This is a genomic window from Catellatospora sp. NPDC049111 (assembly GCF_040648615.1).
Lineage (GTDB): Bacteria > Actinomycetota > Actinomycetes > Mycobacteriales > Micromonosporaceae > Catellatospora > Catellatospora aurea.
In genome coordinates this window covers 168,816-265,815 of the sequence record NZ_JBEZEB010000009.1, presented here as the reverse complement: position 1 = coordinate 265,815, position 97,000 = coordinate 168,816, and the positions used below count along the sequence as shown (strand labels likewise).

Here is a 97,000-nt window from a genome sequence, read left to right as displayed (position 1 = left end):
GCCCCGCCCGATCGGGCGGGGCGCGGGGCGGTCCGTCTACCCGGGGCCCACAGAAGGCAGATCCCCCGCGAGCCCGAAAGGTGCTTCGGGCCGTAGCTCTGTCCGTTCTCGGGATTGCATGTACGATGTCCTCGCCCGGGTTGGCGACAACCAAGCCGATCGGGCCTACCGCCGGGCTGGCGGGAAGTCAGGTCTGTGGAGCTTGTGTAAGACCGATGGGCGGTACCCCGTCCCTCGCTGGAAATCCAGGTCGGCAACGGGCTGTGAAGCAGAAAACTCAACCCGCGAGGGAAGAATCCCTCTGCTTCAGCTGGGGGAGATGTCAAGGCACGTGATCGGTCCTCGTCGGTGACGGAACCCGTGGTCGTTGCGGTCCGGGTCAAGCCGGGCGCGGGCCGGGCCCGGGTCGGCGGTGCCTACCCGGGCCGGCACGGCACCGCCCTGATCGTGGCGGTCCAAGCGCCTGCGGTGGACGGCCGGGCGACCGAGGCCGCCCGGTGCGCGCTGGCTGAGGCACTGGGCCTGCCCGCGGCCACGGTCTCGCTGCGTACCGGCCTGGCGAGCCGCGACAAGCTCTTTTTGATCGAGACGCCCCCGGCGGACCTGGCGGACCGCCTGGCCGCGCTGCACGAGGCGGCTCGGTGATCGCGCATCTCGACATGGCCCTGCTGATCGGGGCCGCGGTGCTGCTCGTCGCGGTGGCCGCCGTGCGCTGGTCCACCCGCCTGGGCGTGCCCAGTCTGCTCGTCTACCTGGCCATCGGCGTGGTGCTGGGGTCGGTGTTCGGCCTGCGCTTCGACGACGCCGAACTGGTGCGCCTGCTGGGCACCTGCGCCCTCGTGCTGATCATCGCCGAGGGCGGCCTCACCGCCCGCTGGACCACGCTGCGACCGGTGCTGGGGCTGGCCGCCACGCTGGCCACGCTGGGCGTGCTGGTGAGCGTGGTGATGGTCACCGTGGTCGGCCACTTCCTGCTCGGCTGGGACTGGCGCACGGCGGCCCTGATCGGCGCGGTGCTGTCGTCCACCGACGCCGCCGCCGTGTTCTCGACGCTGCGCCGGCTGCGGCTGCGCCCCCGGCTGGTCGCCACGCTGGAGGCGGAGTCGGGCATGAACGACGCCCCCGTGGTGCTGCTGGTGATCCTGCTGTCGAGCCCGGCGGGCATCGGACCGTGGTGGCAGGAGGCCCTGTTCATCGCGTACGAGCTGGCGGCCGGCGCGGTGATCGGCCTGCTGGTCGGCGTGGTGGGCCGGGAGCTGATGCGCCGGGCCGCGCTGCCCGCCGCGGGCCTGTACCCGCTGGCCGCGGTCGGCCTGACCGTGCTGGCGTACGCCGGCGGGGCGGTCGTGCACGCCTCGGGCTTCCTGGCCGTCTACGCCGCCGGGGTGGTCCTCGGCAACTCCCGCCTGCCGCACCGCCAGGCGATCCTCGGCTTCGCGGACGGTCTGGCGTGGCTGTCCCAGATCGGCCTGTTCGTCCTGCTCGGCCTGCTGGTGTCGCCGCCGGGCCTGGTCCAGATGCTGGTGCCCGCGGTGCTGGCCGGGGTGGTGCTGACCTTCGTCGCCCGCCCGATGTCCGTGCTGGCCAGCGCGACGCCGTTCGGGGTGGGCTGGCGGGAGCAGCTGTTCCTGTCCTGGGCGGGGCTACGCGGCGCGGTGCCGATCGTGCTGGCGACCATCCCGCTGGCGCAGGGGGTGCCGGGCGCAGAGGCGCTGTTCAACATCGTGTTCGTGCTGGTGGTGGTGTTCACCATGGTGCAGGCGGGCACGCTGCCCGTGGTGGCGCTCCGGCTGGGGGTGACCGCGCCGGGGGAGGCGACCGAGCTGCGGGTGGAGACCGCTCCGCTGGACCGGATGCACGCCGAGTTGCTGCAGATCGAGGTGCCGCCCGGGTCGGGACTGGCCGGGGTGCATCTCGACGAGTTGCGGCTGCCGGTGGGCGCGTCGGTGACGCTGGTGCTGCGCGACGGTGCCGGGTTCGTGCCCGACCGCGACACACGGTTGCGAATGGGTGACAGTCTGCTTATTGTCGCCACCGAATCGGTACGCGACGAAGCTGAACGTCGGCTGCGGGCGGTGAGTCGGCGCGGCCGGCTGGCCCACTGGTTCGGAGAGGACGGCAGGGAACACGGGGACTAGGTGATATTGTCCCTTTTGCCAAATTCACCAGAAAGGGACGGTCACGCGGCAATGTCCGGCATGACCGCGATGATCTGTGCCTTTCCTGCGGATACTTCGGATGATTCCGGGGTACTGACAGGAATTCGGCAGGCAGTGCGTGGCATGTTTGTGGACCGTCCATACGTTCCGTATTCTTGCCAGCCTATTGGAGTGCGCGGCGTGAGCCGCGCGCCCGTTTTGCATCTGGGGGACGCCATGGCCGAGAGGGCAGGCGGGAGCAAGACCGGAGCGGCGGCGAAGAAGGCCGTCGCGAAGACCACCGCGGCGCCGAAACGCTCCGTGAAGACAGTGGCCGCGGGGGCGGCCACGGCTAAGGGGGAGACGGTGACGGCTACCTCAGACACCACTGCCCGCAAGCGCGCGGCCGGTCCGGCCGCGCCCGAGCGGAAGACGGCGGCCAAGCCCGCCGCGGCGGCCGCCGACGCCAAGAAGTCGGCGAACGCCACCCCGACCACCCGGCGGCGTGCCGCCGGGACGGAAGAGAATCCCCCTGCCCAGGCAACGCCGAGCGCCGCCACGTCCGCGGCCGAGGGAGCGACCATGGTCAAACCTGCCGAGTCCAAGACCGCCAGCCGTACGGCCGCCAAGGCGACCACGGTGAAGAAGGGTGATCGCAGCGCCGCGGAGACCGAGAAGATCCGCCTGGCGCTCACCGCGCGCCGCGACGAGCTGCAGGAGGAGTACGACCACACGCTCGTCGAGATCGCGGAGCTGCAGCGCGACCGGCTCACCGACTCGGCCGGCGACGACCAGGCCGACACCGGCACCAAGACGTTCGAGCGCGAGCAGGAGATCACCCTCGCGAACAACATCCTGGAGCGGATCACCCAGGTGGAGCGCGCACTGGAGCGCCTCGACGAGGGCAGCTACGGGTGGTGCGAGAAGTGCGGCAACCCCATCCCGGTGGAGCGGCTGGCCGCGTTCCCGTCGGCCACCCTGTGCGTGACCTGCAAGCAGCTGGAAGAGCGCCGCTAGGGCCCGGTTGCCGGCCGGCCGGGCCGACCCGGCATGATCGTACGAAGGGCGCAGCTGCGCCGTGACTTGGGGAGTGTGTCGGTGGACCAGGAAAGCGAACGGGAACCGGAGCACTCCCCACGTCGGATCGGCCGCGGCACCGCGTTGTCGATCCTCGTGGGCATGGCCGGGTTCGCGATCGTGCTGGACCTGGTCACCAAGGAGTGGGCGACGAAGCTGGACCCGCACGAGCCGATCAGGCTGCTCGGCGGCGCGGTCTACATGTCGCTGACCCGCAACAGCGGGGCGGCGTTCAGTCTCCTGGAAGACCACACCTACATCTTCCCGATCATCGCGGTGGTCGTGCTCGGCGCGCTCGGCTTCATGGCGCGGCGGCTGCGGTCGCTGCCCTGGGCGATCGCGCTTGGCATGATCTTCGGCGGCGTGTTCGGCAACCTGGTCGACCGCATCTTCCGGGCCCCGGCCCCGTTCCACGGGCACGTGGTCGACTTCATCAGCGTGTTCGACGCGCACGGCCGGGCCTTCCCGATCTTCAACGTCGCGGACATGGCGCTGGTCGGTGGCGTGAGCCTGGCGATCCTGCTGGAGCTGCAGGGCCGCCAGCGTGACGGCAGCCGCATCACGTCCGAGAAGAACACCGACACCGACGACGAGCCCGCGCCGGGCGACGCCCCGTCGGCCGCCGTCGGCTCCGAGCGCGGGTCCCAGGCATGGTGACCAGGGGCGAGACCCGCTCCCTGCCGGTCCCGGACGGGCTGGACGGGATGCGGCTGGACCAGGCGGTGTCCCGGCTGTTCGGGCTGTCGCGCACCGCGGCGGCCACGCTGGTCGAATCCGGTGACGCCACCGTCGACGGGGTGCCCCGCGGCAAGTCCGACAAGGTCACCGGCGGCAGCTGGCTGGAGGTGACCCTGCCCGCCCCGCCCACGGCCCCCGCCGTGGTCGCCGAGCGGGTCGACGGCCTGCGGATCATCCACAGCGACGACGACATCGTCGTGGTGGACAAGCCCGTCGGCGTCGCGGCCCACCCCAGCCCCGGCTGGACCGGCCCGACCGTGATCGGCGGCCTGGCCGCGATGGGTCAGACTGTCGCCACCAGCGGCGCGGCCGAGCGGCAGGGCGTGGTGCACCGGCTCGACGTGGGCACCACCGGCCTCATGGTCGTCGCCAAGAGCGAGTCCGCGTACAGCGCACTGAAGTGGGCCTTCAAGCACCGTGAGGTGGACAAGCGCTACCACGCCGTGGTGCAGGGCCACCTCGACCCGCTACGGGGGACGGTCGACGCCCCCATCGACCGGCACCCCACGCACGACTGGAAGTTCGCCGTGATGTCGGGCGGCAAGCCCAGCATCACGCACTACGACACGCTGGAGGCCTTCCCCTCCGCCAGCCTCGTCGACATCAGACTGGAGACCGGGCGCACCCACCAGATCCGGGTGCACTTCTCCGCTCTGCGGCACCCCTGCGTAGGCGACACCACCTACGGCGCCGACCCCACGCTCTCCGCCCGCCTCGGCCTGCACCGGCAGTGGCTGCACGCGCGTGAGCTTAGTTTCCTCCACCCCGGCACCGGACTCCAGGTCCGGTTCGTCAGCGAGTACCCGCCAGATCTCGCGCAGGCGCTCGCGCTGCTGCGCGAGGCTGGTTGACACGCGCTCGCGCCCCCCGCGCGAGGCCGGATGAAGGGACGCCGGATGCGCCCGCAAAGGTTCCTGCGGCATCTGGATCAGGTGATAGTGCCACGGCTCGCGGGCGGCTTCGTCCGCATCGCACACGGACGGCTGCGGTTGCGGCTGCTCACCGCGGCGGCGCTGGTCGGGGTCACCGGAGTGCTGCTGGCCGTGGTGTGGACCGCGCACCGCGGCACCACGGCCACCCCGGAGAGCACGCTCGGCGAGACGGTGCAGGTGGGCGTCGTGCAGGGGCAGTCGGTGCCGCTTTACGCCCGGCAGGCCCGCTCGGAACTGGCCGGGTTGCTCAAACGTCCCTCGGCCACTCCGATCGAGACGTACGCCCTGGTCAGCCTCAAGGCGTACCTCGCCCCCGAACGGCTCACGCCGGTGCTCGGCGGCGTGTCGGTGGTCGAGGTCTACGCCCGCGTGCCGCTGGCGAAGACGCAGACCGCGTCGGTACGCATCCCCGCCTTCAAGATCCCTGAGGACGTGGTGGCCGGCATGAAGCAGGTCGCCCGGCGCAAGGACGCCGACGCGGCGGACTTCCGGGGCCTGGCCGGCAAGCTGACCACCGCGGACGCGGAGGAGGAGCGCCTGCGCGACACCTACCTGGGCGGCTCCGCGGTCGCCGAGGCCGAGGCCGAGGCCTACCGCACGGGCTGCACCTGCGTGTACGCGGCCGTGGTGCGGGCCACCCCGGCGGCGCTGGACCAGATCGCGTCCCGGCCCGAGGTGCGCGCGGTCGACCCCGCGCCCGAGGTGCGGCGGCTGGACCGGGCGGTCTTCCTGCCCCCGCTGCCGGAGCAGGTCGGCCAGCTCGACCCGGCCGCCTCTGCCACGCCCGCCGCCTCGCCGAGCGCGTCGCCCAGCGCCTCGCCGAGCGCCGAGCCGAGCGCCAAGCCGAGCGAACGTCCCGGCGCGGAGCCGAGCGAGCCCGGCACCTCCACCCCGGCGTCGCCGCACGCGTCTCCGGTGGCCGAGACCAGCCCGTCCGAGGACGGCACGGTGCCGGCGTCCCCGGCGCACGCCCCTTCGGCGGCGGCCTCCGACGCCGGGGAGGCCGACCGGTGAGGTCCCCCGGGGGTGTCCGCACCCTGCATCGAGTGTCGTCGTTGAGCACGGGGAGACCCGGTTCGCAAGTGCTCTTCACCTCTTCTCGGCGGCAATCGGCCGACAGGGTCTGGAGGTGCGGGTGCCTGAACACATAGGGTGGTCAAGCTGGTGTCGGGGTGCGTAGCCTTGCACCGCGTTGATCATTGATCACTATGGCAGGGCGGGGAGGGCGCACACCGTGGAGCGCAACGGCCAGCGGGGCGACGGCCCCACGGCTTGGGGCCGACCCGGCGAGCTGACGCCCGCCGAGGCGACCTCACGCTGGCGGGTGCTGCTCGACCGGGCCCGCGCCGCGCCGCCGCGCGACCCGGCGCCCGTCGAACCGGCACCGGGCGGACCGGCCACCGCCGCGCCGAGCGGTCCCGCGTACGGCGCGTCGGCCGGGCGGATCGAGTGGCGTCCCGCGGCCCGCCCCGACGACGTCGAGCACGCCGTCTCGGTGCTGCGCCGTGAGCTGGGCGGGCCGAAGGTGCTGGCGTTCGCCAACCCCAAGGGCGGGGTGCACAAGACCACCGCCACCGTGCTCGCCGCGGCCACCATCGGCAGCGTGCGCGGGCGCGGCGTGCTGGCCTGGGACGACAACGAGCTGCGCGGCACGCTCGGCCTGCGGGCCGGCAGCGCGCGGCACGCGCGCACCATCCGGCACCTGCTGGCGGACCTGCTGGAGATCGAGAACGCGCCGATCGGCGAGCTGAAGGACCGGCTGGACGACTACCTGCGCCACGCCTCCGACGGGTCGTACGACGTGCTGGCCGGCGAGGAGAACCCGCGCTTCGCCCAGCGCCTCGACCAGCACACCGTGCGCCGGGTGCTGGAGCTGCTGTGCCGCACCCACGACGTCGTCTGCGTGGACACCGGCAACAACGTGGAGAGCGCCAACTGGCAGACCGTGATCCGCGCCGCGGACCAGCTCGTCATCACGACGGTGCCGCGCGAGGACGCCGCGTTCACCGCCGACTGGATGATCGACCTGTTGCACGAGATCGGCCTGGGCAAGCTCGCGGAGAACGCGGTGACGCTGCTGTCCTGCGCCACCCCGGGCACCTCGCCGCTGCTGGAGGACTTTCGCAAGCACTTCGCCACGCGCACCCGTGCGGTGGTCGTGGTGCCGTTCGACCCGGCTCTGGAGACGGGCTCGTCGATCGAGTACGGCGCGCTCCAGCCGACCACCAAGCGGGCGTGGCTGAACGCGGCGTCGGCGATGGTGGAACCGTTCGTCCGGTGACGCCCGGCACCCGCCGAGCGGCGGGTGGAACGCGTCGGAGCGCAGGACTAGGCTGAGGCGTACCGTCGACTAGCTGGGGGTGGGTGCGCCGTGGGCGACTCTTTTGTGCATCTTCACGTGCACACGGAGTATTCGATGCTCGACGGCGCGGCCCGGTTGAAGGAGCTCTTCAAGGAGGCCGACCGCCTCCAGATGCCCGCCCTGGCGATGACCGACCACGGCAACATGTTCGGGGCGTACGACTTCTACAAGCAGGCCACGGCCGCGGGCATCAAGCCGATCATCGGCGTGGAGTCCTACGTCACCCCGAACACGCCCCGGCAGGAGCGCTCGCGGGTGCGCTGGGCCGACGGCGGGGAGAACGACGTCTCCGGCGGTGGCGCGTACACCCACATGACGATGCTGGCGGCAGACGCCGACGGCCTGCGCAACCTGTTCCGGATGCAGTCCAGGGCGAGCCTGGAGGGTTTCTTCTACAAGCCCCGGGCCGACCGTGAGCTGCTGCACGCGTACGGCAAGGGCGTCATCGCGACGACCGGCTGCCCCTCGGGTGAGATCCAGACCTGGCTGCGCATCGGCGACTTCGACAAGGCCGTGGCGGCGGCGGGCGAGTTCCAGGACATCTTCGGCAAGGAGAACTTCTACCTGGAGCTGATGGACCACGGCATCAGCATCGAGAAGGCGGCCCGGGAAGGGCTGGACCGGCTGCGCAAGCACATGAACCTCAAGCCGCTGGTGACCAACGACCTGCACTACACGTACGCCCAGGACGCCGACGCGCACGAGGTGCTGCTGTGTGTGCAGTCCGGCTCGACGATGGCCGACCCGAAGCGCTTCAAGTTCGACGCCCGCGACTTCTACCTCAAGTCGGCCGAGGAGATGCGCCGCCAGTGGGACGACCTGGTGCCGGGCGCGTGTGACAACACCCTGGAGATCGCCGAGCGGATCGGCGACTACAAGGAGGTGTTCGCGCACCGCAACCTGATGCCGTCGTTCCCGGTGCCGGAGGGCTACACCGAGGAGTCGTGGCTGCGCGCCGAGGTGCACCGGGGGCTGCGCGACCGGTTCCCGAACGGGGTCCCCGAGGACCGGCTGCGCCAGGCCGACTACGAGCTCGACGTCATCTGCAAGATGGGCTTCCCGGGCTACTTCCTGGTCACCGCCGACCTGTGCGAGTACGCGCGCAAGGAGGGCATCCGGGTGGGGCCGGGGCGTGGTTCGGCGGCCGGCGCGCTGATCGCGTACGCGCTGCGCATCACCGAACTCGACCCGATGTCGCACGGCCTGCTGTTCGAGCGCTTCCTGAACCCCGACCGCGTCTCCATGCCCGATATCGACATGGACTTCGACGAGCGCCGGCGCGGCGACATGATCCGCTACGCGACCCAGCGCTGGGGCGAGGAGCGGGTCGCGCAGATCATCACGTACGGCACGATCAAGGCCAAGGCCGCGATCAAGGACGCGGCCCGGGTGCTCGGCTACCCGTTCGCGGTCGGCGACAAGATCACCAAGGCGATGCCGCCCGCGGTGATGGGCAAGGACATCCCGCTGTCGGGCATCTTCGACAGCAACCACCCGCGCTACCCGGAGGCGGTGGAGTTCCGGGCGCTGTACGACACCGACCCCGACACCAAGAAGGTCGTCGACACCGCCAAGGGCATCGAGGGCCTCAAGCGCCAGTGGGGCGTGCACGCGGCCGGCGTGATCCTGTCCGGCGAGCCGCTGATGGACGTGCTGCCGATCCAGAAGCGCGAGCAGGACGGCGCCATCATCACCCAGTGGGACATGGGCGCCTGCGAGTCCATCGGCCTGCTCAAGATGGACTTCCTCGGCCTGCGCAACCTCACCGTGATGGACGACTGCCTGGAGGGCATCAAGTCCAACCGCGGCATCGACGTGGTGCTCGAAGAGCTGCCGCTGGAGGACAAGCCCACCTACGAGCTGCTGGCCCGTGGCGACACCCTCGGCGTGTTCCAGCTCGACGGCGGGCCGATGCGCGCGCTGCTGCGCTCGATGATCCCGGACGGCTTCGAGGACATCTCCGCCGTGCTGGCGCTCTACCGCCCCGGCCCGATGGGCGCGAACGCGCACAACGACTACGCCGACCGCAAGAACGGCCGCAAGCCGGTGGTGCCGATCCACCCCGAGCTGGCCGAGCCGCTGGAGCAGATCCTCGGCGACACCTACGGCCTGATCGTGTATCAGGAGCAGGTCATGGCCATCGCGCAGAAGCTGGCGGGCTACACGCTCGGCCAGGCCGACCTGCTGCGCCGCGCCATGGGCAAGAAGAAGAAGGAGATCCTCGACAAGGAGTACGTGCCCTTCTCCGGCGGCATGAAGGAGAACGGCTACTCCGACGCGGCGATCAAGACGCTGTGGGACATCCTGGTCCCGTTCTCCGACTACGCCTTCAACAAGGCGCACACCGCCGGCTACGGGCTCGTCTCCTTCTGGACCGCCTACCTCAAGGCCAACTACCCGGCCGAGTACATGGCGGCGCTGCTCACCTCCGTAGGCGACGACAAGGACAAGTCCGCGGTCTACCTGGCCGAGTGTCGCCGCATGGGCATCAAGGTGCTGCCGCCGGACGTCAACGCCTCCACCGCCCGGTTCACCCCGGTCGGCGACGAGATCCGCTTCGGTCTGGGCGCGGTGCGCAACGTCGGCGGCAACGTCGTCGAGGCGATCGTGCGCGCCCGCAAGGAGCAGGGCGCGTTCACCGACTTCTACGACTTCCTGCGCAAGGTCGACGCGGTCGCCTGCAACAAGCGCACCGTGGAGTCGCTGATCAAGGCGGGCGCGTTCGACTCGATGGAGCACCCGCGCAAGGGCCTGCTGTCGGTGCACGCCGACGCCATCGACTCGTTCATGAGCGTCAAGAAGAACGAGGCCATCGGCCAGTTCGACCTGTTCGGCTCGGCGTTCGCCGACACCGACTCGTCCGGCGCGGGCATGATCGTCACGCCGCCCATCCCGCCGGGCGAGTGGGACAAGACCGACCTGCTCGTCTTCGAGCGCGAGATGCTCGGCCTGTACGTCTCCGACCACCCGCTGTTCGGGCTGCAGCACGTGCTGAGCAAGGCCGCCGACATGTCGATCGCGGCGCTGAACGAGGAGGGCGGCGTCGCCGACGGGCAGATCGTCACCCTGGCCGGCATCCTCTCCGGGGTGCAGCGGCGCATCACCAAGCAGGGCAAGGCGTGGGCCTCGGCGACCCTGGAGGACCTCGACGGCGCGGTGGAGGTGCTGTTCTTCCCCAACACCTACGACCTGGTCGGCCAGTACATCGCCGAGGACGCCATCGTCGTGGTCAAGGGCCGGGCGGACCGCCGCGACGACCAGGCCAAGCTGATGGCGATGGACATGTCCATCCCGGACACCACCGTCACCGACGACAACGCCCGGCCGGTGGTGGTCGCGCTGCCCGCCAACCGGTGCACCCCGCCGCTGGTCGAGCGCCTGCGCGAGGTGCTGTCGACCCACCCCGGCAAGGCCGAGGTGCACGTGCGTCTCACCAACGGATCGAAGTCGTCGACCTACCGCCTCGGCCCGATGCGTGTCGCTCCGGTGCCCGCGCTGATGGCCGACCTCAAGGCGCTGCTCGGGCCGTCCGCGCTGGCGGGCTGACCCGGGCGGGCTACGGGGCTTGATCGCTGTCTCGGGTCAGAAAGTGAGGTCTGACCCGAGCTTTTGTCCGGAAACAGCGATCATCGTGGCGCGCGGGCCGGGGGTCAGACCGGGATGTCGGGGTGGTGGTTGGCGGCCTGGTCGGTGCGTTTGGCGGTGGCCACGTCGGTGTCGGTGGTGACGGTGGCGGCCTGGGTGATGTTGGCGCCCATCGACTCCATGGCCGTGCCGACCTGCCGCCACAGCGCGAGGATGTTCGGCGCGATCTCGGAGTAGCCCTTGTCCAGGGCGTTGCCGACGTCGTCGGTGCCCCAGGGCTTGGCCTGCCCGGCCGAGTCGATGCTCGCGCCGGTGCCGTTGCGCAGCGCCGTCACGTCCTTGCCGGCCGCCGTCATCCGGCTGCCGGCGTCGCGGGCCAGGTCGAGGTCGAGATGCGTGCCGTCGCCGCTGGGCCAGGCCATCGGGCGGATCGGGATCTCGTCACCCATCGCGCGGCTCCGGGCGGTAGTCCATGATGTCGTCGTGCCGCTTGAGCAGGTCGTTCATGTCATTGGTACGCAGGAACGACATCGCGCCCGATTCCGCCGGCATCACCTCGGCCATCAGCTGCGACACGCCCGCGCCCGCGGCGTCGGACGCCCGCGCGATCGTCTTCGTGATCTCCTCGGCGAGGCCCGAGGCGCTGTAGGAGCGCAGCGCGGCGGGCTCCAGCTCCAGCTTGACCAGCCGGCCGCGGGCGTCGACCGATACCTTGATCAGGCCGTCGCGGGACTTCTCGGTCGCCCGGTAGGCCTTGAGCTTGGCCTGCAGGTCGCCCATGCCGTTGCGCAGCCGGGTGTACTGGTCGTGCACCTGTGCGAAGCGTTCCCGCAGCGCCGAGTTGGCGTCGCGATCGGAGCGTTGTGCCACGGCGGCTCCTCCCCTGGTACGGCCGGTGACGCCGACTCTAGCCCGGATCGGCACCCGTCGCCGCAACCGGGTTGGCGCGCTCTTGTCCGGATCGAGTAGCTTACCCAGAGCGCCTGCGCGCCACCGGATACGCCGTGCCCGCACGGGCCGGATCGCGCGGGAAGCCGAACTCTGGGGAGGGTGCGGATGTCGTGGTTGCCGTCGCCGATTCCGCATCCGCTGTCCTACTTCGACGCACCGGGGTGGATGAAGGAATGCCTCGACTGGGTCATCGGCATGGACTGGCCCGAAGGCGACGAGCAGGCCACCTGGGACCTCGCCGACGACTGGTACGCGGTCGCCGGTGACCTCGCCGACCCGCTGACCGAGTCGGAGCGGGCGGCGCTGGACGCGGTCGCCGCGTTCGGCGGGGCCGAGGGCAAGGTCGCCGCCGCGATCAAGGACGCCTGGGGCCAGATCGGCAGCGGCGACGAGAAGTCGGCGCTGCAGGCGGCCGCCTACGTCGCGGGCGCGCTCGGCGAGATGCTCGAAGGCGGCGGCTGCGACATCCAGGGCGCGAAGCTGGAGTATTACATCGAACTCGGCCTGCTGCTGATCGAACTGATCGCGCTGGCCGTCGCCGCGTTCTTCACCTTCGGCGCGTCCACCGCCGCCGCTGGGCCGGTCTGCATGGCGACCCGCTTCGCCATCAAGGAGATCCTCAAGCGGCTGCTCAAGTCGCTGATCGAGCGCGGCATCAAGCGCGCCGTCAAGGACAAGCTCAAGGACCTCGGCAAGGACTTCGGCAAGAAGCTCGGCAAGTGGGCGGTCAAGGCCGGCAAAGAGGGCCTGGACGAGATGAAGGAGGAGCTGCTCACCCAGGGCGCCATCCAGACGTACCAGACCGCGACGGGCCGCCGCGACGGCCTCGACCTCGGCGATCTCGCCATGGCCGGCTGGGCGGGCTTCGCCGGCGGCGCGGCCAGCACGCTCGCGGGCGGCCACAACGGCGGCTTCGTCAGCAAGGTCTCCCACGGCGTACGCGGCGAGGTGCTCGGCGACATCGGCGGCTCGCTGGCCACGGGGCAGCTGCCGGACGCGGGCAACCTGGGCATGGCGGCGACCTCGGGCGCGCGGTCCAGCGTCACCAGCCACCTGACCGGCGAACTCAACAACATGACGAACAACATCGTCAGCAACCTCGCCGGGACCGCGCTCGACGGCGACCCGAGCTCGAACATCACCACCGCCGCGGCGGCCACCGCGGCCGCGGGAGGCGGCGGATCGGGTGGCGGTGGCGGCCCGCACACGGGGACCACGGGCTCCGGTGGCTCGGGCGGTGGTTCCGGTGGATCGCACGGCGGTGGCTCGGGCAGCGGCTCGGGCGGTTCCGGCGGCCTCGCCGGGGTGGCCCCGCCGGAGGCGAGCGCAGCCCCGGCCGCGCCCGCCGCACCGCCCCCGGTCGCGAATGTTCCCGCGCAGGCCAACACCGTGATCGCCCCGGCGGTCGCCCCGGCTCCGCAGAGTATGGCCGGGCCCGCCGCCGCGGCCCCCGCAGCGCCCGCGGTCACGAGCCCGGCGTCAGGCCTCGCAGGTACGTCCGCCGGCCCGTCGGCATCATCGGTCTCGACGTCGGCTTCCGCGTCGACCTCGGCCTCGTCCGGGTCCGGAGGACTGTCCGGCACGGGCTCCGCCGGCGGCACCACGACGACCGGCGCAGGCACGTCGAGCGGCACCGGCACCGGGTCAGGCGGCCCGGCCGGGTCCACCTCGGGCTCGGGCACCACCTCGGGTACGGGAACCTCGGGGTCCGGCACGAACACCTCCGGCTCGGCGGGGACCAACCCGGCCACCGGCGCGCGGCCCGCGGCAGGCGTCACGGCGACCGGCCCGACACAGGCCGGACTGGCCGCGCAGACCGGCACTCCGACGCAGAACGGCCCGTCCGTCCAGGGCAGCACCTCGACGAGCACACCGTCGGCGCAGGCCAACACCTCCGGGACGACACCCGCCACGCAGGCGAGCGCCTCCACGACCGCGCCGTCCGCGCAGACGAACACGACCACGCAGACACCGTCGTCGCAGACCGGGCCCGCCGCGCAGACGAACACCACCGCGCAGACGCCGTCCTCGCAGACCGGGCCCACCGCGCAGGCGAGCACCGGCACGCAGACCGGTCCCGCTAACCAGACGACCGCCACCAACGCGCAGGGCACGGCGCCGACCACGGGCACGCAGAATCCCGCGACCGCGCAGAATCCGGCACCCCAGCAGGGCCAGGCCACCTCGCCGAGCCCCGCGACGGGCCAGCAGACGGCTCCGGCCCAGCAGACGCCCGGCGACCCGGCCCGCCCGCAGGCCACCCCGGCCCAGCAGACAGACCCGGCGACACCCGCCGTCGCCGTTGTGCCCGGCGCGGACACGCGCGGCACCGGGCCGGACACCGACTCCCGGCCACCGGCCGCGGATGGGCGGCGTGACGGCGAGCGCAGCCGGGCGGAGGCGCGGCGCTGGAGCGACGCGTACCACGGCGGGCTGCGCGCGCAGCGGCGCGCGATCCTCGCCTCGATGGGCCGCCCCGGCGCGCTGGCCGCGGCGGCCTGGGACGCGCTGAACCGCCACGACGGCGCGGACTTCACCCGCGGCGGCGTCACCACCGACGACGTGTCGGCGCTGACGGGCAGCGACTCCCCGCCGTCGGTCGACGCGACCCGCCGGTACGACCAGCGCGGCGGCTACCGGCCGGTGCTCACCCAGCACCAGCTCGACCTGGAGAACGCCGTCCCGCGCGACGCGGACGGCCGCCCGCTGCAGTTCCCGCCGCTGCGTTCGGGCTGGCTGCGCTACGCCAACGACGGCGGGCCGCAGGCCGACCCGACCCGTGCGGTGAACTGCGTCGACGTGCTGCTGTCGGTGGCCGACACATGGCTGCACGGGCGGCCGCGCTGCGCCGCCGCGCGTACCCTCGACGGGTTTGCCGGCGGAAACCCGGACCAGCCGGCCGGGCCGGAGCCGCGTGGGCCGCACCGCATCGAGGACTTCTTCGGCGGCCGGCTGCAGCAGCTCTGCCCGGACACCCGCGGTCTCGACCGCCAAGCCGCCCGGCAGACGGTGGACGCCTCCTACGCCCGCCTCGCCGACCAGCTGCGCCAGGCCGGACCGGGCGCGATGGCCGTGATCATCCACCACTCGTCCGACGGCACCGCGCACACGTGGCCGGTCTTCAACGACGGCGGCGTCATCATGTACGCCGACCCGCAGCAGCCGCCGGGCACGCCGACGACCAACCCGCCCTACACCAACGGCATCATCCAGATGGACGCCATGGTGATCGGGCCGGACGGGGAGCAGTCCCTGATCGACGGCGCGCCCACCGGGGCCTGGTCGCAGTACCAGGGCCAGCCCGATCCGGCGGCCGCCCCGGCCGGGGTGCACGCCACCCAGCTCGACGCGGACATGCAGCGGCCGCTCACCGACGCCGAACTCGCCGAGCACGGGATCCGCGTCGGCGAGGCGACCTTCGACGATCTCGGCTACCCGGATCCGTCGGTGCTCGACGACGCCGAACGGGCGCGGCTGGAGGCGCTGCTGCCGCAGACGGCGGTGGTGCCTACCCAGGACATCCGCTTCACGCAGCGCTCGGTCAGCCCGACCAGCGGTGACCTGACTATGGACCAGTTCGCCGCCCGCATGGCGGAGACGGGCTGGCAAGGCGGTCCTGCACATGTCATAGCCTGGGGCGACGGCTCGCTGGACAGCATGGACAACCGTCGCATGCGGGCGGCGCGGCTGGCCGGGCTCGACTCCGTCCCGGTGTGCGTGCACCGTCCGGACGAGCCGCTGAGCAACCTGCCCGAGAGCGAAGACCCGGACCGTAAAAAGTACCGGCGGCCGCTCACAGTCGAGATCCGGATGGTCGACGGTCGGCTGGTCGTCGGCGGCGACCGGGGCGAAGTCGTGCACCCGAGGGGCACGGTGCCGACGACGTTCGGCGAGGCGGCGCTGTTCCGTGCGGCGGAGCAGCGCAGCCTGCTGCCCGGCCGGTTGTACGGCGCGGACACGGTCCCGGTGACCATCGGCAAGCCGCCGGAGCCGGACGTGGTCGTCGACGACCTGGAGTCGGACGAGCGCGAGATGCTCACCGGCTTGCACGACGCCGCAGTGGCCAACGCCGACGGGATCCGCGACGACATCGCCCAGCTAGTCTCGGCCTACAACCTCAGCCCGGACACCGACGGCATCCTGCAGATGCCCGGCATCGACCACCGGGTCAAAGAGCTCGCCTCGCTGGTCCGCAAGTACCTGGTCGAGGGCCGGTTCTTCGGTGTCGAAGGATTCCCTGCGCGGGCCAACGACGCGGTGCGGTTTATGGTTCGCCTACCGGAAGGTGAGGGGTACCGGCCAGCCTTCGACGCGGTGCGCAGCGGTCTGGAGGCACAGGGCTACCAGCTCACCGACATCAAGAACTTCTTCGCGTCCGGCAACCGCTTCCTGGGCCTCAACGTCACCTTCACCAGCCCGACCGGGCAGCTCTTCGAGGTGCAGTTCCCGACTGAAAACTCCGAACGCGCCTGGATTCTCACCCACGATGCGTACGAGGTGCTGCGTCGGGAGGGCAGCCTGGACGAGAACGGCGAGCGGGTGAACGCCGAGTTGCCGGCGCGGCGTGTGCATGCGTTGCTGTCCATGCTCGCGGTCAACGAGGAGCTCGGCGTCAACGACGTGCCTCCGGGCATCGACACGATCGTGGGACCGCCGCCGGAGTCGGCCCCGGTCGGCGCCAAGTCCACCAATCTCGCGGTCTGGATCACGAAGAACGCAAAGATCTGGCAGCAGTACCGGGCATGGTTGGATGATCAGCAGGAGTCCTTCGCGGGCTTCGGCGACATCCTCGCCGAGTTCGGCATCGACCCGGCCGACGTGCCGATCACACCGGAAGTCGCGGAGAAACTGGAGCGGATCGATGGTGAGCTACTACGCGCTCTACGCGGTGGACAAGTCGAAGCCCCCGGCGAGGGGGATCATCGTGACTCACGGCGGGGTGGACGCGATGCTGTGGGACCACCGGCAGAAGGCGTGGGTGTACGACCCGACGACGGTGGCGTACGTGATGGATCACCACGACTACACGGACCGCACGGAGGAGATCAGCAGGGAGCAGGCCGAGGAGCTGACCCTGCAGATCACGAAGGGGACGGAGGCGCTTCCCGACGAGGAGACGATTCTCTGGATCTTCCAGTGGAAGGGCGTTCCGCCGCAGGACGACGACTGACGTCACCGTCCGACGCCTCGGCGTCGCCCGAGCTGGCGACGGACTCGTCGACGGACCCGGCCGCGCCCGACGCGGCACAGCGGCCGTCCGATCCCGGCTCGCCCGCGATCCCCGCGCAGCGCGAGGGTGACACCGATCCCGGCACCGCCATGCCCCCGGCGCAGCCACCTGCCGGACCGCCGCCGGACCCGATGGGCCGCTTCTTCGCGCCGCCGCCGTCGGATCGCCCGGACGCGGAAGAGTACGCGATGCTCGACGACGTCTACGAGCGTGCGTTGGAGGCGTCCGAGCGCATCCTCGGCGACCTACGGCGGTTCACCGCCGCCGCGGATCAGGCACTCGGCCTGCCCGAAGGGTCGCTGCCGCTGCGCGATCCGGAGCACAAGGCCAAGAGCCGGGAGTCGCTGGAGCGCAAGTACCTCGCCGAGGAGCGGCAGGGTGGCCCGGACCAGTACGCGGCCAGCGTCAACGACTCGGTTCGCTTCTCGATCCAGCTGCCGGACGGCCCCGGGTACCTTCCGGCGCTCGACGCGGTGCTCGCCCAACTGCAGGCGGCCCATTACGAGCTGGAAGGCAAGGTCAACAACTTCTGGAACGCCGGCAACCGCTTCTACGGGATGAACACCACGTTCCGGGCGCCCGACGGCACCCTGTTCGAGGTGCAGTTCCCGACGGAGCGGTCATACCAGGTGTGGCACGCGACGCACGTCGAGTACGAGACGATGCGCGACGTCAAGGCCACGCCCGAGCAGCGGGTCCGGGCGCTGTTGCGCATGCTGGAGGTGAACCGCGCCGCCGGTATGATCGACGAGATCCCGCCGGGCGTGGCCGACCGCAGGCCCAAGGACGCGAGCCTGGCCAAGTGGATCGCGGACAACTCCGAAGTCTGGGCCGTCTTCGAGCGGCAGCTCGCTGCCGAGGGCCGCACCCCCGGTGACGTGATCGCCGAATACGATCTGACCCCTGCCGACTTCCCGATCACTGCCGAGGTCGCCGCCCGCCTGGAGGCACAGAATGTTGCACTACAAAGCCATCTACCGGAAGGACATCGAGGACTTCCCGGACCAGGAGGCAGTGGGCCTGATCATCGCGGGCGAGGGGTACCTGGAGTATCTGATCTGGGATCACCGGGCCCAGAGCTGGCGGTACGACCCGGAGACGGCGGGGTTCATCCTGGGCCGGGACACCTACGACTACCGGCGCAGGCCGATCGACCGGTCGGAGGCGGAGCAGATCGCGATGCTGATCACGAAGGGGACCGACCCGCTCCCGAGCGAGGAGGAGATCCTCGAGGTGTTCCGGGAGTCCCACCGCCGCCGAGCAGCGGGAACGCTGGACTAACCGACCCCGCCGGGCCGCCGCCGGAGCCGATGGGCGCCGTCTTCGAGCCGGAGCCCACGACACAGGACCTCACGGCCGAAGAGTTCGCCATGCTCGACGAGGTCTACGAGACCTCGCGGCAGCGGTCGGCCGAGATCATGGCCGACATCCGGACGGCGATGGCGGCCGTCAACGCCTCGCCCGAGCACTCGGGCGACGACCTGCACCTGCTCGCCGACACCGACGAGACGCGCTTCAAGAGCCGGGAGTCGCTGCAGCGCAAGTACCTGCTGGAAGGCCAGGCGCACGGGCACGAGCACTTCGCCGCGACCATCAACGACGCGGTGCGCTTCTCGGTCGTGATGCCCGGCGGCGACGCGTACCGCCCGGCGTTCGACGCGCTGGTCCGGCAGATGGCGGACCTCGGCTACGAGCTAGACGGGCCGCCGAAGGACTTCTGGCGGCCGGGCAACCGCTTCTTCGGCACCAACGCCACGTTCCGGGCGGAGGACGGTACCGGGTTCGAGGTGCAGTTGCCGACGCAGCTGTCGTTCGAGCTGTGGCAGCAGACGCACCACGACTACGAGGTGCTGCGCGACGACAGCCTGCCGGCCGAGCAGCGGCTGCGCGCCCTGCTGTCGATGATCGAGGCCAACCGCCGCGCCGGTATCATGGACGCGATCCCGGCGGGCATGGGTGGTGCCGGGGCCAAGGACAACGGCCTGGCCAAGTTCCTCTCCGAGCAGCCGGAGGTGCTGGACGAGCTGCGTGCCCGGCTGGCGCAGGAGGGCCGGACCCCCGCCGACCTGATCGCCGAGTTCGACCTCGCCCCGGACGACTTCGCGGTCACCCCCAAGGTGGCCCCCAACCTGAGGGAAGAGGATGCTGCACTACTTCGCGCTCTACGTGAGGGACATCGAGTACCACCCGGACCAGGAGCCGACGGGTCTGATCGTCAAGGGCCCGGGGACCCGGGAGGCGCTGATGTACGACCACCGAGCGGGGGGCTGGCGGTATCGCCCGGACGCGGTCTCGGAGATCATGAACAGTCTGACCTGGGACGACCGGCGACGTCCGGTGGACCGGGCGGAGGCCGAACGGATCTCGCTGGCGATCTCCCAGGGGACGGGCCCGCTGCCGAGCGAGCCGCAGATCGAGGAGATCTTCGCGGAGTCGCACCGTCGCCGCGCCCAGGAGACGCAGCCCTAGCCGGCGACACCGACCCGGCGTCCCCGGACGCCACCGGAACCCCGCCGATGCCGGGCAGCACGCCGCCCGGACCGGTCGGCATGGACCCGGCCGACCCGAACCATCCGCAGTGGCCGTACCGGGCCGGGCTGCAGACCCGGCGCATGTCGCTGGAGCTGCAGCGGCGTCAGCAGGAGGCGGACGCGCTGGCGGCGGAGGCGGCCAAGCACCTCGCCGAGATGCACAAGTACCGGTCGTGGGCGGCGTTCTACTCCGAGCAGCAGCCCGACGCCGAGCAGGCGAAGCTGTGCCAGGAGTGGGCCGACCGGCACCAGCAGTGGGCCAACGAGTTCGGCAAGGCCTCCAAGGCCGCCTACAACGGCACGTACACGGCCAACCAGGCGCAGACGGTGGACACCGACGCGGCCTGGGTCGCGGTCAACACCGACGACGGCGAGCTGCTGGTCGACGTGCCCGCCGCCGACGGACGGCCCTACCTGTATCGGGGCGGCCTGCGCCCGCCGCTGCAGCAGCACCAGGACGACCTGATCGCCGCGCTGCCGCGTACCCCCGGCGGTTTTCTGCAGATGAACCCGGACCCGCGGGTGGGCACCTGGTTCGGCCTGGCCAACGACGGCGGGCCGGAGCTGGACCCGAGCCGCGGCATCAACTGCGTCGACTGCATGATCTCCGCGTGGCGGACCTGGCGGGGCCGCCCGCAGGTGTCCGCGCCGCGCACCTTCGACGGGTACGCCGGGACCGACGTCAACGCGGTCACGGGCGGCGAGGTCGGCGGCATGGCCCGCGTCGCCGCAGCGGTCGGCGGGGCCTGGCAGACGGTGTTCCCGAACATGTCGCAGAGCCCGGCGGCGCAGGCCCAGCAGTGGTCCGACTGGGGCTTCGCGTCGATCACGCACGAGCTGACCGAGGCCGGGCACGGCGCGGCGATGTTCATCGTCACCGAGTGGCAGGCCGGCACCTCGCATGCCTGGCTCGCGGTCAACCAGGACGGGACCATCCTGTTCCTGGACCCGCAGACCCGCCAGATCGCCGAGAACGTGTCGATGTACGGGCACACCGGCGACCCGTCGAACAACGGCAACGTCGTCGGCATGCGCGCGATGATGCTGGACGCGAACGGCGACCCGCAGCCCATGACCAGCCTCGCCCAGACCTCGTGGGGCAAGGCCGAACTGGCCCAACAGCAGCCCGCCCCGGACCCGCAGCCCGCTCCGGAGCCGGACCCGCAGCCTGCTCCCGAGCCGCAACCCTCTCCGGAGCCGCAGCCCGGCCCCGAACCCGACGACGCGCCGAACCCCGCGGGGGCGCTTCCGGAGCCGGGTGGTGTGTCCCCGGCGGGTGGGGACATCCCGCACGCCACCGGGTCCGACGACGGAGCGCCGGCGCGGTACGCCGAGATCCGGGCGTGGACGGACGTCGCCGAGCGGATCGCTGCGCACACCGGGCACCCGCCCGAGGTCATCGAGCGGGCCTGGCGCAACATGTTCGTCGACGTGCACGATGTCGCCACAGGGCCGGACAGACTGGAGCGCGGCGTCTATTTCACCGCCTACCACGAAAACGCCGATCCGTGGACCATGGCGTACGGCGACGAGCGGCGCACCGCGGACCAGCGGGAGTACTTCGCGCAGATGCTGGCGCACGAGTACATCGAGTCCCGGCTGATCGAAGCGGGTGTCCAGTTCAACTCGGCCCTGCCCGAGTGCTGGCAGCCGCTGGGTGACGACGACTACCTCGAAGTGCTCGCACCCGGCGTCCTCAACGCGCACTACCTCGCGCCGAAGTACTCTCAGCTCGGGCCGTTCGGGCACTACCCGGCCTACGGGCTACCCCTGCCCGAGGTGGACGTCCCCCTCGATCTGCAGAATCTTGACGAGGTGGTGGACGTGATCCTGGAGATGGTGAGGAATCGGTGATGGAGGCGGGTGCTCGCACCGAGCAGCTGATCGCACGGCTGCACGAGGTGACCTGGGAGGAGAGCCTCCAACACAACGGGTCGCGGATCGCGCTGATGCTGGAGTATCTGCGCCGGTCCGCGCTGTGGGCGCAGGCGCTGGACCAGACGCGGCACTGGCCGTTCTTCGACATCGCGGCCGCCGCCGACCCGGACGCTCGGCTCGACGAGGCATACCTGGACTCGGTGCTGGCCGGGCTCTCCGGGCGGGGTCTGCGCCCGCTCGACGAGCGGGTCATCCGGTACATGCTCAACTTCACCGTGCTGCCGGCGTGGCCGCGGGACCTGCCCGACCCGTTCGAGCCGCTGCTCGCGGTGTACGAGCGCGGCGGGTCTTTCGGCCGCGAGGCCGGCAGCATCCGGATCGGCGTCGGTGACGGCGTTCCGGCGCGGTCCGCGGAGAAGTACGCGCGGCGTGCGCCAGCGGATGATCTGAGTCCTGCGGCGCTGGACGTGCTGGACAGGACATGGGAGGAGCGTCGCGCCGAGATCGCGCGCCAGGTCCAGGCGGCCGACCGGCAGGGCTGACCCGGGGGCCGGAACGTCGTCGCGGAGGAGGGGGCCACGGATGGACGTGGATCGGATGGCGGTCGCCGATCGGCATGGGCAGCGAGCGCGGCGCGCACCGCGATGCGCCGGTCGGCACCATGCCGGAGACCTTGAGCAGCCGCGATGAGGGTGCAGGCGAGCACCGCGCGGCTGGTCGGCCGACTTGACGGCGTCGTGTGGGACGAGAGCCTCGACCACAACGGGTCGCGGATCAGGCTCATGCAGGAGTACCTGCGCCGCTCGGCACTGTGGGCCCGTGCGCTGGGCTGTACGGACCACTGGCCGTTCTTCGACATCGCCTCCTTTGTCGACCCTTCGGCCCGTGTCGACGAGCAGACGGCGCTGGCGGTGCGGCGACGGATGGGGGCGGGCGGGGCGCGCCCGCTGGACGCCATGATCGTCCGATACATCCTGGATTTCAGCGTGTTGGAGTCGTGGCCGGACGGCCTGCCCGACCCGTTCGAGCCGCTGCTGCAGGTGTACGAGCGCGGCGGCCCGTTCGACCGTGAGGCCGGCCGGGTGTACATCGGATCGGCGGTGGGCATCCTGGAGGGAACCTGGGAGAAGTACATCGCCCGTCCGCCGCTCGGCGAACTTGGCCCGGCCGCGCTGGACGCGCTCGACGAGGCATGGTCTGCTCGGCGGGAGCGTGCCCGCCTCGCCGGGCCCCAGCCTGGCGGCGGCTGATGGTGAGGCGCAGCCAGACGACGCGGATCGTGGATCGGCGAGCGGACCGGCTGAGGGCTCCGGCGCGCCGCTGCTCCGTCCGGGGTCGGCGTGCGGCGGCAACCGGGTGGCGGCCTATGATCATCGGTCTACATTGGACACGTTACCGGGATTGCGCCTGCCCGTGGCAGGGTGAAGCCCGGCCCGCGCCCGCCGCGGCCCGGATCGTGCAGGGGAAGGGACTCCGATGACCGTCACGGCGCAGGACGCGCAGCGAGTGGCCGAGCAGCTGGCCCGCGGGGCGGGCGGCTCGCACCGGCCGTACGTCGCGGAGTTCCCGGAGTGCTTCATCGTCTGGACGCTGCCCGACAGCGACGGCCCACCCGAACCCGGCGCCGGCGCGCGGCTGGTCATCGACCGGCAGGACGCGCGGGTCACCACGTACCCGTCAGTGCCGTTGGAGCACGTGCGACGCCTGCACCGGCAGTATCGCGCCGAGCAGGAACCGGCGGCCCCGGTGACCGCCGATCCGCTGGCGGCGCTGCGACGGCTGGGCGGCGGCTCGGCCCCGGGTGTCACGGTGCGCCTGGTCCCCGCCGACGGCCTGCCGCGCGAGACGACCGGGGCCAAGGGCGACCAGGAACTCAACCACCACCCGCTGGTGGTCAAGTGGCTGGCGGTGCAGAGCCCGGGTTCGCTGGTACGCGGCACCCGGCGGCACGCGGAGCTGATCGTGCTGTCGGACTGGCTGCACGAGCTGGAGCACGCGGCGGCCTCCCGTGGTGAGCCGGGCCTGACCATCGCCCAGGTGCGGGCCGCCGCGCAGCAGGTGCAGGAACTGCGGCTCACCCTGGTCCGCGACCCGGGCGACCCGCTCGCGGGCACCCCTGCCGGACCGTGCGACACCTGCCTGGCGGCGTGGATCCACTTCGGGCTCGCGCCCGCCTCCGCCGCCGTCGGGCCCGTCGAGCCGGTCGCGCCGCCGACGGGCATCCCGGGCCCGCTGGCGAACCTGTCCCCGGACGTCGCGGCGACGCTGGCCGCGGGCGGCTGGGACGTGCCGCTGCGGCTGGACGGGCGCATCGTGTCCGCGACCGAGTGGGCCGAGTTGTCCGTGCGGGCGCTGGGGGAGTACGGCCACCCGCCGCTGGAGCCGCTGCGGGCGGCGATCGAGAAGTTCCCGTACCTGGTCTCGGTGCGCCGCGGACCGGGGGTGGCGCACTGGGTGCGCCCGTTCGAGCTGGGCGGCGACCTGGTCGGCGCGACGGCCGACTCGCTGGCCGACTTCGCCCGGGTGATCGGTGCCCAGCTCGCCCCGATCGGCGCAGAGCAGGCCGGCGACGCCATCATCGCCGTGGACGAGCACAGCCGCGTCTGGGTCCTCGACCAGGCCGGCGAATGGTACGCAGGCCCCGACCTCGACACCGCTTTCGTCGTCCTCCTCCAGGGCCACCCCATGCCCCGCGTCCGCGACGACGGCACCCTCGAACCCCCCGCCTGACCCGCCGCCCTTCACCGCGTCGATCATGAACTTAAAGACGTGCTGGACGGCGTGTCACCACCCCGACACCGTGATCACCGCAGGCGTGCGGATCGATCACGGCCGCGGGGGAGCGACACGCCGCCGAACACGTCCCTAGGTTCATGATCAACCCCCCAAGGGGGGTTACCAGGTGGCGTTGGGGCGGAGGCGGGGGGTGGAGCGGCCGATGAGGAGGGTTTGGACGGCGGCTTCGAGGGTGGGGCCTAGGAACCAGGCGCCGGCGTGGTCGACGGCGAAGACGCGGTGGTGTTCGTCGACGGCGAGGATCGAGTGGAGGCCGCCGGCCTCGCCGCCGATGGGGAAGAGTCGGGCGCCGAGGCGTTCGGAGAGGTCGCCCAGGGTGTCGGCGGTCTGCTCGCGGGTCCACACGTCGAGGGTGAACGACTCCACGCGCTGAGCCGCGCCGCTCTGGCTCTGCAGCACCGGGTGGAACGGCGCGTACGGCTCCAGCAGGTCCACCAGGAACGGCAGCGCGGGCAGCCGGTGGCGTACGCCGGGCACGGCGATCGTGGCGGCCACCGCCTCGGCCGTGATCGCCCGCAGCGCCGCCCGCCCGGCCGCACCGCGCTGCGGCGGCTCCGGGCGGACCAGGTCGCGGGGCAGTTCACCGGGCATGCCGAGGCTCACCAGCGCGGTGCCGCAGGTGTGGCAGGACGCGGCGGGGGTGGGGTTGTCGGCCGGCGCGCCCTCACGCAGCAGGTGCAGCCGCAGCGTCGCCCCGGCGAGTTGCTGTGCGGCCCAGGCGGGGTCGGTGTGCGCCGCGCCGCCGAGTTCGAACAGGGCCCTGGACACGACGATCAGGTCGGGGTGGCGGTGCGCGCCGCGGGTGCGGCTGCCGGGCGGGATCGCGGCGAGCGCGTGCGCGACGGCCGGGTGGTGCGCCGGTTCGGCGTCGGCGGTGTGCCCGAGCGCCTGGAACGTCCGTCCGGCCACCTCCAGCGTCGCCACCACCTGCGGCAGCGTCGGCGCGGGCAGGCCGGGGCTGAGCCGGGCCAGCTGCGTGGCGAGCGCCATGGCGCGCCGCTCCGACTCGTCGGCCGACAGCCGGGGCGGCCCGAACGGGGACGACGTCAGGGCGGCGTTCGGCGGCGGAGGCCCGGGGGTCAGCGAGTGCGGGTCGGCCGGCACGGAGAGCACGGGCGGCAGCGGTGGCATCGGCGGTGGCATCGTGCTGACGGACGAGGTCACCGCCCCGGGCGGCGGGACGGGCAGCGGTGCGGCCGGGTACGCGGCCTGGGCCGTCGGGGCGGGGCCCGCGTACCGGCTCATCGCGACCTGCGGTGGCAGGCCCGGCACCACGGTCAGCACGCCGGTCTCCCGATCGATGATCACGGTCTCGCCGCTGCCGGGCTCGGCCACCGGGCCGCCGGCCGGGGGCGGCGACCAGACGACCCAGCCGCCCGGGAACTCGGTGAGCCGCGGTTCGCACTCGTAGCCGCGGCGCAGGGTCTCGGCGACGGCCCAGTGCCGCGCGATCTCCTCCAGCCGTTCCTGTGAAATCATGGCGGCTCCCGCGTTCGGCGATCGGTCTGGACAACTTATCGCAGCAGGGCACGAAGGGAGGTATCCCGCCCATCCGTGCCCGGGCGCGGGCCCGGCCGCGCTGAGGGGACTACGGTTCGAACATGCTTTCCGACGACACTTCGCAGTACCAGGGCCCGATCGAGCCAGGCCGGCCGGCGTCGTCGGGTGGTGGCGGCCGGGGCGGGGACGTGCTCTGGGCGCTGGCGCTGGCGGCCGTGATCGGCGTGCTGGGGCTGGGCCTGGGCCTGCTGTGGCACGCGCTCGCGCCGACCCTGCCGCTGCGCATCGTCGAGGAGGGCGCGGTCTACACCTCGCCCGAGCCGGAGCAGCTGGCCGCCGCGGAGGGCTGGTTCGTGCTGCTCGGGCTCGGTTTCGGCCTGCTGTGCGCGATCGCGGCCTGGGTGCTGCTGCCCGCCCGCCGGGGGCCGATCCAGCTCGCCGGGCTGCTGCTGGGCACCCTGGTCGCGGGCTGGGCCGCCTGGTGGCTGGGCCACGACATCGGGCTGTCCGCCTACCAGGACCAGCTGAAGAACGCGCCGGTGGACACGATCGTGCACCGGCCGGTGGACCTGCGCGCGGTGAAGAAGCTGACCTTCTTCCCGTACGCGATCGGCGGCGCGCTGCTCATCCCGGCGCTCGCCGCGGTGGTCACCTACGCGCTGGCCGCGGCCTGGTCGCGGTTCCCCTCACTGCGCCGCCACGAGGACGAGCAAGAGTGGGCCGAGCACGACGACGATCAGTTCATCGCGGGCGCCGGGCCGAGCTGAGACAGCTGCGCCGGCACTGCCCGGACCTCCCGCAGCAGCGCGGTCTCCCGGGCCAGGATGCCCAGCTCCTGGCGCAGCCGGGACGCCGGATCCGGTGCGCTGAGCAGCTGCTGGCGGTCGCCGACGGTCAGCGACGCACTGGCCGCGACCAGGTTCGACAGCACCGTCGGGTCGTCGGGCAGCTGGTCGTCCGGCCCGCCGCGCAGCACGCCGAGGTATTCCCGGAACGCCGCCAGCACCCGGGGCGCGAGCTGGTCGGCCAGCTCGTCGGGGGCCGGGTCGGGCAGCCATTCCACCCCGACCACCGGGTACGGGTGCGGGCTGGGCACGAAGCCGGTGATGCGGAACCGGCGCGCGCCGACGGTGACGATGTCGAACTTGCCGTCGGGCAGCTCGGTGATCTGGCGCAGCTGTGCCACGCAGCCGACCTCGTGCACCACCACCTCGGAGGTGGCGATGCCGTCGTGCGGCGGGGGCATGACCTCCAGGCCGCGTTCGATCGCGACCACGCCGAACTCGCGCGGGGTGCCGTCGGGCAGTTCCATCAGGTTGCGCATCAGCGTGCGCCAGCGCTCCTCGAAGATGTGCAGTGGCAGCACCAGGCCCGGGAAGAGCACCGTGCCCAGCGGGAACAGCGGCAGCGTCCCGGTCATTGGGTGAGCCTAACGCCGGAGTGTGTCAACGGGCACCGCCCGCGGTCATGGCGCAGTGGTCCGGCTCACTGTCCCAGTGCCTGGGCGGGTGCGCCGGGGCGCGCGGGTGCGCCAGTAGACTTTGGGAGGTGTTGACCCGTATCGACCTGCGTGGACGTGACATCGATCCGCGCAACCTGCTGCCGCGTGCCCAGATCGACGTCACCCAGGCGGTGGAGCAGATCCGCCCGCTGGTCGACGGGGTGCGCGAGCACGGCGTCGAGGCGGTCAAGGAAGCCACCCATCGGCTCGACGGGGTGGACCTGGCCGCGTTGCGGGTGCCGGCGGAAGCGATCAAGGAAGCCGAGCAGGCTCTCGAACCCGAGGTCCGGGCCGCCCTGCTGGAGGTGATCGCGCGCACCCGCAAGGTGCACGCCGACCAGCGCCGCAGCGACCACACCACCCAGGTCGTGCCCGGCGGCACGGTCACCGAGCGCTGGCTGCCGGTGTCCCGGGTCGGCCTCTACGTGCCGGGCGGGCTGGCCGTCTACCCGTCGACCGTGGTCATGAACGTGGTCCCCGCGCAGGCCGCGGGTGTGCCCAGCCTGGTGGTCGTCAGCCCGCCGCAGAAGGCGACCGGGCTGCCCGACGCGCGGGTGCTGGCCGCGTGCGCGCTGCTCGGCGTCGACGAGGTGTACGGCGTCGGCGGGGCGCAGGCCGTGGCGATGCTCGCCTACGGCACGCGCGGCACCGCCGACCCGGAACGGGAGCTGCCCGCGCACGACGACTGCGCACCGGTCGACCTGATCACCGGCCCCGGCAACCTGTGGGTGACCGCGGCCAAGCGGCTGGTGCGCGGCGTGGTCGGCATCGACGCCGAGGCCGGGCCGACCGAGATCGCGATCCTGGCCGACGACACGGCCGACCCAGCGCACGTCGCCGCCGACCTGATCAGCCAGGCCGAGCACGACCCGATGGCGGCCAGCGTGCTGGTCACCGACTCGCCCGCGCTGGCCGACGCGGTCGACGCGGAGCTGGCGGTGCGGGTGGCCCGCACCAAGCACAGCGAGCGGGTCGCCACCGCGCTGGGCGGGCCGCAGTCGGCGACCGTGCTGGTCGGCGACCTGGCGCAGGGCCTGCGAGTGGTGGACGCGTACGCCGCCGAGCACCTGGAGATCCAGACCCGCGACGCGCGCGAGTGGGCGATGCGGGTGCGCAACGCCGGAGCGATCTTCGTCGGGGCGTACGCGCCGGTGTCGCTCGGCGACTACTGCGCCGGCTCCAACCACGTGCTGCCCACGGCGGGCTGCGCCCGGCACAGCTCGGGCCTGTCCGTGCAGTCGTTCCTGCGCGGCATCCACGTCGTGGAGTACACGGCCGACGCGCTGCGCGACGTCGCGCACCACGTGGTCGCCCTGGCCAACGCCGAGGACCTGCCCGCCCACGGCGAGGCCGTGACCGCGCGGTTCGAGAACGGGGGCGCGGCATGAGCGAGTGGGTGCAGGAGCTGCTGCGGGAGGACCTGCGCGGGCTCAGCGCGTACGGCGCGCCGCAGCTGGACGTGCCGGTGCGGCTGAACACCAACGAGAACTCGTACCCGCTGCCCGACGAGGTCGTGCGCGCCGTGAGCCGGGCGATCACCGGTGAGATCGCGGACCTGAACCGCTACCCCGACCGCGACGCCGTGAAGCTGCGCGCCGACCTGGCCGCCTACTGCGGGCACGGGCTCACCGCCGAGCAGCTGTGGGCCGCCAACGGCTCCAACGAGGTGCAGCAGCAGCTGTTCCAGGCGTTCGCCGGTCCGGGTCGCACCGCGCTGGGCTTCGGCCCGGCGTACTCGATGCATCCACTGCTGGCCGTCGGCACCGCCACCACCTGGGTGGACGGCCGCCGCGACGGCGACTTCGGGCTGACCGCCGAGCACGCGGTCGAGCAGGTGCGCCGCCACCGGCCCGCGCTGACGCTGCTGTGCTCGCCGAACAACCCGACCGGCACGGCGCTGGACTTCGCCGTGATCGAGGCCGTGCTCGCCGAGACGACCGGCCTGGTCGTGGTCGACGAGGCGTACGCCGAGTTCCGGCGGCCGGGCACGCCCAGCGCCCTGGAGCTGCTGGACCGGCACCCGCGGCTGGTCGTCAGCCGCACCATGAGCAAGGCGTTCGCCTTCGCCGGGGCGCGGGTCGGCTACCTGGCCGCGCACCCCGCCGTGATCGAGGCGGTGCAGCTGGTCCGCCTGCCGTACCACCTCTCGGCGCTCACCCAGGCCGCCGCCCGCGCCGCGCTGGCGCACGCGGACGTGCTGCTGGGCACCGTCGAGGCGATCAAGGCGCAGCGCGACCGCATCGTGGCGGACCTGCGCGCCGGCGGCTGGACCGTGGCCGACTCGGACGCGAACTTCGTCCTGTTCGGACGCTTCGCCGACCAGAAGGCCGCCTGGCAGACCCTGCTCGACCAGGGCGTGCTGGTCCGCGACGTGGGCCTGCCGGGCTGGCTGCGGGTCACCGCCGGCACCGAGCAGGAGACCTCCGCCTTCCTGGCGGCTATGAAGGAGTTGAAGGCATGAGGACCGGACGCGTGGAGCGGGTCACCAAGGAGACCAAGGTCCTCGTCGAGGTCGACCTCGACGGCACCGGCCGCGGCGACATCAGCACCGGGGTCGGCTTCTTCGACCACATGCTGAACCAGATCGCCCGGCACGGCGGCATCGACCTGACCGTGCGCACCGAGGGCGACCTGGAGATCGATGCGCACCACACCATGGAGGACACCGCGCTGGCGCTCGGCGAGGCGTTCGCGCAGGCGCTCGGCGACAAGGCGGGCATCCGGCGGTACGGCGACGCGGTGGTGCCGATGGACGAGGTGCTGGTGCAGGCCGCCGTGGACCTGTCGGGGCGGCCGTACATGGTGCACGACGAGCCGGAGAACATCGCCGACTACATCAACCCGGGCAGCGGCCCCGTCTACCCGACCTCGATGACGCGGCACATCTTCGAGTCGTTCGCGCAGACGGCGCGCATCACGCTGCACGTGTCGGTGCTGCGGGCGTCGCGCCCGGGGCAGAAGCCCGACGCGCACCACGTCATCGAGGGCCAGTTCAAGGCGCTGGCCCGCGCGCTGCGTACCGCCGTGGAGATCGACCCGCGCAGCGCGGGCGCGGTCCCGAGCACCAAGGGCGTCCTGTGAGCGCGCTGCCGAAGGTGACGGTGCTCGACTACGGGTCGGGCAACCTGCGCTCCGCGCAGCGCGCGCTGGAGGCGGCCGGTGCCGAGGTGGTGGTCACCGAGGACCTGGCCGCGGCCGTTCGGGCCGACGGCCTGGTCGTGCCCGGTGTCGGCGCGTTCGCCGCGTGCATGGCGGGCATCGAGGCCGCGCAGGCCGGGCCGGTGATCGCCGACCGGGTCATGGCCGGGCGGCCCGTGCTGGGCATCTGCGTCGGCGCGCAGATCATGTTCGACTCCGGCGACGAGCACGGCGTGGTCACCAAGGGGCTGGGCCTGCTGCCCGGCGCGGTGACCCGGCTGGCCGCCCGCCGGGTGCCGCACATGGGCTGGAACCTGCTCGACGCCCCGGCCGGTTCGACGCTGTTCAGCGGCGTCGACGCGGACGCGCGCTGCTACTTCGTGCACTCTTACGCCGCGCCGCCCAACGCCGAGCTGGACGCGGTCGCGCTGGTCACCACGTCGACCCACGAGCACGCGACGTTCGTCGCCGCCGCGGAGCGGGGGCCGCTGTCGGTCGCCCAGTTCCACCCGGAGAAGTCCGGCGCGGTCGGCGCACGGGTGCTGCGGAACTGGATCGCCACGCTGTGAACCCACTCGTTAGGCTCGCCGCGACGTTGCGGCGGGACCAGGGTGGAGACGACAGATGAGCAAGGAACGCAAGTTGCGCCGTGAGGCACGCGAGGCCGCCGCGCGGCAGGCCGTCGCGGCCGAGGAGCGACGCGCGGCCCGCCGCCTGGCGCGGCGCGCCTTCTGGCGGCGGATCAGCCTGTATGAACTGCGCATACGCCGTACCGGCCGGTTGTCGGCGCGGCGCAGCGCGGCCGAGCGGGCCGGGGTCGCCATCGTGGTGGCCCTTGCCCTGTTCGTGATCTGGACGCTGGTGCCGTCGACGGCGCTGGCGGTGGCGCTGTCACTGCTGCTGGCGCTGACCCTGCCCGTGTTCGTGATCGTCGCTTTCGATCGAAGGAGTTCCTGATGGCCCTGGATCTGCTGCCCGCCGTGGACGTCGTCAACGGCCAGGCGGTGCGCCTGGAGCAGGGCGCCGCCGGCAGCGAGACGTCGTACGGCGCCCCGCTGGCCGCCGCGCTCGACTTCCAGGCGGCCGGGGCGCAGTGGATCCATGTCGTGGACCTCGACGCCGCCTTCGGCCGGGGCTCCAACGCGGAACTGCTCGCCGAGCTGGTCGGCCGGGTCGACATCAAGATCGAGCTGTCCGGCGGCATCCGCGACGACGAGTCGCTGGCCGCGGCGCTGGCCACCGGCGCGGCCCGGGTCAACATCGGCACCGCGGCGCTGGAGGACCCGCACTGGTGCGACCGGGTCGTGGGTGAGTACGGCGACCGGGTCGCGATCGGCCTCGACGTACGCGGGCGGGTGCTGTCCTCGCGCGGCTGGACCCGCGACGCCGGTGACCTGTACGAGGTGCTGGAGCGCCTCGACAAGGCCGGCTGCGCCCGGTACGTGGTCACCGACATCCTCAAGGACGGCATGCTCCAGGGGCCGAACCTTCAGCTGTACCGCGACATCTGCGCCGCGACGTCGGCCCCGGTCATCGCGTCCGGTGGCGTGTCGACGCTCGACGACCTGCGTGCCCTGGCGACCCTGGAGCCGATCGGTGTCGAGGGCGTCATCACCGGCAAAGCCGTCTACTCGGGCGCGTTCACCATCCCGGAGGCGCTCGCCGCCCTGGGCGGCTGACCCGTTCCGGGCAGAGCGCCCACATCGCCGCCCGACGTACCGCGCCCGCCCGGCTTTTTCATAGACGTTGGCCTATTACATCGACTGCGAGTGCCGAAAACTCGATGTGATAGGCCAACGTCTATGTGGAGCGGAGCGGGGCGCGACTGCGCGGGCCGGCGCGCGGCGTGAAGCGGTGGGCGACCTCGGGGGTCAGGTCAGGCGCGGGCGGTGGTGCGGGTGGACCAGGCGGTGGTGATGGCTTCGATCACGGCTTTGACGGCGGGGCGCTGGTGGTGGGCGGTGCGCCAGGTGACGCTGACGCGGCGGGTGGGGACCGGGTCGACGGGGACCACGACGGTCCCGGGAGCGGTGGTAAGGCGGGCCAGGCGGGGGAGCAGGGCGACGCCGAGGCCTGCGGCGACCAGGGCCTGCTGGGTCTCGAACTCGCCGACCAGGTACGCGGGGCGCAGACCGGGTAGGGCGCGGACCAGCCAGTCGTGGCAGATGGTGCCCTCGGGTGAGGCGATCCAGCGCTCGTTCGCGGCCCGGTCCAGCGGGCCCGGCCCGGCGGTGGCGAGCGGGTGGTCGGCGGGCACGACCAGGTCGGCGGTGTCCTCGCCGAGCACGGTCGAGGAGACGCCGGGCGGCAGGTGCAGGCGGACCTCGCGCCAGTCGTCGATCACGGCGACGTCGACGCGGCCGCGGTCGAGGGACTGGAGCGCCTCGTACGGGTTGGTCTCCACGACGCGGGGGCGCAGGCGCGGATACGCCGTGGTCAGCGCGGTCAGGGCGGGTGGCAGCAGGCCGCGGCAGGCGGTGGCGAAGCAGGCGACGGTGACCTCGCCGGCGACTTCGCCCCGGTAGGCGTCGAGCGCGGCCGAGGCGGTGTCGGCGGCCGCGAGCACCAGTGCGGCGTGCTCGGCCAGCAATCGCCCCGCGTCGGACAGGCGCAGCCCGCGGCCGTCCTTGTGGCAGAGCACCGCACCGGTCTCCCGTTCCAGCTTGGCGAGTTGCTGCGACACCGCGGACGGGGTGCAGTGCAGGGCGGCGGCTGCGGCGTGCACGGTGCCGTGGCGGGAGAGCGCATCGATGGCGCGCAGGCGGCCGAGATCGAGCATGTAGCGATTCTAAACGAACACTGAAGAACTATTCGCTGGTGCTGCACGGTTGTCCGGGCCGAGACTCGGCTGATGAGACCGAGGGACATCCTGCTGGCCGTGGCCGTCGCCGCCGCGTGGGGCTGCAACTTCGTCGCGATCGAGGTCGGGCTGGACCGGATGCCGCCGCTGCTGTTCGGCGCGCTGCGGTTCGCGCTGGCCGCGTTCCCTGCGGTGCTGCTCATCGGCGGCCCGCGTACGCCCTGGCGGTGGGTCCTCGGCATCGGCCTGGTGCTGGGCGTGGTCAAGTTCTCGCTGCTGTTCGCGGGGATGGCCGCCGGGCTGCCGGCCGGATTGTCCTCGCTGCTGCTGCAGAGCCAGGCGATCTTCACCACCGTCTTCGCGGTCGCGCTGCTGCGGGAGCGGCCGGGCGTGCGCCAGTGGGCCGGGCTCGGGGTGGCCGTGGCGGGCGTCGGGCTGGTCGCCTCCCGGCTCGGGTCCGACCGGCCGGTGGAGGGCTTCGTGCTGGTGCTGGCCGCCGCCGTGGCGTGGAGCGTCTCCAACGTCATGATGCGCCGGGCCGCCCCGCCCGACATGCTGCGCTTCATGGTCTGGGTGTCGGCGGTGGCCACGCTGCCGCTGTTCGCGCTGTCGCTGCTGTTCGAAGGGCCCAGCCGGGTTGGGGCGGCACTGTCCGGGCTGGACCTGTCCGGGCTCGGGGCGCTGGCCTACATCGCGGGGATCTCCACGCTGGCCGGGTTCGCCGGCTGGGGCGTGCTGATCAAGCGGTACGGCGCGGCGACGGTGGCCCCGTTCTCGATGCTCGTCCCGTTCTTCGGGATGAGTTCGGCGGCCCTGTTCCTGGGTGAGCCGCTGCGGGCGGCCGACGTGATCGCCGGGGCGCTGGTGATCGGGGGAGTGCTGCTCGGGGCGAGCGGGGGCGGCAGGGTCGCGGCCCCGGACGGCACGGACCGGCGCCCCGGACCGTCCCACGAGCCGGACCAGCGGCTCGTCGTGGCGGGGCGGCGGGTAGCGTCGAGCGCATGAGTGTCGCGGTGCGGGTCATCCCCTGTCTGGACGTGGACGCCGGGCGGGTGGTGAAGGGAGTCAACTTCGTCGACCTGCGCGACGCCGGTGACCCGGTGGAGCTGGCGTCGGCGTACGACGCGGCGGGCGCCGACGAGATCACCTTCCTCGACGTGTCCGCCTCCTTCGAGGGTCGGGGCACGATGCTGGAGGTGGTCCGGCGCACCGCGGAGACCGTCTTCATCCCGCTGACCGTGGGCGGCGGCGTGCGTTCGGTCGAGGACGTGGACGTGCTGCTGCGGGCGGGCGCGGACAAGGTCGGCGTCAACACCGCCGCGATCCACCGGCCCGAGCTGATCACCGAGATCGCCCGCCGCTTCGGCAGCCAGGTGCTGGTGCTGTCGCTGGACGTGCGGCGGCTCAAGGACGGCGGCGGGTTCGAGGTGACCACGCACGGCGGGCGCAAGTCGGCCGGGCTGGACGCGATCGAGTGGGCCCGCCGGGTCGCCGATTTGGGCGCGGGCGAGATCCTGCTGAACTCCATGGACGCCGACGGCACCAAGGAGGGCTTCGACCTCGAACTGATCAAGGAGGTCCGGGCCGTGGTCGACATCCCGGTGATCGCCTCCGGCGGCGCCGGCAAGGCCGCCCACTTCCCGCCGGCCGTGGACGCCGGGGCCGATGCCGTGCTCGCCGCGAGCGTGTTCCACTTCGGCGACGTCACGATCGGCGAGGTCAAGACGGCCCTGCGCGGAGCCGGCCACCCGGTCCGCTGACCTACGCGGACGCGCCGTGCGGACCGCACCGTCAGGCCTGGCTGGCCGCAGCTCACGCGGCATCCGGTGTTAACAAGGGCACCTTCTATAACGCGGAGCGTTAAGAAGGTGCCCTTCCTTTGGGGTCAGCGGCGGAGGTAGCTGAGCAGGCGGAGGATCTGCCAGTAGAGGAAGATCAGGCCGACCAGCATGCCGAAGGCCAGGTACCAGCCGTAGCGGGGTGGCAGGCCGGCGGCGACGGCGCGTTCGACCTGGTCGAAGTCGATGACGAAGGTCAGCGCGCCGACGATGACGCAGAGCACGGCGAAGAGCACGCCGAGGGTTCCCGCGCGGTAGATCGGCAGGCTGTGGCCGAAGAAGCGCAGGGCCAGGTCGACCAGGCTGAGCAGCACGATGCCGAGCAGCGCGCCGGTGACGACCTGGGTGAAGCGTTTGGTGGCGCGCAGGATGCGGGCGCTGTACAGCGCGGCCATGGCCAGGAAGACGCCGAACGTGCCGATGACGGCCTGCACGACGATGCCGGGGAACTGCTGCTCCAGCTCGCGGCTGACCACGCCCAGGAAGACGCCCTGCAGTACGGCGTACCCGCCGATCACGAACGGGTTGGTGATCCGCTTGAAGACGATCACCAGGGCGAGCACCAGGCCGGCCAGGGTCGAGCCGAGCACGGCCAGCCCGGTCCAGGCGGGGGCCCGCAGCAGGTTCCAGGACGCGGCGGCGGTCGCCGCGGTGACGGCGACCAGCACCAGGGTCCGCCCGCACACGCCGTCCAGGGTGAGCCGCTGCCGCTGGTCGAGCACGACCGGCGCTTCGATCGGACGGGTGAGCACGGGATTGGAGCTCTGCATCACCACGGACGTCCTCCGCTGACGACGTAACGGCACTCTCAACCGGACATTAGCTTTATAAACACATCGAGGCTGTGTGTTCACTGAGATATCTCTGAAATCCGAATGAGGCTCTCAAACTGGTCGGATTCGGATTACGGTCAGCTTATGCGGGTTGCGTGAACCGCGTTCGCGCCCCATCGGACGGATGAACCGCCGCTCCGCGGTCGCTGGAAGGGAAGTCCACGGCCATGATCCGCTGGATGGTGAGCACCAGTCTCAAGTTCCGCCTCCTGATCCTGCCGCTCGCGGCGGCGCTGCTGATCCTGGGTGCGGTACGGCTCAAGAGCGCGCCGGTGGACGTGCTGCCCGAGTTCAGCGCCCCGCGGGTGGAGGTGCAGACCGAGGCCCTCGGCCTGTCCGCCGAGGAGGTCGAGCAGCTGATCACCGTGCCGCTGGAGTCCGATCTGCTCAACGGCGTCGCCTGGCTGGACCACATCAACTCCGAGTCGGTCCCCGGGCTCTCCTCAGTGGAACTGATCTTCGAACCGGGCACCGACGTGTACCGGGCCCGCCAGATGGTCCAAGAGCGGCTGACCCAGGCCGGCGCGCTGCCCAACGTGTCCAGCCCGCCGGTGATGCTGCAGCCGCTGTCGTCCACCAACCGCGTCATGATGGTCGGCCTGACCTCGAAGGACGTGCCGCTCACCGAGATGTCGGTGCTGGCCCGCTGGGTCATCAAGCCGCGCCTGATCGGCGTGCCGGGCGTGGCCAACGTGGCCGTCTGGGGCAACCGCGAGCGGCAGCTGCAGGTGCAGGTCGACCCGGCGAAGCTGCAGCAGAACGACGTGACCCTCAACCAGGTCATCTCCACCGCCGGCAACGCGCTGTGGGTCTCCCCGCTGACCTTCCTGGAGGCGTCGACCCCGGGCACCGGCGGCTTCATCGACACCCCCAACCAGCGCCTGGGTATCCAGCACGTGCTGCCCATCCGCACCCCGCAGGACCTGGCCCAGGTCACCCTGGAGAGCCAGGACGGCGACAAGCGGCTGCGCCTGGGTGACGTGGCCACGGTCGTCGAGGACCACCAGCCGCTGATCGGCGACGCGCTGGTGGAGAGCGGCCCCGGCCTCATGCTCGTGATCGAGAAGCTGCCCGGCGCGAACACCGTGCAGGTGACCAAGGACGTGCAGGCGGCGCTGAGCGCGATGAAGCCCGGCCTGACCGGCATCGAGATGAACACGAACGTGTACCAGCCGGCCGCCTTCATCGACCGGGCGCTGGACAGCTCCGCCCTGGTCGCGCTGCTCGGCCTGCTGCTGCTCGCGCTGGTGCTGGCGCTGTGCTTCTGGGAGTGGCGCACCGCGCTCACCGCGTTCCTGGCGGTCGTGGTGTCGGTGGCGCTGGCCTGGGTGGTGCTGAGCTTCGCCGGGTACGGGCTGAACCTGATGCTGCTGGCGGGCATCGTGCTCGGGGTGGTGTTCGCGATCGCCGACGCGGTCGGCGACGTCCGGCACATCGCGGGTCGGCTGCGCGAACGGCGGCTGTCGGGCAGCGAGGAGCCGGTCGGCCGGGCGATCTTCAACGCGGCGCTGGAGGTGCGCAAGCCGACGACGTACGCCACCGTCATCGCCCTGGTCGCGGCCGCGCCGGTGCTGCTGCTGCCGGAGCTCACCGGGCTGTTCTTCCGCCCGCTGGCACTCGGCTTCGTCGCCGTCGTGCTCGCCTCGACGGTGGTGGCGCTGACCTTCATCCCGGCCATGTCGCTGGTGCTGCTGCGCAACACCGCCCTGGAACGGCACTCCTCGCCGCTGCTGCGCCGGGCGCAGGGCTGGTACCCGAAGTCGCTGTCGCCGGTGCTGCGCACACCCGCCATCGCGTACGGGCTGGCCGGGCTGGTCGCCCTCGGCGGTGTGCTGGCCCTGTTCCAGCCGCTGGCGCAGAGCGTGCTGCCGTCGCTGCGCGAGCGCAGCCTGCTGGTGCATTGGGACACCACACCCGGCACCTCCGGCATCGAGATGACCCGGATCACCGAGAAGGTGAGCAAGGACCTGCAGGCGCTGCCCGGGGTGCAGGCCGTCGGCGCGCACCTGGGCCGGGCCATCACCTCCGACCAGGTGGTGAACGTCAACTCCGGCGAGCTGTGGGTCAACATCGACCCGGCCGCCGACTACGGCGCCACCCGCGCCGCCATCGCCTCGCTCGTGAAGAGCTACCCGGGGCTGGACACCGACGTGCTGACCTACCCGGAGGAGCGGATCACCCAGCTGCTCGGCGGCGACGAGGAGGCCGTGGTGGTGCGGGTGTACGGCCAGGACCTCGACGTGCTGCGCAGCAAGGCGGCCGAGGTGCAGCAGATGCTGGGCACGGTTGACGGCGTGGTCAACCCGACCGCCGACCTGCCGGTCGAGGAGCCGACGGTGCGGGTGAAGGTGGACCTGGCCAAGGCGCAGCAGGCCGGCATCAAGCCCGGTGACGTACGCCGGGCCGCCGCCGCGATGCTGTCCGGCATCCAGGTCGGCAACCTGTTCGAGGACCAGAAGGTCTTCGAGGTCGTGGTCTGGGGTGCGCCGGCCGTGCGCAACAGCCTGACCAGCATCCAGGATCTGAAGATCAATACTCCGGCGGGGCAGCAGATCCGGCTCGGCGACGTCGCCGACGTGTCGATCGCGCCGAGCCCGACCGTCATCGAGCGCGACTCGGTGTTCCGCTACGTCGACGTCAGCGCCGGCATCAAGGGCCGCGACTACCGGGCCGTGGTCGGCGACGTCGAGTCCAAACTGGGCGCCATCCCGTTCCCGCTGGAGCACCACGCGGAGCTGCTCGGCGCGTACGAGCACCAGCAGGAGAACCAGAACCGGCTGCTGCTGGTCGGGCTCGCCGCGCTGATCGGGATCTTCCTGCTGATGCAGGCGGCGATCGGCAGCTGGAAGCTCACCGCGCTGGCCTTCCTGACGCTGCCGGTGGCCATGGCCGGTGGCCTGATCACCGGGCTGATCACCGGCCTGTCGGCGATCACGACCCTGACCGCGCTCGTCGCGGTGGCCGCGATCACGGCCCGGTTCGTGCTCCAGATGATCGGCCACATGCAGGCCCTCGAACACCAGGGCGCGGAGCCGTTCGGCTCCGGGCTGGTCACGCGGGCGGCTCGGGAGCAGGCCGGCTCGATCCTGGTCACCGCGGTGAGCACGGCCGCGCTGCTGCTGCCCCTGCTGCTGCTCGGCGGCCGGGCGGGCATGGAGCTGCTGCGGCCGATCGCCCTGGTGGTGCTCGGCGGCCTGGCGGTGGCCGTGCTGCTCGCCCTCTTCGCCGTCCCCGCGCTGTACCTGCGCTTCGGGGCCGGCTCACAGCGCGAGGACCTCGCGCTCTACACCGAACCACGGTTGGGGTGACACGACGATGAAGCACCATTTCGGCGAGAGGCTCGACCGGTGGACGGTCGGCGGCCTGCTGGTCGGCCTGCTGGTCGTCGGGGCGTTGGGCGTCGCCGCGGCCAAAGGGGTGCCGACGAGCACCTCGACGCCGGCCAAGCCGGCCAAGGTGGAGGCGATCGAAGGCAGCAAGGTCAAGAAGGTCACGCTCACCGACGAGGGGGTCGGCCGGCTCGGCCTGACCACGGTGCCGGTGGCCGAGGCGGCGGGGGTCAAGACCATCCCGTACTCCGCGCTGATCTACCTGCCCGACGGCACCACGTGGACATACGTCGAGACCGCGCCGCTCAGCTTCCAGCGGGAGCCGATCACCGTCACCAAGATCGAGGGTGACCAGGTGCGGCTGTCCCAGGGACCGGCGGCGGGGGCCAAGGTGGTGTCCGTCGGCGCGGCCGAGCTCTACGGCGCCGAGACCGGCATCGGCAAGTGACGGGGGCGGCGCGGCCATGATGCGGTGGATCGTCGGATCGAGCCTGAAGTTCCGGGCCCTGGTGGTCGCGATCGCCTGCGGCATGATGTTCTTCGGCGTCGGCCAGCTGCGCGACATGCCGGTCGACGTGTTCCCGGAGTTCGCCCCGCCGCGCGTCGAGGTGCAGACCCCCAGCCTCGGCCTGTCCGCCGCGGAGGTGGAGGCGCTGGTCACGGTGCCGCTGGAGCAGGCGCTCAACGGCGTGGAGGGCCTGGCCGACATCAGGTCCAAGTCGGTGTCGCAGCTGTCGTCGATCGTGCTCATCTTCAAGCCGGGCACCGACCTGCTCAAGGCCCGCCAGCTGGTGTCCGAGCGGCTCAACGAGGCCTCGGCGATGCTGCCGACCTGGGCCAGCCCGCCCGTCATGCTGCAGCCGCTGTCGTCGACCAGCCGGGTCATGAAGATCGGGCTGTCCTCGGACACCCGGTCCGTGATGGAGATGTCGATGGTCTCCTACTGGACCATCCGCAACCGGCTGCTGCGCGTGCCCGGCGTGGCCAACGTCGCCATCTGGGGCGAGCGGCTGCAGATGATGCAGGTGCAGGTCGACCCGGCCCGGATGAAGGCGCACGACGTGTCGCTGGACGAGGTCATGGAGGTCACCGCCGACGCGCTCGACGCGGGCTTGCTGCGCTACTCCGACGGCGCGGTGATCGGCACCGGCGGCTTCCTGGAGACGCCGAACCAGCGCATGGCCATCCAGCACGTGCTGCCGATCGTGACCCCGGCCGACCTGGCGCAGGTCCCGGTGGCCGAGCGCGACGGCAAGAAGGTGCTGCTGTCCGACGTGGCCACGGTCAAGGAGGACCACCAGCCGATGATCGGTGACGCGGTCATCAACGGTGGGCCGGGCCTCATGCTCATCGTCGAGAAGCTGCCCTGGGGAAACACGCTGGAGGTGACCGAGGGCGTCGAGGCGGCGATGAAGGAGCTGGCACCGGGCCTGACCGGCATCACCGTCGACACGACGATCTTCCGGCCGGCCACCTTCGTGGAGACCGCCATCCACAACCTGGGCCGGGCACTGCTGCTGGGCTGCCTGCTGGTGGTGCTGGTGCTGGCGCTGTTCCTGTTCGAGTGGCGCACCGCGCTGATCAGCGTGGTCGCCATCCCGCTGTCGCTGGTGGGCGCGGGACTGGTGCTGCACGCGTTCGGGTACGGCATCAATACCATGATCCTGGCGGGGCTGGTGATCGCTGTCGGCGTGGTGGTCGACGACGCCATCATCGACATCGAGAACATAGTCAGACGGCTGCGCCAGGCCCGGCGGGCCGGTGCGGACGACTCCGTGCCGACCACCGCCCGGCTGATCCTCGACGCCTCGCTGGAGGTCCGGGGCCCGATCGTCTACGCCACGCTGATCATCATCGCGTCGGCCGTGCCGATCTTCTTCCTGGAAGGCCTGACCGGCGCGTTCTTCCGGCCGCTGGCGCTGGCGTACATGCTGGCCGTGCTGGTGTCCATGGTGGTCGCGCTGACGGTCACCCCGGCCCTGGCGCTGATCCTGCTGCGCAAGGCGCCGCTGGAGCGGCGGGAGTCGCCGCTGGTGCGCTGGCTGCAGAAGGGTTACCACGCGGCGCTGAGCCGCGTCACCAAACGGCCGGTGCGGGCGTACGCCCTGGTCGCGGTCATGACGCTGGCGGGCATCGTGGTGCTGCCGGGCCTGGGCCAGGCGCTGCTGCCCTCGTTCAAGGAGCGCGACTTCCTGATGCACTGGGTCACCGAACCCGGCGCGTCGCACCCGGAGGAGGTGCGCATCACCGAGCAGGCAAGCAAGGACCTGATGGCCATTCCGGGGGTACGCAACTTCGGCGCGCACATCGGCCAGGCGCTCATCGCCGACGAGGTGGTCGGGGTCAACTTCGGCGAGAACTGGATCAGCATCGACCCGGACGCCGACTACGACGAGACCCACAAGAAGATCGAAGCCGTCGTGAACAGCTACCCGGGCCTGGTCCGCGACGTGCAGACCTACCTCAAGGAGCGCATCCGCGAGGTGCTCACCGGATCCGGCGACGCGATCGTGGTGCGCATCTACGGCGAGGACCTCAAGGTCATGCGTGAGCAGGCCGACAAGGTGCTCAATGTGCTGTCCGGCATCGACGGCGTGGTCGACGAGCACATCTCGTTGCAGAAGGAGGTGCCGCAGGTCGAGATCGAGGTGGATCTCGCGAAGGCGCAGCAGCTCGGCATCAAGCCCGGTGACGTGCGCCGTGCGGCCGCCACGCTGATGGCGGGCGAAGAGGTCGGCGACGTCTTCCGCGACGGCAAGGCCTACGACGTGCAGGTCTGGAGCACGCCGGAGACGCGGTCCAGCGTCACCGCGATCCGGCAGCTGCCGATCGACGTTCCCGCCGGCGGCACGGTGCCGCTGAGCGAGGTGGCCGACGTGCGCATCGCGTCGACGCCGAACCAGATCGAGCACGACGGCACCCTGCGCAAGATCGATGTCGACGCCAACGTGAAGGGTCGCGATCTGGGCTCGGTCGTGGGCGAGCTGGAAGAGAAGATGCAGACGGTCGACTTCCCCCGTGGCCACTATGCCCAGATCCTGGGCGAGTACGCCGAGCGCCAGGCCGCCGACCGGCGGCTGCTGGTCTACGCCGGGCTCGCCGCGGTCGCCATCTTCTTCCTGCTGCAGGCCTCGTACAGCAGCTGGCGGCTGGCCGCGCTGTCGTTCCTCACCCTGCCCGCGGCGCTGGTCGGCGGCGTGCTCGCGGCGTTCCTGACCGGCCGGGTGATCTCGCTCGGCTCGCTGGTGGGCTTCTTCACGGTGCTGGGCATCGCGGCCCGCAACGGCATCCTGATGATCAATCACTTCCAGCACCTGGAACGTGAGGAGGGCGAGCCGTTCGGCCTCGACCTGGTGCTGCGCGGCGCGCGCGAGCGGCTGTCGCCGATCCTGATGACCACCCTGGCCACCGCGCTGGCGCTGGTGCCGCTGGTGGTGCTCGGCAACCTGCCGGGCCACGAGATCGAGTACCCGATGGCTGTGGTGATCCTCGGTGGCCTGGTCACCTCGACCCTGCTGAACCTGTTCGTGCTGCCCGCGCTGTACCTCAAGTTCGGCAAGGGCCGCCGGGACGACGCGCTGGACGGGGGGCCGACGCCGCCCACCGATCCGTCTGGTCCGCGGCACGCGGCCGCCCCGCCGTCCGTCGGGCCGTCCCCGAACCTGGCGATGGACCGGACGGCGCGGGGCGGGCTGCGGCCGAACCTGGCGATGCGCCGCTCGCCCGCCGGTGGACCCGCACCCGGTGCGTCGCCTGCCGCCAGGGAACGTGCGGGCCCGGTGGCGACCGGTCGCGGCTTGCGCACGATCCGGGTGAGGCTGCGCATTGCCTGATCACCGTGTGCGAGGCTGGCTGGCCTTCGGGGCGGCGGCGACGCTGGTCGGGCTGTGGGTGCTCGCCGGCATCACCGACGACGTGGTCGCGCACGAGGAGCTGAGCAGCACGGATCCGCCGGTCGCGAGTTGGCTGGCGGATCACCGTACGCCCTGGCTGACCCGCTGCATGCAGGTGGTCACCTGGCTGGGCAGCGGCTGGGTCACCGTGCCGCTGCTCGTGCTGGCGGCGCTGCTGCTGCCGCTGTGGCGGGACCGGCGGCGCACCGTGGCGCTGGTGCTGGCGGTGTCGGTGGGCAGCGCGCTGCTGGTCACCGCGGGCAAGCTGCTGACCGTGCGGCCGCGGCCGGTCGTCGGCGAGGTGCTGACCACGGCCACGGGTTATGCCTTCCCCTCCGGTCACAGCGCGCAGGCCGCCGCCGCGTACGGCATGCTCGCACTGCTGGTCAGCCTGCGCGTCGCGCGCGCGGCGAAGCCGCTGGTGTGGCTGGCGGCCACGGCCTTGGCGCTGCTGGTCGGCTTCTCCCGGCTGTATCTCGGCGTGCACTGGCTCACCGACGTGCTCGCCGGCTACGCCCTGGGCGTGTGCTGGCTCGCCACGGTGGTGGCGGCGGCGCTGCTGCACGACCGGATACGTCCTGCCTCGCGCCCTCGGGTGAACGTCTGACCTGGACTGATTCGGCCTCATCGGGGCTCGTGGTGTGCCAGGGTGCTTACGGGGACGGTGCCGCCGGGGCGGCGGCGACCGTCGGGCAGCCCAACGGCGCCGTCACGCGCCATCGGGACGGTGTGCCGGTGCCGTCGGTGCCGGCTGGCGACGATGTCGCGCGACTGAGGAGATCGACATGGACCAGCTGAAGTCCCATGCGGAAACACGGACGACCGCCACCGCGCCGCCGGGCGCCGAGCGCCCCGTCCGGGCCACCCGGCGCTGGCTGGCCGAACGCGACCGGCTGGAGGCGGCCATCGCCGAGACGGGCGTCGACTTCGACCAGCCCCGCTCCATCTACTGGAACGCTGCCTGCGGGGTGGAGGCCGGGGCCGACTTCGCCGCGATCCGCGCCCGGGTGCGCCGGTACGCCGACTTCGCGCCCACCTTCGAGGCGGTCGCCCGCCGCCGCGAGGCGCGCGCCGAGGCCGCCGCCGCCGACGGGCACCAGATCACCGCGCGCGACAACTACTACATGGCTGCCGTGCACTGGGGCGCCGCGCAGTGGCCGATCCACAGCGACGACGAGGTCAACCGCTTCTACCACCGGCGCAAGCGGGCCTGCTTCGCGCACTACGCCGAGCTGGCCGACCATCGCATCGAGGCGGTGAGCATCCCGTTCGCGGGCGGGGCGCTGCCGGCCTGGTTCCACCTGCCGCCCGGTTACCACGGTGGGCGGGTGCCGGTGGTGATCGCGGTGCCCGGCATGGACAGTTTCAAGGAGGCCACCGTCGCGCTGCACGGCGACCGCTTCCTGACCCGCGGCTTCGCGGTGCTGGCGATCGAGGGGCCGGGGCAGTACGAGGCCGCGATGATGGGCATCCACACGACCGTGCCCGCGTGGGCGCGTACCGGCACCGCCTGCGTGGACTGGCTGTCCCGGCGCGAGGAGGTCGACGCGTCGCGGATCGTGCTCAGCGGCATCAGCTTCGGCTCGTTCGCCGGGACCATCGCGGCCGCGCACGAGCCCCGGATCAAGGCCTGCGCGGTGATGAACACCTGCCACCAGCCGGGCTGGTCGGCGGCGTTCGAGCAGGCCTGGCCGACGTACAAGATGCGCTTCATGTACATGTCGGGGCACACCGACGAGGACGCGTTCGACGCGTTCGCCAGGACGCTGACCTGGGAGGGCCACGCCGAGCTGCTGAACATGCCGTACCTGGTGCTGGCCGGGGACCGCGACGAGCTGAGCCCGCTGGAGTGCAGCGAGGCGCTGCTGAGCAGCGTCGCCGGGCCGAAGCAGCTGGTGGTGTACCAGGACTCGCGGCACTCGATCGGCGGCGTGCCCGCGGCGAACCTGGGCCCGTTCGCGCCGACGCTGGCCGTGGACTGGCTGGTCGACCGGCTGCGCGGGGTGCCGATGGCCAGCGAGCGCTGGTACGTCGACCACGGCGGCAAGGTGACGAAGACGCCGCTCTGAACCGCAGCCCAGCGCGGGTTGTGCGTTAGGAAGGGCACCTTCTACATCGCGGAGCGATGTGAAGGTGCCCTTCCTTTGTTCAGGCCACCTGGATGGGGCGCATCATCTCGTTGTCCTCGTGTTCGAGCATGTGGCAGTGCCAGACGTAGCGGCCGGGGCGGTCGAAGACGGCCTTGACGCGGGTCACCTCGCCGGAGTGGGCCAGCACGGTGTCCTTGCGGCCGGACTCCCAGGACTCGGCCGGGCGCGGTTTCGGCGGGATGCCGAAGGGCTGCCGGCTGACCACCTCGAACTGCACCTGGTGCAGGTGCACGGTGTGCGAGTGATCGGTGAAGTTGAGGATCTCCCAGGTCTCGCTGCGGCCCAGCACCGGCTTCTCAGTCGGCGCGTCGTGCCAGCGCAGCGGGGTCTGGGTGCGGTCCGGCGCGACGGTGCCGAGCGTGGCGACGCGGTGGTTCACGCCGGTCAGCGCGACCGAGGGCAGGTCGTCGAGCAGGACCCGCCAGCTCGCCGCCGAGTCGGGCAGCTTCGGCGCGGCGGGCAGGCTCAGGTGCTCCGGGGGCACGCTGGTGTCCGTGCCCCGCAGCGGGATCACCAGCAGCTTCATCACCTGGCCGGTGGTGGCGATGTTCGCGGGCTGGTAGTCGGTGCCGAGCACCCCGGCCGCGTACGGCACGTCCGGCGCCTCGTTGATCACGAACAGCTCGGTGCCCTCGGCCAGCCCGGTGAGGTCGACGATCACGTCGGCCCGCTCACCCGGGCCGAGCATCAGCTGCTCCAGCGCCACCGGCTCGCGCAGCCAGCCGCCGTCGGAGCCGATCTGCCAGAACGGCACCGCCGCGGTAGCCGGACGCGGCGCGGTCGCGCTGGCCGCGATCTTCAGGATCAGCGTGCGGGAGTTGCTGCCGTTGAGCAGCCGGAACCGGTAGCGCCGGGGCTCGACGGTCAGCTGCGGCCAGGTGCGGCCGTTGACCACGATCGCGTCGGCCAGGTACGCCGGGTTCCAGATCGGGGCGATGTCGCTGGCCGGCACGTACGGGCCGGCGAACGCGTCGTGGAACAGGCTGCGGCTGTCCGGGTAGTACAGCGAGCCGTCGGTGCGGAACGAGCGGTCCTGGATGCACAGGGGGATCTCGTAGTGGCGGGTGCCGTCGGGGTCGTCGGGGCCGGGCGCGGGGCCGGGCAGGGTGCCCTCGGGCAGGTCCTGCTCGCCGCCGCGGATCAGGTAGAAGCCGACCGGGCCCGCGTACACGTTGAGCCGGGTGATGCCCAAGGCGTGGTCGTGGTACCACAGCGTGCCCGGGGCCTGGTCGTTGTCGTAGCGGAACACGGCCTGGCCGGGCTTCCAGCGCGGGCCGTAGGCCTCCGCCTTCTCCCGCATGTCGGCGTAGTCCGAGCCGGTGGCGGCGAAGCCGCGCGGCAGCGGGGCGTCGGGCAGGTACCAGGCGGTCGGGTAGCCGTCGGCCTCCTCCGCGGCGTGCGCGCCGTGCACGTGCGTCACGATCGGCACCGGACCGGCGTAGCGCGTCGGCGTGGTGCTGAAGTCGGCGGGCATGTCCCGGTGCGCCATGCCGCCGGCCGGGTTGGCCCAGTGCAGCGTCGGGTCCACGGGCAGCAGGTGCGGCCGGGCCCGGCCCTTGGCGTCGATCAGGCCGTTGATCCAGGTGACCTCGACCGGGCGGTCGGTGCGGGCCTCGATGGTGCGCGCGGGATAGCCGAACGTCTTCGGGTGGGCCGCGGAGCCGTAGCCCCATACCGTGGTCTGCGGCATGCCCGGTGGCAGGATCTGCTGGCGGAACTGGCGCACCTCGACGGCGTACCGGTCGGCCTTGCCCTTGGTGGAGACGGTCGGCATGGCGGCCGGGACCGGCAGCCGCGTCTTGTACTTGTGGATCTTCGAAGCGTCGAGTTTTCCGGCGGCCAGTGCCGCGGCCGCGGCGCGCGCGGCGCTCGCCGGGGCCGGGATCAGCATGGCCGCGCCGGACAGCACGCCGGTGGTGAGAAGTTGTCGTCGGGAAGGCATCGGTCGCCCTTCGGTCGCGATGTCGGAAGACCTGGCGACCGGCACAGGACCGGGAAACCCAATTTGTCCGATTTGCCAGGAACTCCGCCACCCTAACCACCGACACCCACCAGCCCAAACAGGCGCACCGCACAGCCACCCCGGAACCCGCCCCGCGCACCGCCGCCGTGTCGGCCACCTGGCACGTCCAAGATCGCCCGACATGCCTGGCACCTGTGCGTATCTTGACCGCGCTTTCGCCCACTTGCCTGGCAAGTCGAGCGATTTTGACGATGAAGATCGCCGTTTCAGGTCGAAAGCCGGGGTTGAACCCGAGGTTTTGCCCTGAAACGGCGATCTTCATTCGGGAGCCGCAGCGCGGACCGCGGCGGGTGAGGGCTGTTATGGGGCGGTGACCAGCACGGCGGCGTTGAAGCCGCCGATGCCGCGGGCCAGGACCAGCGCCCGCCGCAGCGGGGCGGGCCGGGCGGCGTCGCGGACGAGGTCCAGGTCACGGCAGCCGTCGGCGAGGGTGCCGACGTTGACGGTCGGCGGGATGACCTGGTCGCGCAGGGACAGCAGGGCCGTGGCGACGTCGAGCCCGCCCGCCCCGGCCGCGAGCCGTCCGGTCATCGTCTTCGGCGCGGTGACCGGCACCCGGCGCGCGCCGAACACCCCGGTCAGCGCCTGCGCCTCGACCAGGTCCAGTTCGGGCACCCCGGCCGCGTCGGCGAACACCACGTCCACGTCGGACGGGGCGCAACCGGCGTCGGCCAGCGCCAGCTCGATCGCGCGCCGCAGGCCGGGCGGGCGGGCGGAACCGGGGGCCGGGTCGAAGGTGGCGGCGTAGCCGCTGATCTCGCCGTAAACCCGTGGTGCGGCCCGGCGCTGCGCGGCCTCGCGCTGCTCGACGACGAGGATCGCCCCGCCCTCGCCCGGCACGAAGCCGTTCGCGGCGGCGTCGAACGGCAGGTATGCCCGCGCCGGGTCGTCGCACTCGCTGATCTGCCCGGTGGCCAGCTGCCCGATCCAGCCCCACGGGCACAACGAGCCGTCGACGCCGCCGGTGATCGCGAGTGCGGTGCCCGCGCGCAGGTGGCGGCGCGCCTGGCCGATCGCGTCGAGCCCGCCGGCCTGGTCGGTGACGACGACGCCGCTGGGGCCGCGCATGCCGTGCCGGATGGAGATCTGCCCGGTGTTGACCGCGTAGAACCAGGCGAACGACTGGTACGCGCTGACGTGGTCACCGCCCTTTGACCACAGCTTCTCCAGCTCCTTCTGGCCGAACTCGAAGCCGCCCGCGGAGCTCGCGGTCACCACGCTCATGTCGTACTCGCCGAGCGCCGCCGGGTCCACGACCGCGTCGGCCAGCGCCGTCGCGGCGGCGGTCAGCGAGAACCGGGTGACGTGGTCGGTCTGCGCCAGCAGCCGGTCCGGCAGATGGTCGGCGGGGTCGTAGCCGCGGATCTCCCCGGCCAGCCGGGACGGGTACTGCGCCGGGTCGAAGCGGGCGATGCGGCCGATGCCGCCGCGGCCCGCCAAGGTGGCCTTCCAGTACGTCTCGGTGTCCAGCCCGGTCGCGGCGATCACGCCGAGCCCGGTGACCACAGGTGCGTCAGCGGCCTTCTCCTCGCTTCGCTCGTCGGCGGCCTCTCCGGTGCCGTTTCGCGCGCTGCGCTCGCTCATCGGGCGTCTCCTTCCGGGCGGGCCAGCAGCATGGCGCTCTGGAAGCCGCCGAAGCCGCTGCCGACCGACAGCACCGCGTCGAGCCTGCGGTCGCGGGCCTCCAAGGGCACGTAGTCGAGGTCGCATTCGGGGTCGGGCTCGTGCAGGTTCGCCGTGGGCGGCACGACGCCGTTGGTGATGGCCAGCGCGCAGGCGGCCACCTCGATCGCGCCGATCGCGCCGAGCGAGTGCCCGACCATCGACTTGATCGAACTCATCGGGGTGGCGTACGCGTGCTCGCGCAGCGCCAGCTTCACGGCTGCCGTCTCGTGCCGGTCGTTCTGCTTGGTGCCCGAGCCGTGTGCGTTGACGTAGCCGATCGTCGTCGGGTCCATCCGGGCCGTGTCCAGGGCGTTGCGGATCGCCTCGGCCATCTCCCGGCCGTCGGGGCGCAGCCCGGTCATGTGGAAGGCGTTGCAGCGCGAGGCGAAGCCGACGATCTCGGCGTACACCGGTGCGCCGCGGCGGCGGGCCCGCTCCAGGTCCTCCAGCACGAACATCGCCGAGCCCTCGCCGAGCACGAACCCGTTGCGGCTGTTGTCGAACGGCCGGGAGGCGTGCGCGGGGTCGTCGTTGCGCGGCGTGGTCGCCTTGATGGCGTCGAAGCAGGCCACGGTGATCGGGGAGATGGGCGCGTCGCTCGCCCCGCCGACCACCACGTCGGCGCTGCCCTCGCGGATCAGCTCGGCGGCGTATGCCACCGCGTCCAACCCGGACGTGCAGCCGGTGGAGACCACCGCGGCCGGGCCCTCCGCGCCGATCGACCAGGCCACCTCGGCCGCGAACGAGCCGGGCACGTAGTAGTCGTAGAGGTGCGGCGAGGTGCGGGTGTTGTCGACCAGCCAGCGCGCGCCCTTCTCGGACGCGATGACGTACTCGCGTTCCAGGCTCATGGTCGCGCCGACCGCGCTGCCCACCACCGTGCCGACCCGGTGCGGGTCCAGTTCGGCCAGTTCCAGGCCGGCGTCGGAGACGGCCTCGGCGGCGGCGACCACGGCGAACTGGGCCGCGCGGTCCATCCGCAGGGTCTGCGCGGGGGTGAGGCCGTACGCGGCCGGGTCGAAGTCGCACTCGGCGGCGACCTGGGACCGGAACGGCGAGGGGTCGAAGAAGCTGATGGTGCGGGTCGCGGTACGTCCTGAGGTCAGCAGCTCCCAGAACGCCTTGGCGCCGATGCCGCCCGGCGCCACCACGCCCAATCCGGTGATCACGACACGTCGATGCATGGACGCCTCCTGCGGGGTCGGTGGACCTGCGTCGAGCGTCGCGCGCGCCGACTTGAGTCCGGCTTGAGAAATCGGCTGGTCAGACCGGGCCGCGCCCGGCGGCGACCAGTTCGGCCCCGCCCACGGCGCTGTCCCAGGTCCACGCGGTGTCCAGGGCGGACGCCGTGTCCAGCACCGGGTCGGCGGTGAGGATGGCGTGCTGCACGCGCTGGATACGCCGCGAGGGCTCCAGGCCGAGCTCGTCGATGAGCACCTCGCGCAGCCGCCGGAAGGCCTCCAGGGCGTCGGTGCGCCGGCCCGCCCGGTACAGCGCGATCATGTACTGGGCCTGCAGGTCCTCGTGCAGCGGATGGCGGGCGGCCAGGCAGCCCAGCTCGCCCAGGATCTCGCGGTGACGGCCGAGTTCCAGGTCGGCGTCGATGCGCTGCTTCCAGGTGGCCAGCCGGGCCTCCTCCAGGCGCTGCGCCTCGACCCGCAGCACGGGCCCGAGCCGCACGTCGACCAGCGCCGTGCCGCGCCACACGGCCAGGGCCGCGCCGAGCAGCCGGGACGCGTGCGCGTGGTCGCCGCAGAGCTGGGCGAGCCGGCCCTGGTCGGCCAGGCGCTCGTACTCGTGCAGGTCCAGCGACGAGCCTTCGAGGTGCAGCTGGTAGCCGTCGGCATGGGTGACCAGCAGCTCCCGGGCCACCCGGGCCGGGTCCATGCCGCAGGTGCGGGCCAGCATCCGGCGGATCTGCAGGATGTAGGTCTGCAGCGTGGTCAGCGCGCTCGCGGGCGGCTCGTCGTCCCACAGCTCGGTGGTGAGCAGGTCGATCGGCACCACCCGGTCGGCGTGGATCAGCAGCAGTGCCAGCACCTTGCGCGGTTTGGGCGCGGTCAGATCACCCGACACCCCGCCGCAACGCAGGTCCAGCGGGCCGAGTACTCGACATTGCATGTCCACCCCCGAATGGCTCGTCGCGCTCGCGATGTGCGAATGCCGCCTCCACCACTATTAGTGCTAGAGAGGGGCGATCTGTCCCATTCGCCGGAACTGAGGGTGATCTTTCCGGCCGGTGCGCCGGCCGCCCGCATCAACCCGCCGTGATCCCGGCGTGGTGGCTTGACCTGGGCATTCAAGTCGCTTTCCACCGGTTCTCAAGTGGCCGGCTGCGACGGTTCTTGGCAGACGGTTCGCCGCGGATGACCGCGTGCGGCCGAAATCCCCACCACGGCCCGTAGAGGAGCGCCGATGTCCAAGAACAAGGTGTACACCGAGACCCAGCGCGCGGAGGTCGCCGCGCCGGCCGCGGTCGCCTTCGAGCTGATCGAGGACCTGCGGCACTGGCCGCAGTTCTTCCCGGACGGCGTGCACGCCGAGCCGGACGCCGACGGCGCGAACGTGCGCTGGTGGGCCCTGGACGGTGAGGGCGTACGCCAGTGGACCACCACCCGCACGATCGACAAGGCCGGGCTGCGCGTCGTCACCGAGCAGCGCGACTGCGCCGCCCCGCTGGTGTCGGTGCGCACCGAGTGGACGTTCGCGCCGCAGGGCGAGCAGGCCTGCGAGGCCGAACTGACGATCACCGTGACCGCCGCGCCGGGCACCGAGGGCGCGGACGCCGCCGCCGCGCAGCTCGAAGGCGCGCAGGAGATCGTGTCCCGGGTCAAGGGCCTGGCCGAGCGCTGGGACGAGCTGGAGCAGCTGGTCATCTCCTTCGAGGACCCGCTGTTCATCGCGGGGCAGCCGGCGCAGGTCTACGAGTTCCTGTACGCCGCCGACAAGTGGCCCGAGCGGGTCCCGCACGTCACCGCGCTGTCGATGACCGAGGACCAGCCCGGCGTGCAGTTCTTCGACATGGACACGGTCACCCCGGAGGGCCGTGCGCACACCACCCGCTCGGTGCGCGTCTGCCTGCCGCACAAAATCATCTACAAGCAGATCGGCCTGCCGAAGCTGCTCGACGCGCACACCGGCCACTGGCACTTCGTGGAGACGCCCGAAGGTGTCACCGTGCACGCCCGGCACACCGCGACCATCAAGCCGTCGGCGCTGAACCTGCTCGGCGAGGACACCACGGTCGCCGACGCGCGCCGCTACCTGCGCCGGGTGCTCAGCACCAACTCGCTGCAGACGCTGCGCCACGCGCAGGCGTACGCCGAGGAGCCGGCCCGTGCCAAGTAGCACCGACGCCGACACCGTCGCCGCCGAGCGGGCGCTGGCCGACGCGCTCGCCCGCTCGGGCGGCACCCTCGACGGGCTGCTGCGCCGGGCGGCGGTCAGCGCACCGCACCGCATCGCCGTGCAGACCGGCTCGCGGGCGATGACGTTCGCGGAGCTCGACGCGGCCGCCGACGGCTTCGCGGCCAAGCTCACCGCGCTGCTCCCGGGGGATGCCGCTCCGCCGCGGCCCGGCCTGCCCGGCCCGGTTGTCGGCGTGGCCGGGGCGCTGCACCCGGCGTTCGCGGTGGCCTACTACGGGACGATCCGAGCGGGCCACGTGTGCGCCGTGATCAACCCGCTGCAGGGCGAGGAGGAACTGGCGTACGCGCTGGAGTCGGCCGGGGTGCAGGTGCTCGTCGGCGTCGCGGAGATGGCCGACAAGCTGCAGCGCGTCCGGCTCGACCTGCCGCGGCTGGCGCACGTGTTCTACCTGGACCGTCCGGGTGAGCACTGCGTGCCGGCCGCGGGCGCGCCGGCGGGCCGGGCCGCCCGGTTCGAGTCGCCGGTCGACGACCCGGACCAGGTGGCGGTGCTGCAGTTCACCAGCGGCACCACCGGGCGGCCCAAGGCGGTGCTGCTCACCCACCGCAACCTGGTCTACAACGCGGCCCAGGTGGCGGCGGCGCACGGGCTCGGGCCGGACACGGTCACGCTCAACCACCTGCCGACGTACCACCCGATGCACCTGAACTCGGCGGTGAGCGCGGCGTCGACCCAGGTGCTGTGCCCGGACGCCGATCCGACGCAGGCCGTCGCGACGGCGGCCCGCACCGGCGCGACGCACTTCTACAGCCTGCCGGTGCGGCTGGCCCGGATGGCCGCCGACCCGAGGCTGCCCACCTGGCGCATGCCTGGGGTGCGGGCCATCCTCTCCGGAGGATCCGCGCTGGCTCCGGCCGCCGCGGCCCGGCTGTGCGCCGGGCTGGGCATCCCGGTCATCCAGGGGTACGGCCTGGCCGAGACGTCACCGCTGACCCACTGCGACCGGATCGCCGGCCCGTCGGCGGGTTCGGTGGGCCGGCCGGTGCTCGGCACCGAGTGCCGGGTCGTCGACCTGGACACCCGGCAGCCGCTGCCGGTCGGCACCCCGGGCGAGGTGCAGCTGCGCGGGCCGCAGCTGATGGCGGGTTACCTGACCCCGGACGGGGTGCAGCGCCCGTACGACGCCGAGGGCTGGTTCGACACCGGCGACGTGGGGCGGCTCGACGAGGACGGCACGTTGTTCCTCGTCGACCGGCTCAAGGACGTCTTCAAGTGCGACAACTGGCTGGTCTCACCCGTGGAGCTGGAACGGGTGATCATGCGCCATCCGGCGGTGACCGACTGCATGGTCGTCGACATGCCGCACTCCTACCGCGGCGCGGTCGCGTACGCCCTGGTCGTCACCGATGACGAGCAGGTCGGCGCGGACGAGATCGTCGCGTTCGTGAACGGCGGCCTGCCCGAATACCAGCACCTGCACGGCATCGAGCTGGTGCGGGAGATCCCGCGCTCGCCCAACGGCAAGGCCCGCCGCCGGGACGTGCGCACCCGAGTACACGAGCGGCACGGCGCCGCCCACACCCGAAGGAGCGACCACATGGTCACGTTCATCAACAAGATCACTGTCAACGGCGACGTCGCGCGGTTCGAGCAGGCGCTCGACGAGATCTCGGCGTACATGAGCGCCCAGCCGGGTTTCATCGGCCGCCAGTTCTACCGCTCGCGCCGCCAGCCCGAGGTCTTCATCGAGACCGTGCAGTGGGCTGACGCCGCGGCGCACGCCAAGGCCGTGCAGACCCCCGGTTTCCGCGAGCAGGTCATGAAACTCGCCGGGCTCGCCGTCCCGGAGCACGACCTGTACGACGCGGTCGACGAGCACGCCCCGCTCGCCGCTCGCTGAACCCACGCCGATGCCGGAACGGAAGGGAGCGCGTCATGAACGACTTCACCATCGAGGACGTGCGGCGCATCCTGCGCGATGTCGCAGGGGCGGACGAGAGAGTGGACCTGGACGGGGACATCGCCGACACCAGCTTCGCCGACCTGGGGTATGACTCCCTGGCGCTGCTGGAGACCACCGCCTGCCTGCAGCGTGACCTCAACATCCGCCTGCCCGACGACGCGGTGCTGGCGGTGAGCACGCCCGGACAGCTGATCGACCTGGTCAGCTCCACCCGGACCGGGGCATTGTCATGAGCGCGCGTAGCGGGCGAATCATGTGGGCAGCGCTCCACGACGCTCGCTCGCGAAGCGAGTGTGCGTCGTGACCGGAGAGGGGGCCGGACCGGGCACGCTGCCCGGTCCGGCCGGACCGGACGCGTCCTGGGTCTCCTGCTCCAGGTGCCAGGCCGTCGTGTACGGCAAGCGGCTGGCCCGCAGCAACGGCATCTGCCCTCAGTGCGGGCACTGCCGCCCGCTGGGCGCCTGGGACCGGCTGGCCCTGCTGGCCGACCCCGGTTCGATCGAGCCGCTGGACCTGGCCGCCGACGCCGCGGATCCGCTGCGCTTCGTCGACGACAAGCCGTATCCGCAGCGCATCGCCGAGGCGCGGCGCACGACCGGGCTGGCCGAGGCGGTGGTGTGCTGCCGGCTGCGGATGACCGGCACCCCGGCGATAGCGGCGGTGATGGACTTCCGCTTCATGGGCGGCAGCCTGTCCGGCGCGGTCGGCGAGCTGATCACGTGTGCCGCGGAGACGGCGCTGGCGCAACGGCTGCCGCTGCTGCTGGTCACCGCCTCCGGCGGGGTGCGCATGCAGGAGGGCGTCATCGGCCTGATGCAGATGGCGAAGACCGCGCAGGCCCTGCACCAGCTCGACGAGGCCGGGCTGCCGACGGTCTGCCTGGTCACCGACCCGACCTACGGCGGCGTGGCCGCCTCGTTCGCGATGCTCGGCGACGTCGTGGTCGCCGAACCGGGCGCGCGGCTCGGTTTCGCCGGACCCCGGGTCATCGCCCAGACCATCAAGCAGGAGCTGCCGGCCGGCTTCCAGACCGCGGAGTTCCTGCTGGACCGCGGTTTTCTGGACCTTATCTGCCCGCGCCCGGCGCTGCGCCACCGCATCGGCCGGCTGCTGGCCATCGGCACCCGCCGGGACGCGGTGCCGCCCGCCCCGGTCGAGGGCGGCGTGTGCACCGTGGTCCGCGATCCGGCGCTGCTGCCGGAGCGGCAGGCCTGGGAGGCGGTCCGCCGGGCGCGCAACGTGGCCCGGCCCACCACCTCGGACTACCTCAGCATGATCCTCGACGACTTCGAGGAGCTGCACGGCGACCGGGTGGGTGGCGACTGCCCGGCGATCATCGGCGGAGTCGGCCGGCTCGGCGGCACGCCGTTGGTCGTGATCGGCCACGAGAAGGGCCACACGACCCGCGAGCTGGACCGCCGCAACTACGGCATGCCCGGCCCCGCGGGTTACCGCAAGGCCGCCCGGTTGCTGCGGCTGGCCGCCAAGTGGGGCCTGCCCGTGCTCACGCTGGTGGACACGCCCGGGGCGTACCCGGGAGTGGACGCCGAGGAGCAGGGCCAGGCCACCGCCATCGCGGAGAACCTGCGCCTGATGGGTTCGCTGCCCGTCCCGGTGGTCACCGTGATCACCGGCGAGGGGTGCAGCGGCGGCGCGCTCGGCATCGCCGTCGCGGACCGCGTACTGATCATGGAAAACGCGGTCTACACCGTCATCAGTCCCGAGGGCTGCGCGGCGATCCTGTGGCGCGACGCCGCCGCGGCGCCCACCGCCGCCCAGGCGCTGCGCGTGGACGCCCGCTCCCTGCTCGAACTCGGCGTGGTGGAAGCGGTGATCCCGGAACCGCTGGGCGGCGCCGAAGCCGACCACCACGCCGCGGCCGCCGCGCTGCGCGCCGCTGTCCATGCCGAGCTGGCCGATCTCGCCGGCCTCGACCAGAGCCGCCTCGTCGCGCAGCGGCGGGCCCGCTTCCGGCGGTTCGGCAGCTCGCGCCGGCCCGACGAGGCCGTACTGATCCCGACCGAAGGAGGTTCGTGGTGACCGGTCTGCTGGATCCACACCTGCGCGTGCCACCCGTTCCGGTGGACACCGCGGACGCATGTCCCCTGCACGGCCCGCTGCCCGACTCGGGCCGCACCGTCGCCGACGACCTCGACGACGTACGCCGCAGCGCCCAGCAGCTGCTGGCCGGAGTGGACCGGCAGCCCCGCGCGCTGCGCATCCGGGCCGGCGACGTGCTCGTCGAGCTGGAATGGCCCGGTGAGCTCACGTCGCCCGCCGAGACGCCGGTCACCGCGGTCGTCCAGGCCGTCGCGGCCAACGGCACCGCGGCCGGCGCGGTCGCCGCAGTGGGCCACGTGCCCGCTCCCGCGGCACCCGCCGGCGACGGCTTCGTCGACGTCTGCGCGAGCACGGTGGGCACCTTCTACCGTGCGGCCGAGCCGGGCACGGCCCCGTTCGTCACCGAGGGCGACCAGGTCCGGCGGGGCCAGCAGGTGGCGATCATCGAGGTGATGAAGCTGATGATCCCGGTCGAGGCGGAACGCGACGGGAAGATCGTCGCCGTGCACGTCCCGGACGGCACCTCGGTGGAGTACGGCGACCGGCTGCTCACCATCGCCCCGGCGACCGGGCACTAGGGGGCCGCCGTGTTCACCACCGTGCTCATCGCGAACCGGGGCGAGATCGCCCTGCGCGTCGCCCGCACCTGCCGTGAGCTGGGGCTGCGCGTGGTCGCCGTCTACTCCACCGAGGACCGCGACGCCGCGGTGGTGGACCTCGCGGACGAGGCCGTCTGCATCGGACCGGGCCCGGCGCGCTCCAGCTACCTGAACATGGCCGCGATCCTGGAGGCGGCCCGGCGCACCGGCGCGGACGCGGTCCACCCCGGATACGGCTTCCTGTCCGAGGTGCCCGACTTCGCGGAGGCCTGCGAGGCGTACGGCATCACGTTCGTCGGACCGCCCGCGGCGGTGATCGAGCGGTTGGGCGACAAGGCCGCCGCCCGCGCCACGATGGCCGCCGCCGACCTGCCGATGCTGCCCGGCAGCGACGGGCCGGTGCAGTGCCCGGACCTCGCGGTGCAAGTCGCCGCCGGGATCGGCTACCCGGTTATCGTCAAGGCGGTGGCCGGGGGCGGCGGGCGCGGCATGCAGGTCGTGCACGAGCCTGGCGACCTGGTCCGGCAGTTCCGGGAGGTGAAGTCGGCGGCGCAGTCGCTGTTCGGCGACGACCGGCTCTACCTGGAGCGCTACCTGCCCACCGCGCGCCACGTCGAGGTGCAGATCCTCTGCGACCAGTACGGCGACGGCGTCTACCTGGGCCTGCGCGACTGCTCGGCGCAGCGGCGGCGGCAGAAGATCATCGAGGAGACGCCGGCCCCGGGCCTGCCCGCCGACCTGGCGCGGCAGATGGGCGAGGCGGCCCTGCGCGGGGCGCTGGCCACCGGCTACGTCGGCGCGGGCACCTTCGAGTTCCTCGTCGACCACGACGGCGGCTTCCACTTCATGGAGGTCAACTGCCGCATCCAGGTCGAGCACCCGGTCACCGAGCTGACCCACGGCGTCGACCTGGTCCGCGAGCAGCTGCTGATCGCGGCGGGGGAGCGGCTGACCCTGCGCCAGGACGACCTGGTCCCGCGCGGTGCGGCGATGGAGTGCCGGATCAACGCCGAGGACCCGGCCCGCGACTTCGTGCCCGCACCCGGGCGGCTGGTCGAGCTGACGCTGCCCGGGGGCCCGTTCGTGCGCGTCGACACCGACGCCTACCAGGGCGGCCGGGTGTCCCCGGCATACGACCCGCTGCTGGCCAAGCTCGTGGTGTGGGCGCCGGACCGGCCGCAGGCGCTGCTGCGCATGCGGCGGGCGCTGGGCGAGTTCCACGCCGCCGGGCCTGGCCTGGCCACCAACCGCGACTTTTTGCTCGCGGTGCTCGACCATCCGCAGTTCATCGAGGGAACGCACGACACCTCGCTGGTCGCCGGCATCGACCCGACCGGTGCGCGAGGTCTGACCGAGGAGGCATCCATTGGCTGACAGGGACAGCGACGTCCTCACCGATGTCTGCGTGATCGGCGGCGGGCCGGCCGGGCTGGCGCTCGCGCTGCTGCTGGCGCGGTCCGGCGTCGACGTCACGGTGGTGGAGAAGTCGTCCAGTTTCGACCGCGCGTACCGCGGGGAGATCCTGCAGCCCGGTGGGCTCGCGGTGCTGAACGAGCTGGGCGTGCTGGCCGCCGCCCGCAACCGGGGCAGCCACGTGCACGACCGCTTCCAGCTGGTCAACAAGGGCAAGGCGGTGCTCGGGGTGGACTACCGGGACCTGCCGGGGCCGTACAACTACATGCTCAGCGTGCCCCAGCAGTACATCCTGGAGGAACTGCTGGCGGCGTGCCGCCGGGAGCCGACGTTCCGCTACCTGGCCGGGACCCGGATCACCGACCTGGTCCGCGACGACGGCGCGGTGCGCGGCGCGGTCGTCTCCGGCCCGCGCGGGCACCGCACCATCCGGTCCCGCTGCGTCGTCGGCGCGGACGGGCGTTACTCCAAGACGCGGCAGCTGTCCGGCATCCCGTACGACCGCCGCGACGTGTTCACCTTCGACCTGCTGTGGTTCAAACTGCCCGCGGCGGGCGAGGCGGTGCGCGACGTGACCATCCGCGGCGGCGGCGGCCGGATGCTGCTCAGCTACAGCAGCTACCCGGAGGGCATCCAGCTCGGCTGGGCGCTGCCGCACGGTGGCTACCGGCAGTTCGCCGCGCGGCCGTTCACCGAGTTCCGCGACCAGCTGTGCCAGGCCGTGCCGGAGTACGCCGGGCGGGTGTACGAGAAGGTGCGCGGCCTGACCGACCTCAGCCTGCTCGACGTGTTCGCGGGCACCGCCCGGGAGTGGGCGCGCGACGGGCTGCTGCTCATCGGCGACGCGGCGCACACGCACAGCCCGCTCGGCGCGCAGGGTCTCAACCTGGCCCTGCAGGACGCGGTGCTGGCCCACCCGGCCCTGGTCGCGGCCCTGCGCAAGCCGGGGCCCGTGGTGGCGGCGGCGCTGGCGGGCTACACCACCGCGCGCGGCGCCGACATCAAGAAGGTGCTCAAGTTCCAGCACCTGCAGGCCAAGGGGATGCTCGGCAGCCGCAGCCGGGCGCTGGAGGTGGGCCGGCAGGCGGTGGCCTCGATCGTCCACCGCACCCCGATCGGCCACAAGCTCACCCGGATGGTCGCCTTCGGCAACCCGCGCTGCCGGGTGCGCACCGACCTCTACGCCACCGCCACCGGCGCAGGCCCGGTCCCATCGGCCTGACCGCCCCGACCAAGATCGCCGGACATGCCAGGCACCTGGGCGAAACCGGCTGCAAGATACGCGCACCTGCCAGGCAAGTCCGACGATCTTGGCCGCACCCGAACTGTCTGTTCCAAGGAGGAGTTGATCATGCCCATCATCGACCTGTCCACGGCCGTGGACGCCGCGGCCTGGGAACCCGAGCCGGTCATCCACGACGTCATGACGCCCGCGCAGGGCGCGGTGCACATGGCCGAGGAGATGGCGCTGCACTTCGGCGTCGACTTCGACCCGTCCGTGCTGCCCGACGGCGAACTGCTGTCGGTCGACACGCTCAAGCTCACCACGCACACCGGCACGCACATCGACGCGCCGTCGCACTACGGCAGCAAGGCCAGCTACGGCGTGCCGCGGCACATCGACGAGATGCCGCTGGACTGGTTCCACCGGCCCGCGGTCTGCCTGGACCTGCGCTCGGCGACCGGTCCGACCGTCGACGCGGACTTCCTGGACAAGGAACTGGCCCGCATCGGCTACCAGCCGCAGCCGCTGGACATCGTGCTGCTGCACACGGGCGCGTCGGCCTGGGCCGGCACCCCGCGCTACTTCACCGAGTTCACCGGCCTGGACGGCAGCGCCACGAACTTCCTGCTGGACAAGGGCATCCGGGTCATCGGCACCGACGCGTTCAGCCTCGACGCCCCCTTCGGCGCGATGCTCAAACGCTTCCACGAGACCGGCGACCGCGGCGTGCTGTGGCCCGCCCACTTCACCGGCCGCGACCGCGAGTTCTGCCAGATCGAACGGCTGGCCAACCTCGACGCCCTGCCCCAGCCGTACGGCTTCACCGTCTCCTGCCTGCCCATCAAGATCAAGGGCGCCGGCGCCGGCTGGACCCGCGCCGTAGCCATTCTCTGACCACTCTCACCCGAAGGAGCACGCCATGGCCATGACCGCCCTCCCCGAGATCACCGACACCTCGGCGCTGTACCTCTCCGTCCAGCAGTTCTACGCCCGCCACATGCACCTGCTCGACTCCGGCCAGGCCCGCGAATGGGCCGACACCTTCGCCCCCGACGGCACCTTCACCGCCCCCGGGCTCGACGCCCCGGTCCGCGGCCGGGAAGCCCTGGCCACCGCCGTCGAGCAGACCCACGCCCGCCTGGCCGCCTCCGGCGAAACCCACCGCCATTGGCACGGCATGGTCTGGGTGACCCCCGCCGCCGACGGCACGGCCCACGTGAAGTGCTACGGCATGGTCATCGCGGTCACCGCCGACGGCACGCCCCGGCTGCACCGTCACTGCCTGTGCGAGGACGTCCTCGTCCCGGCCCCCGCCGAGCCTGAGGGCTGGCTGGTCCAGTCCCGCCACGTCACCCCGGACGCCGCCCCGGCCGGCCACTGACGCGCGGCGCCCGGGGGCCGCGCACCCGGCCGCGCACCCGGCTCGCCCGCCCCGGCGCACGCCCCGGCTCGCCCGCCCCGGGGTGCATAGACGCTGGCCTATCACGTCGACTTCGATCGCGTCCTGGTCGATGTAATAGGCCAACGTCCATGTGAAAACGGGACCGGGGCCACGCCGTGTGCGGCGTGGCCCCGGTCCGATGCGCCGGTCAGGCCGGGAGGCGGAGTTTCATGACAGCGCCGGTGGTGGCGCAGACCGAGCAGGTGGTGATGAAGGCGTTGCGGCCGCGGATGGCGATGCCGCCGGGATGGTCCACCTTGTCGAGGACCATCTCGGGGGCCTTGCCCTCGCCGGGGATGCGCATCAGCGCGCCGACGCCGCGGCTCGGGCCGAACATCGACGTGTGCGTGAACTCCAGGGCGTACAGGGCGCCGTCCGGGCCGAAGGCGATGTCCACGACCGTGGTGAGGCCCTCGGCGTACACGGTGGGCTGCTCGCCCGGGACGACCTTGAAGATGCGGGCCGAGCCCTGGGTGAAGGGGCGGCCGGTCAGCTCGGCGACGTAGTAGGCGCCCTTGCGGTAGACCACGGCCATCGGCACCGACTGCATCGGCAGCATGGTGCCCGCGGGCATGTTGAAGTTGGGCGGAGCGGGCATCTGGCGCTCGGGGAACACCGCGAGGGTGCTCACCTGGCCCGCGGGCGTGACGAACAGCAGCGAGTTGGCGCCGGCGTCGACGACCGCGGCCCCGCCCGGCCCGAACGCCACCGACTGGGCGTTGGAGTCCAGCTCGCCGCCGTCGGGGTTGTTCGCGGCCTCGTGGCCGGCGATGTCGGCGATGCGCTGCGTGGTCAGGCGCTGGGTGTACCAGTCGCCGGACCAGTCTCGGCGCACCGACAGCAGCCGGCCCATCTCGCGGCCCGGCTCGGGCAGCCCGTCCCGGTTCGCGGGGGCCTCGCTCAGGCCCACGGTGAGCAGGGCGCGGTCGTGGCGGTTGAATGCGATGTCGTCGGGCCCGATGGCCTCGGTGCCGTCGGGCCCGGCCAGCGAGGGCAGGCCGGTCAGCACGCGGGTCAGCGTGCCGTTGCGGTCGAGGCGGGCCAGCGCGCCGGTGGCGCCCAGGCAGCCGATGCCCTGCGGCCGAGGCAGGCAGGTCGGATTGGCGGCGCCGTCGGCGCCCCGGCCGGCCTCGGTGATGTAGAGGGTGCCGTCGCGGTCGAAGGCGAGGCCCCGCGGATTGCTCAGCCCCGTGTAGAGGACGGTCACGTCCGGCGCGGCGGCGACGGCGGGGCCGGCCTGGGCGACGGTGGACAGGATGACGGCTGACGCGATGGCCAGCCGTTTCATGGATACGAACACGAAGTTGCCTCCGGCAGGCAGGGTCAGGTGTCCGTACCAATAAAACGTACTTTGCCCCATTTACGCTGTGTGACGCGCCCGTCACGCCATGCCAAGTCGGTCTGACCACCTGGCTCGCCTTGCCGCGCGCCCCGCCCAAGATCGCTCGACTTGCCTGGCGGCTGCGCGAAAGCGTGTCCTGAATACGCACAGGTGCCAGGCAAGTCCGATGATCAGGGAGGGGGTGGGACGCGGGTCAGCAGGCGGCTGGTTCGGCGGCCGGGGCGGCGTTCGTCGGGGCGGGTGCGGTGGTGGCGGGGAGCGCGGGGCGCGGGCGCACGGTGAGCATCGGCAGGAAGAACTGGGCCAGCGGGCCGATGGCCAGGGCGTATAGGACGGTGCCGAGTCCCGCCTTGCCGCCGAGCGCGAAGCCCACGGCGACTACGCCGATCTCCAGTACGGTGCGCCAGCCGCGCAGTGACCAGGTGCGGGCGGCCAGGCCGGTCATCAGCCCGTCGCGCGGTCCGGGGCCCAGATTGGCTCCGATATAGAGGCCACTGGCGAAGCCGCACAGCACGATGCCGCCGATCATGAAGGCCCAGCGGGCGAGCACGTGCGACGGCTCGGGCAGCACCTGGTTGGCCACGTCCACGACCAGGCCGATGACGACGATGTTGGCGATGGTGCCGATGCCGGGCCGCTGGCGCAGTGGGATCCAGCACAGCAGCACGGCCGCGCCGACGATGATCAGCACGGTGCCGACGCTGAGCCCGGTGCGCAGGGCGACGCCCTGGTGCAGGACGTCCCAGGGCTGGTTGCCGAGGTGTGCGCGCAGCATCAGGCTGATGCTCACGCCGTACCCGATCAGGCCGATGAGCAGCTGGAACAGTCGGCGGGGGAGGCGCTCGCGCAGAGGCATGGGGGCGGGGCGGCGGGTGGCGGGGGCGGCGGTCGAGACCCGGCGCTGGGTCGCTCGGAGTGGCATGTGCAGTGGCTTGCGTGCGCCTGTCATGTCTGCCAGTCTGGAGGCCAATCGATAAGCCAGAAAGGGCCAATCCGGGGGGACTGGCCTTACCGGCGGGGGAGTAGCGATGACCGTCTCTGTACGCGGAGTGCAGCTGGCCCGGCTGCTCGGGCGCTGGCACGCGCTGCCCGCCCGGCGACGCAGCCCCGACTACGCGGCGCTGGCCTCGTCCGTGCGGGGCCTGCTCGCCGACGGCCGGCTCGCGCTGGGTGTGCGCCTGCCCGCCGAGCGCGAACTCGCCGAGGCCCTGGAGATCTCTCGTACCACCGTCAGCGCGGCATACCGCGAGCTGCGGGACTCGGGCCATCTGACGAGCCGGCGCGGAGCGGGCAGCTGGACCACCCTGCCCAGCGGGCATCGGGTCGCGAGCAGCGGCCTGTGGATGGCCGACGACGAGCTGGACCTGATCGACCTGAGCTGCGCCGCGCTCGGCGCGCCGGAGCCGCTGCTGGCAGCAGCCCGCGAGGCGGTCGAGGACCTGCCGCGCTACCTGGGCGGGGCCGGCTACCACCCGAGCGGCATCACCGAGCTGCGCGAGGCCGTGGCCGACCAGTACAGCGAGCGCGGCCTGCCGACCAGCCCCGAGCAGATCATGATCACGAACGGGGTGCTGCACGCGCTCGACCTGATCCTGCGGCTGCAGGTGCCGGTGGGCGCGTCCGTGCTGGTCGAGTCGCCGACCTACCCCAACGCGCTGGCCGCGTTCGCCGGCCGGCGGGCGCGGATCAGCACGCACGGCATGGACGAGGGCGGCTGGGATGCCGAGCTGCTGCTCGGCGCGCTGCGCCAGACCCGGCCCAGCCTGGCATACCTGATCCCGGAGTTCCACAACCCGACGGGCCACGTCATGCCCGCCGCGCTGCGTGAGCAGCTCGTCGCCACCGCCCAGCGCACCGGGACCGACCTGGTCATCGACGAGTCCTTCGTGGACCTGCCGCTGGATGGCCAGCCGATGCCGCCCGCGGTGGCCTCGTTCGACCGGCACGGCCGGGTGCTCACCATCGGCGGCATGAGCAAGCCGTTCTGGGGCGGCCTGCGCGTCGGCTGGATCCGGGCCTCCGCGCCGATCGTGCAGCGGCTGGCCGCGGTGCGGGTCGGCGTGGACACCGCGGGGCCGGTGCTCGACCAGCTCGTCGCGGTGCGCCTGCTGGCCCGCGCGGGCGAGGTCATCCCGCAGCGCCGCGCGCAGCTGGCCGCGCAGCGCGACGCGCTGGTCGCCGCGGTGCGCGAGCACCTGCCCAGCTGGCGGGTGACCGTGCCGTCGGGCGGGGTCACCCTGTGGGCCGAGCTGGACGGGCCGGTGTCCAGCGCGCTGGCGCGCGCGGTGGAGCCCCTGGGCGTACGCCTCGCGCCCGGCCCCCGGTTCGGCGTGGACGGCACCCTGGAGCGTTTCGTCCGGCTGCCCTTCACCCAGCCCGTTCCCGAACTGGTCGACGGCGTACGCCGCATCGCCGCGGCCCGCTACGACCTCGACCGCACCAGCCGCCCGCAGTGGAGCGAACCCGCGCTCATCGCCTGAGCCGGCCCGCGAGCGGGACAAAAACGTAGGGGCGGCTTGTGGCCGCCCCTACGTACCTCACTGCGTGGGAAAGAATGTCCTCGCCGGGTCAGATTTCGACGAGGGACCCCTCGTACATCTTCTCGATATCCGACGCGAAATTGGTCTCCACCGTGCGTCGCTTCAGCTTCATCGAGGGGGTGATCTCCCCGTGCTCGATGGTCAGGTCGCGCGGCAGAATGGTGAACTTCTTGATGGTCTCCCAGCGGTTGAGCTTCGCGTTCAGCTCGTCGATGTGGCCCGCGACCATGGCCTTCGCCTCGTCCGAGCCCACGATCTCCGCGTAGGACTTTCCTTCGAGCGGCGTTCCGGCGGCCCAGCCGGTGATCGCCTCGGGGTCGAGGGTCAGCAGCATCGAGCAGTAGTTGCGCGAGTTGCCGATCACGAGCACCTGCGAGGTGTACGGGCACAGCGCCTTGAACAGGCCCTCGATGTGGCTCGGCGCGATGTACTTGCCGCCCGACGTCTTGACCAGGTCCTTCTTTCGGTCCGTGATCTTCAGGAAGCCGTCGCCGTCCAGCTCGCCGATGTCGCCGGTGCGGAAGAAGCCGTCCTCGGTGAACACGGCCGCGGTCTCCGCGGGCAGGTTGTAGTAGCCCCGCATGATCGGCGCACCGCGCAGCAGGATCTCCCCGTCTTCGTCGATCCGGCACTCCAGGTCGCCGAGCGGCTGGCCGACCGTGCCGATCTTCAGCGCGCCGGGCCGGTTGACGAACGCGCCCGCACAGTTCTCGGTGAGGCCGTAGCCCTCGCTGATGGGCAGGCCCGCGGCGGCGAAGAACTCCGCGATCGGCACCGACAGCGCCGCCGAGCCGGAGACCATGTAGCGGATGTTGCCGCCCAGGCGCGCGTGCAGCTTGCTGAAGACCAGCTTGTGCGCGATGCCGTACTTGCGCATCAGGCCGCTGGGGACCGGCTTGCCGGCCTGCTCGAGTGCGACGCGCTCGCGGCCCACCTTGACCGCCCAGGCGAAGATCTTCGCCTTGAGGCCGCCGTTCGCGGTGGCCCCCGTGACGACCTTGTTGTAGACCTTCTCGAAGATGCGCGGCGCGCCGCACATCAGCGTCGGCTGGACCAGGCCCAGGTTGTCGACGATCTTGTCGACCCGGCCGTCCACGTACGTCGGCACACCGACGTGGATGATGCCGCAGATCAGCGTCTTGCCGAACGAGTGCGACAGCGGCAGCCACAGGAACTGCACGTCGGTGGGCAGTAGCACGCCGACGTCGGACTGCGCCACACCCTCCCAGGTCCAGCCGCGGTGCAGCAGTTCGACGCCCTTGGGTCGGCCGGTGGTGCCCGAGGTGTAGATGAGGGTGGCCAGGTCGTCCGGGCCGATGCCGGCGACCAGGTCGTCGACCAGCGACGGGTTGGCGGCCAGCGCCTCGGCGCCGCGGCGCTCCAGGTCGGCGAGGGTCAGCTGGGGGAAGGCGGCGGCCGGGTCGGCCGCGCCGTCGATCAGCACGATGTGGGTGAGCGAGGGCACCGCGTCCCGGCTCATCTTGGCCGCCTGGGCCGGGTTCTCCGCGATCAGCACCTTGGACCCGGAGTCGGCGACGATGAAGCAGGCCTCCTCCGGCTCGGTGGTCGGGTAGACCGTCGTCGTCGCGGCGCTGGAGCACATCACGCCCAGGTCGGCGACGATCCAGTCGAGCCGGGTGTTGGCGAGGATCGCGACGCGGTCCTCCTTGCCGACGCCGAGCGTGGTCAGACCCGCGGCGATCGCCTTGGCGCGCTCCGCGATCTGGGCCCAGGTGTACCAGACCGGCGCGTTGTCCGCGTCCGGGCCGCCGAAGGCGCGGGCGTCGGGGGACGCCGCCACTCGCTGCAGGAACATGTCCGGAATAGACCGGTAGGGCACGTCAATGGTCATGAGTCGGGGCCGCCTCTGGTAGGCAGTAGTGACGGGGGACACGTTAACTTGGTGTTACCGAAGGGTAATGCTGCGCAGGGGCTTGGGGAACCCCTCGAGAAGATCTTTCTGCGGGTCACGTGGCCGCGTCAGATGCCCAGCCGCGCCCCGCGCAGCCGGCTCGTCAACTCGGGCGGGCCGTCCAAGCTGGCCCGCGCGTGGCCCTGCCGGCCGGTCAGGAACATCAGCAGCTCGCTCGGCGTGCCGGTGAGGTTGAGCGGCTGGGTGCCGGCCCGCCCGGTGGTCACCGTGCCGTGGCCGGGGGAGATCACCCGCACCTGCACCGGGTAGCGGCGCAGCAGCAGCGGCGCGCGCCGCCGCACCTGCCCCCACAGCGCCTCGGACAGTCCCGGCTCCAGCTTGCGCGGTGCCCAGCCGGCGGCCGCCCGCCGCACGTCCTCGTGGTGTACGAACATCTCGGTCAGGTTGATCAGCTCGTCGAGCGGCCCGAACCCGGCGGGGCTCCACCGGGGCGGGCGCCGCAGCTCGGCCAGCAGGGTGTCGAAGTCGCGCGCGGCGATCCGCTGCTGCACCGCCGCGGTGCGGCCGGCCAGCCGTTTGATCAGGATGCCCGGGGCCGCGTCGAAACGACGTTCCCGCAGCAGCAGGTGCGCGAGCAGATCGCGCACGGTCCAGTCCCCGCAGAGGGTGGGGGCGTCTGGTCCGACCTCCGCCATCAGGTCGGCCAGAGCTAGCCTTTCAGCGAAGGCGTACCGGGTCATGTCGGCGATCCTACGTACCCTGGAGGCGGTGTGACGCCCGGCACAGGCCATACCCGTTCGCCTGCGAGAGCGGCTTCGGTAAGGATAGGAAGCCAAGCTAATTACTTACCGAACTGATGACGGGGACAAACGAGTGGCAGGGCAGACCGCCGGCGACGAGCCGGCCAAACCGGGGATCACGGGACGCGACGTGCTCGCCCGCGGCGCACGGGTGATGTGGCGCGGGATCCGGGACGAGCCGCGCCTGTTCGTGATCGCCGTCGTGGGCAGCTGCCTGTTCGGTGCGCTGGTCATCGGGCAGGCCAAGGTGATCGGCTGGCTGGTCGAGGACCTCGTGGTGCCCGCCACCACCGGCGGCGAGGTCGCCGCCGACGTGCTGGTGCTCGGCCCGTCGGTGCTGATCGCGATGGGCCTGGGCCGGGTGGTGGCCATCTTCGGCCGCCGGCTCGGCGCGGGCTTCATGCAGTTCGCCCTGCAGGCCAGGTATCGCCACGCGGTGACCGGCCGCTACCTGCGGCTGCCGGTCTCCTGGCACCAGCGCCACGCCACCGGCACGCTGCTGTCCAACGCCAACTCCGACGTCGAGGCCGCCTGGTTCCCGGTCGCCCCGCTGCCGTTCGCGGTCGGCACCGTGTTCATGCTGGTCACCGCAGTTGTCGTGCTGTTCGCCGTGGACTGGGCGCTGGCCCTGGTCGGGCTGGTCGTCTTCCCGGTGCTGTTCGTGATGAACGTGGTCTTCTCCCGCCGGATGGCTCCGCGCCAGGCCCACGCGCAGCACATGCGGGCCGAGGTCGCCGCGATCGCGCACGAGAGCTTCGACGGCGCGCTCGTGGTCAAGACCATGGGCCGCGAAGACCTGGAGACCCGCCGCTTCGCCCAGCGGGCCGGGGAGCTGCGCGACGCGCTGATCAGCGTCGGCCGGCTGCGCGGTCTGTTCGATCCGCTGATGGAGTCGCTGCCGTTCCTCGGCACGCTGCTGGCGCTGCTGGTCGGCGCGTGGCGGCTGGACCAGGGCGCGATCGAGCTGGAGCAGCTGGTGCAGGTGACCTTCCTGTTCACCGTGCTGGCGTTCCCGGTGCGGGCCATCGGCTGGGTGCTCGGCGACCTGCCCCGCTCGGTCGCGGGCTGGGACCGGGTCGAGCACGTGCTGCAGTCGACCGGGCAGATGCCGTACGGCACGCAGAGCCTGCCCGGGACCGGCGCGGCCGAACTGAGCTTCCGCAACGTGGACTTCGCGTACGAGCCGGCGCAGCCGGTGCTGCACGACGTGACCTTCACCCTGCCCGCCGGGCGCACCGTGGCGCTGGTCGGCCCGACCGGTTCCGGCAAGTCGACCATCGCGACCCTGGCCGCCCGCCTGCTCGACCCCGACCAGGGGCAGATCGCCCTTGACGGGGCCGACGTGCGCGGACTGACCTCGGCGTCGCTGGCCGGGACCGTCGCGCTGGTGCCGCAGATCGCCTTCGTCTTCGACGACACGGTGCGCGGCAACGTCGCGCTGGACCGGCCCGGCGTCGACGACGACCGGGTGGCGCAGGCACTGGCCACGGCGCAGGCCGACACGTTCGTCGCGCGGTTGCCCGAGCACCTCGACACCCAGCTCGGTGAGCGCGGCACGTCGTTGTCGGGCGGGCAGCGCCAGCGGCTCACGCTGGCCCGGGCGTTGGCCGGGCAGCCGCGGCTGCTCGTGCTCGACGACGCGACCAGCGCCGTCGATCCGCGAGTGGAGGCGCGCATCCTCGCCTCGCTGCGCGAGTCCGCGCACACCGCCACGATCCTGGTCGTCGCGTACCGCCGGGCGACCATCGCGCTGGCCGACGAGGTCGTCTACATCGAGTCCGGCCGCGTGGTCGCGACCGGCACGCACGAACAGCTGCTGGCCACGGTGAGCGGATACACCGACCTGGTCACCGCGTACGAGAAGGCCGAGGAGGAGCGCGAGCGCGAGCGCGTCTACGACGACGCCGACGTGTCCGCGGCCGCGGAGCAAGAGGGGGTCGCCGCGTGAGCGAGCGCAGCGAGCGAACCATGTCGCAGGCTTTCCACGCTGCCGACGAGCGAAGCGAGGAGAAGGCGTGAGCGAGCGGAGCGAGCGAACCATGTCGCAGGGTCCTCACGCTGCCGACGAGCGAAGCGAGGAGAAGGCGTGAGCGCGTCAGCTGTCAGCGAGAACGGCAGGTCCGAGTCGGCCTGGGCGACCTTCCGGCGGGGCGTGTCGCTGTCGCCCGAGCTCAAGGCGGGGCTGGCCGGCACGCTGGGGCTGGCGCTGGTGGCGATGATCGGCCGGGCGGCGGTGCCGGTCGCGGTGCAGCAGGGCATCGACCGCGGGCTGGGCGTCGAGACCGGCCACCTCGACATGGGTGTGATCGCCGCCGTCGTCGCCGTCACCGCGCTGATCCTGGTGATCACCACGGCCTGCGGCTACTTCATGATGCGGCGGCTGTTCACGGTCAGCGAGACCGCGCTGGCCAACATCCGGGTGCGCACGTTCCGGCACATCCACGACCTGTCCATGCTGCACCAGCAGTCCGAGCGCCGCGGCACCATGGTGTCCCGGGTGACCAGCGACGTCGACTCGATCACGCAGTTCATCCAGTGGGGCGGCGTGATCCTCATGGTCAACGGCGGCCAGCTGGTGGTCACCACGATCGTGATGGCGTTCTACTCGTGGCAGCTCACCCTGGTGGTGCTGGCCGCGTTCCTGCCCGCGGTGATCGTCATCCGGGCGTTCCAGAAGCGGCTGTCCGGCGCGTACGCCGAAAACCGCAAGCGGATCGGCGTGATGCTCGGGGCGATCTCCGAGTCCGTGGTGGGCGCGTCGGTGATCCGGGCGTACGGTGTCTCGGCGCGCAGCGGCGCGAAGCTGTCCGAGACCATCGACGACTACCAGCACGCGCAGCGCCGAGCCCTGCGCATCAGCGTCACCAGCTTCTCCACCGGCGAGATCGCGGCCGCGCTGGCGCTGGCGTCGGTGGTGCTGGTCGGCGTCCGGCTCGGCGTCGCGGGCCAGATCACGCTCGGCGAGATGACCGCGTTCCTGTTCCTGGTGACGCTGTTCATCCAGCCGGTCCAGATCGCCACCGAGGTGCTCAACGAGGCGCAGAACGCGGTCGCGGGCTGGCGGCGGCTGCTCGACGTCATGGACCTCAAGCCGGACGTCGCCGACCCTGCCGAGCAGGGCGTGGACCTGCCGGACGGCCCGCTGGACGTCAGCTTCGAGCGGGTCAGCTTCAGCTACCCGATCGACGGCGAGCCCGGCCCGCGGGTGCTGCACGAGGTGCACCTCGACATCGTCGCGAAGACCCGGGTCGCCGTGGTCGGCGAGACCGGCAGCGGCAAGACCACGTTCGCGAAGCTGCTCACCCGCCTGATGGACCCGAGCGAAGGCCGGGTGCTGCTGTCCGGCACCCCGCTGACCGACGTGCGGTTCGGCTCGCTGCGCAGCCGCGTGGTGATGGTCCCCCAGGACGGCTTCCTGTTCGACGCGACGGTCGCCGAGAACGTGCGCTTCGCCCGCCCCGACCTCACCCAGGCCCAGCTGGAGCAGGCCTTCACCGACCTGGGCCTGCTCGACTGGGTCCAGGGCCTGGCCCACGGCCTGGACACCCCCGTCGGGGAACGCGGCGAGGCCCTCAGCGTCGGCGAACGCCAACTGGTCGCCCTCGCCCGCGCCTACGTCGCCGACCCCGACCTGCTGGTCCTCGACGAGGCCACCAGTGCCGTCGACCCCGCCACCGAGGTCCGCCTCCAACGCACCCTCGACGCGGTCACCCGAGGCCGCACCACGGTCGCCATCGCCCACCGCCTCTCCACCGCCCAATCCGCCGACGAAGTCATCGTCGTCGACAAGGGCGTAGTCATCCAGCGAGGCCACCACGACACCCTCGTCGCCGCCGAGGATTCCGTCTACGCCAAGCTCTACGCCTCCTGGCTCGAACAAACCCGCTGACCCAAGACCGCGACGATCTTGCGCGAATGGCCCCACAGCTGTCCGTTACGGGCGTGTCGTGGGGGACCTTGACGCAAGATCGTCGCGGTCTTGGGGTGGGGCGGGTCAGCGGGAGTAGAACTCGACGACGAGTTGCTCGTCGCAGATGACGGGGATTTCGGTGCGCAGCGGTTCGCGGGTGAGGGTGGCGCGGAGGTCGGTCAGGCTCACCTCGAGGTAGGGGGCGGTGGGGCCGTCGAGGTGGGCGCCGGCGGCGGCGATCTGGAAGGGGGGCTTGGTGCGGCTGCGCTCGCGGACGGTGATGGTCTGCCAGGGCTTGACGCGATAGGACGGGCGGTCGACCTTGTGGCCGTCTACGGCGATGTGGCCGTGGCCGACGGCCTGGCGTGCCTGGTAGATGGTGCGGGCGAAACCGGCGCGCAGGACCAGGGCGTCAAGGCGGCACTCCAGGGCGACGAGCAGGGTCTCGCCGGTCTTGCCGGAGCTGCGGGCGGCCTTGTCGAACTGGTTGCGCAGCTGGGTCTCGCTGATGAAGTACTGGTGGCGCAGGCGCTGCTTCTCCAGCAGCCGGACCTGGTAGTCGGAGGGCTTCTTGCGGGCCCGCCCGTGCACGCCCGGCGGGAACGGCCGGCGCTCGAAGTACTTCACGCACTTGGGGGTCAGCGGGATGCCGAGTGCCCGGGACAGCTTCGCCTTGGGCCGCGCTTGGTTCACGAGGGTGCCTCCAACGTCCGAATGTCATAGGTTAGGCTCACCTAACGAAGGTAAGGCTAACCGATGTTGGAGGACCGCCGTGCTGCACCCCGCCGAGATCGCCCGCACCCTGACCGCCGGCCGCCTGCCCGGCGTGGCCCAGGTGCCGTTCCACGCCAGCCCGTACCGGGTGCGCCACGCCACCGACCACGAAGGACGCCCGATGCTGCTGTGCCGCGAGGGCGGCCGGCTCGACAACGCGCTGCGCCCGCGCGACGGGGAGGGCGACGACACCGCCGTCGTGCTGGCGGTGGGGGAGCCCCGCGGGGCGCGGGTCTGGGTGTCGGGCTGGGCCACCGCGCTGGAGGGCATCGAGGTCCGCGCCGCGGCCCTGGAGTTCGCCGCGGTGAACCCCGTCAGCGACCTGCTCGACGTGAACCGCGGCTTCCGGCTGTACCGGATGGACGTCGCCGAGGTGCGGCTGGAGTGCCCGACCGGGCACCTGACCGAGATCGACGTCGAGGACTACGCGGCGGCCGAGCCCGCGGCCTCGGTGGCCTGACCGGCCTGGCGCACCCCGGGCCGGTGGCCCCGGCCTGGGTGCCGCGTTACGGCAGGATCGCTTCGCCCTGGCCGAGGTCGCCGGTGATGTAGCGCTGCAGGTTCGGCGCGACGGCGGCGACGACCTGGTCGGCCGACAGCGAGGCCAGCGGTTCGAGCTTCATGATGTATCGCATCAGGGCCAGCCCGCTGATCTGGCTGGCGACCAGCGAGGCGCGCAGCGGGGCATCCGCCGCGTCGAGCTTCAACTCGGTCTGCACCCGGCGCAGGATCTGCGTGATCAGGAACTCGCGCAGCAGGCGCATGGTCCACTCGTTGCTCATCGCGGAGCGGACCAGTGATGCCCCGATCGCCCCGACCGGCGAGTCCCAGATCGTCACGAAGACGCGCGCCAGGCGTACCCCCGCCTCGTCCTTGCCCCCCGCCACGACCTGCTCGATCAGCTCCCGCGGGTCCATCGGGAACTGCATCGTGGCGACGAAGAGCTGCTCCTTGGTGCCGAAGTAGTGGTGCACCAGGGCCGGGTCGACCTCGGCCGCGGCGGCGATGGCGCGCATCGTCGCGGCGTCGAAGCCCTTCTCCGCGAAAAGCTCGCGCGCCGCGGCCAGGATGGCCTCGCGGGTGTCGGGGTTGCCCGGCCGGCGCCCGGTGCGGCTGCGCTTCATCTCGCCCTTCCTCGGTACGCGGCGCGTCCCCGGCTTGCCGAAAGCGGCCTGCCGGGGACGTCCGTGCTCGTCGGTGACGATTCTCCCGGACGGGCCGGGCGGGTGGTGTCAGGGGGTGCGGCGGCGCAGCGTGCCCGCCGCGGCGACCAGCGCCACCACCACCGCACCGGCGACGATGGCGAAGTCGCGCCACATGGTGCCGGTCGGCTCGGCGTGCGCGCCGACCTCCTGCAGCGCCTCGACGGCGTACGTCAGCGGCAGCACGTCGCTGATCGCCTGCAGCCAGCCCGCCATCAGCTCGCGCGGCACGAACAGCCCGCACAGCAGCAGCTGCGGCACCGCGAGCACCGGCATGAACTGCACCGCCTGGAACTCCGTCTTGGCGAACGCGCTGGCCAGCAGGCCCAGCGCCATGCCCAGCACCGCGTTGGCCACCGCGATCATCACGACGTAACCGGCCCCGCCCTGGGTATCCAGGTCGAGCAGCAGGTAGGCCAGCGCCGTGGCGAAGCCCGCCTGCACCGCCGCGGCCACCCCGAAGGCGAGGCCGTAGCCGAAGAGCAGGTCGGTCTTGCGCAGCGGGGTGGTCAGCAGTCGCTCCAGCGTGCCGGTGGTGCGCTCGCGCAGCATGGCGATGCTGGTGATCAGGAACATGATGATGAAGGGGAAGACGCCCAGCATGATCAGTGCGATGTGGTCGAACACGCCCGCCTGGCTGTCGTACATGAAGTAGAGCAGCGTCAGCAGCAGCGTCGGCACGGCCACCAGCATCGCCACGGTACGGCGGTCGTGGCGCAGCTGGCGCAGGATGCGCCCGGTGGTGTGCAGCAGGATCATGACGGGACCTCGCTCGCTTCGCCGGTGGCGCGTGGAGCGGGCACGCCGCCCTGACGCCGGATCAGGGTGAGGAAGGCCTGGTCCAGGTCGTCCGTGCCGGCGGACGCCTTGACCGCGGCGGGAGTGTCGTCGGCGATCAGCAGACCCTCGCGGATGAGCAGCAGCCGGTCGCAGCGGTTGGCCTCGTCCATCACGTGGCTGGACACCACCAGGGTCGAGCCACGCTCGGTGAGCTCGCGGAACTGCGCCCACAGCTCGTCGCGCAGCACGGGGTCCTGACCGACGGTCGGCTCGTCGAGGATCAGCACCTTCGGCTTGCTGACGATGGCGCAGGCCAGCGAGGCCCGGCTGCGCTGCCCGCCGGACAGGTTGCCGACCAGTTGCGACGACGCCTCGGCCAGGCCCACGTCCCGCACCGCGGCGTCGGCCTCGGCCTGGCCGAGCCCGTAGAGCGCGGCGAAGTAGCGGGCGTTCTCGCGCACCGTCAGGTCGGCGTACACGCTGGGGGCCTGCGTCAGGTAGCCGATCTCCTTCCGCAGCTTCGCGTCGCCCGCCGGGCGGCCCAGCACGGTGACCGTGCCCGAGCGGACCACCTGGACGCCCACGATCGCGCGCATCAGCGTGGTCTTGCCGCTGCCGGACGGCCCGAGCAGGCCGGTCACGCTGCCTTCCGGGATCGTGCAGCTCAGGCCGTGCAGCACGGGCCTGGCTCCCCGGTGTACGACGAGGTCGGCGACCTCGATCGCGGATGTCATGGGGTCCTCCGTAGGAATTCAACGCTTGTTGAACTCAACGGTAGGTGAATTCTGTGCGCCTGGCAATGCGCCTATGTGGACCGCGATCCCGGAGGGCCGCCGAGACGGCCCTCCGGGTTCCGGCTCAGAGTGCGAGCACGCGGTCGAGGAAGTTCTTGTAACCGCGCATGGCGATGCGCATCGCCTCGGTGTCCGCGGCCGCGCCCTGGCGCGGGTCCAGGTCGCCCTGCTCGGCCAGCAGCTGCGCGGCCAGCGCCGACACCGCCTCGCTGACCAGTGCCTGCGCGTCGTTCAGCGCCGACTCGGGCTCGTCCACGAACCGGGTCTGCACCTCGCGCCACGCGTCGCGGAAGCGCTGCGCCTGCTCCGCCTCCCACACCGCGATCGGCGTCTCCGTCACGTCCCCCGGCCGCAACGCGGTCGCGGTCGGCGCCACCTGGGCCACGTCCGACTCCTCGTCGTCGTCCTCTTCGTCGTCCTCGGCCGCGGCGTCGATCCCCCCGACCGGCGCCACCTCCGCCTCGTCGGCGACCTCGGCGGACGCCTCCTCGACGGCCGGCTCCGCCACCTCCTCGGCCGGAACTTCGACCGGCTCCATCACGGCGTCGACGATGTCGTCGTCCTCGGCGGACTCGTCGCCGGCCGCCACCTCGACCTCGGCGTCCTGGTCGCCCTCGGCGTCCGGTCCGTCGTCCTCGGCCTGCGCCTCGACGACCTCCGCCACGTCGTCGGACTCCACGACCACGGCTTCGGCGTCCGCCTCCACGTCGGTCTCCGCCTCCGGGGTCGCGTCCTCGTCGGCTTCGGTTGCCTCGGCCACCGGGTCGGCTTCGGCTTCGTCGTCCGCTTCGGCCTCCGCGTCCACCTCCGCGACGTCCTCAGCCTCCGCGTCCGCGTCAGCCTCCGCGTCCACCTGCGCGTCGGCTTCCGCTTCCGGCTCCTCGTCGTCGTCCGCGTTGTCCCCGGCCTCGGCCGTCTCGTCGGCTCGCGCGTCGACCGCCTCGACCGCGTCCTCGTCGTCCTCGGCGTCAGCCTCGGCGGACTCGGCCAGGTCAGTCTCGGCGGACTCCTCGCCGTCGGCCCGCGCGTCGATCGCGGCCTCGTCCTCGCCCTCCGGGGACTCGTCGGCGTCGGCCCGCGCGTCAGCCGTCTCGTCGGCGGCGGTCACCTCGGCGGTGTCCTCTGCTTCGGCGTCGACGTCGGTCGCCGTTTCGGCGGCCTCCTCGTCGTCCGCGTGTGCTTCGAGCCCATCGTCGCTCTCGTCGTCGGCCTGCGCCTCGGGCTCGTCGCCCTCGGCCTGGGCCTCGGGCTGGTCGTCGCCGTCCGTCTCCGCCTCGGCGTCGGTGGGCTCCGCTTCGGCGGTGTCCGCCTCGGCTTCGGGAGACTCGTCGGCGTCGGCCGTCCCGTCAGGGGTGTCGTGCTCGTCGGCTGCCGCCTGCGGAGCGTCGTCCTCGTCGGACTGCTCCTCGTCCGCCTCGGCGGTCGCCTGCGGGGTCTCGTCGTCGGCTTCGGCTGTCGGCTCCTCGGCGCCGTCGGCCGTCTCGTCGGCCCTCGGGGTGAGGGTGGGCAGCTCGCTGGTCTGGGCCAGCAGCGCGGCCTGCTGGTGCGGGCTCAGCTGCAGGGTGGGCTCGAGCTCGTCGGCGGCCTCGGCCGCGGGCGCCGGCTGCTGCGCCGGTGGGATGAAGGTGGGGATGTGCGCCGGGAGCGGCGCGAAGTGGGGGTTGGTCATGCGATTCCTCGGCTCTCGCGGTGGGGGAGAGCGCCCGCGGGCGCTGCGCGCAGATGCCCGACAAGGTACCGCCGGGCTGCCCGTTCTCGCTTCCTCCCAGCGTCCAAAACTGTGACCGGGGCCACCTCGATCACTCGACGTGCCTGGCAGTCGTGGGTAAGCCGGATCAAGATACGCACGAATGCCTGGCAAGTCGGACGATCATGATGGAAGCGGGCGGTGGTGAGATGTCGGCCGCACCGGCGCGGCGGCGCGGCAGGCGGTGAGGGAGAATTCGCTTGTGTCAGGGACCGAGCAGTTGGATCCGCGGATCGCCAACCGTCTGAAGCGTGATCGCGACGGGCTCGTCGCGGCCGTCGTGCGCCAGTACGACACCGGTGAGGTGCTGATGCTGGCCTGGATGGACGACGAGGCGCTGCGGCGCACGCTGTCCACCGGCCGGGCCACCTACTGGTCGCGCAGCCGCGGGGAGTACTGGGTGAAGGGCGCGACCTCCGGCCACCACCAGTTCGTGAAGTCCGTGGCGCTGGACTGCGACGGTGACGCGCTGCTGGTCAGCGTGGACCAGGTCGGCCCGGCGTGCCACACCGGCACCCGCACCTGCTTCACCGAAGAGCTGTCATGAGCGCGGCGAGCAGCGGGACGGTCAGCCCCGACCTGGCCGGGTTCCGGGCGCGGGCGGCCCGTCGCCGGGTGGTGCCGGTGACGCGGCGGCTGCTGGCCGACGCGGAGACGCCGGTCGGCGTGTACCGCAAGGTGGCCGGCGGGCCGGGGACCTTCCTGCTGGAGTCCGCCGAGCAGGGCGCGGGCGCGGCGGGCACGGCGTGGTCGCGCTACTCCTTCATCGGGGTGCGCAGCCTGGCGACGCTGACCGAGCGCGGCGGGCAGGCGCACTGGCTGGGCAGCCCGCCGGACGGCGTGCCGGTCAAGGGCGACCCGGTGAGCGTGCTCCGGGCCACCGTCGCCGCGCTGACCGGTTCCGAGACCGACGACGAGGGGCTGCCGCCGCTGACCGGGGGACTGGTCGGCTTCCTGTCGTACGACCTGGTGCGCCGGTTCGAGCGGCTGCCGCGACTGGCCGACGACGACCTGCACGTGCCGGAGCTGGGCCTGTTCCTGGCCACCGACCTGGTGGTGCTGGACCACTTTCTGGGCCAGGCGATCGTGGTCGCCAACGCGGTGCTGCCCGAGCACGCCGACGAAGAGCAGGTCACGGCGGCCTACCACCACGCGATCGGCCGGCTCGACGCGATGACGACGGCGCTGTCCCGGCCCACCCCGCCGATGATCTCCACGGTGACCGCGGTGCGGCCCGCCGAGCTGGTGTCGCGCACCCCGTCCGGCGAGTTCGGCAAGGCGGTGGAGGTGGCCAAGGAGGCGATCCGGGCCGGCGACTGCTTCCAGATCGTGGTCTCGCAGCGCTTCGAGGCGCGCACCGAAGCCGACCCGCTCGACGTCTACCGGGTGCTGCGGGCCACCAACCCCAGCCCGTACATGTACCTGCTGCGCTTCGACGACTTCGACATCGTCGGATCGTCCCCCGAGGCCCACGTGAAGATCGCCAAAGGCGACGACGGCGTACGCCGCGCGCTGCTGCACCCGATCGCGGGCACCCGGCCGCGGGGCGAGACCCCGGAGGCCGACGCCGCGCTGGCGGCGGAGTTGATCGCCGACCCGAAGGAGCGCTCCGAGCACGTCATGCTCGTCGACCTGGGCCGCAACGACCTGGGCCGGGTGTCGCGCGCGGGCACCGTCGAGGTGCCGGAGTTCGCCACCGTCGAGCGCTACAGCCACGTCATGCACATCGTCTCGACCGTGGTCGGCGAGCTGCGCGAGGGCGTCTCGCCGCTGGACGCGCTGGCCGCCACGTTCCCGGCGGGCACGCTGTCCGGCGCGCCCAAGGTGCGCGCCATGGAGATCATCGAGGAGCTGGAGCCGACCCGGCGCGGCCTGTACGGCGGCACGGTCGGCTACTTCGGCTTCGGCGGCGACCTGGACATGGCGATCGCGATCCGCACCGCGCTGCTGCGCGACGGCGTCGCGTACGTGCAGGCCGGGGCCGGCGTGGTGGCCGACTCCGATCCGGCGGCCGAGGAGCTGGAGACGCAGAACAAGGCGATGGCCGTGCTGGCCGCGATCGCCACCGCGCAGACCCTGCGGGCCGCCCGATGACCGCCGACCCGCACGCCGCGGCTGTCGTGAGTGACCGCGGGGCGGAACCGGTGGCGGCGGACGAGGGGCGGCGCGCCCGCTCCCGGCGTACCCGATGGATCGTGATCGGGGTGCTCGCGGCCCTGGCGGTGCTGTGGTTCGTGCCCGGCGGCACGGTGTCGTGGGTGCGTCCCGCGCTGCTCGCGCTCGCCGCGGGCGTGGTCGCGGTCTGGTACTGGCGGCGCTCCGGCAGCCATGCCCGGCGGACGGCCCCGGCCGCGCCGCGCGCCGAGGACACCCGCGACCTGTGGGACGCGCTCGACCGGGGCGAGGACCTCACCGATGATCCGCGGGTCTGACCGGGCGCTGATCGTCCGGGTGGACACCGGCACCGCCGAGCTGATCCCCGACCCGGACCTGCCCGACGCCTGGCTGCTGAAGCTCAACGGCACCGCGCAGTCGCACGTCGACCTCAACGACCCGACGCTGATCGCGTTCGACTACATCCGCCGCTTCGCCGACGTCATCGACGCGGTGTCCCCGTCCGGCGCCCTCGACGTGCTGCACCTCGGCGGCGGCGCGCTGACCCTGCCCCGCTGCCTGTCCGTGCTGCGTTCCGGCAGCCGCCAGCGCGTCGTGGAACTCGACCGGGCCCTCGCCGAGCTGGTCACTACGCGGCTCCCCCTGGACGACCCTGACATCGAGCTGATCATCGCCGATGCCCGCGCCGCACTGGAGCAGGCCGAACCCGCTTCGGCGGACGTGATCGTCGCCGACATCTTCACCGGCAACAAGGTCCCCCCGCACGTCAGCACCGTGGAGTTCGCCCAGGCCGCACGACGTGTGCTCCGCCCCGGCGGCTGGTACCTCGCCAACATCATGGACGTGGCCCCCCTGACCACCGCCCGCCGCCAGGCCGCCACCCTCCGCGAGGTCTTCACCCAGGTGGCCGTCGTCGCCGACGCGGCCCTGCTCCGCGGCAGGGGCACCGGCAACCTCCTCATGGTCGCCGGCGACGACCCCGAAGGCATCCGCAAACTCACCCGCCGCATAGCCGCCGACCCCACCCGGGCCCGCGTCGAACACGGCCCTCGCCTCGCCGACTTCATCCGCACCGCCCAGCCCAGACGTGACGGGTAACCCCCGCGATCGGCCGCCGGTCGCACCCGTGAAGGAGCGTGACATCGCGCAGCGATGTAGCGACGCGCGGGTGCGATCGGCTGAGAGGCCGATCGCCGCGTCCGCCGGAGGCGGACGCCAGAAGCAGAGCATTATGCACTAGCCCAATTGGTGAGGCACGCCATACCCCGTTCACCTTGCGCGGCGGGGCAGTGCCTAGAGTCTGGCCATGGCATCCGACGAGCTGAGCAGCATGGAGCCTGGCGAGCCGGCCCCGAGCGCATCGATGCGAGACAGCGGCGGCAGCGTGCTCGACGAGATCATCGCGGGGGTCCGTGAGGACGTCGAGGCGCGCCAGAACCAGGTCTCCATGGACGAGATCAAGAAGCGCGCGGCGGCTGCCGCGCCACCCCTGGACGCGTACGCGGCGCTGCGCCGCTCCGGCGTCGGTGTGATCGCCGAGGTGAAGCGCTCGTCGCCCTCCAAGGGCGCGCTGGCGGAGATCCCGGACCCGGCGGAGCTGGCCGCGGAGTACGAGGCCGGCGGCGCCCGCGCGGTGAGCGTGCTGACCGAGGGCCGCTGGTTCGGTGGCTCGCTGGACGACCTGGCCGCGGTGCGGGCGCGCCTGCAGATTCCGGTGCTGCGCAAGGATTTCATCTGCTCGGCGTACCAGGTGCACGAGGCGCGGGCGTACGGCGCGGACCTGGTGCTGCTGATCGTGGCGGCGCTGGAGCAGAAGGTGCTGACGGGTCTGCTGGACCGCATCGAGTCGCTGGGCATGACCCCGCTGGTCGAGGTGCACACCGAGGAGGAGGCGGACCGGGCTCTGGAGGCCGGTGCCCGCGTCATCGGGGTGAACGCCCGCAACCTGCGCACACTTGAGGTGGATCGCACGGTGTTCGAGCGCATCGCGCCCGGCCTGCCGAACAGCGTTCTCAAGATCGCCGAGTCGGGGGTGCGGGGTCCGCTGGACCTGATCAAGTACGCCTCGGCGGGCGCGGACGCGGTGCTCGTCGGGGAGGGCCTGGTGACCCAGAAGAGCCCGCGCGACGCGGTCGCCGAACTCGTCAACGCCGGCAACCACCCCGCAACGCCGCGGCCGACCCGCTGACGCTTCGCTGGACCGCCCCGAGCCATCGGGGCGGCGTACGCCGAAGGAGGGGCACATGCTGCCCGACGACAGGGGCCACTTCGGCCCGTACGGCGGCCGGTTCGTCCCGGAGGCGCTGATCGCGGCGCTGGACGAGCTGGACGCGCACTACCGCAAGGCGATGGCGGACCCCGAGTTCACCGGCGAATTCGAGCGGATGCTGCGCGAGTACGCGGGCACCCCGTCCCTGCTGTACGACGCCACGCACCTGTCGGCCCACGTCGGCGACGTGCGCATCCTGCTCAAGCGCGAGGACCTCAACCACACGGGCGCGCACAAGGTGCGCAACGTGCTCGGCCAGGCCCTGCTGACCAAGCGCATGGGCAAGGGCCGGGTCATCGCCGAGACCGGCGCGGGCCAGCACGGCGTGGCCAGCGCGACCGCCGCGGCGTACCTGGACCTCGAATGCGTGGTCTACATGGGCGAGGTCGACACCAAGCGGCAGGCCTTGAACGTGGCCCGGATGAAGATGCTCGGCGCGACGGTCATCCCGGTGACGACCGGCTCGCGCACCCTGAAGGACGCCATCAACGAGGCGCTGCGCGACTGGGTCACCAACGTCGACGACACCCACTACCTGCTGGGCACCGCGGCGGGCCCGCACCCGTTCCCGGCGATGGTGCGCGACTTCGTGCGCGGCATCGGCGTCGAGGCGCGGGCTCAGTGCCTCGCGCTGACCGGCGCGCTGCCGGACGCGGTCGCGGCGTGCGTGGGCGGCGGCTCGAACGCGATCGGCATGTTCCACGCGTTCGTGCCCGACGAGTCCGTGCGCCTGTACGGCTTCGAGGCCGGCGGCGACGGTGTCGAGACCGGCCGGCACGCGGCGAGCATCACCGGCGGCAGCCACGGCGTGCTGCACGGCTCGCGGTCGTACCTGCTGCAGGACTCCGACGGCCAGACCATCGAGTCGCACTCGATCTCGGCGGGGTTGGACTACCCGTCCGTCGGCCCCGAGCACGCCTGGCTGCACGACCAGGGCCGGGCCCGCTACCAGCCGGTCACCGACGCCGAGGCGATGGACGCGTTCGCGCTGCTGTGCCGCACCGAGGGCATCATCCCGGCGATCGAGAGCGCGCACGCGCTGGCCGGCATGCTGCGCGAGATCCCCGCCCTGCGCCAGGAGTTGGGCCACGAGCCGACGGTGATCGTGAACCTGTCCGGCCGCGGCGACAAGGACATGCACACCGCGGGCGAGTACTTCGGCCTGTTCGACAGCGGGGAAGTGATCGGGTGAGCGCGAACAGCGTTTCCGGCTCGGCCTCCGGCCGAGGCGAGCGCAGCGAGCCCCGCAGTCGCGAACGAAAGGTGGCACAGTGAGCGTCAGCGTCGCTTTCGAGAAGGCGCGGGCCGAGGGGCGGGCGGCCCTGGTGGGTTACCTGCCCGCCGGGTTCCCGTCGGTGGCCGAGGGCATCGCCGCGGTCAAGGCCATGATCGAGTCCGGGGTCGACCTGGTGGAGATCGGCCTGCCGTACTCCGACCCGGTCATGGACGGCCCGGTCATCCAGCGGGCCACCGAGCAGGCGCTGGCCGGGGGTGTGCGCACCCGCGACGTGCTGCACACCGTCGAGGCCGTCTCCGGCGCGGGCGTGCCCGTGCTGATCATGAGCTACTGGAACCCGGTCGAGAAGTACGGCGTCGACGCCTTCGCCCGGGACCTGGCCGCGGCCGGCGGCTCCGGCCTGATCACCCCGGACCTGATCCCCGACGAGGCGCAGGAGTGGCTGGCCGCCTCGGACGCGCACAAGCTCGACCGGATCTTCCTGGTCTCCCCGTCGTCGACCGACGAGCGCATCGCGATGACCGTGGCGCACTGCCGCGGCTTCGTGTACGCCACCGCGGTCATGGGTGTCACCGGGGCCCGCGACAGCACCTCCAGCGCCGCCCCGACCCTGGTCTCCCGGGTCAAGGCCGCCGCGGGCAACCTGCCCGTGGGCGTCGGCCTCGGCGTGCGCAGCGGCGCCCAGGCCGCCGAGGTCGGCGCGTACGCCGACGGCGTCATCGTCGGCAGCGCCCTCGTCTCGGCCCTGGCCGACGGCGGCCTCCCCGCCCTGCGCACCCTCACCCAAGACCTCCGCTCCGGCCTCACCCCCTGACCCTTTCTGGGTTGATCATGAACTTATGGCAGGGTTCGACGGCGTGTCGCTGCCATAACTTCATGATCAATCCGGCCGGGCGGTAGGCGCGTCGGCGACAGGGCCACGACACGGCGTCGGCTCGGGCGGTCGATGAGGCGAGCAGGTCGATGAGGCGAGCGGCTTGTCCATGAGGCGGGCGGTGTCGTGGTCGATGACGCGAGCGGCTGTCGATGAGGCCGGCGGTGCCGGGGGTCGATGAGGGAAGCGGCACCGTGGTGGCGTGGGTGTGCTTCGATCGCGCCGTGACCAGACGTGGTGACGGGCCCAGCGGCTTCCAGTAGCTGCCAGGAATGACCTGGCGGCTACCGGAAGGAGCCGCTTTGTCCCGTTCTGTCCGACATCTCTCCATGAATCACCAGCGGACGACGCCCGGCACACTGCCCGCGCTGCGGGTGGCCGAGCTTTGCGATCTGCGATACAGCCATGCCTGCCTGCGCGACGCCCGCCGGGAGGGACGCCGCCCACGGCCCCAGCGCCTAGGCCACCGGGTGGAGGTCCACCGTTTTGCCCGCTGGCGTCCCGGTGACGCCGACGCCGGTCGCTTCGCCCGCGAGGAGGAGCGCAAGGCCCGCCAGCGCCTGCGCCGCGCCCTCCGCATGGCCGTACGCGACCCCCACGACCCCGACCTCGACATCCCCCCGTTCCACCACCGCCACGGTGCCCAGTGGCTCGTCTGACCGGAATCCGTCAGATCGATCATGAAGTTAGGCCGGCGACACGCCGTCGAACCCGCCCATAGGTTCATGATCAGCCGAAATGAGGGGACGGGCGGGGGTGTGGAGTTGGGGGGTGGGGGCGGTAGGGTTCTGGCTCGTGAACCTCGCCTCCATCCCGTCCCCGTCCACGGCGGTCTGGCAACTCGGACCCGTGCCGCTGCGGGCGTACGCGCTGTGCATCATCGCGGGCATCGTGCTCGCCTGCATCGTCACCGACCGGCGGATGCGCAGCCGGGGTGCCCCGCCGTGGGCCGTGCTCGACATCGCCGTGTGGGCGGTGCCGTTCGGCATCGTCGGCGCGCGCATCTACCACGTGCTCAGCTCGCCCGACGCGTACTTCGGCGCGGGCGGCGACCTGGTCAAGGCGCTCTACATCTGGGAGGGCGGCCTCGGCATCTGGGGCGGTGTCGCGGGTGGCGCGGTCGGCGCCTGGCTGGCCTGCCGCCAGCTCGGCATGTCGTTCAGCTTCGTGGCCGACACCATCGCGGTCGGGCTGCCGCTGGCGCAGGCCGTGGGCCGGCTCGGCAACTGGTTCAACAACGAGCTGTACGGCGGCAAGACCGACCTGCCGTGGGGCCTGCAGGTGCACGTCATGTCCGACACCCAGCCCGGCCAGGCCATGCTGGGCCCGGACGGCGAGCCGGAGTTGCGTGAGGGCCTCTACCACCCGACGTTCCTCTACGAGCTGCTGTGGAACCTCGGCGTCGCCGGTGTCGTGTACGCCCTCGACAAGCGCTTCAAGTTCGGCCGCGGCCGCGCCTTCGCGCTGTACGTGATGCTGTACACCCTGGGCCGCGGCTGGATCGAGGCGATGCGCACCGACACCGCCACCATCATCGGCGGCATGCGCCTCAACGTCTGGACCTCGATCATCGTCTTCCTCGGCGCGGCGGCGTTCTTCTTCCTCCGCAAGGGCCCGCAGGAGTTCCTGATCCCGAACGTCGACGCCGACGGCGAGCCCGTCAAGGGCTTCACCACCGTCACCGAGGCGCAGTACCAGGCCTTCCTGGCCGACGGCACCCGTCCCGACGCCGCCGCCCCGGGCGACGGCGGCGAGGACGGCGACAGCACGCCGAAGGCCGTGTCGGACGAGTTCGACGACCCCTCCGATGAGGGTTCGGACCTGTCGGCGCAGAAGACCTCCTCGACGAAGGACTGAGCGATGCGCAGCGCGGTGGTGGTCGGTGCGGGCGTCGGCGGCCTCGCCACGGCGGGGGCGCTCGCGCGCACCGGCTGGCGGGTCACCCTGCTGGAGCGGGCGGACCGGCTGCGGGCCGACCCCGCCGCGCTGCTGCTGTGGCCCAACGCCGTCGCCGCGCTGCGCTCCCTCGGCCTCGGCGGCGGCCTGGCCGCCATCGCGACCCCGGTCCCGTCCGGCGGGCTGCGCCGGGCCGACGGGCAGTATCTCGCCCAGCCGACGCCCGGCACCGCGCAGGCCGTGGTCGTGCACGCCGAGGACCTGCACGACACGTTCATCGCGGGGCTCGGCGACCAGATCGAGATCCGCACCGGCATCACCGTGCGCAGCATGCACGCCCGTCCCGGGGACCGGCCGGCGGTCGGCGACGGCCGGCACACCTGGGAGGCCGACGTCATCGTCGCCGCCGACGGTGCCGACAGCACGCTGCGGGCCCGGCTCGCGCCGCAGTCGATCGCGGTCAGCTCCGGCTATGCCGCCTGGCGCGCGGTCATCCCCTGGTATCGCGCCCCGAAGCTGCCCGACGACCTGGTGCTGGCCGGGGAGACGCTGGGCGGCGGCTACCGCTTCCTGGCCGCCTCGCTCGGCGACCGGGGCAGCTCCGGCGCGTCCAGCCGGGGCGGCATCTACTGGACCGCCACCGTCGCCGGGGCGGCCCGCCCGGAGTCGAAGGCCACCCAGCTGACGCTGCTCAAGCGCTGGTTCGCCGGCTGGCACGCCCCGATCGCGGACCTGCTGGCCGCGACCGAGCCCGACGACCTGGTGCAGCAGGACGGCCGCCAGCTGCGCCCGCTACCCAACGAACTGGCCTTCCCGGTCGGCACCGGCGGCTTCGCGCTCGTCGGCGACGCCGCCCACGCCATGCCGCACCACCTCGCCCAGGGGGCCGGGCTGGCCCTGGAGGACGCGGCCACGCTGCGCTCCCTGCTGCACCCGGCGATCCCCGGGCCGGGCTGCAACGCCGCGCTCGCCGCGTACTCGGCCGCCCGCCGGTCCCGCGCCGCCCAGGTGGTCCGCCAGACCCAGCGTGTCGGCGCGGTGCTCGCCCCGCGCGGCAACCTGGTCACCCGCGCCCGCGACCGCGCCTTCGGCGCGCTGGCCCCCCGTGTCCTGGACCGCGCCGCCACGGTCGCCGCCGACTGGCAACCTCCCGCCGCCTGACCACGCCCTGCGTTCGAACTCTCAGAGTTCGGGGCCCTGCATGTCCTTGCGCAGGGCGGTGGCCTTCTCGGTGAGTTTGTCGGCCGCCTCCTTGGCTGACGGCTTGACGTCGGAGGGCTTCTCGCCGGGGTACTTGGGCTGGGCCATGGTGTCGCCGCGGTCCTTGGACAGGGCGGCGGTGTCGGCGGCGCGCTGCTCGGCGGCGCGGGTCTTGAGGTGCTCGGACACCCGGGTGCCCTCTTCCTCGACCTTGTTCAGGGCGCGTTCCCAGCGTTCCCGCATGGGGGCGATGAGACCGCCGCCGACGCCGACGATGAGGATGCCGGCGATGGTGGCGAGGACGGCGACCAGCACCGGCATGGTGATGGTGGTGGCGACGCCGATCTGGTTGAGCGCCGCGATCGCGCCGAACGCGATGATCGCGACCTGGGCGATGCGCCCGACGGCGCGGCCGTACGAGAAGTGCGACAGCGCGTTGGTGATCACGTCGAACACGGCGTTGGCGATGGCGACCGCGACCACCAGGATCACGCAGGCCACGATGAGCCGCGGCAGCCAGCTGATCACGGTGTCGATGAGGTTGCTGATCGGGTTGGGCCCGAACACGCTGAACGCCAGCTGGAACGTGAACAGCAGCAGCGCGTAGTAGACGAGCTTGCCCACCAGGCCGCTGGGCGTGTACTTGCCGGTCCACCGGTCCATGCCCGTGCGCTGCGCGAGGTGGTTGAACCTGGCCCGGGCCAGGCCCTTGTCGACCAGGCTGCCGATCGCCTTGGCGATGATCCAGCCGACGACCAGGATGGCGGCGCAGGCGAGCACCTTGAGGGCGATGTACGCCAGCGCGCTGAGCAGGACCTGCACAGTGGGATTCACGGTCGTCCACCTTCCGCCATAGCGGAGCCGGTGACGCCCGTCGGCGCGCCCGTCGACCGGCGAGGGCCGTGCCCCGCGTGAGCGGCCCGCGGCAGCGGACCTTCAGCCGCAGACTAAGGCCGGTAACACCGAATATCGGCCGAATGTCGAAACTGCCACCGGCGGCTGACGCCGGATGGCCGCTGCCGCGCACCTGCGCCGCGCGCCCGGGTCCCCGGATCAAGGCCCCAGCAGCGATCGTCGATGGAGATGTGGTCGGCCGTCGATGCGTCGCGGGGCGGGGAGTGCGCGACGGGGGCGATCCCGAGGCGGGCCGTTAACCTCCGCGACGCGCCCGACACGCGCGGGTAATGTGCCCGCCACGGGCTAGGACGCGCGACGGGCAGCGGCCTGGCGCACTCGCGCGTGCCTGCTGACTGGGAAGTAGCTTCCCAGTATATGGACGTGTGATCAATCTGTGTCTGGTGGACACCCAGGGCGTTTAACGTAGACTCAACACTCACAGACTCGTCCCCATGCTCGTGCGACAGCGCGAGAGAGTCCGTGTACCGCTGAACCTGCGGGTTCATTCAAGGGCCGACGTCGTCCCGCTCGGATAGGCACCGCTAAACGAACCCGGCATAGCCCCCGCGCCATCGCTGTCGCGGCATCCAGGCATCCCACCCCGTTCGTGGCCGATACCGATGTTCATTCCCCGTGACGACAGGAGGCCCGGTGGCATCGCCGTACCCGCACCCCCTGCAGCCTGGCATGACGGCCGCTCCGGCCGCGACGCAGCCTGGTATGACCACCGCGCCCGCCGCCGTCGGTCTCTACGACCCGGCCTTCGAGCACGACTCCTGCGGCGTGGCCTTCGTGGCCGACGTGCACGGCCGCCGCAGCCATGACGTGGTGGCCCGCGGCCTGTCCGCGCTGTGCCGCCTCGACCACCGCGGCGCGCGCGGCGCCGAGACCACCACGGGCGACGGCGCGGGCATCCTCATCCAGGTCCCCGACGCGTTCCTGCGCGAGGTGGTCGACTTCCCGCTGCCGCCCGCCGGCCAGTACGTGACGGGCCTGGTCTTCCTGCCCGTCAACGGCGCCGACGAGGCCCGCGCGCTGACCGTGCTGGAGAAGTACGCCCTGGTGGAGGGCGCGCAGATCCTCGGCTGGCGCGACGTGCCGGTGGACGCCGAGGGGCTGGGCGCGACCGCCGACGCCGCACGCCCGCGGATCCGGCAGGTGTTCCTGTCCGCGCACAGCATCTCCGGCCCCCGCTACGGCGAGCCGCTGAGCGGCCTGGAGCTGGAGCGCGTGGCCTACTGCGTGCGCAAGCAGACCGAGCGGGAGAGCCGCGAGCGGGGCGTGCCGCTGTACTTCCCGTCGCTGTCCGGCCGCACGATCACCTACAAGGGCATGCTCACGCCCGACCAGCTGGCGTCGTTCTTCCCGGACCTGTCCGACGAGCGCGTGGTCAGCGCGATCGCGCTGGTGCACTCGCGGTTCTCCACGAACACCTTCCCGAGCTGGCCGCTGGCCCACCCGTACCGGTTCATCGCGCACAACGGTGAGATCAACACGATCCGGGGCAACAAGAACTGGATGCAGGCCCGCGAGGCGCTGCTGGCCAGCCCGCTGCTGCCGGGCAACCTGCGCCGGCTGTTCCCGATCTGCACGCCGGAGGCGTCGGACTCGGCGAATTTCGACGAGGTGCTGGAGCTGCTGCACCTGACCGGGCGCAGCCTGCCGCACGCGGTGCTGATGATGATCCCCGAGGCGTGGGAGAACGACCCGGTGATGGACCCCGCGAAGCGGGCGTTCTACCAGTTCCACGCGAGCCTGATGGAGCCGTGGGACGGCCCGGCCAGCGTCGCGTTCACCGACGGCACGGTCGTCGGCGCGGTGCTCGACCGCAACGGCCTGCGCCCGGGGCGCTGGTGGCGCACCGAGGACGGCCTGGTCGTGCTGGGCAGCGAGGCGGGCATGCTCGACCTCGACCCGGCGACCGTGGTGGCCAAGGGCCGGCTGGAGCCGGGCCGGATGTTCCTGGTCGACACCGCGCAGGGCCGCGTCATCTCCGACGAGGAGATCAAAGGCGAGCTCGCGGCGGAGCAGCCGTACGCCGACTGGCTGCACAGCGGGCTGATGCACCTGGAAGGCCTGCCCGAGCGCGAGCACATCGTCTACACCCACGACTCGGTGCAGCGCCGCCAGCAGACCTTCGGCTACTCCGAGGAGGAGCTGAAGATCCTGCTCGGGCCCATGGCGCGGGCCGGGGCGGAGCCGCTGGGCTCGATGGGCACCGACACCCCGATCTCGCCGCTGTCGAGCCGGCCGCGGCTGCTCTACGACTACTTCCACCAGATCTTCGCGCAGGTCACCAACCCGCCGCTGGACGCGATCCGGGAGGAGATGGTCACCAGCCTCGCGTCGACCATCGGCCCCGAGGGCAACCTGCTGGACCCGGGTCCGACCAGCTGCCGGCAGATCGTGCTGCCGTACCCGGTCATCGACAACGACGAGCTGGCCAAGATCCTGTCGATCGACGAGGACGGCGACCTGCCCGGCTTCAAGGCGGTGCGGGTCTCCGGCCTGTACCCGCTGCGCGACGGCGCGAACGGGCTGCGGGCCCGGCTGACCGAGATCCGCCGGCACGTGTCCGAGGCGATCGAGGACGGCGTGCGCATCCTGGTGCTGTCGGACCGCGACTCCACCGCCGACCTGGCCCCGATCCCGTCGCTGCTGCTCACCGCGGCGGTGCACCAGCATCTGGTGCGGGAGCAGACGCGCACCCAGGTGGCGCTGGTCGTCGAGTCCGGCGACTGCCGCGAGGTGCACCACGCGGCGGTGCTGGTCGGCTTCGGCGCGGCCGCGGTCAACCCGTACCTGGCCTTCGAGAGCGTCGAGGACCTGATCACCACCGGCATCCTGCCGAACATCACGCCCGACAAGGCCGTGCGCAACGTCGTCAAGGCGCTGGGCAAGGGCATCCAGAAGATCATGTCGAAGATGGGCATCTCGACCGTGTCGTCGTACTGCGGCGCGCAGGTGTTCGAGGCGGTCGGCCTGTCCTCGGAGCTGGTGGAGCGCTACTTCACCGGCACGCCCAGCCGCATCCAGGGCATCGGCCTGGCCGAGATCCACGCCGAGGTCGCGGCGCGTCACGCGGTGGCGTACCCGACGAACCCGGCGGAGCAGTCGCACCGGCGGCTGGAGGTCGGCGGCGAGTACCAGTGGCGGCGCGAGGGCGAGGTGCACCTGTTCAACCCGGAGACGGTGTTCCTGCTCCAGCACGCCACGCGCTCCGGCCAGTACGACGTGTTCCAGCGCTACACCGAGAAGGTCGACGGCCTGGCGGCCGCGGCGGGCTCGCTGCGCGGGCTGTTCCGGTTCAGGGACGCGACGCCGATCCCGATCGAGGAGGTCGAGCCCGCGACGGAGATCGTCAAGCGGTTCGCCACCGGCGCGATGTCGTACGGCTCCATCTCGGCCGAGGCGCACGAGACCCTCGCGATCGCGATGAACCGCATCGGCGGCAAGTCCAACACCGGTGAGGGCGGCGAGGACGTCGAGCGCCTGTACGACCCGGCCCGCCGCTCGGCGGTCAAGCAGGTGGCCTCCGGCCGCTTCGGCGTGACCACGGAATACCTCGTGCACGCCGACGACATCCAGATCAAGATGGCGCAGGGCGCGAAGCCCGGCGAGGGCGGCCAGCTGCCCGGCAACAAGGTGTGGCCGTGGATCGCCAAGACCCGGCACGCCACGCCGGGCGTCGGCCTGATCTCGCCGCCGCCGCACCACGACATCTACTCGATCGAGGACTTGGCGCAGCTGGTGTTCGACGTCAAGTGCGTCAACCCCGGCGCGCGGGTGCACGTCAAGCTGGTCAGCGAGGTCGGCGTCGGCACGGTCGCGGCGGGTGTGGCCAAACTGAAGGCCGACGTCATCCTGATCTCCGGCCACGACGGCGGCACCGGCGCGTCCCCGCTGAACTCGCTCAAGCACGCGGGCACCCCGTGGGAGCTGGGCCTGGCCGAGACGCAGCAGACGCTGCTGCTCAACGGGCTGCGTGACCGGGTCACCGTGCAGGTCGACGGCCAGCTCAAGACCGGCCGCGACGTGATCGTGGCGGCGCTGCTGGGCGCGGAGGAGTTCGGCTTCGCCACCGCCCCGCTGATCGTCGAGGGCTGCATCATGATGCGGGTCTGCCACCTGGACACCTGTCCGGTCGGCATCGCCACGCAGAACCCGGTGCTGCGCGAGCGGTTCACCGGCAAGCCGGAGTTCGTGGAGAACTTCTTCTGGTTCCTCGCCGAGCAGGTGCGCGAGCAGCTCGCGGCGCTGGGCCTGCGCAGCATCGACGAGGCCGTGGGCCGCGCCGACCTGCTCGACCTGGCCCCGGCCACGGAGCACTGGAAGGCGCACGGGCTGGACCTGTCGCCGGTGCTGGCCCTGCCGAGCTCGCCGTACGGCGACGCGCCCCGCAAGGTGCGCGAGCAGGACCACGGGCTGGACAAGTCGCTGGACAACACGCTGCTGCGGCACGCCGAGCCGGCGCTGTTGACCGGCGCTCCGGTGCGGTTCGACGTGGCGGTGCGCAACGAGCACCGCAGTGTCGGCGCGATGCTGGGCGGTGAGGTCGTGCGGCGCGCGGGAGGGGCGGGCCTGCCCGACGGCACGATCGACGTGACCCTGCACGGCACGGCCGGGCAGTCGTTCGGCGCGTTCGTGCCGCGCGGTGTCACGCTGCGGCTGCTCGGCGACGCCAACGACTACGCGGGCAAGGGCCTGTCCGGCGGGCGGCTGATCGTGCGCCCGGACGCGCGCAGCCAGTTCGCCGCCGAGGACCACATCATCGCCGGCAACACCCTGCTGTACGGGGCGACGTCGGGCGAGGTGTACCTGCGCGGCCGGGTCGGCCAGCGCTTCGCGGTGCGCAACTCGGGTGCGACCGCGGTGGTCGAGGGCGTGGGCGACCACGGCTGCGAGTACATGACCGGCGGCACCGTGGTGGTGCTCGGCCCGACCGGGCGCAACTTCGCCGCGGGCATGTCCGGCGGTGCCGCGTTCGTGCTGGACCTGGACCCGCTGCTGGTCAACCGGGAGCTGGTGGACCTCGGCCCGGTCGGCGACGTGGAGGCCGAGGGCCTGCTGGAGATCGTCGAGCGGCACTTCCAGGAGACGGGGTCGGCGGTGGCGGAGAAGCTGCTGGCCGACTGGGCGGGCAGCGTGGAACGCTTCACCGCCGTGATCCCGCGCGACTACAAGCGCGTGATCGAAGCCATGCGGGCCGCCGAGGCTGCCGGCCGCGACATCGACGCCGCGGTCATGGAGGTGGCACGTGCCTGACCCCAATGGTTTCCTGCGTTTCGGCCGGCGGCTGCCGGCCCGCCGGCCGGTGCCGGTGCGCATCATGGACTGGCGCGAGGTGTACCCCTCCGCCGACGACGAGCTGATCCGCGAGCAGGCGGGCCGCTGCATGGACTGCGGCATCCCGTTCTGCCACGAGGGCTGCCCGCTCGGCAACCGCATCCCCGACTGGAACGACCTGGTCCGCACCGGTAACTGGAACGCCGCGATCCAGTCGCTGCACAGCACGAACAACTTCCCGGAGTTCACCGGGCGGCTGTGCCCGGCGCCCTGCGAGGCGTCGTGCGTGCTGGCCATCGGCGACACTGCGACGTCGGCCGCCTCCGGCGGCGCTGTGACGATCAAGCAGGTCGAGGTCGAGATCATCAACCGGGCGTACGAGAACGGCCGGGTCCGCCCGCAGCCGGCGGTCGCCCCGTCGGGCAAGACGGTGGCCGTGGTCGGCTCCGGCCCGGCCGGTCTGGCCGCCGCCCAGCAGCTGGCCCGCGCCGGTCACGCGGTGACGGTGTACGAGCGCGACGACGCGATCGGCGGCCTGCTGCGCTACGGCATCCCGGACTTCAAGCTGGAGAAGCAGCACATCGACGCCCGCGTCGAGCAGCTGCTGGCCGAGGGCGTCGCCTTCCGCACCGGCGTGAACGTGGGCGTGGACGTGTCCGCGGCGCAGTTGCGCGCCGAGCACGACGCGGTGCTGCTGGCCACCGGCGCGCTGGCCGGGCGGGAGACCGACACCCCGGGCCGGGAGCTGGCCGGCATCCACCAGGCGATGGTGCACCTGGCCCAGGCCAACGTTGCCGTGGCGGGCGGCCCGCAGCCGGAGGTCACCGCGGCGGGCAAGCACGTGATCATCATCGGCGGCGGCGACACCGGCGCGGACTGCCTGGGCGTGGCCCACCGGCAGGGCGCGGCGTCGGTGACCCAGCTCGACCGGTACCCGCAGCCGCCGGACGCCCGCGACGAGCAGCGCGACCCGTGGCCGACCTGGCCGTGGATCCTGCGCAACTACGCCGCGCACGAGGAGGGCGGCGACCGGGTCTTCTCCGTGGCCGTGCAGCGTTTCGTCGGCGACGAGCAGGGCCGCGTCCGCGCGATCGTGCTGGTCGACGTTCTCGTCGAGCGGGTGAACGGCCGCGGTGTGGTCACCGAGGTCGCCGGCACCGAGCGGGAGATCCCGGCCGACCTGGTCCTGCTGGCCATCGGCTTCGAAGGCACCGACGCCGCCGAGGCCCTCGACCAGCTCGGCCTGGCCCGCAGCCCGCGGGGCACCGTCGAGTGCGGCCCGGACTGGCAGACCCCCGCCGACGGCGTCTTCGTCGCCGGCGACGCTCACAAGGGCGCGTCCCTGATCGTCTGGGCGATCGCCGAGGGCCGCAGCGCCGCCGCCGCCATCCACCGCTACCTCGGCGGCGAAGGCAGCCTCCCGGCTCCCGTCGCGCCCTCGTCCCGCCCCCTCATCCCCGCCTGACCAAGCAAAGGAAGGGCACCTTCTACCACGCTCCGCGTGGTAGAAGGTGCCCTTCCTATCGCTTCGGGACGGTGACCTCAGCGGTTCGCCGGGCCTCGGGTCTTCGGGTCGCCGCGGCGCACCGGCAGGACGGTCACGTTGTCGGCCTGCATCCGGGTCACCACCTCGAACAGCTCCTCCTGGTCCTCGCGCAGCAGCTCCACCATCGCGCTGAGCTTGCCGAGGTCCTCGCGCACGTGCAGTTGCGGAGACTCGCCGGGGCTTGCCCGCCCGGCCGTCTCCTCCAGGGTCTTGCTGAACTGGGCGAGCTGCTGGACTATGTCGCTCAATGCCGTGATCACGATGCGCATGTGCTCGCCGCGCTGGTGGTCGCGGGCCAGCTGTCGGGTCTCCGCCTCGTGCAGGCGGTTGACGAGGTGCTGATTGGACAGCGCCACCGCGCCGGCGAGCATGAGCACCACGCCGATCGCCGTAGCGGCTATCACCCTGGCCAGCACGCTCGTCTCTTGACTTACTCCCTGGCCGGCCGGCCATACGACGAGATATGCGGCCAGTACCAGGACCAGAGCGAGGCCGACGATGGAGAGCCAGAACGCCCCGCTCTTGACTTTGACAATCACCTGTCTTCCCTTCCGGGACCACTGGGCGTCCGGGCGTACGCGCCGAATGAACGAATACTCAGCGTGCCTCCAGTGACGTCGCTGCGCTAGTAACACAGAGCGAATTCACGGACGACGCCGAATTGTGGACTGCAGGTCAATGCGCCATCATCCGGACGTACTGACTCCGGGCGCTGGGGACATCACCGATTCAAAGAAGACGCATGTTGCAATTCGCACGTGCACGGTACGTCCAAAAATGCTGATATAGCAACTCTTGAGTGGATCACCCGCACGTCACCATGAGTGATGGCATGAGTGGACATCGATGTACATTAACGAGCTGTTACATCGAATCGGGCAGTTGCCTTCAAAGATAAGCTACACAGAGTAGTACTCGATCACTCTGTGCTGATCAATGAATCAGGGCGAGCATGGTCGTGAACACTCCGAAGGAGACGAACACCCCCAGCCCGAAGATCACGCCCTCGGCGAACAGCAGCAGCAGAGACGGCAGCCTGGTGCCGCCGTGCCTGCGGCGATAGAGCTCCGAAGCCATCGAACCACTCCTTCAGCGTGGCACCCAGCCGTGCTTGACCAGCAGAGCGGCGACGTCCTCGCGCAGGTATCGGCGGTGACCGCCGGCGGTGCGGGTGACACGCAGCAGGCCGCGGTCGGCCCAGCGCTTGACGGTCTTGCGGTCCACCGGCAGCAGTGCCAGCACTTCGGCCGGGGTCATCATGTCGCGGCGACCGGCGCGCACACCGGCCCCGTCGCGCAGCCCCGCGGCGTAGACGGCGGCGAGCGCCGTCACCAGCCGCGGGGTCAGCTCGTCGTTGCCGCAGGCGCGCACCGCCACCTCGCGCACGTGCGCGGGCAGCCGCGGGACGGGCGTGGGGGAGTCAGACACCGGCGTGCTCCCTCGTGCCCGGCTCGGCGAGTCCACGGGAGTCGGCCGTCCAGACGGGCCACCACGACTCGTCGCCGCCGATGAGGTCGCGCACCGCGGCCAGTTCGGCGTGCAGCGCGACCGCCTCACCGCGGTAGCGGTCGCGCTCCCGGCAGGCCCGCCGCGCCAACTCCTCGGCGCGCCGAGCCAGCACGGCCTCGGCCACCAGTGCCGAGCGCAGCGCGCTCACCTCCACCCCGGCCCGCATGGCCTCCCGGTCACACAGCCGGGCCAGCCACCGCCGCCACGCCCTTCGCATCACAGGTATGCCTGCCGGGTCGACGGGACCTGCGGGTACGCCCCGGTCGCGGTGTGCTTGCCCCGGTAGTCCACGGCCGGGTACGGCGGCACCGCGTCGAGGTAGGCGGTCACCTCGGGGTCGGCCTCCGGCCGGCGCACCGGCGCGGCCTGCCCGACCGCGGTCGCCCGGCTCGCCGGTGCGGGGTCGCCGGCCGGTCCGGTGGGTCGCCACCGGGATCCATCCGGCCGGCGCCGGTTCAGTGCGCGGCCCCAGAACGCCACGATCGCGCGCCGCCGCGCGGGCTGCGGACCGTCCTCGGGACCCCACCACTGCTCCTCGGCGTCGTCCACCCGGTCCAGGATCAGCTTCGCCTCCTCGACCAGCGACAGCCGGTCGCGCATCAGGAACAGCGTCGCGGAGAAGCTCACCGCGGCCACCGCCGCCGTGTACAGCGAGAGGAAGGTGGTGGACAGGGTCATGACCTGCCCTCCTCGAAGCCGTCGGGCAGCAGCCGGCCGAGCATGCGCACCGCGCGGCACTGCAGCGCCTTGACCGCGCCCTCGCTCTTGCCCATCGACTGCGCGGTCTCCGCGGTGGACAGTCCCACCAGGAAACGCAGCGCGATGCAGCGCTGCTGGGAGGGGTTGAGCTTCTTGACCGCCGCGAGCAGCGCGAGGTTGTTCACGTGGTCCATGGCGACCCGGTCCGGAGCGCCGTCGAGGCTGAACTCCTCCTGGTCGAAGTCGAGGACCTCGCCGCTGACCTCGAAGCGGTAGCGGCCGGACTTGTAGTAGTCGGCCACGATGTGGCGCGCGATGGTGATCAGCCAGGCCGCGAAGTCCCGGCCCTGCCAGCGCACGCTGCCGATGCGCTTGAGGGCGCGCAGGAAGGTGTCGGACGTCAGGTCCTCGGCGGTGGGGCTGTGCCGGACCCGGAAGTAGATGAAGCGGAAGACCGCGGGGGCGTATTGCGCGTAGATCTTCCCGAACGCCTCGGTGTCGCCCTGCTGCGCTCGTTCGACCAGGTTCCATACGTACGACTGCTCCTCGGGCACCGATCCGGCGAGGGTGGTGCGGGCTTCCGTCGTGACAGCGGTCGGGCTCATCCGCGCGACACCCGGCCCTTGCATGTCATGAGCACGTAGGTTGCTCCTCTTCTGGCGGGGGGATCTTCGATCGAGAGGCCCGCCGGACCGGGGTTCACGGTCCGGCGGGCCGGGGGGGGGGGGCGCCCGGCGGGGGGGGGGGGCCC

The 97,000-nt window shown here is 72.1% G+C and carries 75 protein-coding genes and 2 pseudogenes; 51 read left to right on the top strand and 26 right to left on the bottom strand.

Annotated features, from left to right (window positions below; all coding sequences use genetic code 11):
- Positions 1 to 348 precede the first annotated feature (348 nt).
- The 8 genes and pseudogenes from AB0B66_RS16580 to dnaE all read left to right on the top strand — a co-directional run bounded on the left by AB0B66_RS16580 (position 349) and on the right by dnaE (position 10,793).
- Positions 349 to 645: a DUF167 domain-containing protein gene (locus AB0B66_RS16580; protein ID WP_360529584.1), complete on the top strand. Its 297-nt coding sequence runs from the start codon at positions 349 to 351 to the stop codon at positions 643 to 645.
- On the top strand, positions 642 to 2,138 hold the full coding sequence (locus tag AB0B66_RS16575) for a potassium/proton antiporter (RefSeq protein ID WP_360529581.1): 1,497 nt from the start codon (positions 642 to 644) through the stop codon (positions 2,136 to 2,138). Before AB0B66_RS16580 ends, AB0B66_RS16575 begins: the two co-directional genes overlap by 4 nt.
- A 582-nt stretch (positions 2,139 to 2,720) precedes the next feature.
- Positions 2,721 to 3,155, top strand: a complete 435-nt coding sequence (locus AB0B66_RS16570; protein ID WP_203688058.1) for a TraR/DksA family transcriptional regulator — start codon at positions 2,721 to 2,723, stop codon at positions 3,153 to 3,155.
- A gap of 81 nt (positions 3,156 to 3,236) precedes the next feature.
- Positions 3,237 to 3,872 (top strand): signal peptidase II, encoded by a 636-nt coding sequence (lspA, locus tag AB0B66_RS16565; protein ID WP_360529578.1) that lies wholly within the window; start codon positions 3,237 to 3,239, stop codon positions 3,870 to 3,872.
- Entirely contained in the window at positions 3,866 to 4,804 is a 939-nt protein-coding gene (locus AB0B66_RS16560) for an RluA family pseudouridine synthase (protein WP_360529575.1), read from the top strand. The genes lspA and AB0B66_RS16560 overlap by 7 nt, the downstream gene beginning before the upstream one ends.
- Before the next feature lie 81 nt (positions 4,805 to 4,885).
- On the top strand, positions 4,886 to 5,899 hold the full coding sequence (locus tag AB0B66_RS16555) for a hypothetical protein (RefSeq protein WP_360529572.1): 1,014 nt from the start codon (positions 4,886 to 4,888) through the stop codon (positions 5,897 to 5,899).
- Between the two features lie 478 nt (positions 5,900 to 6,377).
- A pseudogene (locus AB0B66_RS16550) lies at positions 6,378 to 7,166 on the top strand (AAA family ATPase); the annotation flags it as partial.
- Between the two features lie 90 nt (positions 7,167 to 7,256).
- On the top strand, positions 7,257 to 10,793 hold the full coding sequence (gene dnaE / locus AB0B66_RS16545; RefSeq protein WP_360529569.1) for a DNA polymerase III subunit alpha: 3,537 nt from the start codon (positions 7,257 to 7,259) through the stop codon (positions 10,791 to 10,793).
- 104 nt (positions 10,794 to 10,897) lie between these two features.
- Here the strand turns inward: dnaE and AB0B66_RS16540 are convergent, their stop codons facing one another.
- Positions 10,898 to 11,281 (bottom strand): hypothetical protein, encoded by a 384-nt coding sequence (locus AB0B66_RS16540; RefSeq protein ID WP_360529566.1) that lies wholly within the window; start codon positions 11,279 to 11,281, stop codon positions 10,898 to 10,900.
- Positions 11,274 to 11,702, bottom strand: a complete 429-nt coding sequence (locus tag AB0B66_RS16535) for a YbaB/EbfC family nucleoid-associated protein (protein ID WP_360529563.1) — start codon at positions 11,700 to 11,702, stop codon at positions 11,274 to 11,276. The genes AB0B66_RS16540 and AB0B66_RS16535 overlap by 8 nt, the downstream gene beginning before the upstream one ends.
- Before the next feature lie 186 nt (positions 11,703 to 11,888).
- Here AB0B66_RS16535 and AB0B66_RS16530 point away from each other — a divergent pair, with 186 nt between their 5' ends.
- From AB0B66_RS16530 to AB0B66_RS16515, 4 genes are all read left to right on the top strand, one after another.
- Complete coding sequence (locus tag AB0B66_RS16530) at positions 11,889 to 21,398, top strand: toxin glutamine deamidase domain-containing protein (RefSeq protein WP_360529560.1); 9,510 nt, start codon at positions 11,889 to 11,891, stop codon at positions 21,396 to 21,398.
- Positions 21,398 to 21,964, top strand: a complete 567-nt coding sequence (locus AB0B66_RS16525; protein ID WP_360529557.1) for a hypothetical protein — start codon at positions 21,398 to 21,400, stop codon at positions 21,962 to 21,964. Before AB0B66_RS16530 ends, AB0B66_RS16525 begins: the two co-directional genes overlap by 1 nt.
- Before the next feature lie 144 nt (positions 21,965 to 22,108).
- The gene (locus tag AB0B66_RS16520; RefSeq protein ID WP_360529554.1) at positions 22,109 to 22,672 is read left to right on the top strand and encodes a hypothetical protein; all 564 of its coding nucleotides are present in this window, start codon (positions 22,109 to 22,111) and stop codon (positions 22,670 to 22,672) included.
- A gap of 226 nt (positions 22,673 to 22,898) precedes the next feature.
- A complete protein-coding gene (locus AB0B66_RS16515; protein WP_360529551.1) occupies positions 22,899 to 24,152 on the top strand; it encodes an SUKH-3 domain-containing protein in 1,254 nt (417 codons plus the stop codon).
- Between the two features lie 165 nt (positions 24,153 to 24,317).
- Here the strand turns inward: AB0B66_RS16515 and AB0B66_RS16510 are convergent, their stop codons facing one another.
- Positions 24,318 to 25,697: an SUKH-3 domain-containing protein gene (locus tag AB0B66_RS16510; protein WP_360529548.1), complete on the bottom strand. Its 1,380-nt coding sequence runs from the start codon at positions 25,695 to 25,697 to the stop codon at positions 24,318 to 24,320.
- Positions 25,698 to 25,819: 122 nt separating this feature from the next.
- Between AB0B66_RS16510 and AB0B66_RS16505 the strand changes: the two genes are divergently transcribed.
- Positions 25,820 to 26,485 carry a DUF2567 domain-containing protein gene (locus AB0B66_RS16505; RefSeq protein ID WP_360529545.1) on the top strand — a complete coding sequence of 222 codons (666 nt, stop codon included), beginning with the start codon at positions 25,820 to 25,822 and terminating at the stop codon, positions 26,483 to 26,485.
- Here the strand turns inward: AB0B66_RS16505 and AB0B66_RS16500 are convergent.
- Complete coding sequence (locus tag AB0B66_RS16500; protein ID WP_360529542.1) at positions 26,455 to 27,138, bottom strand: LON peptidase substrate-binding domain-containing protein; 684 nt, start codon at positions 27,136 to 27,138, stop codon at positions 26,455 to 26,457. The genes AB0B66_RS16505 and AB0B66_RS16500 overlap by 31 nt on opposite strands.
- 128 nt (positions 27,139 to 27,266) lie before the next feature.
- Here AB0B66_RS16500 and hisD point away from each other — a divergent pair, with 128 nt between their 5' ends.
- From hisD to priA, 6 genes are read left to right on the top strand one after another with little or no spacing between them, the layout of a single operon-like run.
- The gene (gene hisD, locus AB0B66_RS16495) at positions 27,267 to 28,607 is read left to right on the top strand and encodes a histidinol dehydrogenase (protein WP_360529539.1); all 1,341 of its coding nucleotides are present in this window, start codon (positions 27,267 to 27,269) and stop codon (positions 28,605 to 28,607) included.
- Positions 28,604 to 29,680 (top strand): histidinol-phosphate transaminase, encoded by a 1,077-nt coding sequence (locus AB0B66_RS16490; RefSeq protein WP_360529536.1) that lies wholly within the window; start codon positions 28,604 to 28,606, stop codon positions 29,678 to 29,680. The genes hisD and AB0B66_RS16490 overlap by 4 nt, the downstream gene beginning before the upstream one ends.
- Positions 29,677 to 30,300, top strand: coding sequence for an imidazoleglycerol-phosphate dehydratase HisB (gene hisB, locus AB0B66_RS16485; RefSeq protein ID WP_360529533.1), 624 nt, complete (start codon positions 29,677 to 29,679; stop codon positions 30,298 to 30,300). Before AB0B66_RS16490 ends, hisB begins: the two co-directional genes overlap by 4 nt.
- A gap of 5 nt (positions 30,301 to 30,305) precedes the next feature.
- Positions 30,306 to 30,926, top strand: coding sequence for an imidazole glycerol phosphate synthase subunit HisH (gene hisH / locus AB0B66_RS16480; RefSeq protein WP_360529644.1), 621 nt, complete (start codon positions 30,306 to 30,308; stop codon positions 30,924 to 30,926).
- 55 nt (positions 30,927 to 30,981) lie between these two features.
- Complete coding sequence (locus tag AB0B66_RS16475; protein WP_360529530.1) at positions 30,982 to 31,314, top strand: hypothetical protein; 333 nt, start codon at positions 30,982 to 30,984, stop codon at positions 31,312 to 31,314.
- Entirely contained in the window at positions 31,314 to 32,036 is a 723-nt protein-coding gene (gene priA, locus AB0B66_RS16470) for a bifunctional 1-(5-phosphoribosyl)-5-((5-phosphoribosylamino)methylideneamino)imidazole-4-carboxamide isomerase/phosphoribosylanthranilate isomerase PriA (RefSeq protein WP_360529527.1), read from the top strand. Before AB0B66_RS16475 ends, priA begins: the two co-directional genes overlap by 1 nt.
- A 197-nt stretch (positions 32,037 to 32,233) precedes the next feature.
- Here priA and AB0B66_RS16465 read toward each other — a convergent pair whose 3' ends face one another.
- Positions 32,234 to 33,136 carry a LysR family transcriptional regulator gene (locus AB0B66_RS16465; RefSeq protein ID WP_360529524.1) on the bottom strand — a complete coding sequence of 301 codons (903 nt, stop codon included), beginning with the start codon at positions 33,134 to 33,136 and terminating at the stop codon, positions 32,234 to 32,236.
- Positions 33,137 to 33,208: 72 nt separating this feature from the next.
- On the opposite strand from AB0B66_RS16465, the gene AB0B66_RS16460 reads away from it, so the two are divergent.
- Together AB0B66_RS16460 and hisF are read left to right on the top strand one after the other, a co-directional pair.
- Positions 33,209 to 34,162 carry an EamA family transporter gene (locus AB0B66_RS16460; RefSeq protein WP_360529521.1) on the top strand — a complete coding sequence of 318 codons (954 nt, stop codon included), beginning with the start codon at positions 33,209 to 33,211 and terminating at the stop codon, positions 34,160 to 34,162.
- Positions 34,159 to 34,917 (top strand): imidazole glycerol phosphate synthase subunit HisF, encoded by a 759-nt coding sequence (hisF, locus tag AB0B66_RS16455; protein ID WP_360529518.1) that lies wholly within the window; start codon positions 34,159 to 34,161, stop codon positions 34,915 to 34,917. The genes AB0B66_RS16460 and hisF overlap by 4 nt, the downstream gene beginning before the upstream one ends.
- A 125-nt stretch (positions 34,918 to 35,042) precedes the next feature.
- On the opposite strand, the gene AB0B66_RS16450 is transcribed toward hisF, so the two are convergent.
- Positions 35,043 to 35,765: a Bax inhibitor-1/YccA family protein gene (locus AB0B66_RS16450; RefSeq protein ID WP_360529641.1), complete on the bottom strand. Its 723-nt coding sequence runs from the start codon at positions 35,763 to 35,765 to the stop codon at positions 35,043 to 35,045.
- Positions 35,766 to 36,007: 242 nt separating this feature from the next.
- Here AB0B66_RS16450 and AB0B66_RS16445 point away from each other — a divergent pair, with 242 nt between their 5' ends.
- The 5 genes from AB0B66_RS16445 to AB0B66_RS16425 all read left to right on the top strand — a co-directional run bounded on the left by AB0B66_RS16445 (position 36,008) and on the right by AB0B66_RS16425 (position 45,119).
- Complete coding sequence (locus AB0B66_RS16445) at positions 36,008 to 39,136, top strand: efflux RND transporter permease subunit (protein ID WP_360529515.1); 3,129 nt, start codon at positions 36,008 to 36,010, stop codon at positions 39,134 to 39,136.
- 7 nt (positions 39,137 to 39,143) lie between these two features.
- Positions 39,144 to 39,605 (top strand): hypothetical protein, encoded by a 462-nt coding sequence (locus AB0B66_RS16440; RefSeq protein WP_360529512.1) that lies wholly within the window; start codon positions 39,144 to 39,146, stop codon positions 39,603 to 39,605.
- Between the two features lie 16 nt (positions 39,606 to 39,621).
- Entirely contained in the window at positions 39,622 to 42,990 is a 3,369-nt protein-coding gene (locus AB0B66_RS16435) for an efflux RND transporter permease subunit (RefSeq protein ID WP_360529509.1), read from the top strand.
- Positions 42,991 to 42,997: 7 nt separating this feature from the next.
- The gene (locus AB0B66_RS16430; protein WP_360529506.1) at positions 42,998 to 43,657 is read left to right on the top strand and encodes a phosphatase PAP2 family protein; all 660 of its coding nucleotides are present in this window, start codon (positions 42,998 to 43,000) and stop codon (positions 43,655 to 43,657) included.
- Between the two features lie 178 nt (positions 43,658 to 43,835).
- On the top strand, positions 43,836 to 45,119 hold the full coding sequence (locus AB0B66_RS16425) for an alpha/beta hydrolase (protein ID WP_360529503.1): 1,284 nt from the start codon (positions 43,836 to 43,838) through the stop codon (positions 45,117 to 45,119).
- Between the two features lie 79 nt (positions 45,120 to 45,198).
- Here AB0B66_RS16425 and AB0B66_RS16420 read toward each other — a convergent pair whose 3' ends face one another.
- The 4 genes from AB0B66_RS16420 to AB0B66_RS16405 all read right to left on the bottom strand — a co-directional run bounded on the left by AB0B66_RS16420 (position 45,199) and on the right by AB0B66_RS16405 (position 51,009).
- Complete coding sequence (locus tag AB0B66_RS16420; protein ID WP_360529500.1) at positions 45,199 to 47,142, bottom strand: multicopper oxidase domain-containing protein; 1,944 nt, start codon at positions 47,140 to 47,142, stop codon at positions 45,199 to 45,201.
- Positions 47,143 to 47,523: 381 nt separating this feature from the next.
- The gene (locus tag AB0B66_RS16415; protein WP_360529497.1) at positions 47,524 to 48,807 is read right to left on the bottom strand and encodes a ketosynthase chain-length factor; all 1,284 of its coding nucleotides are present in this window, start codon (positions 48,805 to 48,807) and stop codon (positions 47,524 to 47,526) included.
- Complete coding sequence (locus AB0B66_RS16410; protein ID WP_360529494.1) at positions 48,804 to 50,072, bottom strand: beta-ketoacyl-[acyl-carrier-protein] synthase family protein; 1,269 nt, start codon at positions 50,070 to 50,072, stop codon at positions 48,804 to 48,806. The genes AB0B66_RS16415 and AB0B66_RS16410 overlap by 4 nt, the downstream gene beginning before the upstream one ends.
- 79 nt (positions 50,073 to 50,151) lie before the next feature.
- A complete protein-coding gene (locus AB0B66_RS16405; protein ID WP_360529491.1) occupies positions 50,152 to 51,009 on the bottom strand; it encodes an AfsR/SARP family transcriptional regulator in 858 nt (285 codons plus the stop codon).
- 294 nt (positions 51,010 to 51,303) lie between these two features.
- On the opposite strand from AB0B66_RS16405, the gene AB0B66_RS16400 reads away from it, so the two are divergent.
- The 9 genes from AB0B66_RS16400 (at position 51,304) to AB0B66_RS16360 (ending at position 60,899) form a co-directional block, all read left to right on the top strand.
- Positions 51,304 to 52,236 (top strand): SRPBCC family protein, encoded by a 933-nt coding sequence (locus AB0B66_RS16400; RefSeq protein WP_360529488.1) that lies wholly within the window; start codon positions 51,304 to 51,306, stop codon positions 52,234 to 52,236.
- A complete protein-coding gene (locus tag AB0B66_RS16395; RefSeq protein ID WP_360529485.1) occupies positions 52,226 to 54,157 on the top strand; it encodes an AMP-binding protein in 1,932 nt (643 codons plus the stop codon). The genes AB0B66_RS16400 and AB0B66_RS16395 overlap by 11 nt, the downstream gene beginning before the upstream one ends.
- A 35-nt stretch (positions 54,158 to 54,192) precedes the next feature.
- Positions 54,193 to 54,453 (top strand): acyl carrier protein, encoded by a 261-nt coding sequence (locus tag AB0B66_RS16390; RefSeq protein ID WP_203688021.1) that lies wholly within the window; start codon positions 54,193 to 54,195, stop codon positions 54,451 to 54,453.
- Between the two features lie 97 nt (positions 54,454 to 54,550).
- Positions 54,551 to 56,260, top strand: coding sequence for an acetyl-CoA carboxylase carboxyltransferase subunit alpha (locus tag AB0B66_RS16385; protein WP_360529638.1), 1,710 nt, complete (start codon positions 54,551 to 54,553; stop codon positions 56,258 to 56,260).
- A complete protein-coding gene (locus tag AB0B66_RS16380; protein WP_360529482.1) occupies positions 56,257 to 56,859 on the top strand; it encodes an acetyl-CoA carboxylase biotin carboxyl carrier protein subunit in 603 nt (200 codons plus the stop codon). The genes AB0B66_RS16385 and AB0B66_RS16380 overlap by 4 nt, the downstream gene beginning before the upstream one ends.
- Before the next feature lie 9 nt (positions 56,860 to 56,868).
- Positions 56,869 to 58,254: a biotin carboxylase N-terminal domain-containing protein gene (locus AB0B66_RS16375; RefSeq protein ID WP_360529479.1), complete on the top strand. Its 1,386-nt coding sequence runs from the start codon at positions 56,869 to 56,871 to the stop codon at positions 58,252 to 58,254.
- Entirely contained in the window at positions 58,247 to 59,515 is a 1,269-nt protein-coding gene (locus AB0B66_RS16370; protein ID WP_360529476.1) for an FAD-dependent oxidoreductase, read from the top strand. The genes AB0B66_RS16375 and AB0B66_RS16370 overlap by 8 nt, the downstream gene beginning before the upstream one ends.
- Positions 59,516 to 59,644: 129 nt before the next feature.
- Entirely contained in the window at positions 59,645 to 60,412 is a 768-nt protein-coding gene (locus AB0B66_RS16365) for a cyclase family protein (protein ID WP_360529473.1), read from the top strand.
- Between the two features lie 25 nt (positions 60,413 to 60,437).
- Positions 60,438 to 60,899, top strand: a complete 462-nt coding sequence (locus tag AB0B66_RS16360) for a nuclear transport factor 2 family protein (protein WP_360529470.1) — start codon at positions 60,438 to 60,440, stop codon at positions 60,897 to 60,899.
- Between the two features lie 208 nt (positions 60,900 to 61,107).
- On the opposite strand, the gene AB0B66_RS16355 is transcribed toward AB0B66_RS16360, so the two are convergent.
- Together AB0B66_RS16355 and AB0B66_RS16350 are read right to left on the bottom strand one after the other, a co-directional pair.
- Positions 61,108 to 62,259 (bottom strand): ScyD/ScyE family protein, encoded by a 1,152-nt coding sequence (locus AB0B66_RS16355; RefSeq protein WP_360529467.1) that lies wholly within the window; start codon positions 62,257 to 62,259, stop codon positions 61,108 to 61,110.
- Positions 62,260 to 62,494: 235 nt separating this feature from the next.
- On the bottom strand, positions 62,495 to 63,157 hold the full coding sequence (locus AB0B66_RS16350) for a hypothetical protein (RefSeq protein ID WP_360529635.1): 663 nt from the start codon (positions 63,155 to 63,157) through the stop codon (positions 62,495 to 62,497).
- A gap of 172 nt (positions 63,158 to 63,329) precedes the next feature.
- On the opposite strand from AB0B66_RS16350, the gene AB0B66_RS16345 reads away from it, so the two are divergent.
- Positions 63,330 to 64,781: a PLP-dependent aminotransferase family protein gene (locus AB0B66_RS16345; RefSeq protein ID WP_360529464.1), complete on the top strand. Its 1,452-nt coding sequence runs from the start codon at positions 63,330 to 63,332 to the stop codon at positions 64,779 to 64,781.
- Between the two features lie 88 nt (positions 64,782 to 64,869).
- Here the strand turns inward: AB0B66_RS16345 and AB0B66_RS16340 are convergent, their stop codons facing one another.
- A complete protein-coding gene (locus AB0B66_RS16340) occupies positions 64,870 to 66,693 on the bottom strand; it encodes a long-chain fatty acid--CoA ligase (protein WP_360529461.1) in 1,824 nt (607 codons plus the stop codon).
- Positions 66,694 to 66,821: 128 nt separating this feature from the next.
- Positions 66,822 to 67,454, bottom strand: a complete 633-nt coding sequence (locus AB0B66_RS16335; protein WP_360529458.1) for a TIGR03085 family metal-binding protein — start codon at positions 67,452 to 67,454, stop codon at positions 66,822 to 66,824.
- 214 nt (positions 67,455 to 67,668) lie between these two features.
- Between AB0B66_RS16335 and AB0B66_RS16330 the strand changes: the two genes are divergently transcribed.
- Both AB0B66_RS16330 and AB0B66_RS16325 read left to right on the top strand, forming a co-directional pair.
- Positions 67,669 to 69,462 (top strand): ABC transporter ATP-binding protein, encoded by a 1,794-nt coding sequence (locus tag AB0B66_RS16330; RefSeq protein WP_360529632.1) that lies wholly within the window; start codon positions 67,669 to 67,671, stop codon positions 69,460 to 69,462.
- Positions 69,463 to 69,600: 138 nt separating this feature from the next.
- Positions 69,601 to 71,403, top strand: a complete 1,803-nt coding sequence (locus AB0B66_RS16325) for an ABC transporter ATP-binding protein (RefSeq protein WP_360529455.1) — start codon at positions 69,601 to 69,603, stop codon at positions 71,401 to 71,403.
- A gap of 105 nt (positions 71,404 to 71,508) precedes the next feature.
- On the opposite strand, the gene rpsD is transcribed toward AB0B66_RS16325, so the two are convergent.
- Positions 71,509 to 72,117, bottom strand: a complete 609-nt coding sequence (gene rpsD / locus AB0B66_RS16320) for a 30S ribosomal protein S4 (protein WP_360529451.1) — start codon at positions 72,115 to 72,117, stop codon at positions 71,509 to 71,511.
- A 79-nt stretch (positions 72,118 to 72,196) separates the two neighbouring features.
- Here rpsD and AB0B66_RS16315 point away from each other — a divergent pair, with 79 nt between their 5' ends.
- Complete coding sequence (locus tag AB0B66_RS16315) at positions 72,197 to 72,658, top strand: hypothetical protein (RefSeq protein WP_360529448.1); 462 nt, start codon at positions 72,197 to 72,199, stop codon at positions 72,656 to 72,658.
- Positions 72,659 to 72,704: 46 nt separating this feature from the next.
- Here the strand turns inward: AB0B66_RS16315 and AB0B66_RS16310 are convergent, their stop codons facing one another.
- The 4 genes from AB0B66_RS16310 to AB0B66_RS16295 all read right to left on the bottom strand — a co-directional run bounded on the left by AB0B66_RS16310 (position 72,705) and on the right by AB0B66_RS16295 (position 76,643).
- Positions 72,705 to 73,322, bottom strand: coding sequence for a TetR family transcriptional regulator (locus AB0B66_RS16310; protein WP_360529445.1), 618 nt, complete (start codon positions 73,320 to 73,322; stop codon positions 72,705 to 72,707).
- A 108-nt stretch (positions 73,323 to 73,430) separates the two neighbouring features.
- On the bottom strand, positions 73,431 to 74,159 hold the full coding sequence (locus tag AB0B66_RS16305) for an ABC transporter permease (RefSeq protein ID WP_360529442.1): 729 nt from the start codon (positions 74,157 to 74,159) through the stop codon (positions 73,431 to 73,433).
- A complete protein-coding gene (locus tag AB0B66_RS16300) occupies positions 74,156 to 74,914 on the bottom strand; it encodes an ABC transporter ATP-binding protein (RefSeq protein WP_360529439.1) in 759 nt (252 codons plus the stop codon). Before AB0B66_RS16300 ends, AB0B66_RS16305 begins: the two co-directional genes overlap by 4 nt.
- A 124-nt stretch (positions 74,915 to 75,038) precedes the next feature.
- Positions 75,039 to 76,643 carry a hypothetical protein gene (locus tag AB0B66_RS16295; RefSeq protein ID WP_360529436.1) on the bottom strand — a complete coding sequence of 535 codons (1,605 nt, stop codon included), beginning with the start codon at positions 76,641 to 76,643 and terminating at the stop codon, positions 75,039 to 75,041.
- A 280-nt stretch (positions 76,644 to 76,923) separates the two neighbouring features.
- On the opposite strand from AB0B66_RS16295, the gene hisI reads away from it, so the two are divergent.
- The 10 genes from hisI (at position 76,924) to AB0B66_RS16245 (ending at position 86,273) form a co-directional block, all read left to right on the top strand.
- The gene (hisI, locus tag AB0B66_RS16290; RefSeq protein ID WP_360529433.1) at positions 76,924 to 77,268 is read left to right on the top strand and encodes a phosphoribosyl-AMP cyclohydrolase; all 345 of its coding nucleotides are present in this window, start codon (positions 76,924 to 76,926) and stop codon (positions 77,266 to 77,268) included.
- Positions 77,265 to 78,815, top strand: a complete 1,551-nt coding sequence (locus AB0B66_RS16285) for an anthranilate synthase component I (RefSeq protein WP_360529430.1) — start codon at positions 77,265 to 77,267, stop codon at positions 78,813 to 78,815. Before hisI ends, AB0B66_RS16285 begins: the two co-directional genes overlap by 4 nt.
- A gap of 50 nt (positions 78,816 to 78,865) precedes the next feature.
- Positions 78,866 to 79,153: a hypothetical protein gene (locus AB0B66_RS16280; RefSeq protein WP_360529427.1), complete on the top strand. Its 288-nt coding sequence runs from the start codon at positions 78,866 to 78,868 to the stop codon at positions 79,151 to 79,153.
- Positions 79,137 to 79,934, top strand: a complete 798-nt coding sequence (locus AB0B66_RS16275) for a fused MFS/spermidine synthase (RefSeq protein ID WP_360529424.1) — start codon at positions 79,137 to 79,139, stop codon at positions 79,932 to 79,934. Before AB0B66_RS16280 ends, AB0B66_RS16275 begins: the two co-directional genes overlap by 17 nt.
- A 232-nt stretch (positions 79,935 to 80,166) precedes the next feature.
- Positions 80,167 to 81,024, top strand: a complete 858-nt coding sequence (gene trpC, locus AB0B66_RS16270) for an indole-3-glycerol phosphate synthase TrpC (RefSeq protein ID WP_360529629.1) — start codon at positions 80,167 to 80,169, stop codon at positions 81,022 to 81,024.
- Positions 81,025 to 81,079: 55 nt separating this feature from the next.
- Positions 81,080 to 82,297: a tryptophan synthase subunit beta gene (trpB, locus tag AB0B66_RS16265; protein WP_360529421.1), complete on the top strand. Its 1,218-nt coding sequence runs from the start codon at positions 81,080 to 81,082 to the stop codon at positions 82,295 to 82,297.
- A gap of 79 nt (positions 82,298 to 82,376) precedes the next feature.
- Complete coding sequence (trpA, locus tag AB0B66_RS16260) at positions 82,377 to 83,156, top strand: tryptophan synthase subunit alpha (protein WP_360529418.1); 780 nt, start codon at positions 82,377 to 82,379, stop codon at positions 83,154 to 83,156.
- A gap of 389 nt (positions 83,157 to 83,545) precedes the next feature.
- The gene (locus AB0B66_RS16255; RefSeq protein WP_360529415.1) at positions 83,546 to 83,875 is read left to right on the top strand and encodes a hypothetical protein; all 330 of its coding nucleotides are present in this window, start codon (positions 83,546 to 83,548) and stop codon (positions 83,873 to 83,875) included.
- 79 nt (positions 83,876 to 83,954) lie between these two features.
- Positions 83,955 to 85,073, top strand: coding sequence for a prolipoprotein diacylglyceryl transferase (lgt, locus tag AB0B66_RS16250; protein WP_360529411.1), 1,119 nt, complete (start codon positions 83,955 to 83,957; stop codon positions 85,071 to 85,073).
- Positions 85,074 to 85,076: 3 nt separating this feature from the next.
- Positions 85,077 to 86,273, top strand: coding sequence for an NAD(P)/FAD-dependent oxidoreductase (locus AB0B66_RS16245; RefSeq protein ID WP_360529408.1), 1,197 nt, complete (start codon positions 85,077 to 85,079; stop codon positions 86,271 to 86,273).
- A gap of 21 nt (positions 86,274 to 86,294) precedes the next feature.
- Here AB0B66_RS16245 and AB0B66_RS16240 read toward each other — a convergent pair whose 3' ends face one another.
- Positions 86,295 to 87,146, bottom strand: coding sequence for a hypothetical protein (locus tag AB0B66_RS16240; protein ID WP_360529405.1), 852 nt, complete (start codon positions 87,144 to 87,146; stop codon positions 86,295 to 86,297).
- A gap of 750 nt (positions 87,147 to 87,896) precedes the next feature.
- On the opposite strand from AB0B66_RS16240, the gene gltB reads away from it, so the two are divergent.
- Together gltB and AB0B66_RS16230 are read left to right on the top strand one after the other, a co-directional pair.
- Positions 87,897 to 92,474, top strand: coding sequence for a glutamate synthase large subunit (gene gltB / locus AB0B66_RS16235; protein WP_360529626.1), 4,578 nt, complete (start codon positions 87,897 to 87,899; stop codon positions 92,472 to 92,474).
- Positions 92,467 to 93,960 carry a glutamate synthase subunit beta gene (locus AB0B66_RS16230; RefSeq protein WP_360529402.1) on the top strand — a complete coding sequence of 498 codons (1,494 nt, stop codon included), beginning with the start codon at positions 92,467 to 92,469 and terminating at the stop codon, positions 93,958 to 93,960. The genes gltB and AB0B66_RS16230 overlap by 8 nt, the downstream gene beginning before the upstream one ends.
- A 77-nt stretch (positions 93,961 to 94,037) precedes the next feature.
- On the opposite strand, the gene AB0B66_RS16225 is transcribed toward AB0B66_RS16230, so the two are convergent.
- The 6 genes and pseudogenes from AB0B66_RS16225 to AB0B66_RS16200 form a co-directional block, all read right to left on the bottom strand.
- Complete coding sequence (locus AB0B66_RS16225; RefSeq protein WP_360529399.1) at positions 94,038 to 94,580, bottom strand: DUF6239 family natural product biosynthesis protein; 543 nt, start codon at positions 94,578 to 94,580, stop codon at positions 94,038 to 94,040.
- A 394-nt stretch (positions 94,581 to 94,974) separates the two neighbouring features.
- Positions 94,975 to 95,118 carry a hypothetical protein gene (locus tag AB0B66_RS16220; RefSeq protein ID WP_360529396.1) on the bottom strand — a complete coding sequence of 48 codons (144 nt, stop codon included), beginning with the start codon at positions 95,116 to 95,118 and terminating at the stop codon, positions 94,975 to 94,977.
- A 12-nt stretch (positions 95,119 to 95,130) separates the two neighbouring features.
- Positions 95,131 to 95,469: a helix-turn-helix domain-containing protein gene (locus AB0B66_RS16215; RefSeq protein ID WP_360529393.1), complete on the bottom strand. Its 339-nt coding sequence runs from the start codon at positions 95,467 to 95,469 to the stop codon at positions 95,131 to 95,133.
- Positions 95,462 to 95,767, bottom strand: a complete 306-nt coding sequence (locus AB0B66_RS16210) for a hypothetical protein (RefSeq protein ID WP_360529390.1) — start codon at positions 95,765 to 95,767, stop codon at positions 95,462 to 95,464. Before AB0B66_RS16210 ends, AB0B66_RS16215 begins: the two co-directional genes overlap by 8 nt.
- Positions 95,767 to 96,228 (bottom strand): hypothetical protein, encoded by a 462-nt coding sequence (locus AB0B66_RS16205; RefSeq protein ID WP_360529387.1) that lies wholly within the window; start codon positions 96,226 to 96,228, stop codon positions 95,767 to 95,769. Before AB0B66_RS16205 ends, AB0B66_RS16210 begins: the two co-directional genes overlap by 1 nt.
- Positions 96,225 to 96,782 (bottom strand): annotated as a pseudogene (locus AB0B66_RS16200) (sigma-70 family RNA polymerase sigma factor); the annotation flags it as partial. The pseudogene AB0B66_RS16200 and the gene AB0B66_RS16205, both read right to left, overlap by 4 nt.
- Positions 96,783 to 97,000 lie beyond the last annotated feature (218 nt).

Bases quoted from the DNA above. Each gene is read 5' to 3' on its own strand.
- AB0B66_RS16570 (WP_203688058.1), top strand. From the start codon at position 2,721: ATGGTCAAACCTGCCGAGTCCAAGACCGCCAGCCGTACGGCCGCCAAG.
- AB0B66_RS16560 (WP_360529575.1), top strand. From the start codon at position 3,866: ATGGTGACCAGGGGCGAGACCCGCTCCCTGCCGGTCCCGGACGGGCTG.
- AB0B66_RS16540 (WP_360529566.1), bottom strand. From the start codon at position 11,281: ATGGGTGACGAGATCCCGATCCGCCCGATGGCCTGGCCCAGCGGCGAC.
- AB0B66_RS16530 (WP_360529560.1), top strand. From the start codon at position 11,889: ATGTCGTGGTTGCCGTCGCCGATTCCGCATCCGCTGTCCTACTTCGAC.
- AB0B66_RS16525 (WP_360529557.1), top strand. From the start codon at position 21,398: ATGGAGGCGGGTGCTCGCACCGAGCAGCTGATCGCACGGCTGCACGAG.
- AB0B66_RS16520 (WP_360529554.1), top strand. From the start codon at position 22,109: ATGAGGGTGCAGGCGAGCACCGCGCGGCTGGTCGGCCGACTTGACGGC.
- AB0B66_RS16515 (WP_360529551.1), top strand. From the start codon at position 22,899: ATGACCGTCACGGCGCAGGACGCGCAGCGAGTGGCCGAGCAGCTGGCC.
- AB0B66_RS16510 (WP_360529548.1), bottom strand. From the start codon at position 25,697: ATGATTTCACAGGAACGGCTGGAGGAGATCGCGCGGCACTGGGCCGTC.
- AB0B66_RS16505 (WP_360529545.1), top strand. From the start codon at position 25,820: ATGCTTTCCGACGACACTTCGCAGTACCAGGGCCCGATCGAGCCAGGC.
- AB0B66_RS16500 (WP_360529542.1), bottom strand. From the start codon at position 27,138: ATGACCGGGACGCTGCCGCTGTTCCCGCTGGGCACGGTGCTCTTCCCG.
- AB0B66_RS16490 (WP_360529536.1), top strand. From the start codon at position 28,604: ATGAGCGAGTGGGTGCAGGAGCTGCTGCGGGAGGACCTGCGCGGGCTC.
- hisB (WP_360529533.1), top strand. From the start codon at position 29,677: ATGAGGACCGGACGCGTGGAGCGGGTCACCAAGGAGACCAAGGTCCTC.
- AB0B66_RS16475 (WP_360529530.1), top strand. From the start codon at position 30,982: ATGAGCAAGGAACGCAAGTTGCGCCGTGAGGCACGCGAGGCCGCCGCG.
- priA (WP_360529527.1), top strand. From the start codon at position 31,314: ATGGCCCTGGATCTGCTGCCCGCCGTGGACGTCGTCAACGGCCAGGCG.
- AB0B66_RS16465 (WP_360529524.1), bottom strand. From the start codon at position 33,136: ATGCTCGATCTCGGCCGCCTGCGCGCCATCGATGCGCTCTCCCGCCAC.
- AB0B66_RS16460 (WP_360529521.1), top strand. From the start codon at position 33,209: ATGAGACCGAGGGACATCCTGCTGGCCGTGGCCGTCGCCGCCGCGTGG.
- hisF (WP_360529518.1), top strand. From the start codon at position 34,159: ATGAGTGTCGCGGTGCGGGTCATCCCCTGTCTGGACGTGGACGCCGGG.
- AB0B66_RS16450 (WP_360529641.1), bottom strand. From the start codon at position 35,765: ATGCAGAGCTCCAATCCCGTGCTCACCCGTCCGATCGAAGCGCCGGTC.
- AB0B66_RS16445 (WP_360529515.1), top strand. From the start codon at position 36,008: ATGGTGAGCACCAGTCTCAAGTTCCGCCTCCTGATCCTGCCGCTCGCG.
- AB0B66_RS16440 (WP_360529512.1), top strand. From the start codon at position 39,144: ATGAAGCACCATTTCGGCGAGAGGCTCGACCGGTGGACGGTCGGCGGC.
- AB0B66_RS16435 (WP_360529509.1), top strand. From the start codon at position 39,622: ATGATGCGGTGGATCGTCGGATCGAGCCTGAAGTTCCGGGCCCTGGTG.
- AB0B66_RS16425 (WP_360529503.1), top strand. From the start codon at position 43,836: ATGGACCAGCTGAAGTCCCATGCGGAAACACGGACGACCGCCACCGCG.
- AB0B66_RS16420 (WP_360529500.1), bottom strand. From the start codon at position 47,142: ATGCCTTCCCGACGACAACTTCTCACCACCGGCGTGCTGTCCGGCGCG.
- AB0B66_RS16415 (WP_360529497.1), bottom strand. From the start codon at position 48,807: ATGAGCGAGCGCAGCGCGCGAAACGGCACCGGAGAGGCCGCCGACGAG.
- AB0B66_RS16410 (WP_360529494.1), bottom strand. From the start codon at position 50,072: ATGCATCGACGTGTCGTGATCACCGGATTGGGCGTGGTGGCGCCGGGC.
- AB0B66_RS16405 (WP_360529491.1), bottom strand. From the start codon at position 51,009: ATGCAATGTCGAGTACTCGGCCCGCTGGACCTGCGTTGCGGCGGGGTG.
- AB0B66_RS16400 (WP_360529488.1), top strand. From the start codon at position 51,304: ATGTCCAAGAACAAGGTGTACACCGAGACCCAGCGCGCGGAGGTCGCC.
- AB0B66_RS16390 (WP_203688021.1), top strand. From the start codon at position 54,193: ATGAACGACTTCACCATCGAGGACGTGCGGCGCATCCTGCGCGATGTC.
- AB0B66_RS16365 (WP_360529473.1), top strand. From the start codon at position 59,645: ATGCCCATCATCGACCTGTCCACGGCCGTGGACGCCGCGGCCTGGGAA.
- AB0B66_RS16360 (WP_360529470.1), top strand. From the start codon at position 60,438: ATGGCCATGACCGCCCTCCCCGAGATCACCGACACCTCGGCGCTGTAC.
- AB0B66_RS16350 (WP_360529635.1), bottom strand. From the start codon at position 63,157: ATGCCTCTGCGCGAGCGCCTCCCCCGCCGACTGTTCCAGCTGCTCATC.
- AB0B66_RS16345 (WP_360529464.1), top strand. From the start codon at position 63,330: ATGACCGTCTCTGTACGCGGAGTGCAGCTGGCCCGGCTGCTCGGGCGC.
- AB0B66_RS16340 (WP_360529461.1), bottom strand. From the start codon at position 66,693: ATGACCATTGACGTGCCCTACCGGTCTATTCCGGACATGTTCCTGCAG.
- AB0B66_RS16335 (WP_360529458.1), bottom strand. From the start codon at position 67,454: ATGACCCGGTACGCCTTCGCTGAAAGGCTAGCTCTGGCCGACCTGATG.
- AB0B66_RS16330 (WP_360529632.1), top strand. From the start codon at position 67,669: ATGTGGCGCGGGATCCGGGACGAGCCGCGCCTGTTCGTGATCGCCGTC.
- AB0B66_RS16310 (WP_360529445.1), bottom strand. From the start codon at position 73,322: ATGAAGCGCAGCCGCACCGGGCGCCGGCCGGGCAACCCCGACACCCGC.
- AB0B66_RS16305 (WP_360529442.1), bottom strand. From the start codon at position 74,159: ATGATCCTGCTGCACACCACCGGGCGCATCCTGCGCCAGCTGCGCCAC.
- AB0B66_RS16300 (WP_360529439.1), bottom strand. From the start codon at position 74,914: ATGACATCCGCGATCGAGGTCGCCGACCTCGTCGTACACCGGGGAGCC.
- AB0B66_RS16295 (WP_360529436.1), bottom strand. From the start codon at position 76,643: ATGACCAACCCCCACTTCGCGCCGCTCCCGGCGCACATCCCCACCTTC.
- AB0B66_RS16285 (WP_360529430.1), top strand. From the start codon at position 77,265: ATGAGCGCGGCGAGCAGCGGGACGGTCAGCCCCGACCTGGCCGGGTTC.
- AB0B66_RS16275 (WP_360529424.1), top strand. From the start codon at position 79,137: ATGATCCGCGGGTCTGACCGGGCGCTGATCGTCCGGGTGGACACCGGC.
- trpC (WP_360529629.1), top strand. From the start codon at position 80,167: ATGGAGCCTGGCGAGCCGGCCCCGAGCGCATCGATGCGAGACAGCGGC.
- trpB (WP_360529421.1), top strand. From the start codon at position 81,080: ATGCTGCCCGACGACAGGGGCCACTTCGGCCCGTACGGCGGCCGGTTC.
- AB0B66_RS16255 (WP_360529415.1), top strand. From the start codon at position 83,546: ATGAATCACCAGCGGACGACGCCCGGCACACTGCCCGCGCTGCGGGTG.
- lgt (WP_360529411.1), top strand. From the start codon at position 83,955: ATGAGGGGACGGGCGGGGGTGTGGAGTTGGGGGGTGGGGGCGGTAGGG.
- AB0B66_RS16245 (WP_360529408.1), top strand. From the start codon at position 85,077: ATGCGCAGCGCGGTGGTGGTCGGTGCGGGCGTCGGCGGCCTCGCCACG.
- gltB (WP_360529626.1), top strand. From the start codon at position 87,897: ATGACGGCCGCTCCGGCCGCGACGCAGCCTGGTATGACCACCGCGCCC.
- AB0B66_RS16220 (WP_360529396.1), bottom strand. From the start codon at position 95,118: ATGGCTTCGGAGCTCTATCGCCGCAGGCACGGCGGCACCAGGCTGCCG.
- AB0B66_RS16210 (WP_360529390.1), bottom strand. From the start codon at position 95,767: ATGCGAAGGGCGTGGCGGCGGTGGCTGGCCCGGCTGTGTGACCGGGAG.
- AB0B66_RS16205 (WP_360529387.1), bottom strand. From the start codon at position 96,228: ATGACCCTGTCCACCACCTTCCTCTCGCTGTACACGGCGGCGGTGGCC.